We start from the raw sequence: 115,343 nt of genomic DNA on the forward strand, positions 1-115,343 counted from the left end.
ATCCCGAAGCGGGTAGCTGACCTGGAGAAACAGGCGGGACAGTTTGTGCTGCCGGAACGAAGGGAGCGAAGTTACCCCCGCGGCGTTAAGCCAAGACCACAGAAGTAGAGTGTGAAAAAAAAGTCAATAAAAACAATGCCAGTCAGGCTTGACTGACTGGCATTAAGCCCGCGGGCCGCCTCTTGTTATGAACCTCTAGCCGGTGCTGGCTCAGGCTTTCGCCAGCCGACGCTCGATGGCATCCATCAGCATGCCGGTGATATGGACGTCGAAAGCCGCTTCAATCTCGCGAATGCAGGTCGGGCTGGTGACGTTAATCTCGGTCAGCCGATCGCCGATGATGTCGAGACCAACGAAGATAAGGCCCTTCTCTTTCAGGGCAGGGCCTACCGCGCGGGCGATGGCCCAGTCGGCGTCGCTCAGGGGACGCGCTTCACCACGGCCACCGGCCGCCAGATTGCCACGGGTCTCCCCCTGCGCCGGAATACGGGCGAGGCAGTAGGGAACCGGCTCACCGTCCACCACCAGCACCCGCTTGTCGCCATCCTTGATGGCGGGCAGATAGGTTTGCGCCATGCAGTACTGGCTGCCGTGGGCGGTCAGGGTTTCGATAATCACGCCGACGTTGGCGTCATCTTCCTTCATGCGGAAGATGGAGGCGCCTCCCATGCCGTCCAGCGGCTTGAGGATGACGTCCTTATGCTTCGCGTGGAAGGCGCGCAGCTTGTCGGCGCGGCGGGTCACCAGCGTGGTCGGGGTGTGTTCGGCAAACCAGGCGGTGTAGAGCTTCTCGTTGGCATCGCGCAGGCTCTGCGGCTTGTTGACGATAAGGCAACCCTCATCCTCGGCCCGCTCCAGCATGTAGGTGGCGTAGATAAATTCGGTGTCGAACGGCGGATCCTTGCGCATCAGGATCACATCGAGGTTGGAGAGCGGCTGATCCACCACCTCACCCAGCGTGTACCAGTCGGCATAGTCATATTTGACGGTGAGCGGGCGCATGGTGCCAAAGGCGCGACCGGCTTCCATGTAGAGATCCTTCATCTCCAGATAGAACAGCTCATAGCCGCGCTTTTGCGCCTCTTCGAGCATGGCAAAGCTGGAATCTTTCTTGATGTTTATGGCCGAGATGGGATCCATCACGATGCCGAGTTTAATGGTCATCCGCTGTTCCTTTTTAATGGCTCGATAGGGTTGTAGGGTCGATTAGCGCAGCGTAATCGCCCGCTTGAGGCTGCGTCGATGCATGATGCGGCCGATAGTATCAAGCGAGATCGCCAAAGCGGCACTGCAGCGCAGTGATCGCCGTCAGGGCGGCGGTTTCGGTGCGCAGCACCCGCGGCCCCAGCAGCATCTCTTTGAAATCTTCCTGCACGGTACGGGCGATCTCGTCGCTCGACAATCCCCCTTCCGGGCCAATCAGCAGGCGCACGCCGTGCTCGGGAACGGGCAGGGTGTTGATGCTGTACTCGGCGCGCGGGTGCAGGTTGAGCTTGAGCTCTTTGGTCTCTTCCGCCAGCCAGGCGTCCAGCTCCATCGGCATGCGCACCTCTGGCACCACGTTGCGGCCGCACTGTTCGCAGGCGCTGATCACCACCTTCTGCCACTGCTCGCGCTTCTTCTCCAGTCGATCGGCCGGCAGCTTGACGCCGCAGCGCTCGGAGAAGAGCGGAGTGATGCAGGTGACGCCCAGCTCCACCGATTTCTGGATGGTGAAATCCATCTTGTCGCCACGGCTGATCACCTGCCCGAGGTGGATGGCGAAGGGGGACTCCACCGATTGGGCATCGCAGCGGTCGATGGTCACTTCAACCGACTTTTTGCCGACGCTGGCGATGGTGGCGGGATATTGATTGCCATCGCCGTTGAACAGCTCGAGCTGCTGGCCCGGCTGCATGCGCAGTACCCGGCCGATATGGTTGGCGCCGTCTTCCGACAGGGCGATGGTCTGGCCAACTTGCAGGGTGGCCGGTTCATAGATACGTGGAATGCGCATGGCTGATTGTCAGTCTCTTGCTTGGAAACCCTTCATATCCTGCTGCGAGGCGGCGAGCAAGGCTCACGCGGCAGTGGGGAAGGGCTTCATGATAGGAGGGGCGATCCCCTCCCTGGTCAAATGGGGTTATTGGCACTGCTTTTCAATAAAGGGATTGGTATTGCCCTGCAGCTTGCCGATGCGGCGGTTGCGCTCGCACTCCCAGCCTTCTGCCGGGTACTGGCGATCCCAGGCTTCAAACAGTTTACGCTGTTGCGCCGCCAGACGCAGCCCATACTGCTGGCTCATGTAGAGGTAGGCGCGGGCGATCTGGCCCCGTACCGGCCCCTTGGGCGGTTGCACCCGACGATCCTTGAAATCCACCAGCATCTGGCACTGACCGTACTGATCCGGCTTGCCGTTCCAGTCGGAGAAGCGGTAGTTGGCCCGATCGCCATTTACCTCGCCTATGGCGGGGAACAGGTTGTGCATGTCCCCCTCCATCTTGTTGAACTCGGGGCTCGCTTTTTCGCAGTTCTTGCGACCGCCATCCTGCCAGCACTGCAGCTGGTGGCCGAACTCCCAGGCCGGTACCACGTGCTCCCACTCGATGCGGGCGGCGCGCTTGGGCTGCTTGCGCGGCTCGTAGCCGCAGCTGGCGAGATCCGGGCTCATCTTCTTGCCCTGATAGTCGATGTCGCAGCCGCAGTAGAAGGTAGTGACTGCAGGCTGGCTGCGATAGAGCTTCACCAGATCCTGCTTGGCTTCACGAAAGGTCTGGGCGTGCAGGGGCGCGCTGAGCAGCGGTAAACCGGCCAGCAGGGTCAGGGCGAGGGAGGAGATGAAACGCATGGGATTCCTTGCAAACGGGGTGATTGACGAACGATGGCGGGCACCCTACCACAGGGGTGCGACACAAGCTGGCTTACTGCTCTGGCTCCGGCTGTTCCCGCTCCAGCGGCTGCTTGCAGCGGCGACAGTGATAGCGGGCCTCGCCACGCACCACCTTGTTGTGGCGGCGTATCGACAGCTGATGCTGCTGGCAGTGGCAGCGATAGGGCACGGTGCGCTGGGCCAATACCGCCAGATCGAAGCTGTGGGTGGTTCTGGGCTCAAGGCCGAACACCTCCCGCATCACCGACTGCCACTGCTTGCCGTGAGGCAACACCCGGTTTTTGCCACGCCCTTCACCGCTATGTTCACCCCAAAGGGCATGAACCAGCAGATGGGCCACCTCGTGGGGCACCACCTCATCCAGAAACGCCTGCTGGTTGGCCTGATAGAGGGCGGGATTGAAACGCAGCTCCCAGGTTTGCAGCCGCGCCGAACCCGCCGCCCGGCCCCGCATATTGCAGTAGATCCGCGGGCGTGGAAAGGTGCGGCCAAGGCGCGCCTCGGCCTGCACAAAACAGGCTTCTACGCGTTGTTGCAGCAGGGCGACAAGCTGGGCAGGAGTGGCAGACATCAACATCTCGTCAGGTAGCGGATAAGCAAAAGGGGAGCCAGGCTCCCCTTTTATCACAACAGCGAGCCTTACAGGCCAGCGGCAGAACGCAGCAGTTCGGCCTTGTCGGTCTGTTCCCACGGGAACTCGTCGCGACCGAAGTGACCGTAGGCAGCGGTAGCCTGGTAGATCGGGCGCTTCAGATCCAGCATCTGGATCAGGCCATACGGACGCAGCTCGAAGTGCTCGCGTACCAGTTTGACCAGCAGATCTTCGGCGACCTTGGCAGTACCGAAGGTCTCGACGCTGATGGAGGTCGGCTCGGCCACGCCGATGGCGTAGGAGATCTGGATTTCACAGCGATCGGCCAGGCCGGCGGCAACGATGTTTTTGGCAACGTAGCGGGCGGCGTAGGCAGCGGAGCGGTCAACCTTGGACGGATCCTTGCCGGAGAAGGCGCCACCACCGTGACGGGCCATACCGCCGTAGGTGTCGACGATGATCTTGCGACCGGTCAGACCGCAGTCACCCATCGGGCCGCCGATAACGAAACGGCCGGTCGGGTTGATGAAGTATTTGGTGTCCTTGTTGACCCACTCGGCCGGCAGCACCGGCTTGATGATCTCTTCGCGTACCGCTTCAACCAGATCTTTGTGGCTGATGGATTCGGCGTGCTGGGTAGACAGTACCACGGCATCGACACCGATGATCTTGCCTGCGTCGTCGTAGGCGAAGGTCAGCTGGCTCTTGGCATCCGGACGCAGCCACGGCAGGGTACCGTTCTTGCGCACTTCAGCCTGACGCTTCACCAGCAGGTGAGAGTAGGTGATGGGGGCGGGCATCAGCACGTCGGTTTCGTTGGTGGCGTAGCCGAACATCAGGCCCTGGTCGCCCGCGCCCTGCTCCAGCGGATCGCTGCGGTCAACACCCTGGTTGATATCCGGGGACTGCTTGCCGATGGCATTCAGCACGGCGCAAGAGTCAGCGTCGAAGCCCATGTCGGAGTGGGTGTAGCCGATTTCACGCACGGTATCACGCACGATCTCTTCGATATCAACCCAGGCAGAGGTGGTTACTTCGCCGGCCACCATGACCATACCGGTCTTGACCAGGGTCTCACAGGCGACACGGGCCTTGGTATCTTGCTTGAGGATGGCGTCCAGTACCGCATCGGAGATCTGGTCCGCAATCTTGTCGGGATGGCCTTCGGAGACCGACTCGGAAGTAAACAGCTTTGCCATGATGGGAGTCTCAGCTTGTCTGGGTTATCGCCACAGCAATAACCGGGTGAATGGGATGGTGTAGAGGTATCTACATCTGGACGTCTATTTTAATTAGCGCCCCCCGCGATTGCCAGCACTATTTTGTCGTGGCATCGCAAGCCAGCTACTAATGGCTCCTTGCTATCCCCAAGGGGGTGGAAATCAAACGTTTGCATCTGTCCTCTTTGGTCAAAAGCAGCCAAGAAAAGCGATTGTCCTCCCAAAGCCACTTTATTCGTCCAGATAACATTTGCACGCCGCGCGCCCTGCTGGGACAATAACGCGCCTTAATCTTGGCCATCAAATGAAGCAATCGCAGGAGATTCAGATGCCTTCTCGTAAAGAGCTTGCCAATGCCATTCGTGCATTGAGTATGGATGCCGTTCAAAAAGCCAACTCCGGTCACCCGGGCGCCCCCATGGGAATGGCGGATATCGCCGAAGTGCTGTGGCGTAGCCACCTCAAACATAACCCGAACAACCCCAAGTGGGCCGACCGCGACCGTTTCATTCTCTCCAACGGCCACGGCTCCATGCTGCTGTACTCCCTGCTGCATCTCTCCGGTTATGACCTCTCCATCGACGATCTGAAAAACTTCCGCCAACTGCACTCTCGCACCCCGGGTCACCCGGAGTACGGCTATGCACCGGGCGTTGAAACCACCACTGGCCCGCTGGGTCAGGGCATCACCAACGCCGTTGGTATGGCGATCGCCGAAAAAGCCATGGCTGAGCAGTTCAACCAGCCGGGCCACGACATCGTTGACCACTACACCTACGCCTTTATGGGCGACGGCTGCCTGATGGAAGGTATCTCCCACGAAGCGTGCTCCCTGGCAGGTACCCTGCAACTGGGCAAGCTGATCGCGTTCTGGGATGACAACGGTATCTCCATCGACGGTCACGTTGAAGGCTGGTTCACCGACGACACCGTCAAGCGTTTCGAAGCCTACGGCTGGCACGTTATCCCGGCTGTTGACGGTCACAGCCCGGAAGCCATCAATGCCGCCATCGAAGCCGCCAAGGCCGAGACCGGCAAGCCGACCCTGATCTGCTGCCGCACCATCATCGGTTACGGTTCACCGAACAAGTCCGGTTCTCACGACTGCCACGGCTCACCGCTGGGCAACGACGAGATCGCCGCGGCTCGCGCGTTCCTGAAGTGGGACCACGCACCGTTCGTTATCCCGGCCGACATCGCTGCCGAGTGGAACGGTCAGGAGAAGGGCGCCAAGCTGGAAGCTGACTGGGCTGCCAAGTTCGCCGCCTATGAAGCCGCTCACCCGACCCTGGCTGCCGAATTCAAGCGCCGTACCACTGGCGAACTGCCTGCCAACTGGGCTGCCGAATCCGCCAAGATCATCGAAACCCTGCAGGCCAACCCGGCCAAGATCGCAACCCGTAAAGCGTCCCAGAACTCTCTGGAAGCGTTCGGCAAGCTGCTGCCGGAGTTCATGGGTGGTTCTGCCGACCTGGCGCCGTCCAACCTGACCATGTGGTCCGGTTCCAAGTCCCTGACCAACGACGATGCCTCCGGCAACTACATCCACTACGGTGTACGCGAGTTCGGCATGTCCGCCATCATGAACGGTATCGCCCTGCACGGTGGTTTCATCCCCTACGGCGCCACCTTCATGATGTTCATGGAGTATGCCCGCAACGCCCTGCGCATGGCCGCCCTGATGAAGCAGCGCGTCATCTTCGTTTACACCCACGACTCCATCGGTCTGGGTGAAGATGGCCCGACTCACCAGCCGGTTGAGCAGATCGCGTCCCTGCGTCTGACCCCGAACATGAGCACCTGGCGTCCGTGTGACCAGGTTGAATCCGCGATCGCCTGGAAGCACGCCATCGAGCGTACCGACGGTCCGACTTCCCTGATCTTCTCCCGTCAGAACCTGGCCCAGATGGACCGTACTGCTCAGCAACTGGCCGACACCGCCAAGGGTGGCTACGTGCTGAAGGATTGCGCCGGTACCCCTGAGCTGATCCTGATCGCCACCGGTTCCGAAGTGGAGCTGGCCGTTGCCGCTTACGAGCAGCTGACTGCCAAGGGCCGTGCCGTGCGCGTGGTCTCTCTGCCTTGTACCGACGTGTTCGACGCCCAGTCTGCCGAGTACAAAGAGTCCGTCCTGCCGTCTTCCGTCACCAAGCGTGTGGCCATCGAAGCAGGCATCGCTGACTACTGGTACAAGTACGTCGGTTTCGGCGGCAAGATCATCGGTATGACCACCTTCGGTGAGTCTGCACCGGCCGAGCTGCTGTTCAAGGAATTCGGCTTTACCGTGGAAAACGTGGTTGCGACTGCTGAATCCCTGTAATCGCTGAATATTGGGTCGCTCTGACTCAATAGCCGGAACGATAAAACGCCCTCCATCGCAAGATGGGGGGCGTTTTTTATTCACATTAGAGATTTTTATTAGTGTTGATTTGTTATATCAAAAGCTTTTATTCTTGATTATGAAAATTCAGATATAGAAAAATAATTCACGACGATGCATAAAAGGATCAATATGGACCGCTTTCGGTTGATAACAAAGAAACTATTAAGTACTAATTATAAAAATAGTATTCTAATAGCATCACTCATTACCATAATTGTATCCCCAATATTTATTTATGTTAATATTTTTAATGGTGTGATATCACATGAACACTCTCGCTGGGCTGAGTTTGGTTCAGCAATTGGTGGGATCTATGCCCCAATAGTTGGGGGGCTCACGTTATTTGTTTTACTCCGTCAGGTTGGTTTGCAGGAACAGGTAAACGACCAGTATTATTTACAGCAGGCAAGAGAGGATATCGAGTTTTATGCGTCACAATTATCGACTATCCTCGATGACCCCTTGGTTGGTGACGTGTCATTGCGTGCGGTGCTTCATGAGAGGTTTATGTTATGTAACACTGAAACTTTATCTTCTGAAGAGATGAAAGAGATTGCTATCGATATTCATCGAGTAATACCTAAATCGATTGATATGTGGTCTGCAATTTATCATATTTTAATCGGTTTAACTGCTGTTGATTCTGCTCAATTCAAAATGACATTATCGTCATCTAAACAGAAGCTTATTGCATTGCTTAGTATAGAAATTTGTGTGGCTTTAGATAATCTTCATTTTTCTCGGTCACATGAAACTTGTAGCTTCAACTATGAGTTTAGCCCCTACTTGGATAAAGTTAATTAAAAGTCCGTAGGTTCGATTCATGTACAGCTCGTAGGTTCGATTAGCGAAGCGTAATCGGACGTTCGCGTTCTTTAAGACGATGCCATAAAAATAATGCCCCACATGTTACATAAAAAGAGACCGGCTATCAGCCGGTCTCATTTTATTATTTAACACAAACAAACTTTATGCCTGCGGCGGGGTACTTTCTGCGTTGGACATCACCGCATCCATTTGCACCAGGGCTCCGGCGGGCAGTTCACTGACTCCGAATACGGTGCGGGCGGGCAGATAGCTCGGGAAATATTTGGTGTAGACGGCGTTAACCGCATCCAGATCGGCGATATTGCCGAGCTGGATATTCACCTTGACGATATCGTCCATCACATGGCCGATGCTCTCCACAATCGCCTTGATATTGCTCAGGCACTGGGCGGTCTGCTCTTTGACGCAGCCAGTCAGGATCTTGCCGGTGGCGGGGTCAATCGGCAGTTGCGCAGACAGATGGTTGTAGTGGGAAAAGGCGACGGTCTGGCAATGGAGCGGGCTGCGTGGTGCCTTGTCGGTATTGCGGGCGCTGATCACCAGATTGTGTCTGTCTTCCACCAGTTGTGGCGGGGTGCCGTCACCGTGGGAGATGACCGCATCCATCTGCACCCGTGCCCCCATGGGCAGGGCGGCGGCACTGACCACCGAGCGGGCGGGCAGATAGGCCACGGCGCGGGCAATAGCAGAGTCGGGGAAGAAGGTGGTGTAGACCTCGTTGACGGCCTCCAGATCGGCCAGATCGGTCAGATAGACGGTGACCTTGACGATATCGTCAAACGGCACGTCGATGCTCTCCAGCACGTGCTTGATGTTGCGCAGGCACTGACCCGCCTGCTCCTTGATGCCACCGGCGACCAGCTGGCCCGAGGCGGCCTCGACCGGCAGCTGGGCGCCGATATTGTTGTAGTGGGAGAAGGCCACGGTGTGAGTGGAGAGCGGATTGTGCGGCGCCTTGTCACTGTTGCGGGCCAGTTTAATCAGCGGGCAGGGGGCTTGCGGGAAGGTGCCTTCGCCGTTGGAGATGATGGCATCGATCTGCACCAGCGCGCCCAGCGGCAGGGCGGCGACGGCGAGAGTGGTGCGGGTCGGCAGATAGCCCGGGAAGAATTCGCGATAGACGGCGTTGACCGCCTCCAGATCCGCCATCTCTTTCAGGAAGATGGTCGCTTTGACCATATCGTCCATCACATGGCCGATGCTCTCGATGATCGCCTTGAGGTTGCTCAGGCACTGTCTGGCCTGCGCAGTGACATCACCACTCACCATCTTGCCGCTGATCGGATCGACCGGCAGCTGGGCGGAGATATTGTTGTAATGGGAGAACGCCACCGTTTGGGTGCTGGGGCCCAGATCCTGGGGTGCATGGGTGGTATTTCTTGCCGACTTGATGATGGTGCCACTCATAGATATGCCTCTTTTTAATATTTGTTGTTAATTCAGGTACAGGTTGACCCCATCTTGTTGTGCGCCATGGCCACTGCGCCAGCGGCGGCATCCCCGGTTATTATTTGTGATCCACTCAATAGCTGAGAGGGATAAGAGAGGAAGAGACAGGGTAGATATTTCAGACAGGGCGATTCTATGAGTGGCTATCAGGGGTTGCAAACCACGGATTGCATTTCTATGAGATGGCTCAACGCTCGCAAATTTAATGTGATTGCTATTCAATTCACGCTGAATAGTCACCCGTTTGCCCGCCAATGGCCCTGCATCGAGCAGTAGCCCAGTCAGGGCGGGTGTTGGGGCGCAAGCCTTGGCAGAACAGGGCTGTGAATAAAGGGTTAACGCCATGCAGCAGCCTGCCAGCAAACGGCATTACGGTGCATAGATATGTACTTTATGTTTTTTCAATCCTCTATCTTCAATCGTAAAAATATGCTAGCTGCCATTCATATTGCAACGGCTAAAGATGTGGCTGGAATATAATGCAAATATTTGCATGAGCGGCAGATTGATAATTATCTGGCAGTCACAGTATAGCCGCAGATGTGAGGCGATTTTAGCTCGCGATATATAGCGAGATATTCCATAAGATTGCAGCAAAAAATATGGGCTTCATGGTGCGTGATGGTAAGCGCAGGAAAATGGCGGGGTTGTCATGGCTGTGTTGTCATGGCGAGATGGAGGGCAGGGTGAGCGAGCCAATCAGGCCGAGCTTTCACAAACCCGAGCGCAAAGCCGATTCGATGAAAGAATCGCCCCGATGAAAGCGCCGTCCGATAAAGCGATAGCACGCCATCAAACGCAACAGCCCCGAACTTGGTCAGATCGGGGCTGTTGTGGGGCCGTTGCGGGGCTGCTGTGGGTCTATGAGGGGGCGAACGAGCGCGCTTGGCAGGGGTTATCCCGCGGGATAAAGCGCCCCCAGCACGGCCGGACGGCTGGCGCCGGTGACGGCGGGCAGGTTGCCCGGCTTGCGGTGGACAAAGCACATCGCCAGCCAGGCAAAGGCAGCGCCTTCTACCCAGTCGGGGGCCAGCCCCAGCTCGGCAGTGCTGGCGATGCGCCATGCGGGTAGCAGGCTGGCCAGCTCCTTTAGCAGCGGGGCGTTATGGGCACCGCCGCCGCAGACAAACAGCTCGGCTTTCGGCTGGCTGGCACCGACAGATTCGGGCCGGGCGGGCAGTTGGCGGGCGATGCTGTGGCTGGTGAGCGCCTGCAGGGTGCGCTGCACATCCACTGGGGCGTATGTCGTGCCTGCCAGCTCGCCATCGAGCCAATCGAGGGTGAACATCTCCCGTCCGGTGCTCTTGGGGGCGGGGGCGGCGAAATAGGGGTGAGCCAGCAGCGTGTCCAGCAGGGCCGGGATTGGTTTACCGCTGGCGGCCCATTGGCCTCCGGCGTCATAGCTGCCGCCGTGGGGCTGATGACGGCGATACCAGCCATCGAGCAGGGTGTTGGCCGGGCCGGTATCAAAACCATACACCCCGCCCGGATTGCCCGGCAGCACCGAGATATTGGCGATGCCGCCGAGGTTCAGCACTACCCGCAGGGCGCCGGGTTTGGCAAACAGCGCCTGATGGAAGGCAGGCACCAGCGGCGCCCCCTGACCGCCGAGGGCCATATCCATGGTGCGAAAATCGGCGATCACATCGATGCCGGTCAGGGCGGCCAGCAGGGCTGCATTGCCGATCTGCAGGGTAAAGCCAAGCTGGGGGCGGTGGCGGATGGTCTGGCCGTGGCTGCCGATGGCGCGAATATCGGCGGGCGTGAGGCTCGCCTTGGCCAGCAGCGCCAGGGTCGCGGCGGCAAACTCCTGCGCAATCAGATTGTCGGCCACACCCATGCGGTCGATTTCGTTGTCGCTCGGGGTGCAGAGGGCATGCAGTGTACGGGCGGTCTCTTGCGGCCAGGGGTGACAAAGCGCCGCTTCGACCCGCAGTTCACCCCTGTCGATCATCACCAGCACGGCGTCGATACCGTCCATGCTGGTGCCTGACATCAATCCGATATAGCGTTCAGCCATTGGCTCTCCTCACTTGCTGGCCGGGATACTCCGGTTCCCGACACCCATCCGATATGGCGCTCAGCCATGCGTTCACTTCAATCGGGTTGCCAGGCGCGGGCTCAATAAAAGGGGCTGGCAGGGCTTTCACCCTGCCAGCCCTGATGGCTCAGTTGCCGCGACTATCCCGCCTGTTCTGGGCCAGTTGCAGCTCGGGCTTGTCGAGTTTGGCCAGTTGCGGCATCGCCAGCTTCCTGAAGTTGGCCAGCTCACGCCCGCTCAGGGTCTCGGCCTGCGGCAGGGTGAGGGTGCGCGGGTTCTTGTGAATGCCGCCCACCACGAATTCATAGTGCAGGTGCGGGCCGGTGACGCGGCCGGTGCCACCCAGGGTGCCGATGGTCTGACCCTGCTTCACCCGCTGCCCCTTGTTGACGGTGCGTTTGGAGAGGTGCAGATACTTGGTCACGTAGTTGCCGGCATGCTTGATAAAGACGTAGTTGCCGTTGAACTGGTTGTAACCGGCGGCCACCACGCTGCCGGAGCCCGCTGCCATGATGGGGGTGCCCACCGGCGCCACATAGTCGATGCCGTTGTGGGGGCGGATCTTGCCGGTCACCGGATGGAGGCGGCGTGGGTTGAAGTTGGAGCTGATGTATTTGAAGTTGACCGGCGCACGCAGGAAGCTCTTGCGCATCGCCTTGCCTTCCGGGGTGTAGTAGTTGCCATCTTCATTGAGCACGGCGCGGTAGGCTGTGCCCTGGTTGACGAACTCCGCCGCCAGAATATCGCCGGAGGCAACCCGCTCGTCGTCGCGGAACTTGTCTTCATAGACCACCCGGAAGCTGTCTCCCGGCTGCAAGTCCTGGGCAAAGTCGATATCCCAGCCGAAGATGGCGGCGAGATCCATGATCTGATCTTCCGTCATCCCCGCATCCACCGCAGCGCCCCAGAAGCTGGAGCGGATCTCGCCTTTGCTCACCTGTTCGCGGGTGTCGAGGGCGATCTTGACGTTGCGGGCGACAAATTCCTCATCCTTGCGAACTACCTTGAGCGCCTGCTCCAGACTGTGGGGGTAATAGAGGCTGTTTAGCTCGCCATGTTCGGTGAGCTTGAAGGTGAGCTCCTGACCCGGTTGCAACATCCGCAGGGGATCGCTGCCGTCGAGCTGGTCGATCAGGTGCAGATCGGTGGTGCTCAGGCCAATGCGCTGGAAGATCACCCCCATGTTGTCGCCACGGCGCACCTTCACCTGCTTGGTGATGTAGCGCGGCTTGGGCGGGGTGACGGGCTGAGCAGCCTCGGCCGTCAGCTCGTCGTTCAGTGCGTTGTCGTCAGCCGGTTCCCGCAGGGCAATCTCGTTGCCGTTTTCATCGACCCGTGTTGCTACCGCCTGTTCGCTTGGCCAGGCAGCCAGCATCATGATCATGATGCTCAAAATCAGCACCATCTTGCGGTGCCAGTGGGGGAGGGAGTTGAAGGCGTGCCAAATAACCATGGAAAGTTGATGAAGTCGGGCAGAATGGACGGATTTTACAGCCTTTCCAATTGGCCCGCCATTCCAGTAATATGTTTGGCCCTGTGGAATCGTGATTGGAGAGTCAAAAAATGTCCCAGCTCGAGGTGGCGCTAGCCGAGATCAAGCGCGGAGCGGAAGAAATTCTGGTTGAAGAAGAACTTGTCGCCAAGTTGAAGGAAGGGCGCCCGCTGCGCATCAAGTTGGGCATGGACCCGACGGCCCCCGACATTCACCTGGGTCATACCGTGATCCTCAACAAGCTGAAGACCTTCCAGGATCTGGGCCATGAGATCATCCTGCTGATCGGCGATTTCACTGCCATGGTGGGTGATCCCTCCGGCAAGAACAGCACCCGTCCGCCGCTCTCCGAAGAGGCCATCAAGCACAACGCTCTCACCTATGCAGAGCAGGCGTTCAAGATCCTCGATCCCAAGAAGACCCGCATCGAGTACAACTCCAGCTGGCTGGGCGAGCTGGGTGCGACCGGCATGATCAAGCTGGCGGCCAAGCAGACCGTGGCCCGCATGATGGAGCGCGACGACTTCAAAAAGCGCTACACCGGCGGCCAATCCATCGCGATTCACGAATTCCTCTATCCGCTGCTGCAAGGCTATGACTCGGTCGCGCTGAAGGCGGACGTCGAGCTCGGCGGTACCGATCAGAAGTTCAACCTGCTGATGGGCCGCGAGCTGCAAAAAGATGCCGGCATGGCCGCCCAGTGCGTGCTGATGATGCCGCTGCTGGTGGGTCTGGATGGCGTCAAGAAGATGTCCAAGTCCGCCGCCAACTACATCGGCGTACACGATGCCCCGGGCGAGATGTTCGGCAAGATCATGTCCATCACCGACGATCTGATGTGGAACTACTACGAGCTGCTCTCCTTCCGTCCGCTGGCTGAAATTGAAGGGTTCAAGGCGGGCATCGCTGCCGGCACCCTCAATCCGCGCGACGTGAAGATCTGGCTGGCCAAAGAGATCATCACCCGCTATCACGACGAAGCGGCGGCCGAAGCGGCCCACGAAGATTTCACCCAGCGCTTCTCCAAGAACGCCATTCCGGACGAGATGCCGGAAGTCGAGTTGGCACTGGAAGGTGAAGGGCTGGCCATTGCCAACCTGCTGAAAGAGGCCGATCTGGTGGCCACCACCTCCGAAGCGCTGCGAATGATCAAGCAGGGCGCGGTCAAGGTGGATGGCGAGAAGCTGGAAGATGGCAAGGCACTCATCGGTGCCGGTACCGCCGTCTATCAGGTTGGCAAGCGCAAGTTTGCCCGGGTGACCGTCAAGTAAGCCCTGATCGCTCAGTCCGCGCTGACGGGTCATCCAGTCTGATGCGTTGCATAAGAGAAGCCTCCCTTGCGGAGGCTTCTCTGTATGTACGATATGGGCGGGAAGCGCAGATAACAAAACCGGCATCAGGGGATGCCGGTTTTTTATTGTTTTGCGGGATTGGCGGTCTTAGCGGGCCAGCTGGACGGCGGCGCGGGCGCGGGCCGGTTGCGGGCGGAGCCTGGCTTTTGGTGCGCAGGCTTCTTTCAGGCGCAGCCACTCGCGCCACAGCAGCCAGCAGAGCGGCAGGGTGAGCAGCAGTACGGTGGCGGGCTGGGCCATCAGCACCCCGTCACGGCCCCACTGCTGTGGCAGCAGGAAGATCAGCGGCAGCAGCAGCACGGTTTTGGCGATGGAGATGAGCAGCGCCTGACGGGTGCGCGCCATGGATTGCAGCAGCACGATGCCAAACATGATGATCCCCTCCAGCGGAATGGCACCGAGGTTGAGGGTCAGGCTGCTGATGGCGGCGGCCAGCAGTTCGGGATCCTTGTCGCCGGTATAGAGCATGGCGACCTGTCCCGGCAGCAGCTGGATGGTGAGCCACACCAGCATGCCGTAGATAAAGGTGAACTTGAGCCCCATCTCCATCAGGTACTTGAGGTTGCGATGGCGCTTGGCCCCCGCCGCCTTGCTGATGAGCGGCTGAATGCCGAACGCCAGCCCCTGCAGGATGACGATAAAGACCGCCTCGGTGTAACCGGCCACGGTAAAGCCCGCCAGATCCTTCACATTGCCATACACCATCAGCTGGCTGTTGTGCAGCATCAGCAGCAGCCCGAGGTTGAACTGGGCAATCAGGCTTGGCAAACCGGTAAAGAGCAGGTTCGGCATGGCGGGGAGGTTGGGCACCAGATCCCGCCAGCTGAGGCGCAGCCGGGCCCAGGGGGTAAAGAAGTAGCCAAGGCCGATCAGGCTCACGGCGCCCTCTGCCATCAGGGTGGCTTGCGCGGTACCGATCAATCCCAGCCCCAGCCGACCAACCATGATGTAGTTGAGGATGATGTTGAGTACGGCGCCGCTGCTCACCAGCACCATGGCCAGTTTCGGGCGGCCATCGTTGCGCAGCAGATAGGGGACCGCCAGATTGCTGGCCAGCAGCAGGGTACCGCCGCCGATCCAGGTGAGGTAGTCACTCGCCTGTTTCCAGGTCTCGGTGCCCTGTTCAATCCCCAGCCCCAGCAGGATGTCGGTGTGGGTGTAATAGAGCAGAACCGGCGCAATGATCCCGAGTCCGGCCAGCAGCCAGAGGGCGTTGACCAGCGCCTGACGGGCCAGCGTGTCGTTTTTCGCCCCTTGCTGGAAGGAGATGGCGGTGGCCGCCCCCATGCTGATCATGGCGGCCAGACCAATCAGCACCATGATGACCGGATAGACCAGATTGATCCCGGCGAGGCCAGCGGCACCGACATAGTGGCCGACGAAGATGCCGTCGACGAGGTAGTAGGCCCCCGAGACCAGCATGGCAAGAATGGAGGGGAGGGCATAAACCCAGAAGCGACGGGTCATGGCCCGTTGCCGCAGTGTTAAATAGGCAGACATATCTGTTCTCTCGGGGAGCTCGAATATCGAACAGCTAGTCTAGATTAATACTTATTTGGTGATAATCAGGGTTTCACTTGATGAATTGCTGAGTATCGCTCATCAATCCTGGGTGTTGGTAGTGAGCCTTGAGCATGTCGATCAGGATGCGCAGGCCGCTGCCCAGCTGATGCCGACTGGGATAGAAGAGGTAAAAACCGGCAAAGGTGGGGCACCAGGGCTCCAGCACGGTGAGCAGTGTCCCCTCCGCGACCTTTTGACTCACCTCCTCTTCCAGACAGTAGGCCAGCCCCAGCCCCGCCTCGGCGGCCCCGAGATAGAGCGCCGGGGTGCTGGTGGTGAGCGGCCCGGTCACCTCAATTTCCAGCATGTTGCCGTCGGCGGCAAAGGCCCAGCGATAGTGGTGGTGCGGGGTGAGGCGATAGCCGATACAGGCGTGGCGGCTCAGCTCGCTCGGGTGTTCCGGCGTACCGTGCTCGGCCAGATAGGCGGGGGAGCCCACCACCAGATAGCGCTGGGGCGAGCCAAGGGGAATGCCGATCATCTCCTTGGGCAGCAAGTCCCCGTAAAAAAGCGCGGCATCGTAGCCATCTTCAATCAGCCGGGGCATCAGCTCCTGCTCCACCACCTCCACCTGCATTCTGGGATAACGGCGCAGATAGTCGATCAGCACAGGTGCCAGCAGGCTGTCGATGGCGCCACGGGGGGCGCAGAGCTTGAGTCGACCCACCGGCTCGTCGCTATTGCGGGCCAGCTCGCTGAGCGCCTCTTCCAGCGTATTGAGGGTGGGGAGCAGCTGCTTGAGCAGCCGCTGGCCCGCGTCGGTCGGCACCACGGCGCGGGTGCTGCGGTTGAGCAGCCGCACCCCCAGCCGCTCTTCCAGTCCTTTCAGGCTATGGCTGAGGGCAGAGGCGGAGACCCCGAGTTCGAGGGCGGCTTTGCTGAAACTGCGGTGGCGGGCGACGGCGGCAAACACCGCCAGTTCGGCGAGATCGGTACGGGTAATGGTCATCATCAATCAACAAAAAGGCGTGAATCCCAAGGGTACGCCATGGGCGTGCTGCACACAATCCGTGCGGAATGGATGGGTTGTTGCGCAAATGTAGCGGCTCGCAGGCCATTGATTCCAGTGAAACTAAGTTGAATTGTTAAAAAAAACTCACAATAAGGCGCTTCTAGTGTGATCTTGGTCGCCCGAAAGGCGACCCGAATCAAACTTTGGTTGATTAATTCAAAAAAACGCTGTGATTAATAGGGGCATTTAATTAAAGTCAGCCCATCAAGAGTGGTGCGCGTTAATCGGTTGTTAAGTGAGACGGGCGCCGACCCTCAGGGTCAAAATCTCGCACTGTTGTTTGTTGCGGTCTTGTTGTCACAAGGAGTGATGGCCAGGTTGCCGGGGTGCGAGAGGTTAATAACAAGGACGGACAGCAGGCGTTCCAGGGAGAGGGAACCGGGCCAAGGGCCCGAACAAACAAGAATCCCATTTTTCCTAGATGACAGGAACAACATATGTCTGACATGAATATTGCAGCTGATGGTCGTTTAGCCAGCAACACTTCCCGTGGCATCAACAAGGCCGATGTGGTCTGGATGCTGGGTCTGTACGGTACCGCGATCGGTGCCGGTGTGCTCTTCCTGCCAATCAACGCCGGTGTAGGTGGCCTGTGGCCGCTGGTTGCCATGTTGATCCTGGCCCTGCCGCTGACTTTCTTTGCTCACCGTGGTCTGGCCCGCTTCGTGCTGTCCGGCTCTACCCGTGATGGCGACATCACTGAAGTCGTAGAAGAGCACTTCGGCAAGACCGCAGGCAAATTCATCACCCTGCTCTACTTCTTTGCCATCTACCCGATCGTACTGATGTACTCAGTCGCCATCACCAACACCGTCGAGAGCGTGATTGTTCACCAGCTGGGCATGTCTGCACCTCCCCGTGCCGTCCTGTCACTGGCGCTGATCCTCGGTCTGATGGCAGTTGTTCGTCTGGGCGGCCAGGTTATCGTTAAAGCGATGAGCGTGCTGGTATTCCCGTTCGTGATCACCCTGATGGGCCTGGCGTTCTACCTGATCCCGCATTGGAATGGTGCCATCATCACTGAAGCTCCGGCCCTGTCCGACGCCTTCAACGGTGACTTCATCAAGACCCTGTGGTTGGCTATCCCGGTCATGGTGTTCTCCTTCAACCACTCCCCGATCATCTCCTCCTTCGCGGTGGATAACAAAGGTCGTTACGGTGAAGGTGCCGAGAAGAAGTGCAGCAACATCCTGCTGGGCGCCCACGTCATGATGGTAATGACCGTTATGTTCTTCGTATTCAGCTGCGTACTGAGCCTCTCTCCGGCTGACCTGGCTGCTGCCAAAGAACAGAACATCTCCATCCTGTCCTACCTGGCCAACCACTTCGACAACCCGGTTATCGCCACTGTGGCTCCGCTGATCGCCATGGTTGCCATCAGCAAATCCTTCCTGGGTCACTACCTGGGTGCGCAAGAAGGCATGAACGGCCTGATGGCCAAGGCACTGCGCGAGAAGGGCAAGAACGTTGACACCAAGCAACTGAACAAAATCACTGCCGTGTTCATGATCCTGACCACTTGGGCCATCGCCACCATCAACCCGAGCATCCTCGGCATGATCGAAGACCTGGGCGGCCCGATCATCGCAATGCTGCTGTTCCTGATGCCGATGTACGCCATCGCCAAGGTTCCTGCCATGCGCAAATACGCTGGCAACATCAGCAACGGCTTCGTGACCCTGATTGGCCTGATCGCCATGTCCGGTATCATCTACAAGCTGATTGCCTGATAACTCCGGTTAATCCTTGTGAAAAAGCCGCCTCGTTCGAGGCGGCTTTTTTATTGCCTGCTCAACAGCGTCAGACTTGCATAAACCCGGGCATATTCTCTGCACTCTGCTTAACAAAGTGGCGGGGGAGGCCTAACATGGCCCGACATCTGTTTATGAATCGGGACAAAGGAATATGTCTGCGTTGAAAAAGGATCTCGGGCTCTGGCAGGGGATGGGGCTGCTCGCCACCTCGCTGCTCGGCACCGGGATCTTCGTGGTGCCGGCGACCGCCGCCTCGCTGGCGGGCGGGGCGTCGCTGTGGGCCTGGTTGCTGCTGATTGCGCTGGTGCTGCCCATCGCCTTTACCTTCGCCCGCCTCGGCCGCCGTTATCCCCATGCGGGCGGCGCGCCGCACCTGATTGGCCTCGCCTTTGGCAACGGCGCCGAGCGCTTCTCCGCCTTCCTCTTTCTGGCGGTGTTACCCGTGGGCCTGCCTGCGGCCTTGATGATCGCCGCCGGTTTCTGGCATGCCCTGTTCGAGATGGGGGAGTGGGCCCTCTGGGCCATCCAGCTGCTCACCCTGCTCGGGGTATTTTTGCTGGGGCTGCGCGGGGCGCGCTCCTCCGGTAACCTGCAACTGCTGATTGCGCTGGCGATTCTGGGGCTCACCCTGCTTATCTGGTTCAAGGGGGAAGTGAGCTGGCGCGACGCAGCCCGGCCCTTGCCGAGCGCGGACGAGTGGCCTGCCATGGCCACCGCGCTGGCGGTGATGTTCTGGTGTTTCGTCGGGCTCGAGGCCTTCGCCCATATGGGGGAGGAGTTCAAGCGGCCGGAGCGGGATTACCCCATCGCCCTGCTCGGCGGGGTGCTGCTGGCGGGGCTTATCTACTGGGTACACTCGCTGGTGGTGCTCAAATATGGCCTCTATGGCGATGAGGCGAAGAATGCCACCGCCATCCCCTCCCTGCTGGCGCTGCTGTTTGGCCCCACTGCCAAGTGGCTGGTGGCGGTGCTCGGCTACCTCTCCTGCTTTGCCAGCATCAACATCTACATTCAGGGCTTTGCGCGGCTGATCTGGAGCATGGCGCGCGAAGGCAAACTGCCCGTCTCGCTGGCTGTGCTCACTGCGCGCGGTGCACCACTGCGGGCGCTCACTCTGGTGCTCGCCATCTGCCTGCTCTGCATCACCCTGATCATCTGGCTGCGACTGCCGCTCGATGAGCTGATCCGCTACGCCAACGGCAACTTCGTGCTGGTCTACCTGCTCTGCATGGCGGCGGGCTGGCGCCTGCTGAGTGGAGTGGGCAAGGGGCTGGCGGGGGTGAGTGTACTGCTCTGCGCTCTGGTGCTGGTGGCGCTCGCCTCCCAGGTGCTCTATGCCGTCGTGCTGAGCCTTGGCTACGGAGGCTTCTCGTTGTGGCGGCGTCATCTGCGCCGCAGTCGTCAGCAGGATGCGCTCCCGGTGGCGAAGTAACATCTCCCCTATTGCCGGAAAGATGAGAAAGCCCTGATGTTCAGGGCTTTTTTGATTCAGGCATATGGGATATTCATATGAACACCCGTTGGCACGCTATTTGCCGAAAAGTGCGGGGTCGGATCAACTCAGCGGCGATTTATAGCCAAAAAAAGTGGGATCCAGCTCCCGTTTTGCTTAAAGTGCTCCTTTCCGATCCCGGTGGTCGGAATGCCCGCAAGGATGCCCTTCAGACGTAAACAGGATGGCCTGGCCAGACTGACTCACAGCGATATTCACTGTTCCGGTTCCCTTTTCTGCCGCGTCCCTGCTGGCAGCGCCCTGTTCCGTTCAGTCAGTCCGGGTCTTGCGTCACTCTCATCGTGCATTGTCTCCATCTGCAGCGAGTGAATCATGAGCGAATCGGTTTTTGAGATCCACGACTGGACCCTGAGCGTTGACGACAACATGTTGTGTCGTCCCGACCGCGAGGTCTACCTCGAACCCAGACTGGTCAATCTGTTGCGGTTTCTGGCCCACAATGCTGGCACCGTGTTTGGCCGCGATACCCTGATCAACGAGGTGTGGGACGGCGCCGAGGTGACCGATCAGGTGGTGACCCAGTCCATCTTCGAACTGCGCAAGATCCTCAAAGATGGTCGCTCCGATGCGACCGACTATATCGTCACCGTGCCCAAGCGCGGCTACAAGCTGGTGGCACCGGTACGGCCGCTGCAGGTGGTTTCCGTGGTGATGGCGGACGAGCAGCCCGCGACCGCGGTCAATACCGCTCTCTCCGACAACCCGACCCTCTCAGATCTGAGCCCACCCGCGGCCGATCACGATGATGATGATGCACAGCCCAATGTTGCCCCTTTTCCCGCCGGGCCGCTGACCCGCGCCATTTCCACCCATGCCAAGGATGCCCGCAGCCGCTGGAAGATGGTGAGTTTCGATGTCTTCGTCGCCATCGTGCTGATCGCCATTGTCAGCATGCTCAGCTACCAGCACACCAGCCCCCAGGTACACACCATGCTGGATCCCAATCTGCTGGTGTTTCGCTTCCACTCCGGCATGGATGACAACAACGAGAACGTGCGCCTCGCCGATGGCATCACCCGCGCCCTGATGGGGGAGGTGGCGGTAGCCACGCCGCTGCGGGTGCAGTATGGCGCCACCAATCTGATGGGGGGCATCCTGCCCGGCAAGGAGCTGAGCGTGCGGGTCACCCGCCAGCCCCGGGGCACCTATCTCGATCTGGAGTACCGGAATATCAACACCAATCGGGTGCTGTTCAGCCACCAATACCAGCTCAGCCGTCACAATGTACACGGGGTGCTGCAGGCGAGCAGTCAGGATCTGCTGCGCGCCCTCGACCAGCCCGATGCCGAGCCGGGGATGGGCTGGCCGACCGACGATGCCTCGCTGATGGCGCTGATGGAGGCCCACTACTACACCAACAGCCGGGATCCGGTGGCCCTAAAGCGCGGTATCGATCTGCTGGAGCAGGCGCTGATTGCCCATCCGGATCAGCCGTTACTGCTGGCGGAGCGCTATCTGGCGGGCGAGGCGCTGGCCACCCTGGCGGGCAAATCCGAGAGCGAGCGGCTTCAGGGGATTGGCACCCATCTCGCCCGCGTGGTGGAAAACAGCGGCGCTCTGCCAGCCCGGGTGTGGGAGGCTTTGACCCTGCAGGCGATCCTCAACGGCCAGCAACAGCAGGCCAACTATCTGCTGGAGAAGGCGGCGAGTCGTGGCCGCTCGGGGCTCTACTACATACTGCAGGGCAAGCTGGCAGAGTTGGACGGTCGCCCCGAGGCGGCGGGTGATGCCTACAGTCAGGCCTTCCTGATGGAGGCGACCGAGCAGACCTATCTGCTCTGCCAGCAGCTCGGTTTCTACAGCAATATGGAGACCCTCACTCCCGCCCTGTTCAATGCGTTGGGTCAGAGCAAGGTGAAGCTCTTCTAACGCTACGGCTCTTGTTTTTCTTCGGTCGGCGCGGTTGCCGACCCTATTCACGGGCTGCCTTCGGGCGGCCTGCGTCGTTTCAATCTCTCTCCATCCTGCTTGTTTGTCCTTGGGGATAGCCGCTCTGGTGCAGCCCGATTTATCCCCCGTAGCTCCCTACTATCCCCATTTGCCTTTGTCTTGCACGCCCATTCGCATTCGCTGCACTCGAGTTTGCCCGGCTTTGCGCCGCGCGCGTGCCTCGTGCCGTCATCCCATTGTGGGTGGTGGGATAAGAGGTCAGTCGCCACTCATTGTTTACCAGTTGTCGTCACTGAGTTTTGCCTCTGAACCTGGAGTGCGATGAGATGAGCGGAGGGCCGAACAGGAGGTGAGCGGCCACTCAGGGTGATGATCAGCAGGGCTTCCAGATGGCCGCAAGGGCAGGGGGCGCAATGGGAGCCGCTTTATCCCGGGTTTATCTGGCCAAAAATATCAAGACGGCGAGATAAGGGGGTTATCAAGGGGCAAAAACGGGGCGGCCGGATATCAAGGTTTTATCAAGGTGACGGTGTGGCTTGATGTCAATTCACTGTTTTTAAATGCTTTTTAGCAAAACCGGTGAGGCGGCGAAAAAAGTTGGCTCATATTTTTATCCGTTAGCTGGTCTTTATGTTTTCCGGGGATGAGAGGCCTAGTCTGTGCCCATTCTTTGGCGGGGCGTTCCGCCAAATGTGTATGTGACGACCCGACCTTTTATAGAACCGGAGATCTTATGTCCCTAGATACGAGCAAGAAGATTGGCCTTATCGCCTGTACAGGTGTGGTGGCCGGCAACATGATGGGGAGTGGCATCGCGCTGCTGCCTTCGGCACTGGCCACCATCGGCTCCATCTCTGTCTTTAGCTGGGCAATCTGTCTGGTAGGCGCCATGGGCCTCGCCTTTGTCTTCGCCCGCCTTGCTACCAAGAACCCGCAAGAGGGTGGCCCCATTGCGTATGCTGGCGAGATCTCTCCGGTGTTCGGTTTCCAGACCGGTGTGCTTTATTACCACGCCAACTGGATCGGTAACCTGGCCATCGCCATTACCGGCGTCTCCTACCTCTCGGTGTTCTTCCCCATTCTCAACAGCCCGATCCCGGCCGCTGCAGCCACCATCGCTGCCGTCTGGATCTTCACCTTCGTCAACCTGCTGGGCGGTAGCTGGGTGAGCCGACTCTGTACCCTGGGCCTGGTGCTGATCCTGCTGCCGGTTGTCGGTACTGCGGTGATGGGTTGGGGTCATTTTGATGCCACCGTCTACAGCCAGAACTGGAACACCACCAGCGGCAGCGACCTGCATGCGGTCATCAGCGCCGTGCTGATCTGCCTCTGGTCTTTCGTCGGTGTTGAATCCGCCGCCGTCTCTTCCGGCATGGTGAAGAATCCGAAGCGCACCGTACCGCTCGCTACCATGCTGGGTACCGGTATCGCGGGTGTTATCTACATCCTCTCCACCCAGGTGATCAGCGGCATGTTCCCGGCCGGTGAAGTGGCGGCCTCCGGTGCCCCGTTTGCCATGGCCTCTTCCGCCATCTTCGGTAGCTGGTCTGCACCGTTCGTCTCTGCCTTCACCGCTCTGGCCTGCTTCACTTCGCTGGGCTCCTGGATGATGCTGGTGGGCGAGGCGGGCAAGCGTGCCGCCAACGACGGCAACTTCCCGAAAATCTACGGCGAAGTGGACAAGAACGGTGTGGCCAAGAAGGGTCTGATCCTCGGCTCCCTGAAGATGACTGCCCTGATGATTGGCCTGACCGCCTTCACCTCCCGGTCTGCTCACGCAGCCGATCTCTTCAACGTGCTGACGACCGATGCGGTGCTGCTGACCATGCTGCCCTACTTCTACTCCAGCATTAACCTGATCCGCTTCGAGGGCATGACCTCCCGCAGCATCGGCGCGATGATCTTCTCCGGTGTGGCCTGTGTCTTCTGTCTGGTGGCCCTGATGGGTGCCAAGGGGTCCAACCTCACCGCTACCTTCGTGGTGTCGCTCATCATCCTGATGTTCTACGCCAAAAAACAGGGTCTGCGTCAGCACGATGCCCTGCTGAGCGAACAACCCAGCAACTGATTCCCCCTTTTATCTTCCGAGCGCTCTTCACTCACCATCCCTGATGGAGAGCGCCCCTTTACGTGTGGAGCATTACGATGAATATCATTGCCATCCTCAACCACCTGGGCGTTTTCTTTAAAGAAGAACCCATTCGCCAGCTGCAAGCCTCCCTCGAGCGCAAGGGTTTCGAGGTTGTTTATCCGGTCGACGTGGCCGATCTGTTGAAACTGATCGAGAAGAACCCCCGCGTTTGCGGCGCCATCTTCGACTGGGACAAATATTCTCTGGGCCTGTGCAAGGAGATCCACGATCGCAACGAGAAGCTGCCGATCTTCGCCTTCGCCAACGACCAGTCCACCCTGGATATTCACCTGACCGACCTGCGTCTGAACGTCCACTTCTTCGAGTACCGTCTCGGCATGGCCGACGACATCGCCCTCAAGATGGGTCAGGCCACTCAGGAGTATCAGGACGCCATCCTGCCGCCGTTCACCAAGGCGCTGTTCAAGTACGTGGAAGAGGGGAAATACACCTTCTGTACCCCGGGTCACATGGGCGGTACCGCCTTCCAGATGAGCCCGGCCGGCAGCATCTTCTATGACTTCTATGGCCCGAACGCGTTCAAGGCCGACGTCTCCATCTCCATGCCGGAGCTGGGCTCCCTGCTGGACCACTCAGGTCCGCACAAGGAAGCTGAAGAGTATATCGCCCGTACCTTTAACGCCGATCGCTCTTATATTGTGACCAACGGTACCTCGACCGCCAATAAGATTGTCGGCATGTTCTCCGCACCTGCCGGCAGCACTGTGCTTGTTGACCGTAACTGCCACAAGTCGCTGACTCATCTGATGATGATGAACGACGTGACACCGATCTACTTCCGTCCGACCCGCAACGCCTACGGCATTCTGGGTGGTATCCCGCAGAGCGAATTCAGCCGCGAGACCATCGCTGCCAAGGTTGCCGCCACCCCGGGTGCCCAGGCGCCCCGTTACGCGGTGATCACCAACTCCACCTATGATGGCCTGCTCTACAACACCGGCTTCATCAAGGAGGCGCTGGATACCCCTTACATCCACTTCGACAGTGCCTGGGTGCCTTACACCAACTTCAGCCCGATCTACGAAGGCAAGTGCGGCATGAGTGGCGAAGCGATGCCGGGCAAGGTGTTCTACGAAACCCAGTCCACCCACAAGCTGCTGGCGGCCTTCTCCCAGGCGTCGATGATCCACATCAAGGGTGACGTGGAGGAAGAGACCTTCAACGAAGCCTTCATGATGCACACCTCCACCTCGCCGCAGTACGGCATCGTGGCCTCGACCGAGATCTCCGCTGCCATGATGCGTGGCAACACCGGCAAGCGTCTGATCAAGGACTCCATCGATCGCGCCGTCTCCTTCCGCAAAGAGATCAAGCGACTGCGTGATCAGAGCGAAGGCTGGTTCTTCGACGTGTGGCAGCCGGACAACATCGACACCGTCGAGTGCTGGAAGCTGGATCCGAAAGATGACTGGCACGGCTTCAACGGCATCGACGATGACCACATGTACCTCGACCCCATCAAGGTCACCCTGCTGACTCCGGGGATGGGTCGTGATGGCCAGCTGCTGGAGAAGGGCATCCCTGCGTCACTGGTCTCCAAGTTCCTGGACGAGCGCGGCATCGTGGTCGAGAAGACCGGCCCTTACAACATGCTGTTCCTCTTCTCCATCGGTATCGATCAGTCCAAGGCGATGCAGCTGCTGCGCGCCCTGACCGAGTTCAAGCGTGGCTATGACCTGAACCTGACCATCAAGAGCATACTGCCGAGCCTCTATCGTGAAGATCCGAGCTTCTATGAAGGGATGCGTATTCAGGAGCTGGCCCAGAGCATCCACGATCTGACCTGCAAATACCGTCTGCCGGAGCTGATGTTCAAGGCGTTCGACGTGCTGCCGGAGATGAAGATGACCCCGCACGCTGCATGGCAGCAGGAGCTGGCTGGCAATCTGGAAGAGGTGCCGTTGCGTGACATGGTTGACCGCATCAGCGCCAACATGATCCTGCCGTACCCGCCGGGAGTACCGTTGGTGCTGCCGGGCGAGATGGTGACCCAGGATTCTCTGCCGGTGCTCGAGTTCCTCGAGATGCTGTGCGAGATCGGGGCCCACTACCCGGGCTTCGAGACCGACATCCACGGCCTCTATCGTCAGGCCGATGGCAGCTACACCGTCAAGGTGCTGCGTTAATCAACATCGACAACCATCGAAAGTGACAATCATCGAAAGTCACAATAACGGGCCGCAAGGCCCGTTTTTCCCTCCGGAATTCCTGTTCTTATTGCGTGAGTCGCTAACCATGAAGCGAGTGCTCTCCATTCAATCCCACGTAGTCTTTGGCTGTGCCGGCAACAGCGCCGCCGTTTTTCCCATGCGTCGCCTCGGGATCGAGGTGTGGCCGATGAACACGGTGCAGTTCTCCAACCACACCCAATACCGCGAAGGCTGGCAGGGGATGGTGATGCCCGGCGGCCATATCCGTCAGCTGGTAAACGGCCTGGCGGAGATCGGCGTGCTGGCCGAGTGCGATGCGATCTTGAGCGGCTACCTCGGCTCGGCCGAACAGGGGGAGGAGATCTTGGCGGCGGTGGCCCGGCTCAAGGCGCTCAATCCGGCTGCCCTCTATTTTTGTGATCCCGTGATGGGTCACCCCGACAAGGGGTGCATAGTGGCACCCGGCGTCGCCGATTTTCTGAAAACTAGGGCACTGGCCTGCGCCGATATGCTGGCCCCCAATCTGCTGGAGCTGGAACAGCTCACCGGCCGCGATATCCGCAATGTGCCGGAGGCCATCGAGGCGTGCCAGCAGTTGCGGGCGCAAGGGGTCAAGCTGGTGATGGTGAAACATCTGGGCAAGGCCGGCTTTGCCATGGACCGCTTCGAGATGCTGCTGGTGTGTGAGGAGGGGACCTTTCACCTCTCCCGCCCGCTTTATCCTTTTGCCCGCTACCCCATCGGGGTGGGGGATCTGCTGAGCGCCACCATGCTGGCCAATCTGCTGGCCGGTTGCACCCCTATGGCGGCGTTCGAGCGCACCAATGCCAGCGTCGATGCGGTACTGTCCCAGACCTGGCTGGCGGGGGCTTACGAGCTGCAACTGGTTGCGGCCCAGCACGAGATGGCGCTGCCGCAGGTCTCCATCCGGGCGACTCGTCTCTGATCTGCGAGATAGCAATCGGTTTATGGCGGGGAAGGGGACTAATCTGGTGACCAGTATTGTCAGCGTGAAGAGGCCACCGACGCGAGCGGCTGATCTTCAGGGTGACAAGGCGGGAGTGACGGCCAGATAGCATTGACAGACAACCCGCCATACTCATGTTTCCACGGTTGGAGAGATATCATGCACAGCTTCAATAGACGACTGCTCTTGGTGACAACGATCCTGACGCTGACCGGTTTTGCCGGTTTCGCAACCGGCCAGACATTGCTCCCGCTTAATGGACAAAACGCCGAGCAAATTAAATCTGATGATATGGCCTGCCAAAATCAGGCGACCAGTACGACCACTCCGGCGACTGAGCAGCCTCAGGGCGGGCGGCTCGCTGGCGCGGTGAAAGGGGGGCTCGTCGGGGCTGCCGCCGCGGAGGTGCGCGGTAACCAGCATGAGGCCTACGACAGGCTAGATGACGATGTGCAGCAGGAGTATCGACAGGAGAATGCCCGGGATGCGGCCGCGGTGGGAGCCGTGATAGGCGGTCGTCACCAGAGAAAAGAGCGACGTGCCGAACAAGTGGCCGCGCCCGCGGCGACCACCTCACAGGCTTATATCAGTTGCATGCAGGGCAAGGGTTACAGCGTCACCCCATAAACGTCTGATGGCGTGATGCTGTCGGCAAGCTCAGGCCCCGCCGGGGCCTGAGTCACCGCTTATTGCGTCAGTTCTAATGCCTGGGGGCTCAGTCCTGCGGGCTTTTGAGCGCCTTGATCACATCCTCTTTCGGTTCCAGCTCCTTGACCTGATTGAAGATCTCCAGCTCCCCCTGCGGGCTGACGGTGTAGGCATCGGCATCCTGATAGCTGCCACTGCCAGCGCTCTCGATGATGACCACCAGCTCGGGCTGTTTGTCGCCATTCAAATCGACCAGCTTCAGCTCCCGGATAAAGCCGTTACGGGCCATCACCTTGCCATCCAGAAACTCATCCAGTGGGAACTCGGCGTTCTGGCCCGAATAGAGTCGCACGTCATAGCTGCCGATGGAGGCAGGTTCACCGGCCCCCTGCGCTACCCGGATCACCTGCCCGGAGGGGAGGGTCAGTTGTTTGCTAAATCCCTCTTCGGCTTGTGTTTGTGCTTGTGCCGCCAGCGGCAGGGTCAGCAGCCCTGCGATTATCAATGCTCTGTTCATCTTGGAACCTCTTGCTGTCTGTTGACCGCGGGCTCCCGTGGGAGCCCGCCGTGATGCTGTTACCAGATCTTCACCCGCTTCTGGGGCGGCAGATAGAGCTTGTCACTCGGCTGGATGTTGAATGCCTCGTAGAAGGCGGGAATGTTCGGCACCACGCCGTTGACCCGGTACTCGGGCGGTGAGTGGGGGTCGGAGCGCAGCAGCATCTGCATCAGCTCGGGGCGATACATCCCCTTCCACACCTGTGCCCAGCCGAGGAAGAAGCGCTGTTCGCCGGTAAAGCCATCCAGCACCGGCGCCTCCTTGCCATCGAGCGACAGCTCGTAGGCCTTGTGGGCGATGGTGAGGCCGCCCAGATCGCCGATGTTTTCCCCCAGGGTGAACTGGCCGTTGACGAACTGGCCGTTGATGGGCTCGAAACGGTTGTACTGGGCCACCAGCCGGCTGGTGCGGAAGCGGAACTCCTTGAGATCCTGCGGCGTCCACCAGTCGCGCATCATGCCGTCGCCGTCGGATTTGGCCCCCTGATCATCAAAACCGTGGCCCATCTCGTGGCCAATGACCCCGCCGATGGCGCCATAGTTGACCGCATCATCCGCCGTCATGTCGAAGAAGGGGGGCTGCAAAATGGCCGCCGGGAAGACGATCTCGTTGTTGCTCGGGTTGTAGTAGGCGTTCACCGTCTGCGGCGACATGTGCCACTCATCCCGGTCCACCGGCTTGCCGAGGCGCGCCAGACTGTCTGCGTATTCAAAGGCTTGCGAGCGTTGCAGGTTGCCGACCAGATCATCCGGTTTGATGGCGATGGCGCTGTAATCCTTCCACTTGTCGGGGTAGCCGATCTTGGGGCGGAACTTGGCCAGCTTCTCGAGTGCCTGGGCCTTGGTTTCCGGCGACATCCAGTCCAGCTCCTTGATGCTCTGGCCGTAGGCGGTGCGCAGGTTCTCCACCAGCTGCTCCATCCGCTCCTTGGCCGCTGGCGGGAAGTAGCGGGCCACATAGAGCTGGCCGACCGCTTCACCCAGATGATCGTTCAGCACCCCGAGCGCCCGCTCCCAGCTGGCGCGCTGCTTGGGCGTGCCGCTCAACGTGGTGCCGTAGAAGGCGAAGTTGGCGCGGTCGGTCTCGCTGTCGAGATAGGGGGCGTAGTCGGTCAGCAGTTGCCACTTGAGGTAGGCCTGCCAGTCGGCGATGGGGGTCTGGGCCATCACCTGATCCAGCGCGCTCAGATAGGTCGGCTGACCGATGATGAGCTCCGGCTGGGCAGCAATGCCCGCGGCGTTCAGATAAGCCTGCCAGTCGAGATGAGGGGCGAGCCGTGCCAGTTCGCTGGCGGGGCGCTTGTTGTAGTTCTTCTCCCGATCCCGCAGGGCCACGTTGTCCCACTGGATGGTGGCGAGCCGGGTTTCGAGGGCCAGAATCCGTTTGGCCTTGCCGCTCGGATCAGACTCCCCGAGGCTGCTCAGCATGGCGGCGATATGCTGCTGGTACTTCTGGCGCAGTGCCTGACTGTCGGGATCCTGCTTGAGGTAGTAGTCCCGATCCGGCAGCCCCAATCCCCCCTGATAGAGGTAGACCGCATAGCGGTCGGGAGACTTGGCATCGGCGTCGATCCAGATGCCGAACGGTGCGCCGCCGCCCATGCGGCCCGACTGGGCAAAGGCGCGGGCCAGCGCGGCCTGATCACCGATCCGGTCGATGTCGGCCAGCGCCGGTGCCAGCGGGGTGAGCCCCTTGGCATCTCGGCCTGCCTGATCCAGATAACTGGCGTAGAGATCGCGGATCTGCTGGGTCGGCGTGCCGGTGGCGGCCTCCTGCTTGGCCAGCCCCTCGACCAGCACCCGCACATCGGCGAGGGATTTGTCCCGCAGCATGTAGAAGGCGCCATCGGCGGGGCGATCGTCTGGGATCTTGGCGGTGGCGAGCCACTTGCCATTGACGTAGCGGAAGAAGTCATCGCCGGGTTTGACCCGGGTATCCATATTGGCCAGCGCCAGCCCGGAGTGTTTGGCGGATTCTTGCGGTGCCTGACTGCAGCCAGCCAGCAGGGCCAGTCCAATCAGGCCGGCCAGTAAGCTTTTCTTATTGTTCATCTTGTTTGATTCCAATTCGGGTTGTTTGCTTCCCTGCCCATCTTCCTTGCTCCAACCAGCTGTGCGACCGTCTTGCGGTCTGCCTGGTGGAGAGGGCGGGCGAGCCTCACTCTAGCAGCAGGGTTGCAGCTTGATAAGCCCGACTCTGCTAAGATCGGCCGGTCCGTTCTGGGGAAGCCTATGATTTCTCATCTTTATTCTCGCTTTTGTCTGACTATGCCAGCGCCGGAAGGTTCCACCGGTTTGCTGGTGGCCTTCAGTGGCGGTCTCGACTCCACCCTGCTGCTGGTGCTGGCGGCGCAGTATGCCCGCGAGCACGGCCTGCCACTTCGCGCCCTGCACGTGCACCACGGCCTCAGTCCCCATGCCGATGAGTGGGTCGCTCATTGTGAAGCCGTGTGTCAGCAATTGGCGGTGGAGCTGCTGGTCGAGCGGGTGACCCTGGCCCGCGGCAATGGCGAGAGTCTGGAGGCGCAGGCCCGCACCGCCCGTTACCAGCGGCTGACCGCCCGGATGCGGGAGGGGGAGTGGCTGCTCACCGCCCACCATCAGGACGATCAGCTGGAGACTCTGCTGCTGGCCCTCAAGCGCGGCGCCGGTCTGCGCGGGCTGGCGGGCATCTTGCCAAGCCAGCCCTTTGCCGGCGGCCTGTTGCTGCGTCCGCTGCTCGATATCAGTCGCGCCGAGCTGGCCGAGGCGGCGGTGAGCCTCCCCTTTGGCTGGGTGGAGGATGAGAGCAATCAGGATGTGAGCTATGACCGCAACTTTCTGCGCCAGACGCTTATCCCCCAGCTCAAGGCACGCTGGCCCGCCATGGCCCAGACTGCGGCGCGCAGCATGGCCCTGTGCGCCGAGCAGGAGGCGCTGTTGGACGAGCTGGCCGAGAGCGACTGGCAACTGGCGGGCGAAGGGGAGGCGCTCCATATCGGCCCGCTGCACGCCCTCTCACCGACCCGGCGCAACAACCTGCTGCGCTACTGGATCCGCCGTCAGGGCGGCGAGATGCCATCCCGCGAGCAGCTTGCCCGGCTATGGCAGGAGGTGGCGCGGGCGCGCGGCGATGCCAATCCCCAGCTCAACTGGGGGCGCCAGAGCTGCCGCCGTTTTCAGGAGCGGCTCTATCTGGTGAGCTCGGACTTGCAACCCTGCCATCAGCTGTTGCCGCTGACAGTGGGCGAGCCGCTGACCCTGCCGGACGGGCTGGGCGAGTTGGTGGTGCGCATGGCGGAGAGCGGCGAGGGGCTGCTGCGTGTCCCCCGGCCGGACGAACCGCTCTCGGTGCGCTTTCAGGTGGCGCCGGGGATCCCTCTCAAACCGGTGGGACGGGGCGGCAGTCGCCGGATGAAAAAGTTGCTGCAGGAGTATGGCGTGCCTTCGTGGCAGCGGGGGCGCATCCCCATCCTCTATTATGGCGAGCAGGTGGCGGCGGTGGTGGGGCTCTTTGTCTGCGACGGCTTTATGGCGCAGGGGGCAGGGCTGGTGTGTCACTGGCAGGAGAGCGGTACAGCCCCCATCCTGCCCGAGCTGGATCTCGCCTGATTTGATCGGTGTGAGCGGGGGCTAGCCCCAAAAAAAAGAAGCTCCGGTCACATGGCGCGCATGTGCCGGAGCAAAGAAGAGTTCGGGATTATTCGAGAAGGCCGGCCTTGCCGGCTTTTTTGCGGGCGTAGAGGTGGCTGTCGGCTGCTTCATAGAGGCTCTGCACATCGACCCCGGATTGCCAGCTGGCGGCGCCAAGGCTGCAGCCGACCGAGAAGGTGCTGAGCTCCTTGTTGGTCATCAACATATGCTGCAGTCGCAGCCAGACCGGGCGCCACGCCTCGGGTTCTGCCGGTTGCAGCAGCAGGGCAAATTCATCGCCCCCGAGCCGGAAGGCTTGATCGGTACTGCGGATACATCCCTTGAGCAGCTGGGCGAAGCGGCTCAGCACCAGATCCCCCACCGGATGGCCCCAGGTGTCATTGATCTGCTTGAAGCGATCGAGATCCAGCAGCACCAGCACCAGACCGTGGGGCTCGCGGCTGTGCTGCTCGATGGCGCGGCCGATGGCCTCGTCAAAGTAGGAGCGGTTGCCAAGGCCGGTCAGGTGATCGAGCCGGACCAGCTGATCCAGTTTTTCCAGCCGCAGATAGAGGGGCAGTAGCAGGCAGAGCAGCTGATGGTATTGCATCAGTACCCGTTGCTGGCTGCCGCTCAGCGGATGTTCCAGCTCGTATTGGAGCTGGCCGAGCAACTGGCCGTGCTGGCCGCGCAGCTCGAACGGATAGTTGTGCAGGTTGAGGGTGGCCAGCGGCGGGTGCTGGATCAGCACATGGGGCTGGCCACAATCGAGGTAGAGACCGTGGATCCTGACAATTCTTGCCGCACGATCGGCAAAAGTTGTCAGCAAACCGCCGAGATCGCTCTGCCCCAACAACTGCTCGAGCAACTGGTTGCGTTCAACGCTGGGCAACGGCGTGAGCCGCTCCATCTGGCGAACCCACTGCTCGATGCCATAGCTAAAGCCATTAAGTGACGACGTATTTTCCATGGTCTTCCACCTGTAACACCTGACTACTGTCTCCTCCCTGCAATTGGCATGCCCAATATATCTTTCCTGACCGCCAGATCGGCTGACTAAGCTTAAGTCGATAAAAGGAGAGGAAAATTTGTACACCGACCTGTTGATCCTGCTGTTCGCCGCCGTGCTGCTGGTGGCAATTTTCCGGCGCCTCGGCTTGCCGGTGATCCTCGCCTACCTGATTGCTGGCGTGTTGCTCGGCCCCCACGGGCTGGCGGTGATCACCGGCCAGTCGATCATGCAGACCATTGCCGAGCTGGGGATCGTCTTTCTGATGTTCTCGCTGGGGTTGGAGTTCTCCCTGCCGAAATTGCTGGCGATGCGCCGGTTGGTGCTGGGGGTAGGGATGTTGCAGGTGCTGCTCACCTCGCTGCTCTTCTTCGCCATCGGCTGGTGGTGGGGGCTGGGTCTGGCCCAGTCACTGGTGGTGGCGGGGACGCTGGCGCTCTCCTCCACGGCGGTGGTGATCAAGCAGCTCGGCGAGCAGAAGCAGCTCCATACCCGCCGGGCTCAGCTCGGGGTGAGCGTGCTGCTGTTTCAGGATCTGGCGGTGGTGCCCCTGCTGGTGATGATCCCGATCCTCGCCCAGCCTGAAGTACAGGGGAGTGCGCTGGCCGCCGAGATCGCCTGGGCCACCCTCAAGGGGTTGTTTGCCTTGCTCACCCTGCTGGCGGTCGGCAAATGGTTGCTACCGTTGCTGTTTCACGAGGTGGCGCGGGCCCGCTCCGATGAACTGTTCGTGCTGAGCGCCCTGTTGGTGGCGTTGCTGGCCGCGTTCATGACCCATTCGCTCGGGCTGTCGATGGCGCTGGGGGCGTTTCTGGCGGGGATGATGCTGGGGGAGTCCCACTACCGTCATCAGCTGGAGGTGGACATCAAACCCTTTCGCGACGTATTGATGGGGCTCTTTTTTATCACCATCGGCATGGCCATGGATTGGCAGCTGGTGGCGCGGGCATGGTGGCAGGTGCTGATCTGCGTGCTGCTGCTGGTGCTGTGCAAATCCCTGCTGGTGCTGCTGGCTGGGCGGCTGATGGGGGAGCGCAAGCGCGACAGCATGGCCGCTGGCATCATGTTGAGTCAGGTCGGGGAGTTTGGCTTTGTGCTGCTGGCGTTGGCGCTCCACCATGGTCTGCTGGATCAGCAGCTGGTCTCCCTGCTGATCGGCATCGGTATTATCTCCATCGCCATGACCCCCTGGCTGGTGACCCAGGCCCACTCGCTGGCCCGCAGTCTCACCGATCCGGCGCTGCTGACCCGCTCCGAGGTGGCCCAGTCAGGCCTTAGCAAGAACCAGCATGTCATCATCGCCGGGTTTGGTCGGGCGGGGCAGACCTGTGCCCGTTTTCTCAAGATCGAGGAAATCCCCTTTCTGGCCCTCGATCTGGACCCCGAGCGGGTGAGTGAGGCCAAGCAGGCAGGAGAGCAGGTGGCCTTCGGCGATGCCAGCCGCCGCGATATTCTGCTGGCCGCCGGGTTGCTGCGGGCGCGGCTGGTGATCATCACCTTCGATGATCGCAAGCGGGTGGAGGCGATGCTGGCGCTGATCCGCGCATTGGCGGGGGAGCTCAAGGTGCTGGTGCGTACCCGGGACGACAGTTTTCTGGAGCAGTACAAGCAGGCGGGGGCCTTTGAGGTGATCCCCGAATCCCAGGAGGGGGCTCTGATGCTGGTCTCCCATTTGCTGCTCAACTGCGATATTCCTCTCGGGCGAGTGATCCGCCGGATGGAGCACGAGCGCAGCAGTCAGTATCGCTTCCTGCACGGCTTCTACTGGGGGGATCAGAGCGCCAGCAATCTGGAGGCAGACCAGCTGCTCGAACGTCTCCATCCGCTGTTGCTGCACGATCAGGCGTGGGCAGTAGGCCGTGAAGTGCGCGAGTTGCCGCTCGATGAGGTGCGGATCAAGGAGGTGCAGCGCGGGGATCTGAGTCTGGAGCCCAGACCCGAGCTGGTGCTGGCGGCCGGCGATCGGCTGATCCTGTTTGGTACCGTGGTGGCGATGGAGCAGGCGGAGCAGCGTCTGCTGGAGGGGCACTGAATCCCCTCGCGCTCATTGACCACGCGCCCGTTTACTCCCGCTCTGTTGGTTGCCCCTCGATATCGAGAAAGGCGGCGACCCGCTCCCGCTCCTGGAGGGTATCCCGATAGCCCAGCTTGATCAGCTGCTGGCAATAACCCGGATAGAACATCAAAAAACTGGCCAGACTGCTGGTCTCATCCCCCTTCACGCCCAATACCCGCAACAGGCGGCGCAGTTGCAGTGGCAGCTTGCGCAGATAGGCCAGCGCCATGGTGTCGAGATCCTGACTCGGTTTCAGCACGCAGGTCTCTACCCGTTTCAGCTTGAGGCGGTTGCGTTCCCGTTCCGGGATCAGGTCCAGAGTCTGGTTGATGCGCCACAGTCGCTCCAGATCGGAGTTGAGGGTGTCGGTAAAGACGGTATCGAGCAGATGGCTGGCGATATTGGAGCTGGTGAGATGGCCGTGGTGATGGGTCGGTGCCGAGTGCTCGGGTGGATCCAGGGTGATCAGCAGGATCCGCTCCGCCCCCAGATGGATGGCGGGGCTGAGCGGGCTCAGCTGGTGGATGGAGCCGTCGCCGTAGAACTTCTCGCCGATCCGGGTGGCCGGAAAGACAAAGGGCAGCGCTGAGGAGGCGAGCAGATGCTCCGATGTAAGCACGGTGCGCACCCCGCGCCGTCTGGCCCGCTCCCACGGATGGTGCTCGGCCCGCCCCTGAAAGAAGGTGGTGGAGAGACCGTCATCGTAATCCGATGCCGTGATGGCCAGCGCCTCCAGACTGCCGTAGAGGATGTTGTCATCGATGCGGTGATAGTCGATGAGCTGATCCAGCAGGCGGTGCAGCGGCGCGTTGTCAAACAGGTGAAAGGCGTGGTTGGTATGGGGATTGATCAGCCCCGCCGAGCCTTCGTACATCAGCCGCCACAGCAGCCGACCGGGGTGAAAATCGAAGATGTGGTGAGTCTCGAAACGGCGCCAGACCCACTCCAGCTTGCGCACCCCCAGATGAAAGCAGGAGGCATAGCAGGCCAGCGCGGTGACATTAATGGCCCCCGCCGAGGTGCCGCACAGGATGGGAAAAGGAATGCCGAGATTGCGCGGGTAGAGCTCCGCAATCGCCTTGAGGGCGCCGACCTGATAGGCGGCGCGAGCACCGCCACCGGTGAGCAACAACGCTGTATTCGGTCTGGCCATATGCTGGCGCCTTATTGTTGGCCCGAGAGGGGCGTTCCCACTGACAAGTTAACTATAAGGCGCTGTATCAAATATAAAAACGGGCGCTTGCCCGTTTTTTTCATGACCCTCTGTCAAAGGGCGCGGTGAGGATTATCCGGCCGCACCAGCTGATCGAAGGCGGCGAATACCGGGGCACTGGCGAGGATGCGACCGTGGCCCAGACCCCGGGTGCTCACCAGCCGGGTATGACCATCCTGACTGGCCCGCAAGGAATCGCCGTGGGGGGCAAACCTGTCCTCCTCGTCATGCACGATTATCGCCGCGCCGCTGCGGCTGGCGAGTCGGCCCAGCGGATCGACCGTGCTCAAGGGGTGTTGGTACTCCTGCTCAATCTCCTTGACCACCGCATCGAACAGCCGGATGGAGTAGCCGGAGCGCGCCACCATGCCGTAGAGCTGGGGCACATAGTCGAGCACCGGCGAAATCAACAGCAGTGGCAGGGCATCGATACCAGGCTGACGGCTGGAGAGAGTGACGGCGCCCCCCATGCTGTGGGCGATGACCCCGTGCAGCGGGCCCACTTCGCTGGCCAACCTGGTCGCCAGCTCGTCGAAGGCACGTACGAAGCGGGGCAGGTGGCCGGTATTGCCTGCGCTCTGGCCGTGGGCCGGATGATCGTAGGCAATGGCGGTGAAACCCTGCGCGGCGATATGGCTCATCAGCGGATAGAACTGGCTGGCGCTGCCGGACCAGCCGTGCATCAGCAACCACAGTGGCCCCTGACCGAGCCGATAGCTCATCAGTACCCCTTCGCTGGTATGGACGGCCTGTTTCACCAGACCGGCAGGTTCGCTGCCATCCCGCTGGTTGCGCTGGGGGGTGAGCAGCAACTTGCTGGCGGTACGCTTGGCATGGCTGGGGGCGAGTCTGTGGTGCAACCGGGTGCCGATCCCCAGCAGCCATTTGCTCGGGCTGAAGCGGCGGGTGTTGAAGTAGATCTTGCTGCTCATGGTCATCCTGTGGTTTTTATGTGCGAACGGTCGTGCTTTTTTATCGGTTTTTAAAAAGTCGTGTTGAACGGATGCCAAAACATCAGCGCCAGCTGCTCAGCAGGGCGTCCACTTCGGGCCAGAAGTGGCGGGCCGGATCCTGACACAGTTCGAGGTCGTTGAACACCTGATCCGCCAGATAGAGGCCATAGAGACGGTAAACGGCGCGCCAGGGATCCATCTCCTGTCGCCACTCGCCTGCGGCCTGGCCCTGCACCACCTGACGGGCCAGATAGTCGAGCCAGAAGCGCACCAGTTGACGGGCTGCTTGCTGCACCTGGCTCTCTTGCTCATGGCCATCCTGCGCCGAGGTCCAGGCGTCGAGGAACATGCAGCGACCGGCGAAGCAGTGGTTCCATGCCTGCCAGGCGCGCAGCAGGGCGATCAGCTTGTCATGCTGGCTCTGGTGTTCCTGCTGGCGTACCGGCTGGATCACCCGCAGCCGGAACACCTCGGCGGCGTACTCCAGCACGGCGATCTGCAGATTGTCGCGGGATTGAAAGTGGGCAAACAGGCCGCTTTTCGACATCTCGCAGGCGCTGGCCAGCGAGCCGATGGTCAGGCTCTCCAGCCCCTGCTGGCTCGCCTGCTCGAAGGCGGTCTGCAAAATGTTTTCCCGGGTCAGGCGCCCTTTGCTCATCACTCTCTCCTCGTTGGCGCTGGCAGCATAAAGTACGATCGTGCTAATTGTCGAGCAACAAATAGCCAGCATGGCTGGCTACCTCATCGTATATGTGTCGCCGTGTGCGGGGCTCAGCTCTCCCTGATATCGAGTTGCTGCAGGGCGATCACCGCCTGAGTGCGGTTCTTGACCCCGAGCTTGCGAAAAATGGCGGTGATATGCGCCTTGATGGTGGCTTCGGAGACATTGAGTTCCCAGGCGATCTGCTTGTTGAGGCTGCCGTCGCGCAGCATGATCAGCACCTTGTATTGCTGGGGGGTGAGGCTGGCCAGCTTGCTGGCGAAATCGGGGCCATCTTCCGATTCGGGATGGAGCGAGATGCCTTCCGGCACCCAGTTATCTCCCCCGATCACCGTATTGAGGGCGTTGACCAGCTCCTTCATCGGCACCGATTTGGGAATGAAGCCGAGCGCGCCGAGCCGCAACACCTGCTGGATGATGGCCGCATCTTCCGAGGCGGAGACCACCACGATAGGCAGGTCGGGATACTGGCCGCGCAGGTGGGCCAGCCCCTCGAAGCCGTTGGCCCCCGGCATCTTGAGATCGAGCAGCAACAGGTCAACCTCGGGGTGCTCGCCGAGCACGCTGGTCAGGCTGTCGATGGAGTCCGCCTCCAGCAATTGAGCGTCGTTGATGGCCATGTGCACCGCTTGGTAAAGGGCGCCCCGAAACAGGGGGTGGTCATCTGCGATGACGATGGTAAATTGGCTGTCCATATTTCGGTTAATGGCTCACATTGTGGCTAACTGATTGTTTTGAAAAATCAAACTAGCATCGCTCACCAAGAGGGTCAAACCCGCCGGTGCGCAAATGTGAAGCGACCATCGGATGTGTTGCCATCAGGGCAGACCGGCTGGTCGCAGGCAACTCATGCAGGAGGCAAGAGATGGGATCCTTGGTATTGACGGTGGGCACCGGCTCCACCTGGGCGATGCGGGCGGCACTGGTGCTCGCCATGAGCGGGCTGACGTGGCAGGAGCAGGTGTTCGATCTGGAGGATGCCAGGTCGCTGGCGCGACTCAAGCGGTTGGCACCGGCCGGTCTGGTGCCCTGGCTCGAACACGATGGCGTGCGGGTTCACGACTCGCTGGCCATCGCCGAATATGTTCACGAGCGCTGTCCCGACCGTCAGCTCTATCCCGTTTCGCTGGCCGAGCGGGCACTGGCTCGCAGTCTCTGCGCCGAGTTGCACGCGGGATTTCGGCAGATCCGTTCTCTGCTCCCCTTCTTCCTTGGGGCGCCAACCCGTATCGGTCCTCCGGTGGAGGCGGTCGGCGAGCTGGCTCGCTTGCAGGATATCTGGTCGCAGGCGCGGGGCCCCTTCTACTTTGGCGAGGCGGGCATTATCGATGCCTTCTATGCCGTGATGGCCTATCGGCTGGCCAGCTACGGCATCCTGTTGCCCGGTCAGGCGGGAACCTATCAGCAGGCGCTGCTGGCCTGGCCCCTGTGGCAAGAGATGTTGGTCAAGGCGCGGTTGCAGTGGCCGGTGGCGGCGCGCCAGTCCCAATAAACTGGTGCGGGCGGAACAACGAGAGAGGGGAGCCCGTGGCTCCCCTCTCTATTGCAGGTAAATATGGCTCAAAGGGTTACTGCTGCCGACCGGCAAAGACCACCACCACCTTGTCATCCCCCTTCTCCCGCATGAAGGCGTAGGGCGCATCCGAGAGTTTCTGGTGGCTGCCTGCCGCAATGGCCGGATGGGCGGCGCGGAACTGGCCCAGTTGCTGCCAGTGCTTGACCAGCTCCGCCTTGTCTCCGCTGGCCAGCTCCTGCCAGTTCATGTCGGAGCGCAATGCCTGATCGAACACCCCGCCATCCTTGGCCAGCCCGCGGCCGGACTCATCGCCGTAGTAGAGCTGGATGCCGCCCGGCAGCAGCATAAAGCTGTTGGCGACCCGGCGCTGTAGCGGTACATCCTGATAGTCACCAAAGAACAGCTTGGTGTCGTGGGAGCTGATATAGCTCAGCACGTTGAACTCGGGATCCTGATTGATGCGGCTGGCGTAGCTGGCATAGGTGGGCTCAGCGCCCGCCATGCACTGGGCCTGGGGCAGGGCAAACTCGCGCTGATAGTCGAAGTTGATCAGCGAATCGAAACCGTTCTGATACCAGAAATCCTTGGCGACCCCGTGATCCCACACCTCGCCCACCATGTAGAAGGGCAGAGCGTCGAGGGCCTTGTCCGGGTTGGCGGCCTTCCACTCCTTGAGCGCAGTGGTGCCCGCCTGTTTGAGCTTGGCCCATACCTCGGGCTCCAGATGTTTGACGGTGTCGGCTCGAAAACCGTCGATGCCAAAGCGGCGCACCCAGTCGGTGTGCCAGGCGATCAGGTAGTCGCTCACGGTAGCGTCGGGCAACGCCTTGGCCTTGGTATCTTTTTTCGCCGCCAGCAGCGGCGGCAGCCCTACCTGTTTGGTCGATTCAGTGAGAAAGTCCGGCAGCCCTGCCACCGAGCCGGTGACATCGTCGGTGCCGGGCTGCGGGTAGCCGGGCAGACCGGCACGCACCCAGTCACCACTCCACCACTTGTTCCACGCTGGCGATTGATAGTCGATGAACTGGTTGTAGCCATGCCAGTTGAGGCCGCCGCTCGGGCGCCACTGGTTCCAGACGGTCGGCAGCTTGTCTGTGTTCCGGGTCAGCTCGGTGAGCCCCAAATCCTGCAGGTCGGCGAGGGTGGCGTAACCTGCGTGGTTCATCACCACGTCGAGGATGATGCGCATGCCGCGCTTGTGGGCCTCGTCCACCAGGGTCTTGAGGCTTTCCTCGTCGCCGTAGTTGGGGTCAATCTTGGTGAAGTCGAGCGCCCAATATCCGTGGTAGGCGTAGAAAGGGAAGTTGCCCTGCTCGCCACCGCCGATAAAGCCGTGCACCTGCTCCACCATGGGGGTGATCCAGATGGCGTTCATGCCGAGGCTCTTGATGTAGTCGAGCTTCTCGGTCAGCCCCTTGAAGTCGCCGCCGTGCCAGGTGGCCACCTCATCCTGTCCATCCTTCTGGCGGCCGAAGCTGTGGTCGTTGGCGGGGTCACCATTGTGGAAGCGATCGGTCAGCAGAAAATAGACGCTCGCCTGATCCCAGCTGAACGGCGCTGGTTTGGTCGCCTTGACCGGTTCGAGCAGCAGCAGGCCGCCGCTCTCTTTACTCGGGGTCAGGGTCAGCTTGCCCTGTTTGACCACCGCCTCCTGTTTCGAGTAGGCATCCCGCAGCCGAGTGCCGTCGGGCCAGACCCCTTGCAGGGATACCGTGACCGGGCCGCCATCCCAGCTGATGCAGGGCTCTTGTGGTGGCTGGCGTTTGAACTCGCTCTTCTTGGTCGCCCGCAGCACCTTGAGGCTCGGGGTATCCGGGTTGAAGGTGAACTGATACTCCCCTGCCAGCATCACCCGCAGGGTAAAGCTCTGCTCCTTGCTGCATTTGTCCATCGGCTGGGCGGTGCCGAAGGGAAGCGGCTTGCTCTCGCTCGGGCCAAAGCTGGTGCCGCAACTGTTTCCTGCGTCGCTGATGCGGATCTGGTGGCTCCCCTTGGCGAGGGTGTGGGTGAGCTCGATCGTCCCCTTGTCCAGCGCGATTGGAGTCGCTACCGGCTGGCCATCCACATAGAGGTGAACCTCAGGGGCGGCCATGGCCTGACCGATCAGCAGAGGGCTGGCCAGCAGGGCGAGCCAGAGAGGGGATAAGTTGGGAGTGCGACGCATAAGCCATTCCTTGAGCAGGGCAGTTCGGACAAGGGCCCATTCTAGGAGCAGCAAAGCGCGCCTTGGATCGGCAAAATGCCGATTTGTGACATCAGTTCAAATGGTTACGTTTTCAAGCCGAGGAAAGTGTGACGGGGAGGAGGTGGGCGCTCTGGCGATAAAAATAGCGGCCATAAAAAATGCCGGTCAGGTGACCGGCATTTGGCGTTTCAGGCATCGTCGTCACATCAGACGGTGAAGAACTTGAAGTTGACGAAGGCCACCGCGATGAAGGAGGCAACCATGCCGCTGATGCAGAGCACCGCAGGGCGGATGGCGGGCCAGCGATGGGTCAGCAGAATGATGGCCAGCAGGGTCGGGTAGAGCCCGAACATGTAGCGCGGCATGGCGTTGAGGCCGGTCATCAGCGGAATGGTACAGCAGATGAACATCAGGGTCGCCTCGGCCCAGCGCTTCTGGCTGAACAGGTAGCCGTTCAGACACCAGCCGAAGATCACCATGATGGAGAGGTAAGCCTTGCGGCCGCCCAGCTCGAAACCGCTCAGCCACCAATCCAGCGGGCTGTCCATATAGCGACCCCAGGCCACCTGAATGTGCTTGAAGGCCATCGCATCACCGGTCAGGTGATAGAGGTAGAGCATGTAGGCAAACAGGCCGAACGGGATCATCCAGAGGGTGAACACTACCTTGAAGGCCCGCTCGGTGAAGCGGAAAAATTCCCGCCAGCCGTAGGCTTGCAGCGCCAGGATCAGTACCGGGAACACCATCATCACGCCCAGATTGCGGGTGGCGGAGATACAGACCCCCAGCACGGCCACCATCAGCCACTGCTCCCGATAGGCGAACAGGAACATCCCCAGCATCAGTGCCATAAAGGTCGACTCGGTATAACCGGAGACGAAGTAGGCGGAGAAGGGGGAGAAGGCAAGCAGCCATACGCCGAAGCGGGCGGTATCGTCACCCAGCTTGAGCTGACGCAGCACCAGCAGCATCAGCGGCAGGCTGGCGAAGAAGGAGGCGTTGGCCACAATGATGAGGCCGATCAGGCTCTCGACATTGAACAGGTTGGAGATGGCACCGGAGACCATCGGGTAGAGCGGCATAAAGGCCCAGTTGGCCGCATTGCCCTTGCTCAACCAGCGCGGGTAGAGGTCGTAGCCGTTCTCGATGATGCGCTGGAACCAGACGCAGTCGAACTGACAATAGGCCTGCAGCGGGCCGATATCGGGGGAGCCATAGAGCTGGACACCGAAGTAGCCCATGCCATACAGCGCTATCCGACTCAGCATGAAGGCGGCGATGATCATCAGCCAGTCACGGCCGCTGATGCGCAGTGACGGGCGATAGGGGAGTGCAGCCCCGGTTAGCGGGGCAGTATTGATCATATCATTCATCAGGCAAAAACCCAGACGCGAGAGAGAACGTAAGTGAGGACGGTAACGGTCAGGGTGGCGATGACCACCGGCAGCAGACCGGAGAGCCCCGCAAACAGCAGGCCGCTCAGGATCAGGTTACGCACCGCCAGCGAGAAGAGGGCGACCAGCAGAAACTTGCTGGCGGCTCCCTGCTTCTGGAAGGTGATGTAGCGGTGACCAAAGAAGGAGAACCAGAACGCGATGGCAAAAGCCAGCGTGGTAACCAGGTGCTCCGAGATGGTGGGCCAAGTATGAAACAGTGCGATGGAGGTGCCAAGGTCGACGAGGGTTGCCCCCCCGCCGACAAAACCGAAACGTACCAGCCGCCAGAATTCCTCGCGGGAGATCATTGAGGCGCTTGCTCCTGCTGCTCTTGCGGGTGGTTGTCAGCGCTCTGCGGTTTGGCCGCATCCTGCTTGGCATACTGGCCATAGACCCCTTCAATGAGGTAGACCGGGCGCTGTTTCACTTCCACGAACATGCGGCCGATGTATTCGCCGATGATGCCGAGCGACAGCAGCTGGATACCACCGAGGAACAGCACTACGGACATCAGGGAGGCGTAACCGGGCACGTCGATGCCGAAGAAGACCACTTGGGTCACGATCTTGAGGATGTAGAGGAAGGCGACGAAGGAGACGCCAACACCCACATAGCTCCAGACCCGCAGCGGCCAGCTGGAGAAGCTGAGCAGACCGTCGAGGGCGAAGTTCCACAGTTTCCAGTAGTTGAACTTGGTTTCACCGGCGTGACGGGCCGGGCGCTCGTAGGGGACGCCAACGGCACGGAAACCGGCCCAGGCAAACAGACCCTTCATGAAGCGGTTGCGCTCCGGCAGCAGCTTGATCGCCTCGACCACGCGACGGTCGATCAGGCGGAAGTCACCGGCGTTCTCCGGCAGCTTGGTGCTGGTGGAGAGGGCGTTGAAGAAGCGGTAGAAGCCACCGGCCGTCACGCGTTTCATCGGGGTATCGGCGCTGCGATCGACGCGGATGCCGTAGACGGTGTCATAGTCACCGGTCTGCCACAGTTTGACGAACTCCAGGATCAGGGCGGGCGGGTCTTGCAGATCCACGTCCATCGGCACGATGGCATCCCCTTTGGCCTGATGCAGACCGGCGGTCAGGGCCGCCTCTTTACCGAAGTTACGCGCCAAGTTGACCAGGGTCACGCGCGGGTCACGGGCGATGGCCTGTTCGACCACTTCACGGGTGCGGTCACGGCTGCCATCGTTGACGAATACAATTTCAAGCTGGTCTTTCAGCGGGGCCAGTTCGTTGTCTATCGCGTTGATGAAGGCATCGATGCTCTCTTCCTCGTTGTAAACGGGAACGACCAGAGAGAGTCGAAAATCTGGATGCGACATAAGAACGTCCTTATTTGGGATAGTTGTTTTTATAAAATGGTATTCGGGGCAAGGATCACTGGGCTACGGTCAAACGTACCGACTGCACATTGATGGGGGTCGGTGCCGAGAGCGCCAGAAAATTGGGGCGCTTGGGATCTGCCGTGAGCGAGTCACCGGGCAGACTGAGACGGATTTCGTTGATACCCGCCTTGGCCAGTTTCACCGTGGTGGTGAAGTCGTGACCCAGCGCCACTTTCAACAGGGCACCGGCTTCCGGGCTGTTGATGCGGGCCTGTACGGTAAGCTGATCCGGATTGGCCGCCTGCTTGGGCAGCACAAAGTAGAGACCGCCCTGACCGCTGAGCAGGGTGCCTTCATCGCTCGGCTTCTTGGCCCAGCCTTCGCTGGAGAGGAAGCGGCTCGGCTTGGTCAGATTGAGCTCGTTACCCGGCTGATAGGTCATGCTGGAGTTGTGTTCCCAGAAGCGGGTCTTGCCTTCCAGATAATAGAGTTTGTAGGCCAGGCTCACGTTGGGGTGAGCAGCCAGATAGAGGGTGTAAAGATAAAAACCGCTTAACGCCAGAATGGCAGTCAAAAAACCGAACTTTTTGTACGTCATATCACTCTCTACGCCTGACAGAATTGGTAGGCCGATGTCGCGCATATGCTAATCCAATTGCAAAAAAAGCATAGTGGATCACAAAAAAATATTTGGTCACATATTAACCCTTTTTTCCCCCTGTTCCAAACGTTGCTGTTTGCTGGTCAAACAAGGCTGGCGGGGCGCAAGTCGCCAGTGGCAAGGGGCGCTCCGGCAGGTGGTTTGGCAGATGGAGATGCTTTGCTGCGTCATTTTCTAGCGGATGCGATAGTCAGCTGGCCTCTATCGCCATTTTGCAGGGGGCGATTTATGATGACTCACCTTTTCGTCAAGGATGACCTATGAAGTGGCTCTCCCTCTCTCTGCTGTTTGGATTATGGGCGCCAATGGCCTTTGCCAAGGCGCTTTGCCCCGAGCCCATTCAGGTCGGTTACGATAACTGGCCCCCCTACCATTACTATGAGCCTGACTCACCGCAACAGGTGCGCGGTTATGCCGTCGAGGTGCTGACGGCCGTGCTCACCGCCATGCACTGCAAGGTCAACTATGTGGAGCTGCCCTGGAAGCGGGTACTGCACGAGATGGAGTTCGGCGAGATAGACATGGCAATGGAGGCAAACATCAACGATGAGCGCGCCCGTTATGCCTGGTTTTCCGACTCCTACAACCCGGGACGCACCTTGCTGTGGGTCAGCAAGGGCAGCCACTATCCCGAGCAGGATCTGGCGAGCTGGCTGGCCAAGGGTTACTCCCTCGGCGTTACCAAAGAGTACTTTTATGGGGATGAGGTGATGTCGCTGCTCGGCCGATATGCCAAACAGGTGAGTGCGGTAAGCGACAAGCAGAATTACGAGAAGCTGGCCCGCAGGCGCATCGACGGTTTCCTCGGCGACATGCTGGCGACGCCCAGCGCCCTCAACAAGGAGGGGCTGAGTAGTCAGTTTGTAGCTCATCCCATGGTGGTGTATGAATCGCCGAGCTTTTTCATGTTTAGCAAGCGCAGTATTTCGCCGCAGTTCTTGCAACAATTCAACCAGAGGTTAGCCGCGTTCAAGGAGACGGATGCCTATGACATTATCTGGCAACGTTATGGCCCCGGGCGCTAGCAAAGTATTGGCCGTTCACGCATCATGAGCGGCCTGAGCATCGGGTCTGCCGGTCAGGCCTGACAGAGTGAACAAACCGTTTTGAGGTATTCATGGGGATGAAGTATTGGCTGGCTCTTGCCAATCTGGTGTGGCTGGGATGTTTGCCCGCCGGCGCGGTACATGCGACCGAAGCACAAGTAGTGGTGGCGGCCAGTGAAACCGGGCATGACTGGTATCAGGGCCGTCAGGCCGAACAGGCCCGTGTCGAGCTGGAGCAGCAGTTGCAAGAGGCTGTGCTGGCTCAGCTGCACCCCGATTTTTTCACCTTGTGGAAGCGCCTGCAGGCCGCCCCTGCCGCCAAGCGTGGCGCCATCTATGATGACATTTTTGCCAAGCTGAGCCGTTTCCAGCATGCCTGGCGGGGGATGGATCTGGTCTCTCGCGAGCAGATGAAGACCCTCAAGCTCGATTTGAATCGCCCTGTGGTGACCAAGCCCGGCAGTGATGACCTGCTCACCCAGGTGAAATCCCTGCGTCCCCAGGTGGCGGAATACGAGGCGGTGCGGGCCAAAGTGCACAAGCTGCTGGCGATGCCGATGGCCAGCAAGTGGCCGACCCTCGATATGCCGACTCTGCGGGCAGGAGAGAGCTCAGCCGAGCTCGGCCAAATCCGCGCCATGCTCAACGAGCTGGGCGACAGCGCCCCGAGCCATGGTGATCTGATTTACGATGGCGATACCGAGCAGGCCATCAAACAGTTCCAGCGTCGTCATGGTCTCACCGCAGACGGCATTATCGGTCGTCAGACCCGCTCCTGGCTCAATACCGGCCCGCAAGTGCGCGCCAGCTTGCTGCTGCGCAACCTGTGGCGTCGCGATCTGGTGGATCAACTCGCCGCTGGCCGCTACGTGCTGGTCAATATTCCCGACTACCGCTTGAGCGTGGTGGAGTCCGGCAACGAGGTGTTTACCAGCCGGGTCATCGTCGGCAAGGAGCAGCGCGCCACTCCCATTCTGGCCAGCGAAATTCGCTCCATCGTGCTCAACCCCTCCTGGCATGTGCCGCGCTCCATCCTGAGCAAGGACATCCTGCCCAAGCTGGGTCGCGATCCCGCCTATCTGAGTCGCGAGCAGTTCGAGGTGATCGACAGCGAGGGCAATCCGGTCCAGTTCACCGAAGAGGGGTGGCATCAGGCGCTGGCCGCCGGTTTCCCCTATCGCCTGCGGCAAAAGCCGGGTGATCACAATGCCCTGGGTCGCTACAAGTTCTACCTGCCCAACAATGATGCCATCTATCTGCACTCCACCCCGCGCAAGGCGCTGTTCGAGCAGGGGGCGCGCGCCTTCAGTTCGGGCTGCATCCGGGTGGAACATGCGGACGATCTGGCCGAGCTGTTGCTGGCCGATTCCCGCTATCAGCCGGATAAGGTGGCCAATATCCTCAAGGAGAGCCAGACCAAATGGTTGCCGCTCACCACGCCGATCCCGGTCTTTACCGTCTACTGGAGCAGCTGGATCGACGAAAATGGTCGCCAGCAACTGCGTAACGACATCTACGGATTTGATCGGGTCAGCTTCCAGAGCCGCCTGCTGTGATCCCAGCCACAGAGTGAAAAGCCCGGCCTGTGCCGGGCTTTTCTATGGGCGATTGAGGTTTGACAGGGCCCCCCGCCGGAGGGTAGTTTCAAGCGCCTGTATGACATTCACTCAGTGAGCTTATTCACCTATTTTCGCTTGAATCTGCGATGGACGAACCCCTTATGCTGGAACAAGAGATAAGTCGACGTCGCCTGTTGCTGGGAGCCGGTTGCCTGCTGGGCAGCTCGCTGATCTCCTTCCCTGCACTGGCAAGCCGCAGTACCACCGGGCGTGAACTCAGTTTCTTCAATCTCAATACCGGCGAGCGGGTGCGCGCCAGCTATTGGGAGAACGGCCACTATCTGAGCGACGGATTGGCCGAGCTCAACCACATCTTCCGCGATTACCGGCGCAATGAAGTGTTCAACATCGACAAGAAGCTGTTTGATCAGCTGTTCCTGTTGCAGCACAAGCTGGGTCGGCGCAGCGAAATTCAGCTGATATCCGGTTATCGCGCACCGGCGACCAATCGCCAAAAGCGCCACAAGAGCCGCGGCGTGGCCAAGCACAGCTACCACACTCTGGGGCAGGCGGTGGATGTGCGGATCCCCGGCGTACAGCTGGCCCATCTGCGCAAGGCGGCCCTCAATCTCAAGGTGGGTGGCGTCGGCTACTATCCCCGTGACAACTTCGTTCACCTCGATACTGGCCCGGTTCGCAGCTGGTAAAGGGGTTGGCAAGCTGCCAAGCTCTTCCCACCAGTGAGGAGATAGCGATGAAAAAGATTGTGATTGGCGGCCTGATCGCCCTGTTGTTGACCGGTTGCAGCAAGCTCAACCGTGAAAATTACGACCAGTTGAAGATGGGGATGAGTTACGCCGAGGCCAGCACCATTCTGGGCAAGGCGGAGCGTTGTGATGATGCCTTGGGCACTACCAGCTGCCTCTGGGGCGGGGAAGGGAAGAACATCAAGATCCGCTTTATCGCCGACAAGGCGACCTTTTTCAGCTCGGAAGGGATTAACTGAGTCGCAGACCGTCCATGAAAAAAGCGCCGCTCGGGCGCTTTTTTGTTGCTCGCAATCCAACCCGTCTCGCCAGAAGCTGGCGTACTCAGTGGGTCGCGTACTGGTAGTTGAAGGTGGGCAATCCCCACTTGAAGCGTACCGCCAGCAGCCGCAGGACAAAGCCGATGCCGATGGCGCCGAAAGCCGCCCAGTCGTTAGGCAGGCCCTGATCCAGTGCCAGACAGTAGAGCGCGGCAGTGATCAGCGAAATGGCGGCATAGAGCTCGCGGCGAAACACCAGCGGAATGCGCTGGCAGAGCAGATCCCGCAGGACGCCGCCGAAGGCCCCCGTCACCACTGCCATGATGCAGGCAATACCGGCACCGTGGCCCATATCCAGCGCACGGGCCGCGCCGAAGATGGAGAAGACCACCAGCCCCAGCGCATCGAGCGCCATGAACAGCTTGCCGAGATAGCGCATCAGGGGGGCGGAAACCACCCCCGCCATCGCAGCGGCGGCAACCAGCAGCACATATTCCGGATGCTCAATCCAGAGCAGCGGATAGTGGCCCAGCAACACATCGCGAATGGTACCGCCACCGATGGCCGTCGCCGAGGCGATGATCACCACCCCAAACAGATCCATCCGTCGCCGACCCGCGGCCAGCGCGCCGGTCATCCCTTCGGCCACCAGGCCCACCAAGAAGAGTGCATGTAACATGAGATATCCCAGGGAACGAGAAAGGCCCGCATCCTACCAACTCGTGTCATATGGGACAAGCGTTCGAATACATGCATTAATTTAATTCATGCTAAATGCGAAAAAGGCACCGTTTCGGGTGCCTTTTTCTAATCAATGATCAAGGATTAGCGGCCTAACTGCTGCTGCCGGTAGTGATCGACCCACATGGCGGTGGCGCCACAGATGGCGACCGGCATCACAAAGAGGTTTACCACCGGAATGGCGGAGAAAAGGGTGACCAAGGCGCCGAAGCTCAGGCACTTGCCACGACGCTGCTTCAAGGCATCGCGCATGGTGATGAAGCTTATCTTGTGGTTGTCGAACGGATAGTCGATGTACTGGATCGCCATCATCCAGGCGCTGAACAGGAACCAGAGCACCGGCGCCAGGGTCTGGCCCACCACCGGGATCAGGAACAGGATCAGGCAGCCGATGGCCTTGGGCAGGTAATACTTCAGCTTGGTCCATTCGCGGCCGAAGGTGCGCGGCACATCCTTGACGATATCCAGCATGCCGCTGTCATTGGCGGGTTGGCCGGTGAGGATCTGCTCTACTTTCTCCGCCAGCAGGCCGTTGAAGGGGGCGGCTACCCAGTTGGCGACCGAGCTGAAGATAAAGGAGAACACCACCAGGATGGTGATGAGGGCGATGGGCCACAGCAGGTAATCCAGCCAGTCGAGCCAGGCGGGGATCTGCTGATGGAGCCAGGCGAACAGGCCGTCGAGCTGCAGCAGCAGGGCGTAGAAGGCCCCGGCGAACAGCACGAAGTTGACCAGCAGGGGGATCAGCACAAAGGTGCGGATGCCCGGTTGGCGAATAAGGGAAAACCCGCGCAGGAAGTAGTCTGCACCGCTGATTGAATCTTTGACCATATGGGGTGATTGGCTCATGTGAGCTCCATCTATGCATGGGAGAACTGCCAGCATATTACAAACAAGCCTTTGATTTGGTAAAGTCGCCGACTATTCCTTATTTCGTGCCGTGGCGACTGAACATCGGGCATTGGATGGGGATGATGCCTGCATATTACAAACAAAGCCGGGTCTGGATTTGGTAAAGTCACCTGCCCGCCTCCTCTTTATTTAGCCACTGATACAGGTCGCCATGCGTCTGAAACTGATCAAACTCGCCGGCTTCAAGTCGTTCGTCGAGCCGACCCGCATCGAACTGTCGGCAGACATGACCGCCGTGGTGGGCCCCAATGGCTGTGGCAAATCCAACGTCATCGACGCGGTGCGCTGGGTGCTGGGGGAGAGCTCCGCCCGCCATCTGCGCGGCGAGAACATGACCGATGTCATCTTCAATGGCTCCATCAACCGCAGTGCGCACGGGCGCGCCTCGGTCGAGCTGGTGTTCGACAATCCCCACAACCGGGTGCCCGGTGAGTTCGGCCGCTTTACCGAGATCTCGGTGCGCCGCGAAGTGCTGCGCGACGGCTCCAACCACTATCAGATCAATGGCCAGAAGTGCCGCCGCAAGGATGTCACCGACCTCTTCCTCGGCACCGGCCTGGGCCCCCGCAGCTACGCCATCATCGAGCAGGGCACCGTCAGCCGACTGGTGGAGTCGCGCCCGGCCGATCTCAAGCTCTTTATGGAAGAGGCTGCCGGGGTCTCCCGTTACAAGGAGCGGCGCCGCGAGACCGAGCAGCGCATTCGCCATACCCAGGAGAATCTGGAGCGCCTCGGCGATATTCGCGGCGAGCTGGGCTCGCGCCTCGATCACCTCAAAGCCCAGGCCGAGACCGCCGAGCGCTACAAACAGCTCAAGAGTCGTTCGCGCGCTGCTCGCGCCGAGCTGATTGGCTCCGAATTGTGGGCGCTGGAGACGCGCCTCGGCGAGGCCAAAAGCGAGCTGGCGCAGGCCGAGCAGGCGCTGGCGGCGCTCGATGCCAAGCGTACCGCCGATGAGGGGCGCCACGTCACCCTGTCGGTCGCCAGACAAGAGGCGCAAGCCGAGCAGGCGAGCCGCCAGCAACAGATTTTTCTCGGCGGGCAGGCCATCGCCCGTCTCGAACAGCAACAGCTGCACCAGAGTGAACTGGGGCGCGACTGGCAGGCCCGTGCTCAGGCGCTCGGTGAGCGGATCGCCACCCGCAAGGCGCAGCTTGCCAGCCAGCAGGATCAGCTGACTGAAGGGGTATTGCGCGCCGAGCAGGAGAGCGCCCGGCTGGAGCAGTGTGAGCAGTTGCTCACCGATCAGCAGGAGGCCCGCCAGCAGGCCAGCGAAGGGCTGGAGCAGGCCCGTCTGCGCCAGCAACAGTGGCAGCAACAATTGGCCGGGTTGCAGGGGCAGCTCAACCAGACCCGCACCCGCTTGGGTGGTTTGCAGGAGCTGCAAGCCAAGACCCGGCTGGCCCGTCTCAAGCTGGAAGATGAACGCGCAGGCCCCCTTGGCGCAGAGGCTGACGATCTGCAACCGGCCCTCGATGCCCTGAGTGGTGAGCTGGAGCTGACGCGGGCTGCCACCGGCGAGCTGACCGAACAGCTGGCGCAAGCGGTCGAGGCCCATGAACAACTCAAGCAGCAACATGGCCAGCAGCTGAGCCTGCAACGGGAGCTGGAGGCGCGGCTGGCGACCCTGGATCAGATCCTCGGCGAGCAGATGGAGGGGGCGACCCTGGCCGATCGGCTGCAGGTTGCCCCCGAATGGGCACCGGCGCTCGACAAGGTGCTGGGCCGCTGGCTCACCGCAACCCCGGCGGACGAGTGCAATCTGGCGCAAGAGGGGCTCTGGATTGGCCCGGCGCAACCGGCGGTTGCCGGTACGCTGGCGGCGCAACTGGGCGGCGAGCACATTCCCGCCTTCCTCAATGCCATCTGGCTGGTGGAGAGCCGGGAGGCAGCATTGGCCCGCCAGCCAAGCCTTGCGGCCGGTGAGTCGGTACTGACACCTGCTGGCGACTGGCTGGGGCCCAACTGGGCCGATCTGGGGCAGGGCGCGGCGCTCGGCACCATGGCGCTGCTCGGTGAGCGTGAGCGGTTGCATACCGAGCAGGAGAAGGTTACCACGGGGCTGGCACAGCTGACCGAGCAACTTGTCGCAGCCGATGCCCGGCGCGCCCAGCTTGCCAGCGCGCAGGAGTTGTCGCAGCGAACCTTGCGCGAGCAAGAGCAGAAATGGCAACAGCTGCGCGAAGCCTGGAGCCTGCAACAGGGTCAGCGCCAGGAGCGGTTGCAGCGGCTCGGTCAGCTCGGCGAAGAGCTGATCCGGCTCGATCAGGAGCAGGCCGAAGAGGCAGAGCGGCTGGCCAGCGCCCGTGAACAACTGGAACTCGATGAGGCGCGCCTTGCCGAGTTGCAGGAGCAGGGGGAGCCGCTGACACAAGCGCTGCAGGTCGCTCAGGATCAGCTGACCCGCTGCGAGCGGGCGGTCGAGGAGGCGCGTGTGCGCCGCGAGCAGCAGCAAGCAGCCTGCCAGCGTTTGCAACTGGAGCTGGGCAATCTGCGCCAACTCATTACTCTGGGTGAAGAGGAGCTGGCGAGGCTCGGACTGGAGCTGGCCGGGCTGAAAGGGCCGGATAGCGAGGCGGTGCCGGATCTGGCACCCCTGCTGGCCGAGCAGCGCAATCTGGAGGCGCAGCAACTCGCCTGCCATCAACGACTAACCGAGCTGGAGCGCCAATTGAGCGAGCTGGATCAGGCCAGAAGTGCCGATCACAAGCAGCTGGTCGTATTGCAGGAGAAGCTGGCAACCCTGCGCCTTGAGCGCGAACGCAACCTCACCCGTCGACAAGGGTTGCACGAGCAGTTCGAAGAGCTGGGGGTGAGGCTGGTTGATCTCGATCAGGCGGTGCTGATCGCCGCAGATCGCGGCAAGCTGCGCCAGGAGATCCAGACCCTGGAGGCGCAAGTAGAGGCGCTTGGCGCCATCAACTTGGCGGCGCTGGAGGAGTATGAAGAGGCGAAAACCCGGTCAACCTATCTCGAAAATCAGTGTCAGGATCTCGAGCAAGCACTGGAAACCTTGAGCCAAGCCATTAAAAGAATTGATAAAGAGACACAAATACGGTTCCGGGACACTTTCGATAAGGTCAACGAAGATTTAAAATCCCTGTTTCCAAAAGTGTTCGGTGGGGGCAGTGCCTGGCTTGAGTTGACCTCCGATGATCTTTTGGAGGCCGGAGTGAGCATCATGGCGAGACCTCCGGGTAAGAAGAATGCTACCATTGCCCTGCTTTCCGGGGGGGAGAAGGCGTTAACCGCGCTTGCGCTGGTTTTTGCCATCTTCAGACTCAACCCAGCACCTTTTTGTCTGCTGGATGAGGTGGATGCACCGCTCGATGAAGTGAACGTCGGTCGTTTCTGTTCTCTTGTCAAAGAGATGTCGAGCACAGTACAGTTCGTTTACATCAGTCATAATAAGGTCTCCATGGAGATGGCTGAGCAGCTGGTTGGCGTCACGATGCAAGAGCCCGGGGTTTCTCGCATTGTGTCGGTCGATATCGGTGAAGCCGTCGCTTTGGCTGAGCAAAACTAGAAAGAGAAGCAGCTAATGCAGGAATTGCGTTACATCTTGGTTGCCCTGGGCGGTATTGCTATTGCGGCATTGCTCATTCACGGGTTGTGGAGCAACAGAAAAAATCGTCAGGCACCGATCAAAGAGAAACCGATTGGACGGATGGACTCCAAGTCGCGGGATCGTGATAACGACGCCTTCGACAGCGATGGCATCGGCCAGGTGCGCGTGGTCAGTGGTGGCCGTCGTGCCGAGCCCAAGCTGCGTAGCGAAGAGAGCCGCCAGCCGGAACTCGCTCGTCGCCCCGCCGTACCCGCCTTTGATGATGAAGATGACGAGGACGATCTGCCGCCGCCCGTAGTGCGCAAGCCTGCTGCCCGTCCGGTTCCGCCGCCTCCTGTCTATGAAGAAGAGGAAGCGTTCGACGAACCGCAGCCCGAGGAGATCGACGAGGCACCTGCCGCACCGGTGCGCAAGCCTGCACAGGTCAATCGTCGTACCCCGGTCTACCGTTCCCGTGCCCAGCGCGAGCCCATGATGCAGTCGCTGGACGACGAGCCGCTGGTCGAGCCCGCCTACGCGACCGCCCCGACCTTCGGTGCCCGTGCCGAGACAGTCCGTACCGCTGACACCGTTCGTGCCGAGCCGGTGCGCGCTCCCGAGCCGGAATATCAGCCGCAGCCCCGTCATGTGGCCCCCGAGCCTGTTTATGAAGAGCCGGTCTATGTGGCACCTGCTCCGGTGGTTGAAGAGCCGCGCATGGCGCCCCAACCGGTCGAGAAGATCTGGCAGGATGTCTATGTCATCAACCTGATGGGCCGTCCGGGTCACGACTTGCAAGGTGCAACCCTGCTCTCGTCCCTGATGGCGCTGGGCTTCAAGTTTGGCGAGATGGATATTTTCCACCGTCACGAAGATCCCAACGGCAAAGGTGAAGTGCTCTTCTCCATGATCAACATGGTCAAGCCGGGCACCTTCAACCCGTACCGGATGGAACAGTTCACCACACCGGGTGTCTCCCTGTTCATGCAACTGCCGCTGCGCAGCAATGCCGCGTTTGCCTTCGAGGACATGCTGCAGGCTGCCGATCAGCTGGCCAGCGATCTCGATGCCATGCTGACAGATATGGATCGCAGCCCGCTGAGCGACGAGACCATTGCCCGTTACCGTCACGAGCTGGCTGCCTACGAGGCCAGTCGCGACTAAATACGCCATGCGGGTCGAGTGAATAAAAAGTGCGGTACCCTGGTACCGCATTTTTGTTTCTACCCCGGCCGGATGTTCAATCACACTTCGAGACTTTTTCATGAGCGACACCCTCTCCCGCCACCGTCAATTGTGTGAACTGCTTACCGAATATGGTCATCAGTACTATGTGCTGGATAACCCCACAGTGCCGGATGCCGAATACGATCGCCTGATGCGCGAACTGATTGCGCTGGAAGCCGAGCATCCCGAGCTGAAAACTCCGGCGTCCCCCAGCGTGCGGGTCGGCGGCCAGCCGCTGACGGCGTTCAGTCAGGTGCGCCACGAGATCCCAATGCTCAGTCTGGATAACGTCTTTAGCAGCGAAGAGCTGCAGGCGTTCGAACAGCGGATGAGCGATCGCCTCAAGCGTGAGGTTCGTTTCACCTTCTGCTGCGAGCCCAAGCTCGATGGTCTGGCGGTGAGCCTGCTCTATGTGGATGGTCAGCTGGTGCAGGCGGCCACCCGGGGTGATGGCGCCACCGGTGAGGAGATCACCGAGAACGTGCGCACCATCAAGGCCATTCCGCTCGCCCTGCGTGGCACCGGCTGGCCTGCCCGGCTTGAGGTGCGTGGCGAAGTCTTTATGCCCAAAGCCGGTTTCGAGGCGATGAACGCCAGGGCATTGGCCGCGGGCGAGAAGGTATTCGTCAACCCGCGCAACGCCGCCGCAGGCAGCCTGCGTCAGCTCGATTCACGCATCACCGCCAGCCGTCCTCTGAGCTTTTATGCCTATGGCGTGGGGGTGGGGGGCGAGCAGTTGGGTGATTCCCACTTTGGTCGCCTTCATCAGCTCAAGGAGTGGGGGCTGCCGCTCAGTCCCGAGGTGAAGCTCAAAGAGGGGGCTGCCGGTTGTCAGGCGTTCCACGACGACGTTCTGGCTCGTCGTGGCGAGCTCCCTTACGAGATCGACGGCGTGGTCTACAAGGTGGATGCCATCGCCCTGCAGGAAGAGCTGGGCTTTGTGGCCCGCGCGCCGCGCTGGGCGACCGCTCACAAGTTCCCGGCTCAGGAGGAGATGACGGAGCTTGAAAATGTCGAGTTTCAGGTCGGCCGCACCGGCGCCGTGACTCCGGTAGCCAAGCTTAAACCGGTGTTTGTCGGCGGCGTCACCGTCTCCAACGCCACCTTGCACAATGCTGACGAGATTGAGCGCCTCGGTGTGATGATCGGCGATACCGTGATCGTGCGTCGGGCCGGTGACGTGATCCCGCAGATCGTCGCCGTGGTGGAGGCGCAGCGCCCAAGCGATGCCCGTGCGATCCTCTTTCCGACCGAGTGTCCGGTCTGTGGCTCTGCGGTCGAGCGGCTGGAAGGGGAGGCGGTTGCCCGCTGCTCCGGTGGCCTGTTCTGCGAGGCGCAGCGCAAGGAGGCGATCAAGCACTTCGCCGCCCGTCGCGCCATGGATGTGGATGGCCTTGGCGACAAGATTGTCGAGCAACTGGTGGACAAGGGACTGGTGAAGACCCCCGCCGATCTGTTCAGCCTCAACGCCATCCAGCTGGCCGGTCTTGAGCGGATGGGGCAAAAATCGGCCCTCAATCTGGTGGCCGCCATCGATGCGGCCCGCAGCACTACCCTGCCGCGCTTCCTGTTTGCCTTGGGGATCCGCGAAGTCGGGGAGGCGACCGCCTTGAACCTCGCCAACCACTTCCTCACCCTGGATGCCCTGCGCGCCGCCTCGGTGGAGCAACTGCTGACGGTGGCCGATGTGGGCGAGGTGGTGGCCAAGCATGTCTACTACTTCCTGCGTCAGCCGCACAACGTGGAGGTGCTTGAGGCCCTGCTGGCCGCCGGTATCCACTGGCCGGCCATCGAGAAGAAAGAGGCTGCACAGCAGCCTTTTGCCGGCAAGACCTTCGTGCTGACCGGTACGCTGACTACTTTGTCGCGCAACGATGCCAAGGCGGCGCTGCAGGCGCTGGGTGCCAAGGTGGCGGGGTCGGTATCTGCCAAGACCGATGTGCTGGTTGCGGGGGAAGCGGCGGGTTCCAAGCTGACCAAGGCGCAGGAGCTCGGCATCACCATCTGGACCGAAGATGAGCTGCAACAGGCGTTGCAGGGCTGAATAGCCCTCGTGAGGCCTGCTAAGCGCAGCACCCGATAAAAGAGAACCCGGCATGGCCGGGTTCTCTTTTTGTTGTAGGGCAGTCACTCACTCGCGCCAGAGGATCTTGTGACGCCATTTGTCGGGCACGGTGAGCTGCCAGCGGGCCAGCTCGCTCTTGCTGAAGACATACTCGCCGCGCAGGGCCGCGCGCGGGGAGAGGGTGCGGGGCAGGGTGCCCGCCAGTATGGTGTTGATCAGGGAAGCGGCTTGCATCCCCTGATCGTGGCCATCCAGCACCAGCCCGCCGATGGCCATACCCTTGCCGACGGTAAACTCCCAAAAGCAGAAAACGGGTACCGGACTGTTGGCACTGGTCCACTCCAGCACCGTCTGTTCGCTCACATGCTTGCCCTGCTCGTCGATGAGCGTGTGGTAGAGGCCGAGGAAGATCGCCTGATAGCCACTCTTCCTGGCGTTGAGCACCGCCTCCTGCCAGAGGCCGTAGTCGCCGATGAGCTGGCTGTTGACCCGGGTTTGGCCGACCCGCAGTTCGGTCTGGGTCTTGAATTCATCCTCGATGGCGGTGAGTGCCACGTTGCTGGAATCAAACAGCACCAGCGCTTTGTCGAGCCTCCCCATCAGCTGGCTCATTTCGTTGATATTGCGTTTGAGCAGCGGCCGCTCCAGCACGCCGGTGATCTTGGGGTGGCCGACAAAGCCCTTGAGGCGCGGGTTCTCGTTCATGCCAAGAAACACCACCGGGGTGCCCAGCGAAGCGATCTCGTTGGCCAGATAGTTGATGGCATTGTCATCGCCCAGCACCACCAGATCCGGTTTGCTCTTGAGATAGAAGGCGATGGCCTGCTGGGCAATGTCGTCAAACTCCTCCCGCGGGTGACGCTTGGTATCCATATAGAAGTGGGAGATCTTGTGTTCCCCCTGCAAACCATTGATCAGCCCTTCGTTGTAGCTTTGGTCCCACAGGTATTCGGGATGGTAGCTGCTGATCACCAGAATGTGGGCGGCCCGTAGCGGCAGGGCGAGGGTGGCAAGCAGTAGCAACAGCAGGGAGGTGCGCATGGGTTATCCCTTGTCGAGCGGAAGAGTGTACTTACTCAGTATGGGTGGTTTTGGTTGACGCTGTCATCTCGAAACCGGTGTGGTGGGGGGCGATTTTTTTTCGGCTGGGCGGATCGGACGCCAGCCCGCACCACGCTTGAGATTGGATTTGATTGGGGCTTTTTATGGTTGGTCGTGAACTGTCCCGCTCGCTGAAAAACCTGTTCTGGATCAAGAAATGAGGCTGCGCTTTGGTGCCTAATAGACACCACATATAGGGATGCATTCGTTTTTAATCCCTATATGTTGTGTTATTAAGCTGTGTATAAGCTGTTCCCTTCCTATCTTCAGCCCAGGCTTGTCAAGCCTCGGCTGAATTTATTTGCGTCCAGGACGAGATGCCGGGAGGGGGGCCCAACAAGGGTGAGCCAGAGGCAAATGCCTGGCCTTTTAACGGGGAAAATCCATGAAACCGGTTGTGATCAAACGTGACGGATGTCGCGCACCATTCAATGCCCAGCTGATTGCAGAGGCGGTCAGCCGAGCGGCGGAAGCGGTCAATCAGGCCAATCCGGCGCTGGCACTGCGTATTTCAAGCGCGGTCAGCCAGGAGCTGGAAGGGCGTGGTGAAGTTGATATCCACGAGATCCAGAACCGGGTTGAAAACCACCTGATGGCTTCCGACGACAAGGCCATCGCCCGTGCCTATATCGAATATCGCCACGATCGGGATCAGGCCCGCGAGGCGCGCGGCCGTCTGGCGCAGGAGATCCGCGGTCTGGTCGAGCAGACCAACGCCGCCCTGCTCAACGAGAACGCCAACAAAGACTCCAAGGTGATCCCGACCCAGCGCGACCTGCTGGCCGGTATTGTCGCCAAGCACTATGCCACCAGCCACATGCTGCCCCGTGATGTGGTTCAGGCTCACGAGAGCGGTGATCTGCACTTCCACGATCTCGACTACTCCCCCTTCTTCCCGATGTTCAACTGCATGTTGATCGATCTGAAAGGGATGCTGACCCACGGCTTCAAGATGGGCAATGCGGAGATCGATACCCCGAAATCGATCAGCACTGCCACGGCCGTGACCGCCCAGATCATCGCCCAGGTGGCGAGCCACATCTATGGCGGCACCACCATCAACCGCATTGATGAGGTGCTGGCCCCCTATGTGACCATCAGCTGGCAGAAGCACCGTGAAGTGGCCGAAGAGTGGGGCATTGCCGATGTGGAAGCCTACGCCATGGCTCGCACCGAGAAAGAGTGTTACGACGCCTTCCAGTCGCTGGAGTACGAAGTCAACACCCTGCACACAGCGAACGGTCAGACGCCGTTTGTTACCTTCGGCTTTGGCTTGGGGGACAGCTGGGAGTCGCGGATGATCCAGCGCGCCATCCTCAGCAATCGCATCGCTGGCCTTGGCAAGAACAAGAAGACCGCCGTGTTCCCGAAACTGGTGTTCGCCATCAAGGATGGCCTCAACCACAAGCAGGGCGATCCCAACTACGACATCAAGCAACTGGCGCTGGAGTGTGCCTCCAAGCGGATGTATCCGGACATCCTCAACTACGACCAGGTGGTGAAGGTGACCGGCTCCTTCAAGACCCCCATGGGTTGCCGCTCCTTCCTCGGTGCCTACGAGGAGAATGGCGAGCTGATCCACGAAGGTCGCAACAACCTGGGTGTGGTGAGCCTCAACCTGCCGCGCATCGCGCTGAAATCCCGTGATGAAGCGGACTTCTGGGATCGTCTGGATGCCTCCCTGCGGGTCGCCAAGAAGGCGCTGATGTACCGCATCAGCCGTCTGGACGGGGTGAAAGCGCGGGTTGCGCCGATCCTCTATATGGAAGGGGCCTGCGGCGTGCGGCTGAAGGCGGACGACAACGTCAGCGAGATCTTCAAGAACGGACGCGCCTCCATTTCGCTCGGCTATATCGGGGTTCACGAGACTATCAACGCCCTGTTTGGGGACAAGGTACACCTGTTTGACAGCGCCGAGCTGCAGCAGAAGGCCATCGCCATCATCGCCCGCCTCAAGGCGGCCATCGACGAGTGGAAGGATGAGACTGGCTACGGCTTCAGCCTCTACTCCACCCCGAGCGAGAACCTCTGCACCCGTTTCTGCCGCATCGATGCCAAGGAGTTTGGCGTGGTATCCGGCGTGACCGACAAGGGCTACTACACCAACAGCTTCCACCTCGACGTGGAGAAGCAGGTCAATCCGTACGACAAGCTGGACTTCGAGGCGCCCTATCCGCCCATCGCCAGCGGCGGCTTCATCTGCTACGGCGAGTACCCCAATATCCAGCACAACCTGGAAGCGCTGGAAAACGTCTGGGATTACAGCTATGACAAGGTGCCCTACTACGGTACCAACACGCCCATCGACGAGTGCTACGACTGCGGCTTTACCGGCGAGTTCGAGTGCACCTCCAAGGGCTTCACCTGCCCGCGCTGCGGCAACCACGACCCCGCCAAGGTGTCGGTGACCCGCCGTGTCTGCGGCTACCTCGGCAGCCCGGATGCGCGCCCCTTCAATGCGGGCAAGCAGGAAGAAGTGAAGCGCCGCGTCAAACATATGTAAGCGCACAAGCGATGAAGAGCTGGCCCCTGACTCAAGGGGCCATTTTCATTGGAGGGCGGCAGTCATGCCGTATTCCCGTGAACGAGGCAGGAAACAAGCGATGCACTACCACCAATACTATCCGGTCGATGTGATCAACGGCCCCGGCACCCGCGCCACCCTGTTTGTCTCCGGTTGTGAGCACCAGTGCCCGGGTTGCTACAACCAGAGCACCTGGCGGCTCGATGGCGGCAAGCCATTCGATCAGGCGATGAGCGATCGCATCATTAGCGACCTCAACGACAGCCGCATCAAACGGCGAGGTCTGTCGCTCTCCGGCGGCGATCCGCTCCACCCGGCCAACGTGCCCCACGTGCTGGCACTGGTGAAACGGGTACGGGCCGAGTGCCCCGGCAAGGATATCTGGTGCTGGACCGGTTACCTGCTCGGCGAGCTCTCCGTTGCCCAGCGCGAGCTGGTTGCCCTGCTGGATGTGCTGGTGGATGGCAAGTTTGAAAAAGAGCTGGCAGACCCGGGCCTGCAGTGGCGTGGCAGCAGCAATCAGCAGATCCACGACCTCAATGCCTCGCATGATGCGGGTGAGCGAATTCCCTGTCTGGTTTGCAGTTGAAGCCTGGGATGTTTATGGTTAGCCCATTCCAATCCTGACGACATTCATGAAGAGGAGAGCCAAGATGAACAATCTGCTCAAGATCCTGCTGGCCATTCTCCTGCCCCCGGTGTGTAATGCCAGTCAGTTAAGCCTGACTGGCATTGTTTTTATTGACTTTTTTCAAACTCTACTTCTGTGGCCTTGGCTTAACGCCGCGGGGGTAACTTCGCTCCCTTCGTTCCGGCAATACAAACTGCCCCGCCTGTTTCTCCAGCTCCGCCACCCGCGTCGGGATAGTCCCCGGGGACATGTACGGCATGCAGCTCAGTTCATGGATGAGGTACACCGATGCCATGTGAAAACTCCGCTGACTCGCCGTGTACCCCTTCAGGCTCGCCGCCATCTTCACCATCTGGCTGCGTAGCAGGTTGTACACCAGCAGCACGCCCCACAATTCTTGCCGTATTCCCGCCGCCTTCTTGCTGCGTCGGGTCAGTCGGTGTTGTTGCAGACAGTGCTTCATCTCCCGATAACCCAGTTCGATTTCCCAGCGATGGCTGTAGAGCTCGATGATGCCAGCCCCCGGAAAGCGCATTGGGTCAACCATCGAGGTCAGCACTTGGCGCTCCTTGCCGTTGATGTTGTGGGCCAGCAAACGGGCCTCCACCGTGTCCGGCAGCAGCCAGTGACGCTCGCCCCCCGCGGTTTGCCAGGCGTGGAGCAGGCCACGCGAATAGAACCCCTTGTCGAACAGGGTCAGCGAGTGGTCTGACGTGTGCGCGATAAGCTGCTCGGCCAGCACCATCTCGTTGACGGCGCAGCTATCCATGACCGCTTGAACAAGCGGGTGACTGGTGATCTCTATCTGACAGAGCATGCGCACCTGCGGATATGCGGTCTCGCCATGCTGGGTGCCGGGTTTGGCAAAGGCAGCGGCATTGTCCGGAGTATCGGGCGTGCGCCACATCACGCCATCGACAGCGAGCAGTTGCAGCCCGGCTCAACCGGGGTGATTGGCCTGTTGGTGCCAGAGCGGCGATCTCGTGAAACAGCTGCTCGATGCTCTTGTCCCCGAGCATTTGGTGGGCTTGCAGGAAGGCGCTGGGGGCAACAAAGGGGCGGTCATCGGCAACAGGATATCGAGCTGATTGACCAGCTGGATCATGGGAACGTTGCGGAAGATGGCCATGCCGATGATGGCCCAGACCAGACGCTCCATGGGCATGCGGCGACGGCGCAGGGTCACGACATCCTCTTCGGCGAGCAGAGTTGTGATGAGCTCGGGGGAAATGAGGTCGGAGAGTGACTCAAACTGAGCGGGATTGCTGGCGTGGAGGAAGTCGAGAGCCTGTACGATACGCATAAAAAATCCGAAACCAATCAACAGGTTTCGGATTTTTACACATCAGGAGGATCGTCAATGGATCCTTAACTGATCGATATTAGGGCACGAGGCCGGTTTGGTCAATCAGTCAGATGTGATTACTGGAGTACCAGCACCATCAGCAGGCCGACGGTAATGGCAGATACCAGGAAGGCAAAGCCATAGAACACATAGTGGTGCAGCTTGGTGGTGTGGATCCCCAGATCGTGCAGACCGTGGTAGATACGGTGCATGCCGTGCCAGATTGGCAGGGCGATGATCACCAGCAGGATGCAGGCACCCCACCAGGAGCTGGCGAACGCGTGCACGCGGTCATAGCTCATGGCTTCCACGTCCATGATACCCATGGGTACCAGCAGACCGGTGATGAGGACAATGACCGGCAGCAGCATGGCAACGACCATGCCACCCGCACCAAACAGACCCCAGTAAATTGGTTCGTCAGAACGTCTCATTGATTTCTCCTCAGGCCACGATGATCAGGACAAGCAGGGACACCACCGCCAGCGCCACATACTGGGCGAGAACGATCGGCTTCTCCGGTACCAGGTCTTCACCACGGAAGATACGCATGGCTTTCGGCGCCAGGGCGAACCAGGTTTTGGCATGGAACAGGCACGCCGCCAGTGCGATGACATGGAACAGGATGGCGATCGGGCTTTGCAGGGATTCCAGCCAGCCGTTGAACGCTTCCTGACCCTGAACCAGACGCATCAGACCCCACATCAGCACAACGGCGTAGATGGAGACGAAGATACTGGTGCCTTCACGGATCATGTAACCGGTGTAGAAGGCATTCTTCAGCCACCAGTCTTTCTTCATTTCGCGGACGTAAGGCTTACGTTTGCTATTGGTGTTGTTCATGGTCTCATTCCTGATCTCAATCTGGCTTGAACATGGCGATCATGTAGTCCTTGGCGCTCTCGACCTTGCCAAGCTGGATGGCTGCGGCCGGATCCACGCCTTTCGGGCACACTTCGGAGCAATAGCCCACGAAGGTACAACCCCAGACACCTTCGTCCTGGCTGATGATCTTCATCCGCTCTTTGGACGCGCTGTCGCGGTTGTCGGCGTTGTAGCGATAGGCCAGAGCCAGTGCCGCCGGACCGGTGAACTTCTTGTTGATGCCATACTGCGGGCAGGCTGCGTAGCAGAGACCACAGTTGATGCACATGGAGAACTGGTGATACTTCGCCATGTCAGCCGGAGTCTGGGTGTACTCGCCATCGCACAGGCTGCGCGGTTCGCTCGGGATGATGTAGGGCTTGATGCTCTCCAGCTTCTCGATGAAATCGGACATATCGACGACCAGGTCACGCTCAATCGGGAAGTTGTTGAGCGGTTCAATGGTCATCTTGCCTGGCAGATAGTCACGCAGGAAGGTTTTGCAACCCAGCTTGGGTACGCCATTGACCATCATGCCGCAGGAGCCGCAGATCGCCATCCGGCAGGACCAGCGGAAGCTCAGGGTAGAGTCCAGGTGATCCTTGATGTACTGCAGCGCATCCAGCAGGGACATCTCTTTGAGGTAAGGCACCTGGAAGGTTTGCATCCAAGGCTCGTTGTCCTGCTCCGGACGGTAGCGCAGGATTTCAATTTCGATCATCTCAGCCATTCTTCTTAGCCTCGTCTTGTTTCTCACCCTCGGAACCGTACACACGTTTTGCCGGTTGGGATTTAGTGATCTTCACATCGGAGTAATCGATGGTCGGGGCCCCTTCCGGTGCATAGAAGGAGAGAGTGTGCTTGAGGAAGTTCACGTCATCACGCTCCTCATAACCGTCCAGACGCTGGTGGGAACCACGAGACTCTTTACGGTTGATGGCGGAGTGAGCCATGGCTTCGGCCACGTCCAGCATGTAGCCCAGTTCGATGGCGTACAGCAGATCGGTGTTGAAGACAGAGGACTTGTCGTTGATCTTGATCTTCTTGTAACGGGCTTTCAGCTCGTTGATCTTGTCGATGGTGCCCTGCATCAGCTCTTCGGTACGATAGATACCAACGCCAGCTTCCATGGACATGCCCAGTTCGTTGCGGATGTCGGCCGGGTTTTCGGTCCCGTCGATATCCATCAGCGAGAGGTGCTGCTTGATCAACTGCTCGGCCTTGGCGACCAGCGCTTCGGTGTTGCCGTGCTGCTGGGTTGCAGCGAATTCGGCTGCCTGTTCACCAGCCACCTTGCCGAATACCACGATCTCGGACAGGGAGTTGGAACCCAGACGGTTGGCACCGTGCAGGCCGACGGAGGCACACTCGCCAGCGGCGTAGAGGCCTGGCATGCGGGTTGCGCACTTGCCGTCAGTTTCGATACCACCCATGGTGTAGTGGGCAGTCGGACGTACCGGGATCGGCTCCTTGACCGGATCCACACCCACGTAGGCCTTGGCCAGTTCGCAGATGAAAGGCAGACGCTCTTTCAGGTACTTCTCGCCGAGGTGGCGCAGGTCGAGGTGAACCACGTCGCCCATCGGGCCCTGGATCACGCGGCCTTTCTGCTGTTCTTGCCAGAATGCCTGGGAGAGACGGTCACGGGGACCCAGCTCCATGTGTTTGTTCTTCGGCTGGCCAACCGGGGTTTCCGGGCCCAGGCCGTAGTCTTGCAGGTAGCGGTAGCCATCCTTGTTCAGCAGGATGCCACCCTCACCACGACAACCTTCGGTCATCAGGATGCCGGTGCCCGGCAGACCGGTCGGGTGATACTGGACGAACTCCATATCACGCAGCGGTACGCCGTGACGGTAGGCCAGCGCCATGCCGTCACCGGTGACGATGCCACCGTTGGTGTTGTAGCGGTAAACACGACCGGCACCGCCAGTCGCCAGCACCACGGATTTGGCCTGGATAAAGCGGGTGATACCGTTCTGGATATCAAAGGTCAGTACGCCCTGAACGCGACCATCTTCCACGATCAGATCCAGACAGAAGTGCTCATCGTAGCGCTTGATGGTCGGATACTTGATGGAGGTCTGGAACAGGGTGTGCAGAATGTGGAAACCGGATTTATCTGCGGCGAACCAGGTGCGCGGGATCTTCATCCCGCCGAAACGGCGGACGTTGGCCTTGCCATCCGGCTTGCGGCTCCAGGGGCAACCCCAGTGCTCCAGCTGGATCATTTCGTTGGTGGCGTTGTTGACGAAGTATTCGACTACGTCCTGCTCACACAACCAGTCACCACCGGAGACGGTGTCATTGAAGTGGTTTTCGAGGGAGTCGTCATCACGCACGACGCCTGCGGCGCCACCTTCGGCGGCCACTGTATGGCTGCGCATCGGATAGACCTTGGAAATCAGGGCGATTTCCAGCTCCGGGTGGGCTTCTGCAATGGCGATTGCGGCACGCAGGCCACCACCACCGGCACCGATGATGGCAACATCGGTCTTGATAATATCCACATCTGCCTCCTTAGGGATAGATTTGCTGGGCACGATTTTGCTCTATGAAAAAAATTCAGGCTTGATGCAAGTCAAACTGCTAGGTTTTATTCCATTTTTATTGGTTATTTTTCTATAAAACACCCAAATCCCTGGATGAAAATGTCGTTATTATCGCCATTTTTTGGTGTTACTGAGCAGTTGAACACCTTGCTACGCATACTTTAACTTCTGGATTGTACGTAGTTTTCTTTCAATAAAATGCGAATCACCTCTCTTTTTAGGTACTCACGAAAAAAATTTTAAGTTTTTTATTGTAATTTTTTAATGAGAATTATTGGCATTTATTCATTTAGATAAAAATAAATAATCCGAATTGCGGCGACCGCTACGGAGGTGATTGGATAAATCCAGATGAATCACAAGGATTTCAGGGCCGGAGATTTGGCGGGTAATATGAGATTAATCACTGAAAATTAAGCGCTATTTAGAAAAATAAAAGGGGCCTGTACGGCCCCTTTTACTCATGCTCAAATGCGGAACATGCCGACCTGATTGCTCAGTTCACCCGAAATATTTTTAAGTTGTTCAGAGAGATGGCGCGAACTGTCTGCATCCACTGCCAGTTCGTCCGAGACATCTTTGACCGCCTGAATGTTGCGGCTTACCTCGTCGGTGACGGCCCGCTGCTCTTCGGCTGCGCTGGAGATCTGGGTCGCCATGTCGGAGATCTGGTTGATCGAGGTGGTGATCTGCTCCAGCGCATGGGTGGCGTTGTTGGCGTCATCCACGCTGTTCTGGGCCAACTGCTGGCCTTCGTGCATGGTGCTGACCGCACCCTGGGTATTGCGCTGCAGGGTTTCGATCATGCTGCGGATCTCGACAGTCGAGCTGTGGGTGCGCTGTGACAAGACGCGCACCTCGTCGGCCACCACCGCGAAACCACGGCCCTGTTCACCGGCACGCGCCGCTTCGATGGCGGCGTTGAGCGCCAGCAGGTTGGTCTGCTCGGCGATGCCCTGAATGGTGGAGAGGATGGTGTTGATCTCCTGGGCGTTCTTCTCCAGTTCCTGAATGATGTTGGAGGCCTGCTCCACCTGGGTGGCGAGATCGGTAATGGAGCGCTGGTTGCGGGCGATCACCTGTTTGCCATGCTCGCAACTGCTGGAGGAGCTGCGGGCCGCTTCGGCGGTCTGCTCGGCGTTGCTGGCCACCTCGATCGCGGTGGCGGACATCTCGTGCACCGCAGTGGCGATCTGGGAGATCTCGTTTTGCTGGCGTGCCAGCCCCTGATTGGCCTTCTCCGCCATGCTGTGGGAGGACTTGGCCTGCTGGTTGAGTTGGCCGGAGGAGTTGGAGATATCCTGCACCATCACATGGATGCGGTCGATGAAGGTGTTGACGTGCTTGGCAACCGCGCCCACTTCATCTTCTCGCTCGATCTTGATGCGGCGGGTCAAATCGCCGTTGCCACGGGAGAGATCGGCAATCGCCTCGCCCAGGGTTTTCAGGGGGGCCAGCGAGCCGTTGATGGCAACATAGGAGAAGCCAGCCACGATCAGTATGGTGATGAGCCCCTGAATGAGGGAGGAGGTGACCATGCTGCGTACCGACTGGTAGGCGGTTTCGTCATCCACCATCATGCCGTAATACCAGTTGGTATTAGGGATCGCGTTGAAGTCAAAGACCTCTTTCTTGCCGCTGATCATTAGCTCGTTGATCATGCCGTCATGGGCGATCTGGTTGATATAGGATGCGGTCAACTCAGGGGCCAGCGCAGTTGCGGGTTTCAGGCTCATGGATGCATCGGGGTGCGCGATGATGGTGCCGTTGCTGTCGACCAGCATGGCGTAAGTGCCCTCGGTGGTAACCGCCAGAATGTCCGAGATAAGGGCGCTGATAGAGACGTCTCCGGCGATGACCCCTTGGGTGTTGCCACGCTGGAACGGCTCGGCGATGGTGACGATCAGTTGGCCGGTGGAGATATCGGCATAGGGCGCGGTGATGACCAGCTTGCCTGCTGCCATCGCATCCTTGTACCAGGGACGTTGACGGGGATCATAACCGGCAGGCAGGTTGGTGGGTTTACTCTGGATCATCTTGCCGTCTGCGGTGCCGGCATAGACCAGGTCGAAGCCACCTGCATTCATGGATTGGGCCAGATGACTGATGGGCTCATCTTCTTTGGTAAAAGCCTCCTTGGTGGTACTGACCATGCTTACCCTGGAGTCGACCCAGCGAGAGATCCCCTTGACGTTGGCCATCGAGCTTTCGTCAATGGTATTCCAGATCAAACGCTGTGTTTCACTGCGCAGTTGTGAGGTGTTGTACCAGACCTGCAGGCCGGTGATCACCAGAATGATGATACCTATAGCCAGGACCAGCTTGTTTTTAATGGATAAGTTCATAATTACATCCTTGTGAGCGTCAGTCTGAGTGTTGGAAACTAATTATTGTTATGAGCCTGTACTTATCGGCCGAAATTGAACTCTTTGTATCCCGGTCAGCTATTTAAAGTTAGTGCCTAAATCAGTGGTTATCCATATGTGTATCGCACCCTTATGGCGCCAGAAAACGATCTGGCCGATTGGTAAAGATTCCATCGACCCCCATGCTGGCGAGTGTTTCATAATCCTCTGGGTAATCAACGGTATAAACCAGCACCCTTAACCCGCGTCGATGGGCATCTTCAACCAGCATCGGGTCAACGAAATCCACATCGCAGTTGAGTGACCAGGCCCCCAGATCGTCGGCAAACTGCGCCAGGTTGAGCGGTAGATTGGCGGTCAGGGCACCGAGCCGGATATCGGGCCGCAAGGCGGCAAAGCGGGCCAGCTCCGGGTGATGGAAGGAAGAAACCACCCACTGCTCGGGGGTAAAGCCAAGCTCGGCTTCTGCCCGTCGGGTCAGGGTTGCCACCGCGTCGGCGGTATGGGCGCCCTTGAGCTCGATATGCAGCTCGCAGCGTCCGGCGATGATCTCCATCACCTGCCACAGGGTCGGGATCTGCTCTCCCTCACCGGCATCGAGCTGCTCGAGATAGGAGCGCGATTGCTCGGTTAACACTCCCTTGCCGTTGGTGCAGCGCTCCAGCCGCCGGTCGTGAAAGACCCACAACTCGCCATCGGCCGCCTGTACGTCGATCTCGATGGCTGGCGCACCCAGCTCCAGCGCTTTGGCCATCGCCTTGAGGGTGTTTTCCGGTGCCAGACCGCTGGCGCCACGGTGGGCAATAATCTGCATATTCTGCTCCTTTTACCTCGCGGGTCAGCCGCGGCTCAGGTGAATGTCGATCTGTTGATGGGGCAGGGTAAGTCCCTGCTGCTGCATCTTCTCCAGCACTAGCGAGTGAACCTCGTGGGTGATGGGCATCCGGTGATCCATGTTGTTGACGTAGAGGCGGATCTCGTAGATCAGCGCCGAGTCGGTAAATTCAATCAGGAACACCTCGGGCGTCGGCGTCTCCAGCACCAGGGTCGATGCCTGGATGGACTCTTCCAGAATGCGCTGTACCAGTTTCGGATCCCGGGTCAGGCCGATGCGGATCCGCAGTTTGACCCGGGTGATGGCGTCGGAGAGCGACCAGTTGATGAACTGCTCGGTGATGAAGGCCTTGTTGGGCACGATGATCTCCTTGCGGTCCCAATCCACGATAGTCGTCGCCCGGGTTTTTATCTTGGTGACCGTGCCGGTGAGATCGCGGATGGTGACGGTATCACCGAGCCGGATCGGCTTTTCAAACAGGATGATGAGGCCGGAGACAAAGTTGGCGAAGATCTCCTGCAGACCGAAACCCAGCCCCACCGAGAGGGCGGCGACCAGCCACTGGGTCTTCGACCAGTCGATGCCAAGCATGGAGAAGCCGGTGAGGGCGCCGATCAGGATCACCAGATACTTGCTGGTGGTAGTGAGGGCAAAACCGGTACCCGGGGAGAGGCTCAGATGCTGCAGCAGGGTCAGCTCCATTAGCCCCGGCAGATTGCGGGCTGTCACCACGGTCAGGATAAAGACGAAGGCGGTCAGCATCAGATCCTGCAAGGTGATCGCAGAGAGCTGCTCGATGCCACCAATCTTGCTGCTCACCTGCCACACCTCGATATTGCTGAGGAAGCTGAAGGCGGAGTTGAGATCCGACCATTGCACCACCACCAGCATGGTGAAGCCCAGCATCAGCAGGGTGCGCACCAGCCCCAGCGACTGGGCGCTGATGGTATCGAGATCCAGCTCGGTCTCTTCCACCACATCGGGGATCTCCGAACTCAGCTCCTCCTGATTGTCGTCACGACCACGCTGGGCCAGGATCTCGGCCCGCTTACTCTTGGCGCGCTCGAAGGCGAGGCGGCGGCGCTGGATCAGCATCCAGCGTCTGGCCAGATAGTAGACCAGCAGGCAACCCAGCCCCATCAGCAGGCTCAGCTCCAGCTGGCGCAGCAGGATGCGCGAGGTGTAGAAGTAGCCAAACAGGGCACCGATCACCGCCAGCAGTGGTGCCAGCATCAGGCTGTTCCAGATGAAGTGGTGCAGCAGGTGGGGCTTGGTCATGTCGCTCTGGCCCCAGGTGAGCGGTAGTCGCTCTCGGTTGAGGCGGGCAAAAAAGAGCAGCAGCCAGAGGGCGCCGATCATGAAGGCCATCCGGCCGAGGGAGTCGTAGAAGGCGTGCTCCTGATAGCTGTTGGCCATCCCCTGCACAAAGAAACTCGGGATCAGCACCAGCAGCAGGGTGCGAAACTGGTTCCAAACCTGCTGCACCCGTTCTCTCGGCCAGCGGAAGTGGTGGATCAGGATCCCTTTCTCCAGGGTCAGATGGCGGGCCATCACCAGCGCCAGCAACAGAAACCAGATCTCGCCAAGGCCACGCGCCACCGCCACCGCAAACGGGTATTGCCAGGCCCCTTCGAGCAGGCCGCGCACCATCAGCACCATGGCGGGCAAGGGGAGCGAGGCGAGCAGGGAGCGCAGCAGCAAGCGGCTGGTGAGGCTGAATTTGTCCTGGGTCACCTTGCCGATCCGCGGCGCAATATGGTCGCAATACTGGTTCAGGTGACGGGCCAGTTTGAACCAGCTCCAGGCCAGCACCAGCAGACCAATGCCAGCCAGAGTGAGGCTCAGCGGGTTGTTCTCGGCGATGGCATAGGGCAGTTGCAGCCAGTTGTCCGGGTTGAAGGCCAGCGTCAGCGCGGCAGGAATGCCGAGCATCACCTGTGGGGTAAAAGGGCGCACATCCGGCATCCAGAACAGGTGGCTGGCGCTTATTTCACGGATCTCGTCGATCTTGCTGTTCTGGCGGCTGTAGAGCAGCTTGAGACGGGTCTGCTCCTGGATCAGGGTATCGGAGGCGTCATTGAGCCGGGTCAGCAGCTGGCGCCGGGCCTTGAGCAGGTTGTCGAGCACCGACAATTGCGGGCGATCCAGCGTCACCTCCTCTTCTGCCAGCAGCTTGTCGCGCAACTGGCGAGTATCCTTGAGGCCATCCTGCTCGCTCTCGTACTGGTACTTGGCCATGCGGGCGTTGACGATGGCGGACTCCAGCTTGTCGAGAGGGAACAGGGGGGGCAGATCGGAAAGTTTGCTGCGTAGGTTTTCGCCATAGGCGTTGCTGATCTGCAGCCACTCCAGCTGTTCGCGCACCGAGTTGACCAGCTCATTCAGTTCAAACAGATTCTTGTCGACACTGCGCTGCTCGTCCTGCACCCGCTCAATCTGATCCTCCAGCGTGCCGAGCTGGATCGAGAGCGCCTGATTCTGCTGTTGCTGTTCCAGCAGCAGCGGCATGTCGGTGGTGAGCTGTTTGCGCAGCCGCTCGCTCTCCTCCAGCGCCTGCTCGGTCTTCTCCCGCCGCAGCTGGTTCTGCTGGGTCAGCAGGCTGGCTTGCCACTCATCCTCATCGGCGATGGCCAGATTGAGCTCCTGCAGTTTCAGTTTGCCGAGATCGTTGCGCTGCTGGGCCGAGAGCTGCTCCAGCTCCAGCATCTGGATCCGGTCGGACAGACTCTGCTCCTTCATTCTGGTCAGCAGCAGCTGGGCCTCCTGCTGGCGATCCGATTCGCTGCTGAAGCTCAGCCGCTCCAGCTGGCTGCGGGTCAGTTGCAGCTGTTTGCGCAGATCATCCACCCGCAGGTGATACTCTTGCCCGGTGCTTTCCAGCTGGTTGAGGTTGTCCATCACCCCCTGCCGCTCCTTGCGCAGGTTGAGCTGGCGGTTGCTGCTCAGGCCAATGGCCTGACGCAGCGCCTCCTCCTTGAGGCTCGTCAGCTGCGGGCGATCGGCGGGCTGATAGTTGTGCAGGCTCTCCTTGAGGCGCGCTGACTCCTTGGGGTAATCGATGAGGATCTGCTGATAGGCCTTGCTCTGCTCCCGGTAGCGCTCGGCCTCTCTGGCAAATTGCAGCGCCTGCTGGTAGCTCTCCCGCAGCTTCTGGTTTTCCGGGGTGTCGCTCTTGGGCACGCTCTGTAGCAACGCTTCGATTTGGTCAATGGCATCATCGGCGCGCACGGCTGGCGGCAACAAGATAAGGGAGAGCAGCAAGAGGGTGAGCAGGCGTTGCAACATGAGGCTCGTTTCCGTTCAGAAGAGGTGGCCCTAGCCTAAAACAGGGCAGGGAGGCGGGTAAAGCAGTCCATATTAATGAGTCATAACACAAATAACAGGAAGTCATGCTGCCGTTTCGCTATGATCCGGCCGCTCTCTCTCCACCGGGTTGAATATGTCAGCTGTTGATCTGGGCACAGCCCCGCTATCTCGCCTTTTCTGGCGTTACGTAACCCCGACCGTGGCCGCCATGCTGATCACCGGCATCTATGTCACCATCGATGGCATCTTCGTTGGCCATGTGCTGGGTCAGGATGGCATGGCTGGTCTGATGTTGGCCTACCCCATCTGCGCCGTGCTCTATGCTGTGGGGGCGCTGATCGGCATGGGGGCTTCATCGCTGGTCTCCTTCTATCTGGGGCAGGGCAATCCGGCCAAAGCCCGCCATATTGTCGGCAATGCGCTGGTGATGGTGTTGCTGGCCTCGGCGTTACTCAGTTTTCTCGGGATCCGCTATGGCGAGCCGATGCTGGCCTGGATGGGGGCGGAGGGGGAGATCTTCACTGCCGGGCTCGCCTACCTGCAGGCTTACGCCTGGCTCGGCGTCTTTGCTGTGCTGTCGATGGCGTTCAGCTCGCTGCTGCGCAACGATGGCCGCCCCGGCTTTGTCACCATCATCATGGTGGTCGGGGGGCTGCTCAATGTGCTGCTCGACTATCTGCTGATGGTGGTGTTCCCGTTCGGGCTGGCCGGGGTGGCGACGGCCACCATGCTCTCCCAGGCGGTGACGGGCCTCGCCTGCCTGTGGCACTTCTTCACGCCGCGCAGTCAGCTGCGGATCAGCTGGGATACCCTGCGCCCCGATCTGCGGCTGATGGGGGAGACGGTGCGCCTCGGGGTATCGAGTTTTCTGATGTACCTCTATCTGTCGGTGGTGCTGGCGCTGCACAACAAGGCGTTGCTGGCGGTGGGTACGTCGCTGCATGTGGCCGCCTACGGGGTGATCAGCTACACCGAAGCCTTCTTCTATCTGGTGTTCGAGGGGATCGCCATGGGTATCCAGCCCATCGCCAGCTTCAACGCGGGTGCCGGTCACTGGCAGCGGGTGCTGCGGGTGCGCAACCTGGCGCTCGGGGTGACGCTGGGGATCGCCCTGTGCGCCATGATCCCGCTCTATCTGTGGCCGGAGGCGGCGGTCTATCTGTTTGCCGGTGACAACGCCACCCTGCTGCCGGTGGCGAGTCTCGGGATCTGGCTCTACTTCTGGGGGCTGCCGATGGAAGGTTTGCTGCTGGTAGGGGCCACCTACTTCCAGGCCATCAATCGGGCCCGCATCGCCTCCCTGCTTACCGGCGGCAAGCTGGTGCTGATCGGCGGTTTCTTGTGGGGATTCTCGACCTTGTGGGGCGTGCCCGGGGTCTGGCTGGCATTGCCAACCTGCAGCTCCTTGTTGGTGCTGGTGATGTGGCGGGCGATGCGTCGGGAGTCCGGTGCCCACGCGCAGGCATGACAGGCAATCAGGTTCGACGTGCAGATAGCAGACAGGCAGCCATGGGCTACCTGTTTTGTTAACGGGCTTTTTATTCGAGAATTTTTTGTTAACGGGCTTTGCCGATTCAGGGCTTGAAGGCACCGATAAAGATGGCGGGATCGACCCGGGTGTCGTTGAGGCTGACGTTCCAGTGCATATGGGGGCCGGTGGCGCGACCGGTCGAACCGACTCGCCCGACGATGCCGCCGCGCGGTAGGCTTTGACCCAGCTTCACATCGATCTTCGACATGTGGCAGAACATGCTGATGAGCCCCTGACCGTGGTCGACAAAGACGGTGTTACCGTTGAAGAAGTAGTCGCCGATCAGGATCACCTTGCCAGCGGCGGGGGACTTGATCGGGGTGCCGGCGCCCACGGCGAAGTCGAGGCCGGAGTGGGGGTTGCGTTCCTCGTCATTGAAGAAGCGACGCAGGCCAAACGGGCTGGAGAGGGGGCCGTTGACCGGCTTGTCGAACATCAGGTTGCTCGGCTGGTGGGGGCTGAAGGTCTGGTAAGCCCGGGTCTGCTCCGCCAGCTCGCGGTTGATGCGGGTCATATCCTCGGCGAGCGGATTGACCTGACGGCTGTTCTTGAGCTTGATGTGCTGCTCGCGGTAGTGCTTGGGGGTGACGGTGAAGCCGAGAGTACGGCCATCACCTGTGGTCAGTTGCTGGGTACCGGGCGTGCTTTTCAGTGAGAGGCCGACGATAGCGATCCACTGGTTGTCTTCACGTACCACCAGCACAGGCTTGTCGTGATAGCGAGCCGTGGGCGCGGTTGATTGCGCGCCAAGAGGGATCACCGCAACGCCACCCGGCACCGGATGGTTGAGCAGGCGACTGATAAAACCTTCGGCCAGGGCTGACTGGCTGGCCAGTAACAACAACAGACAACAAACAACTCTCATGACGATACCACGCGATGTTAAAACGCCCGGGATGGCGGGATGACAACCCCCTGTCCGGCATTCGTCGATCACTAAAGGGTGACCACGGCACGCTGGCCACGATAGTGGCTGCTGGGGGAGGGGGCAGATTGTGCCTCGTTATGGTCTGGGCAGCCAGAGGTGGGGCGTGGCTGATGCCCTTTTTGTGCATCGCTGCGTCAGGTTTTATGTCGTGACGGGACTGCATCGCCATTGAGTCGCCCCCGCCCTGGCTCTAAAATCGGCTTCCGGCACTGATGCCACCGACACTCCGAGGAGACGATATGAACGGATTACCCCCTTTGCGCACCACACCTGCCCGGCACACGACAGGTCGTGGCTGGGTCTGGGTTCGCAGCGGGTTCGATATCTTCAACAAGGGGATGGGGATCAGCGTGGCCATGGTGCTGGTCTGGTTTATGGTGGGCATGCTGCTTGAGCAACTGCCGGCGGGTGGCCTCATCTCCCAGCTGCTCTACATGGTGTGGGGCGCGGGTTGGGTGGCGGTCGCCGCTCGGGGCTATCGGGGCGAGCCGCTGCAGTTCACCGATCTTTTTGCCGGTTTTCGCCACAAGTTGACCCCGCTGATGCTCGGTGGTCTGCTGGTATTGCTGCTGTTCAGCCTGGTTGGCCTCGTCTGTCTCGGTCTGCTCTCCATGTGGGGGCTGCTCCCGCTGCTGACTCAGGATCCCGAGAGCATGGTGGTCTCTGCGAGTCAGTTGCAGCAACTGCTGCTGGTATTGCTGGTGGGGATGCTGCTCATTGTTCCCGTGCTGATGGGGGTCACCTTTGCCCCGGCGCTCATCTATTTCCACGATATCGGCATCATCCAGGCGGTACGGCTGAGCTTCGCTGGTTGCTGGCGCAATATGTGGCCCTTCTTCTGGTGGGGGCTGCTCTCAGCTATTTTGCTGCTGTTTGGCGCGGCGCTGCTGCTGGTGGGTCTGCTGGTGGTGATCCCGGCGCTCAACTACTCCATCTATGTGGCTTATCGGGATATTTTCCTCGACGAGAGTGCGCAGCAGGAAGCGCCGCACTCAGAACCATTCGGATTTGAAGCCTGATCAACGGATGAAGATGAAGAAGGGGCCCGCAGCGGCCCCTTCTTCATTTTCGGCTGTGAGGAGGACTCACCTCCTGCCAGACGGGATCGGCCGCCATGCGGGCCAGCAGAAAGTCGAGGAAGCTGCGCAGCAGCGGTGACATCTGTTTGCGGGTGGCATAGACCCCGTAGATCCCGAGTCGCTTCGGTTGCCAGTTGGTCAGCAGGGGCACCAGCTCTCCCTGCTCCAGATAGGGCTGGGCCGAGTAGAGCGGTTGCAGGCTGATCCCGGCGCCGCCCAGCGTCGCCTCCAGCAGCAGGTTGGAGATGTTGGCGCTCAGGTTGCCGCTGACCGGCACTGACTCGGGACCGTCCGGTCCATTGAACTCCCACAGGCTTTTGCCGAAGTAGGTGTAGGTGAGGCAGTTGTGCAGCGCCAGATCCTGCACCTTGTGCGGCATCGGATGACGGGCCAGATAGGCCGGGCTGGCACAGACCACCGAGTGGCAAGTGCCGAGACGGCGCGCCACCAGATTGGGGTCGAGGTCGTTGGTGATGCGCACCGCCAGATCGATCCGTTCCTCCACCAGATTGACGGTTCTGTCGAGCAGCAGGATATCGATGGCCGTTCCCGGGTATTGCGCCAGATAGTCGTTGGCCGCCCCGACCAGCAGCGCTTCAGACAGGGAGTAGCTGCTGGTGATCCGCAGTTGCCCCTTGGGGGCGTCATCGCTCTTCACGGCAATCTGTTCCATCTCCTCGCCGAGCGCCAGCATGGTACGGGCCCGGTTCAGTGCCTCTTCTCCCGGCCCGGTCAGGCTCAGACGGCGGGTGGTGCGGTGCAGCAGGCGGGCGCCCATCCAGCTCTCCAGTTCGGCCAGATAGCGCGACACCATGGCGCGCGACATATCCAGTTTCTCCCCGGCGCCGCTCAGACTCCCCTGCTCGACAACGCTGACGAAGACCCGCAATGCGGTCAGTCGATCCATCTATGACTCTCAATATGTTCGATATATGCAACAGTGATGCGCTTTTTACGCTGTATTTGCAACTTAGTCGATCCAATACACTCTGTCCATCAAATGAACCCCCGAATACTTAATGAGGAATAGATGATGAACAACACCCTGATCCGTAACCTGACTCTGGCGACCACCCTGCTGAGTGGCGCCGCACTGGCCGCCCCCCTGAGCGTGACCGTCTACAACCCTGGCGAGAAGGCGATCTTCCCGGTCTCCTCCTCACTGGTGACCGGTGACAAGGAGGCCATCCTGATCGATGCCCAGTTCGACGTGCAAAATGGTCAGGCGCTGGTGGACATGATCAAGAAGAGCGGCAAGAAGCTGACCACTGTCTATATCAGTGCCGGTGATCCCGACTTCTACTTCGGTCTGGAGCCGGTCATGGCTGCGTTCCCGGATGTCAAAGTGCTGGCCGACCAGCATGTGGTTGACCATATCAACCAGACCAAGGATGCCAAGCTGAGCTACTGGAGTCCGATCCTGGGCAAGGGCGCACCGAAGAGCCTGACCGTGCCGCAAGTGATGACTGCCAGCCACCTGACGCTGGATGGCGAGAAGATTGAAATCAAAGAGATGAACACCCCGAATGCCTACCTCTGGGCCCCTTCCATCAAGACGGCTTTTGGTGGTGTGCCGGTTTATCACGGGGTGCATGTCTGGATGGCGGATAGCCAGACCAAAGCGGCCCGCAGCAACTGGGTCAAGGCGCTGGACAACCTGCTGGCCCTGAAACCCGAGCGCGTGGTGCCGGGTCACTTCCTGGGGACTGCTCCCAAAGGCACTGCCGCTGTGACCTTTACCCGTGACTATGTACAGCGTTTCGAGCAGGCGCTGGCCAAGGCGAAAAACTCTGGCGAGCTGATTGAGGCTCTGAAGAAAGCCTATCCGGCACTGCCGGTTGACGATGGTCTGGCCATCGGCGCCAAGGTTAATACCGGCGAGATGAAGTGGTAAGCCACTGAGCCTGCTCTCCCTGTGTTTTTTTACCGGGCCCCAGGGCCCGGTTTTTTATCCAAGATTGACGTGAGAATGACGATGAGCGAACAACACACCACCCTCCATTATGTCTATGACCCGCTCTGTGGCTGGTGCTACGGTGCCGCCCCCCTGTTGCAGGCGGCAGCCACCATTGACGGGCTCAAGATCGAGCTGCATGCAGGCGGCCTCTGGCTGGGCAGCCGCCGTCAGCCGATGGGCAAAGCATTGCGTGATTACGTGCGCCCCCATGATCAGCGGATTGAAGCGCTGACCGGCCAGCATTTTGGCGAGCGTTACTTCAATGAACTGCTGCTGCGGGAAGGGAGCCTACTGGACTCCGAGCAGCCGATCCGTGCGGTCTTGGCCGTCACGGCACTGGGTGGCGATGGTCTTACGATGCTGCACCGGATCCAGCAATCCCACTATCGGGACGGGATCTGGATTGGTGAACCGGCGTTTCTCGCCACGCTGGCGGCAGAGCAGGGGATTGCTGCCGATGCATTCCAGCAAGCCTATCTGCAGGCCCCTTTGTTGCCACATCTGGCAGCCAGCCAGGGCTGGATGCAGCGGCTGGGCGGTCAGGGTTATCCCACTCTTGGGCTGGTGCACAATGGTCGGGTCACGCCTGTTCGCGTGGCCGATTTTCTGGGTGATCCGGACGGTCTGCGCGCGCATCTGCTGACGCTGCTGGATAACGCGGGTTGACTCATTTGGGGAAACTTCAGGAAACGAGTCTGGCGCCGATAGCCTGACCATCAGGGGAACGGTATGAAATCCTTCCGTTTTCCGGGTGCAGGCTATGCTCTATATGACCATTCCCGGGGGATTTGCGGGAGTGCAGACTCATTTCAAGGAAGCCCTCATATGTTCAAAAACATGTCTATCGGCCAGAAACTGAGTGCCGGATTTGCCATTCTGGCCTTGCTGGTGCTTGGCTTGGCCTGGTTCTCCATCAGCCAGTTAGCAAAGCTCCATAGTGATACCGAGACCATTACTGGCAATTTGTTGCCTTCTACTCGTCTGGCGAGTCAGATGCATGTCGCCGTGCTGGATGCGCGCCGTTCAGAGCTGGCCCAGGTAATTGGTGGCCTTAACAAGGATGATCAGGAGGTGAGTGAACGAGCTCTAACCTTCAACAAGGCCAAGCAGGAGTTTGAGCAGGCAGCCCAGAAATATGGTGCATTGGAATTTAGTACTGCCGAAGAGAAGCAGGTTTATGAGCAGGTGGTTGCGGCGGGGGCCAAGTATTTTGCAGTGCATGACCAGTTGTTAAGTGCCTTTGCTACTGGTGATCTGGATCGCGTCAAAAGTTTGCGCAAGAACGAGACCCGCGCTGCGTTGGAAGAGGTGGGGGCCAAGTCTTATCGCCTGCGGGAAATCAATAATGAGATTGCCGATGAGATGGTGAAAGACATTACAGCCATGTATAGCAATTCCAGAACCATGAGCATTATCGTCAGTCTGGTGACGCTGGGCTTTGTGGTGGTGATCGCCTGGCTGTTGACCGGCCAGATCCGCAACCCGGTGCTGGCGTTGCTGGAACAGACTCGCCGAGTCTCCTCCGGCGATCTCACCTCCCGCATCGATATGCAGCAGTTCAATAACGATGAGCTGGGGACCCTCGCCAAAGGGTTTGGCGAGATGCAGACCAATCTGCGTACCCTGGTGAGTGAAGTCTCGGGCTCAGTGGTGCAATTGAGTTCTGCCACTGAAGAGATGAGCTCGGTGGCGCGCCAGTCAGCCACCAACATGAGTGCCCAGCAACATGAGCTGAATCAGCTGGCGACGGCGATGAACGAGATGCAGGCCACGGTTCAGGAGGTCTCTCGCAATACCAGTGATGCCGCCAGTGCCGCCACTTCGGCCAGCGAGACAGCAGAGCTGGGTGCCAAGACGGTGAATGACTCCATTCAGCGGATTGAACGGGTTGCCGGTGCCATCGAGAGCACCGCAGCGGTGATCCGCCAGCTGGGTGATGACAGCCGCAATATCGGTATGGTGCTGGAGGTGATCCGCGGTATTGCCGAGCAGACCAACCTGCTGGCGCTCAACGCCGCCATCGAAGCGGCCCGTGCCGGTGAACAGGGTCGGGGCTTTGCGGTGGTGGCCGATGAGGTGCGTACGCTGGCCAAGCGCACTCAGGACTCCACCTCCCAGATCAACACCATCATTGCCGAGTTGCAGCAGCGTGCCGAGCAGGCGGGCAGTACCATGCAACAGAGTCAGGAGCTGATGAACACCACGGTGTCTACCGCGCGGGAAGCTGGCGAGTCCATCTCCCAGATCAGTGGCTCGGTCAGCAGCATCTCCCACATGAACATCCAGATTGCGACAGCCACCGAAGAGCAGGGGGCTGTGAGCGAGGAGCTCAACCGCAACGTGGTCAATATCAGCCATGCTTCCGAAGAGGTGGCTGCCGGTGCCACTCAGATGGCTCAGGCGTGCAACGAGCTGAACCATCTGGCTACCCAGCTGCAGGATATGGTGCGCCGTTTCAGGGTGTAATCCATTGTCGAGTCAAACAAGCCCGATTGCCGCGAGGTGATCGGGCTTTCTATTTTTGCGCTGCAGCCAGAGAGGCTCACTGTGAGCGGATGACTTGTCCCGCCGGACGATATTGTGCATGCTGATGGCCCATTTTCCAGGCAGGACTCTTGCTGTATGAATCTTCGCGATCTCGAATATCTGGTGGCGCTGGATGAGGAAAAACATTTTCGCAAAGCCGCCGAACGCTGCTTTGTCAGTCAACCCACCCTGAGCGGTCAGCTGCGCAAGCTGGAGGATGAACTCGGGGTCATTCTGATCGAACGTACCTCGCGCAAGGTACTGTTTACCCCTGCTGGCGATGCCATGGCCCATCAGGCGCGTCGGGTGCTCAAGGAGGTACGCGAGCTCAAGAGCATCGGTCAGCACTTCTCCGAGCCGATGTCCGGGGAGATCCATATCGGTTTTATTCCGACCGTGGGCCCCTACCTGTTGCCCCGCATTATCCAGACCCTGCGTGAGCGTTTTCCCCAGCTGGAGTTCTACCTCTACGAGGAGCAGACCCAAAGCCTGCTCAAGCGGCTGGAAGAGGGGGAGCTGGATTGCGTCATTCTGGCCGAGATGCCGGGGATGGAGGGATTTGGCTCAATCCAGCTCTATCATGAGCCGATGTGGCTGGCGGTGCCTTGCCATCACCCCGAAGCACAGGCCAGGCAGGTGCCGCTTGGCAATCTCAAGGGCAAGAAGTTGCTGATGCTGGCCGATGGTCACTGCTTGCGGGATCAGGCGATGGGATTCTGTTTTGCCGGCGGGATCGGCGAGGATCAGCGGTTCAAGGGCACCAGTCTGGAGACCCTGCGCAACATGGTGGCCGCCGGTAGCGGCATGACCCTGGTGCCAAAGCTGGCCGTACCTGCCGATCATGATGAGGGGGGGGTCAGCTATCGACCGGTGGTCGACCCGGTGCCGGGACGCACCATCTCGCTGCTCTATCGCCACTACTCGGTGCGTCGCCCCTGTTTCAACGAGCTGGCCGCCTCGATAGCCACGCTGATGACCAAGCAGTTGGCCCAATAAAAAAACCGGCAGCCCTGGCTGCCGGTTTTGCTTCTGCCGCGAGAGCGGCTTAGAAGATATCGTCGGTAGAGACAGGCCCTTCCACTGCGGGGTTGTCACCGCCGTAGACCTGATTACCATCCGAGCTCGGTGCTGCGTAGCGGGTCGGCTCGGTACCTTCCTTGAAGTATTCGTCGGTGCCGCCACCGGTCGCCAGCAGACCGGTTTCGCTGTCAATCTTCACCGTCATGATCCCTTCGGGAACCGGCATCTTGTTCTCGGGCAGTTTTTTCAGGGCGACTTTCATAAAGTCGATCCAGATAGGCTGCGCGGCACCACCGCCAAACTCGGCACGGCCAAGGCCACGCTGGTGGTTGTCAAAACCGATCCAGGAGGTGGCGACGATATCCGGGGTGTAGCCGGAGAACCAGGCATCCCGCGATTCGTTGGTGGTACCGGTTTTACCGGAGATGTCGTGACGTTTCAGGTCGCGGGCTGCACGCCAGCCAGTACCACGCCAGCCGTTGCCACCCCAGATTGCAGTGCTCAGGGTGTCGGTGATCAGGAACGCGCTCTGGGCACTGATGGTATGCGGGGCTATGGTCGGCGCGAGAGGGGTCTGCGTGCCATCTTGCGCTGCTCCATCAACAGTTGGCTCCGGCAGTGTGCTCTGCTCGGGCGCGGCCTGCTGTTCGCAGCTGGTGCAAGCGATGGCAGGATTGGCCTGATAGAGGGTGTTCTCCAGGCTGTCGGTCACTTTATCGATGAAGTAAGGGGTTACCAGGAAGCCACCGTTGGCCAGCACCGAGTAACCACGAACCACCTCGAGGGGGGTGAATTCGGCAGCACCGAGCGCCAGCGACTCATGGGGAGAGATAAAGTCGCGCGGGAAGCCAAAGCGGGTCAGACCGTCGATATAGGTATCCAGACCGATGGCGCGCATCAGTCGAACCGACATCACGTTCTTGGACTTGGCCAGACCCAGACGCAGCGGGGTGGGGCCATCATAGACAGCCGGGGAGTTCTTGGGCTGCCACATGGGCCCTTTTGACGGATCCCACTGGTTGATAGGTGCATCGTTGATGAGCGATGCCAGGGTATAGCCATGCTCCAGCGCGGTGGCATAGAGGAAAGGCTTGATGTTGGAACCGATCTGGCGACGCGCCTGATCGACCCGGTTGAATTTGGAGAGCTCGAAGCTGAAACCACCTACCAGTGCTTCCAGCGCGCCATTTTTCGGGTTCATGGCAACCAGTGCGGCGTTCACATCCGGGATCTGGGCCAGCAGCAGCTCTTCGCCCTCTTCCCGTACCCAGATCTGGGCACCGACTTTCAGCACATCACGCGCCGATTTCGGGGCGTAGCTCTGACGGTCGTCGGTAATAAATGAGCGAGCCCATTTGATGCCGTTCCAGCCCAGTTCCGCTTCCTTGCCATTTTTCAGCACCAGCGTTGCGCTGCGGTCACCAAGTTTGGTCACGACCGCCGCCATCAGCGGATCATAAGTGGGCTGCTTGCCAAGGTGCGCGACGATCTGTTCGTAATCCCAGCTGGTTTCACCCGCTTTCCACAACTGCGCCGTCGGGCCGCGATAGCCGTGGCGCATGTCATAGGCAAAGACGCCATCCAGCAGCGCCTGTCTGGCCGCCCGCTGACGTTCGGCAGAGACGGTGGTGTAGACATGCAGGCCCATGGTGTAGGCATCTTCACCAAACTGCTCGACCATCTTCTGGCGAACCATTTCACCCAGATAGGGGGCGTGCAGGGTCACTTCGGCACCGTGGTAACGGGCCTTGATCGGCATCCTGGAGGCTTCGTCAAACTGGGCCTGGGTGATCTTGCCGGTTTCCAGCATCCGGCCCAGCACGACGTTGCGGCGCGCAAAGGCCCGCTCGGGGGAGCGGATGGGGTTGAGCATGGACGGGGCTTTTGGCAGACCGGCAATGATGGCGATCTCGTCCAGTCCCAGATCCTTGACCTCTTTACCAAAGTAAACCTGCGCCGCAGCACCGACCCCGAAGGAGCGATAACCGAGGGGGATCTTGTTGAGATAGAGCTCGAGGATCTCGTCTTTTGAGAGATTCTGCTCGATCCGCCAGGCCAGGAAGACCTCCTTGACCTTGCGGATGATGGTCTTCTCATTGCTCAGGAAGAAGTTACGGGCAACCTGCTGGGTGATGGTACTGGCCCCCTGACGGGCATGGCCGGAGACAGCCCACACCGATGCGGCGCGAATGATGCCAATCGGGTCAATACCCGGGTGCTCATAGAAACGGGCATCTTCGGTCGCCAGCACGGCATCGATCATGGGTTGCGGAATTTCGTCCAGACGCAACGGAATGCGACGAATTTCGCCATATTGGGCGATCAATTCCCCATCCCGGCTGTAAACCCGCATCGGGGTTGCCAGCTTGACGTCACGCAATGCGGTGACATCGGGCAGTTGGGGTTTGATATAGAAGTAGATACCGATGAGGCTGGCAACACCCAGCACAGCACCCAGCATCATGACAATAAACAGGCGAACGAGCCATTTCAGCATGGAAGAACTACCAATCGTCTTAAAATTAGCCAACGGGCGCAGAGTATAGCCCTTTTGCCATCGGGAATTCGAGGTTTTCCTGTGGCGAGCCACCTGCCTCAAAGGATGCGAGAGGTTAGCACTACGGGGAGCAATAACCAAGGAGGGTCACTTGTCATGAAGAAAGCGAGATGGGTCACTTTTCGGTATAAACTTTATGACATTGATAGTTAGAGCATTTAGGATGAGTCAAGCACTCCTCTGATTGGGTGTCCTACACTCAGTTCAGGAATAACACCAAATAACGCATGGATGTGTATATGTTTGGGCTATTTAATAAGGGTTCCCTCCTCCCTCTGGTGGGTATTGATTTCGGCAGCCAGACCATCAAGGCCGTTACCCTCAGTGGCCGTCCCGGCAAGCTGCATCTGGAGTCTGTTGCCGATATCCCTACCCCGAAAGGGACGCTGGTCGATTATCAACTGCAGGATATCGAGCGCGTCAGCCAATCTCTCAAGACCCTCAAGCGCCTTATTCCAAGTCATAGTGACTATGCCGCTACCGCAGTGACCGGTTCCAACGTGATCACCAAGGTGATCCAGATTGATGCTCGCCTCAGCGACAAGGAGCTGGAGAATCAGGTTCAGCTGGAGGCCGAGCAGATCATTCCCTTCCCCCTCGATGAAGTGAGCCTCGATTTTGAGGTGCTGGGCACCGGCAATAGCGAAGATCGTCAGGATGTTCTGCTGAGCGCCGCCCGTACCGAGAGTGTCAACGGTCGGGTCAGCGCCCTTGCCGAAGCAGGTATTGCCGTCAAGGTGGTGGATGTGGGCGCCCATGCGCTGGGGCGTGCTGTAGTGGCCTGTCTGCCCGAGCTGCAAGAGAGTGAACGACCGATCGGGGTGATCGACATCGGTGCCAGCGCCATGACCTTTGCCGCGCTGGTCAAGGGGGAGGTGGTCTACTCCCGTTTGCAGAACTTTGGCGGTGATCAGTACAGTCAGGCGCTTTCCTCTTTTTACGGCATGACGCTGGATGAGGCGGAACAGGCCAAAACCAAAGGTACCTTGCCTGTTGACCACGAGCTGGATGTGCTGATGCCTCACATCAACTCGCTGCTGCAGCAGGTGCGGCGCAATATTCAGCTCTTTTGCAGTTCGTCCGGTTATCGCGACATCGCAAAACTGGTGCTGACAGGAGGAGGCAGTTTGCTGCCGGGTTTGTTGGTACAGGTAAAAGAAGAGGTCAATTGCGAAGTGCTGCACCCGGATCTGTTTGTCTTGTTTGGCAAACCGAAAGGGGAGGCCGAGCTGGTACATGGCGCTAAATATATGACGGCATTCGGGTTGGCTCTGAGGAGTTTCACACCATGTCAAATATAAACCTTCTGCCCTGGCGTGAAGCTCGAGCCCTGCGCCAAAAGAAACAGTTCGGGGCCTTGCTGGGGATTTTTGTGCTGGTCACGGTCGCACTGGGATTTTTTGCCAACTGGCTGGTCGATCGCCAAATCGTCGCCCAGCAGCAACGCAATCAGCGACTGGTTCAGGAGATGACCATTCTGGATGCCCAACTGGGGGAGATCCGTCTGCTCAAGGAGCGTCGCAAGGAGCTGATCGATCGGATGCAGCTTATCGAACAATTACAGATGCGCCGCAATGTGCCCGTTCGCCTCTTCAACCAGCTGCCTTCACTGGTGCCCAACGGGGTGTACCTCAATACCCTCGCGATGCAGAACAATATTATTGATGTAAACGGCAAGACCGAAGCCTATGGCCGGGTGGCCAGCATGATGCGGCGGATTGATGGTTCCGGTTGGTTGGGCCAGTCAAAGATAAGCACTATTTTTGCAGCTGATGTTGCGCCCGTGTCATTGAGCCAGTTTTCCATGATGTTCCTGATTGCCAACAATGCTGCTGCTGCCGGGAATGCGGCCAAGGAGCAAAAATGAACCTTCAGCAACTCAACGAGCTGGATATCAATGACATAGCCAGCTGGCCAAAATGGGCAAAAGGGATCTTCATCCTTTTCTGCTGTGTGTTGACCGGTGGTGCCATCTATTACTACGTGATTGCCAATTCCCTGACCAATTTGACCCAGGAAGCGGGGAAGGAGACCGAGCTGAAAGCCCAGTTTGAAAGTAAGGCGATGCTGGCTGCCAACCTGGGGGCATACAAGGCGCAAATGGTCCAGCTTGAGCAATTGGTTGATACCCAGCTCAAGCAGTTGCCCAATACCCATGAGGTCGCCGGTCTGCTGGACGATATCAGTTTTATTGCTACTGACAATGGCCTGAAATTGAACCGGATAAACTGGGAACCCGAACTCAAGCACGAGTTTTCGACCGAGCTTCCGATGCGTATCGAAGTCGTGGGCACTTACCATGAAATTGGCAAGTTCACGGCTGATATGGCTGCCTTGCCCCGCATTGTCATCCTCGACTCCTTCACCCTGGGTCAGAGCAAGGATGCAGGAGATCTGATTTCGATGTCGATGCTGGCCAAGACCTACAAGTACAACGGTAAAACAGTGGAGTCGAAACAATGAGACGCATCTACTGGTTGTTACCTGCCCTCTTGCTGGCGGCGTGTGGTGGCCAGGAGGACATGGATAGCTATGTCGCCGAGACCAAGGCAAGGCCTCCCGTACCTATCGAGCCCTTGCCTGAGCTGAAACCTTTTGCCCCCATGCATTACCAGCAGCGGGAGTTGCGTAGCCCCTTTATGATTCCCCAGCCCGAGGCGGCGGTCGGAAGTACCAGCAGTGCCAAGGTTCAGCCGGATTGTGCTCAGACCTTGATGGAACGGGAGAAAGAGGTGCTGGAAAATTATTCGCTGGCCAGTCTGTCGATGCATGGCTCTTTGGGAAAGGCGGGGCAGTTATGGGCCCTGATCAGTACCCCGGATGGCAAATCGATGCGGGTTGGTCTCAACCAGTATATGGGGCTTGATCAGGGGCGGGTCATCAAGATCACCGACACTGCAGTGGACTTGCTGGAAACCATTCCGGACGGGAAGGGGTGCTGGGTAACAAGAGAAACCCAGTTGGCGATGGCCAATGTGCAAGAAAAACAATAATCAGGGACGAACAGCAATGAGAACAACAATCGAGCGTGTAACCAAAGTGGCTTTGCTGTTTTGCGCCAGCGCCGTCAGTCAGGCGTGGGCAGTGGCAACCCTGCAGGAGATCAAGGTTAATCCTCTGCTTGCTGATCAACTGCTGGTGGAACTCAGTTTCAGTGAGCCGGTCACCGGCTTTACTGATCGTCTCTCTTATCAACCCAATCAACTGCTGTTGCATGTTCCCGGTGCGGTGGGGGCGCTCAAGGTCAACCCGCTGCCTATCCAGCGCCAGGGAGTGGATAATATCAAGGTGGAAGGCAAGGGCGCCGGTCTGGATATCAAGATCGCGCTCGATCAGCTGGCTCCCTATCAGGTACAGCAACAGGGTAACAAATTGCTGGTGTCATTGGGTGAGGGGGCGTCCTCCGGGCTCATCAATGGTGAGAGCGCCCTGATTGCACCCGCTACCTCGGCTACTCCGGTGTCAGCACCCTCTGCGATGGTAGCCGCAACCTCCTCCTCGGCTCTGCTCAATCCTCAGGTCGTTGCCCGGTCGATGCCTGTTACGCCCGTGACAGCGCCTGTAGCAGCACAGCCCGCCAGCAAGCCGGTGCTCAACAACTATCAGAGCAGTGGGGGCGGCGCCTATTTCAATTCGGTTACCGGTGTGGATTTTCGTCGTGGCAAGGATGGTCAGGGGGAATTTCTGGTCACGCTGGATAACAGCTCGGCCGCCGTCGATGTGAGCAGTCGCGGCCAGACTGTTCTGGCCAAGTTCCATGGTACTCGGGTGCCGGATGGCTTGCTTAATCTGATCAATGTGCAGGATTTTGCAACGCCGGTCTCTCAGGTTGAAGTATCCCGGCAGGGGAGCGATACCCTGTTTGAGCTGTCGATCAATGGCCAGTTTGATTATCGTTACGATCAGGCTGACAAGCTCTTCATTATCGAGGTGAAAAAGCGGACGACTGCCACTGCATCCAAGCAGTATCAGGGTAAACCCATCTCATTGAACTTCCAGGACATTCCTGTTCGTACCGTGCTGCAGCTCATCGCTGACTTCAACAATCTCAACCTGGTGACCACAGATTCGGTGGCGGGCAATATTACGTTGCGTCTGGATGGGGTGCCATGGGAGCAGGCGCTCGACATCATTCTGAAGGTACGGGGGCTGGACAAACGACTGGACAACAACATTCTGCTGGTGGCACCGGCAGAGGAAATTGCAGCCCGCGAGAAACAGCAACTGGAGAGCCGCAATCAGGTTGCTGATTTGGCACAGCTCTATACCGAATATCTGCAGATCAACTATGCCAAGGCGTCGGAAGTGGCGGCCCTGCTCTCTTCAGAAAGTACCAAGTTGCTGTCACCCCGTGGTGCGGTGAGCGTGGATGAGCGTACCAACGTGTTGGTGGTCAAGGATACCGCCGATGTCATCAGCAGCATCAAGCGGATGCTCGATATCCTCGATATTCCGGTCAAGCAGGTGGTGATCGAGGCGCGGATGGTGACCATTGATGACGGTTTTGATGAAGCGCTCGGGGTGCGTTGGGGGGTAACCAAGAACGATGGTCATGGCAACAGCACGTCCGGCTCCATCGAGGGGAATGATGGCTCTGGTAACGGAACAGGTACAAATACCAAGCCTTCCGTAGATGACCGGATGAACGTTAACCTGCCGGTGACCAATGCGGCCGGTACTTTGGCCTTCCAGGTGGCCCGTCTGGCCGATGGCACCCTGCTGGATCTCGAGTTGTCGGCGCTTGAAAAAGAGAGCAAGGCCGAGATTATCGCCAGTCCGCGGGTGACCACGGCGAACCAGAAACCGGCGTTGATAGAGCAGGGTACCGAGATCCCCTATGTGGAGTCCTCTTCCAGCGGGGCCACCTCGGTCACCTTCAAGAAGGCTGTATTGAGCTTGAAGGTGACCCCGCAGATCACCCCTGACAACCGGGTTATTCTCGATCTGACCGTGACTCAGGATACCAAGGGTGAAACGGTACCGACCGGTACCGGTGATGCGGTCTCCATCAACGCCCAGTCCATCACCACTCAGGTGCTGGTGAACAACGGCGAGACCCTGGTGCTCGGCGGTATCTATCAGCAGACCATCAAGAGCGATGTGACCAAGGTGCCGCTGCTTGGTGATATTCCCGGATTGGGGGCCTTGTTCCGCAAGACCACCAGCGAGAACAAAAAGCGGGAATTGCTGATTTTTGTGACGCCCAAGATTGTCACCGACGCCTTCTGAATGCTTTACATGTAAGGGTAAAACACATATAACCTTACGCCCCAATGAGGCTGGGGCGTAAGGGCTGCGGTTGCCAGTCCCGATATCTATTGAGATAATCCCCCTCCTGATCCATCGCAAGATAAGGTTCATAGGTACCCCGATCCAGTATTCATCGGGGTCGTACAGTTTGTAATTACTAACGAAAAGACATGGCTGAGAAACGCAATATTTTCCTGATAGGTCCCATGGGTGCGGGCAAGAGCACCATAGGTAGACATCTGGCAGAACAACTGCATATGGAGTTTTTCGACTCAGATCATGAGATTGAGCGCCGCAGTGGTGCTGATATCGGCTGGGTGTTCGATGTTGAAGGCGAAGAAGGTTTCCGGATTCGCGAAGAGAAGGTTATCGGCGAATTGTCAGAGCAGCAGGGTATCGTGCTGGCGACGGGTGGCGGTGCCATCAAGAGTCGCGAAACCCGCAACAAGTTGTCTGCTCGTGGCATCGTGGTCTACCTCGAAACCACTATTGAAAAGCAGCTGGCGCGCACACAGCGAGACAAACGCCGCCCTCTGCTACAGACCGAAGAACCGGCACGCGAAGTGCTGGAACGTCTGGCACAAGAGCGCAATGCCCTGTACGAAGAGGTTGCCGACTTTGTTGTGCATACCGATGACCAGAGCGCAAAAATCGTTGCCAATCAAATTGTAAAGCTGATCGGTATGTAATCTAGAGGACGTCCATGGAACGGTTGAAGGTCGAACTGGGTGAACGCAGCTATCCCATCGAGATAGCTGCCGGGTTGTTGCAGCGCCCCGAGGCGCTGGTATCGACCATCAAGGGCAAGCGGGTGATGATAGTGACCAACACGGTCGTTGCTCCGCTCTATCTTGAACGGGTAACGGCCCTGCTGTCGGGTTTTCAGGTTGAACACCTGATCCTGCCTGATGGCGAGGCATACAAGAACCTGGCGACCTTTGAGCAGATCATGTCTGCTCTGCTTGAAACCAACCATGGGCGCGATACGACACTGATCGCTCTGGGGGGCGGCGTGATCGGGGATCTGGTGGGCTTTGCGGCAGCAAGCTATCAACGTGGCATTCCTTTTATCCAGATCCCGACCACCCTGCTCTCCCAGGTTGACTCCTCTGTCGGCGGGAAAACCGCTGTCAACCACCCCCTCGGCAAGAACATGATTGGGGCTTTTTATCAGCCCAAACAGGTTGTTATCGATACCGAATGTCTGAGTACCTTGCCTGCCCGCGAATTTGCCGCAGGGATGGCCGAGGTGATCAAGTACGGCATCATTTGGGATGCTGATTTCTTCAGCTGGCTGGAGCAGAACATGGTGCGTCTGCAACAGCTGGAACCCACCGCGTTGGCCTACGCCATCAAACGCTGCTGCGAGATCAAAGCCGATGTGGTCGGTCAGGATGAGACCGAGCACGGCGTCCGTGCGCTGCTCAATCTGGGCCACACCTTTGGTCATGCCATCGAGGCCGAGCAGGGTTATGGTAACTGGCTGCACGGTGAGGCGGTATCAGCTGGCACCATGCTGGCTGCCTGTACTGCGCAGGCCCGTGGCGAGATGAGCGAAGCGGACGTTGAACGCGTGCGCGCCCTACTGCTGGCCGCCAATTTGCCCATTCATGCTCCTGCCGAGATGGATTTTTCCGCCTTTATTCGCCATATGCGCCGTGACAAGAAGGTGCTGGAAGGCAAGCTGCGCCTAGTGTTGCCGGTTGGCATCGGCCATGCGCAGGTGGTAGGGGATGTGTCCGATGCTGAGTTGCTGGCGGTGATCGAGTCTGGTCGTGACAAATAAACTGCTAAAACTACCTTCCCAGCGGCAGCTGGTTGACCGGCTGCTGCATCTGATTGAATTTAATCATCCTTTCGTTTTTCTCTCCGGTAAACCCGGTTGTGGTCGCGGTACCCTGTGCGAATCCCTGCTCGGCGTGTTGCCGGAAAAAGTGCGGGTGGTGAGCCTGATCGGCACGCCTGCCATGAAGATGGTGGATGTGCGACAGCTGTTGCTGCCACAGGTGGTGGCGCGGCCGCTGTTCAATCCACAGGATGCGCTGGCAGAGAGCTTCTTTCGCATGCTGGAGGGGAGCAAGCCTGCCACCCTGCTGCTGATGATCGAGCGGGCCGACCAGTTACCGGCCGAGCTGCTGGGAGAATTGTGGGCGATTATCCGTCATAACGATACCCTGGCGGCGCCCCATCAGCTGGCCATTATCGTCTCGGGCAGTGACGTCTGGTGTCGTACCCAACGACTGCAGCTCAAAGGGCGCGCCATGCCAGCCCTTGAGCTGGAAGTGCCGCCACTGAGCCCGCCCGAGCAGCGCATCTTCTTGTATGAGAAAGCCAAAGAGCTCAAGATCCCGGCGACCCTCTTGCCCAAGCCGCAAGTGGAGGAGATCCTGAAAACGGCGAACGGACATCCGTCCACCATCATGCAGTTACTGGAGGATATCATGACCGACAGAAGGCCCAAGAAGCGTCAGGCGGAGTTGCCTGTCAAGAAGATTGCCACCGCTATCGCGCTGGTCGCTGGCGGCCTGCTGGCGATGAGCTACCTGCTGCCTGCGCTGTTTGACAATGAAAGCAAACCTGCGCTGCAGGATCCTGTGCAGAACACTGCATTGCCGATCCCGGTAGCGGGAGGCGATCCCCTCACCGCAGGCGGTTCGAATACCGATGCCGCTGCACAAGGCGCACAAGACAGCAATGCCGCCAGCAATCCCAACGGGGTGGTGAAGGATTGGCAGCCGGAAGCAAAAGTGCTGCCCAAATCGGTGGAGAGCGAAACCGTGACCACCGAATCGACTAATTACGAAGGGCGTCGGGTGGTGATCTCTGACGAGGTGGTGCAAAAGCTGATGACCGAACCCAAGGTAAGCGGCGCACTGCCTACTGACGTGGTGGACGAGCTGACCGGTAAGACCCCGAACGGCGCAACCACCAGTGGCGCCATCGCAACCACAGCGCCAGCCAGCACCAGCAAGGCACAGAGCCCGGTGACAACCGCAACGCCTGCGGCTACCACCAACACCGCCAGCAGCGAGCCGGTTGCCGCGCCTGCACCCAAGGTAGCCCTGACACCGGTCGCCACCTTGAACAAGAAGCCGCGCAACCATTACAGCGTTCAGCTGATGGGGGCGAGCAACACCAAGGCGGTGGATCAGTTTGTCGCCGAGCATGGTCTGGCGGGCAAGGTATGGGTCTATCAGACCAAGTTCCGTGGCAGCCCCTGGTACGTGGTGCTGCAAGGGGATTATGCCGGTCTGACCCAGGCCAAGAGTGCCATTCGCAAGCTCTCGCCCGCCTTGCTGAAAGGTCAGCCCTGGCCCAAGTCGTTTGCACAGGTACAAAAAGAGCTGAAGCAATAGCCTTGATACCGGATAAGGGGGTAGAATCGTCCCCCTTTTTGGGTCTTGCCTTCTTACACACCGGATTTCCATGAAAAAAACACGCGCTTTTTTAAAATGGGCCGGGGGAAAATACTCCCTGGTTGAAGAGATTGCCGAGCGCCTGCCGGCCGGGCGTGTGTTGCTGGAGCCCTTCGTCGGGGCCGGGTCTGTGTTTCTCAACACCGACTACGACGCGTATGTGCTCAACGATATCAACCCGGATCTGATCTGCCTGTACAACCACCTCAAGCTGACGCCTGACCGATTCATCGCCGAGGCGCGCAAGATGTTTGTGGCTGAACACAACCACAAAGCCGCCTATTACCGGCTGCGCACCCAGTTCAATCAGACCGAGACCACCTTCGAGCGGGCACTGCTGTTCCTGTTTCTCAACCGCCACGGTTTCAACGGTCTGTGCCGTTATAACAAGAAGGGCGGTTTCAACGTGCCGTTCGGTTCCTACAAGAAGCCCTATTTCCCGGAAAAAGAGCTGTGGGCCTTTGCCGAAAAGGCGCAGAAGGCGACCTTTATCTGCGAGAGTTACGCCGATGCCATCAAGCGGGCCGAAGAGGATTGGGTGATCTACTGTGATCCTCCCTATGCGCCACTCTCCACGACCGCCAGCTTTACCAGCTATGCCTCCGGCGGTTTTACTCTGGATGATCAGGCGATCCTGGCGCGACTGGCCCGTCATACTGCCGCTCACAAAGGGGTGCCGGTGTTGATCAGCAACCACGATATCGAGCTGACTCGCGAGCTCTATCGCGGCGCCCGTCTCGACGAGATTTTGGTCAAGCGCACCATCAGCCGCAACGGTGGCACCCGCAACAAGGTGGCCGAGTTACTGGCGCTCTATCCCCCCGGCATCGAGCCGGAGCAGGGCTACTACCCCAGCGACAGCGAACTGCTGCCACTGGCGTAACAGACAATGCGGCGCCCACGGGCGCCGTTTTTTATGGGCGAGTCAGCGCCCGTGCCGATGTCCCATAACCCGGGTGGCTGGGGGAGGGGAGGCGATTGCCCCATTTACCCCGCATTCGAGTCGTTTTCGCCCGCCTTTTACGTTAAAATTGCGCCGCTTTTTCTCCCTGGCTGCCAATGGATGATGCTGATGAAAGACTTTCTGATTGCCCCCTCGATCCTCTCTGCCGATTTTGCCCGTCTGGGTGACGATGTCGCCAAGGTGCTGGCTGCCGGTGCCGATGTGGTTCACTTCGACGTGATGGACAACCACTATGTCCCCAACCTGACCATCGGCCCCATGGTCTGTCAGGCGCTGCGTGACTACGGTATCGAGGCGCCCATCGACGTGCACCTGATGGTCAAGCCGGTGGATCGCATCATTCCCGATTTTGCCAAGGCCGGTGCGTCCCTCATCACCTTCCATCCGGAAGCGTCCGACCACGTTGACCGCTCTTTGGGCCTGATCAAGGAGATGGGCTGCCAGGCGGGTCTGGTGCTCAATCCGGCTACCTCGCTCTCCTGCCTCGAGTATGTGATGGACAAGCTGGACGTGATCCTGCTGATGTCGGTCAACCCGGGCTTCGGTGGCCAGAGCTTCATCCCCGGCACCCTCGACAAGCTGCGTCAGGTACGTCGTCTGATCAATGAGAGCGGCCGCGATATCCGCCTCGAGATCGATGGTGGGGTGAAGGTCGACAACATCCGCGAGATCGCCGACGCGGGCGCCGACATGTTTGTCGCCGGCTCTGCCATTTTCAGCCAGCCTGACTACAAGGCGGTGATCGACAAGATGCGTGCGGAGCTGGCTCATGTCACACGCTGAGCGCGCATTTGATTTGGTGCTGTTCGATCTGGACGGCACCCTGATCGACAGCGCCGCCCAGCTGGCGCTGGCGGTCAATCTGACGCTGACCGATCTGGGTCTGGCGCAGGCCGATGAAGCCGTGATCCGTACCTGGGTCGGCAACGGGGCCGACAAGCTGATCCAGCGGGCGCTCGCCTATCGCGAGGCCGACCCCGAGCTGTTTGCCAAGGCCCGCCCGATCTTTTTCCAGCACTACAACGCCTGCCTGCTGCAAGGGCTGGCGATGTATGACGGGGTGGCGCAGAGTCTGCGTCGCCTGCAAACTCTGGGCTACAAACAGGCGATCGTCACCAACAAGCCGAGCGACTTCGTGGCACCGATCCTCGATGCCCTTGGCATCAGTGATTGCTTCGCGCTCTGGCTCGGTGGCAACTGCGTGCCGGTCAAGAAGCCGAGCCCGGAGCCGCTGCTGCACGCCTGCCAGGAGTTGGGGGTGAGCCCGGCTCGCACCCTGATGGTAGGCGACTCCGAAAATGACGTGCTGGCGGCCAAGGCGGCTGGCATGAAGGTGGTGGGACTCACCTACGGTTACAACTATGGCCGCCCCATCGCCGACTCCCGGCCTGACTGGGTGTTCGAACATTTTTCCCAGCTCGATGCGCTGCTGAGCTAATCGCGTCGCGGGACTGGCTGAATAACAAGGATTAACACTCTCATGACCAAACCAATCGTATTGAGCGGGGCGCAACCCTCCGGCCAACTGACCATCGGCAACTACATGGGGGCCCTGCGTCAGTGGGTCAACATGCAGGATGAGTTCGACTGCCTCTACTGCATCGTCGACCTGCACGCCATCACCACCCGTCAGGATCCGGTTGCCCTGCGCAAGGCCTGCCTCGATGCGGCCGCCCTCTATCTGGCGGTCGGTATCGATCCCAAGAAGAGCACCGTCTTCATCCAGTCTCACGTGCCGCAGCACGCCGAGCTGGGCTGGATCCTCAACTGCTACACCCAGATGGGTGAGCTGTCGCGCATGACCCAGTTCAAGGACAAGTCCGCCCGTTTCGAGAACAACGTCAACGTCGGCCTGTTCGGTTATCCGGTGCTGATGGCCGCTGACATCCTGCTCTATCAGGCCAATCAGGTGCCGGTGGGCAACGACCAGAAGCAGCATCTGGAGCTGACTCGCGACATCTGCACCCGTTTCAACAACCTCTATGGTGAGGTGTTCACCCTGCCGGAGCCCTTCATTCCGACCGAAGGGGCGCGGGTGATGAGCCTGCAGGATCCGACCAAGAAGATGTCCAAGTCGGATGACAACGAGGCCAACTTCATCGGCCTGTTGGAAGATCCCAAGCAGATCGTCAAGAAGATCAAGCGTGCGGTGACCGACTCCGACGAGCCGGCAGTGGTGCGGTTCGATCCGGAGAACAAACCGGGTGTCTCCAACCTGCTGACCCTGATGTCCGGCGTCACCGGCCGCTCCATCCCCGAGCTGGAGCAGCACTTCGAAGGCAAGATGTACGGGCACCTCAAGACCGAGACCGCCGAAGCCGTGGTTGCGCTGCTGGAACCGATCCAGGCGCGTTTCCACGAGTTGCGTCAGGATGAGGCCCATCTGATCGCGATTCTGGCCGAAGGGGCACAAAAGGCGCGTGAAAGAGCTGAAAAAACCCTGACCAGCGTATATGATGTAGTCGGCTTCGTTCCTCGAGCCTGACATACTGGGAAGGTGTAGTAGAAGAGAGCTGGGTATTTGCCTGGCTTTCTTTATTTTCTGACCGGCTATTTGTTTAATTTATTTATTTCACCGTGGGTAATATCCCCAAGAGAAAGCATGTCTGTTCAACCAACTATTTCTGCTGAAGAGCTGAGTGACAAAGGTCACTGGCTACGTAAATTTCGCAAGGCGAAAAACCTCAATACCCTGCAGTTGATGGTCTCCAATGCCATCGACAAGCACCATAAAACCCCTGCCGTTGCTGCAGCTATCTATCTGGCCGAGTGTCAGCGCGAACGGGAAATGGAACAGGGTCGTTATCTCGATCGTTAATTCTCCGCTGTTGGTTATCTCATGCTGTTGTTGATCGATAACTACGACTCTTTTACCTGGAACCTGGTGCAATATTTCGGCGCCCTGGGACAAGAAGTTGTGGTCAGGCGTAATGATGAATTGACGCTGGATACCATAGCGCAGCTATCTCCTCGTTATTTGGTTATATCCCCGGGACCTTGCACGCCCAATGAGGCGGGGATCTCCCTCGACGCCATTCGCCACTTCGCTGGCAAGTTGCCCATTCTCGGTGTCTGTCTCGGCCATCAGTCGCTGGCGCAAGCCTTCGGTGCCCGCGTTGTGCGTGCCCGTCAGGTGATGCACGGCAAAACCTCGCTGATCCGCCATCGGGATGAGGGGGTGTTCAAGGGGCTCAACAATCCGCTGCGGGTGACCCGTTACCACTCGCTGGTGGTGGAGCGCGACACGCTGCCCGAATGCTTCGAGATCACCGCCTGGAGCGAGCATGCCGATGGTGCGTTTGACGAGATCATGGGGCTGCGCCACAAGACACTTCCTGTCGAAGGGGTTCAGTTCCATCCGGAGAGTATTTTGAGCGAGCAGGGCCATCAGTTGCTGGCCAATTTTCTGGCGCGTACATAAAAAGTTGTGATCGCCTTCTCAAGTTCGAGAGAAGGCAAAAAAAATTTCCCTGACACTTTATTCACCCCCTCTCCTGCCCAAATTATCTCTTGCCAAGCCCCCCTGAGTCGTTATGCAATGCGGTTGCCTAAAATCTCAAGGTCAATCGAACATTGTTCCTCATAGGCCGTCTTGTTACAGACTTTTTACTTTATTTCTGTGATAATCCCGTCACGTTTACACGGATTTAACTTTTGGGCGGTGGATTATTCTGTCGCCGAATCGAAGGAGAGCTATATGTCAGAGTTGTTGGCAGTGACACGTGAAGTGTTTGATGAAGTGATGGTTCCCAACTATGCGCCCGCCAAGATCATCCCGGTGCGTGGTGAAGGGTCACGTGTCTGGGATCAGGAAGGACGCGAGTACATCGACTTCGCCGGTGGCATCGCCGTTAACGGCCTGGGCCACTGTCATCCCAAGCTGGTCGAGGCGCTGAAAACCCAGGGCGAAAAGCTGTGGCACCTCTCCAACGTGATGACCAACGAGCCGGCTCTGCGTCTGGCCAAGAAACTGGTCGCCGCCACCTTCGCCGACAAGGTCTACTTCTGCAACTCCGGTGCCGAAGCGAACGAAGCCGCCCTCAAGCTGGCTCGCCGCTACGCCATCGAGAAGTTTGGCGAGCAGAAGACCCAGATCATTGCCTTCAATCAGGGCTTCCATGGTCGCACCTTCTTTACCGTCAGCGTCGGTGGCCAGGCTGCCTACTCCGATGGCTTCGGCCCCAAGCCCGGTGATATCACCCATGTGCCCTACAACGATCTGGCGGCGCTGGCTGCGGTTATCTCCGACAACACTTGCGCCGTGGTGATGGAGCCGCTGCAGGGCGAGGGCGGCATCATTCGTCCTACCGACGAGTTTGCCAAAGGGGTGCGCGAGCTGTGCGACAAACACAATGCCCTGCTGGTGTATGACGAAGTGCAGTCAGGGGTTGGCCGGACCGGTGATCTCTACGCCTATATGGGGCTTGGCGTCACGCCGGACATCCTCACCAGCGCCAAGGCACTGGGGGGCGGTTTCCCCATCGGCGCCATGCTGACCACCGATGAGATCGCGGCTTACCTGAAAGTGGGCACTCACGGCTCTACCTACGGCGGCAACCCGCTGGCCTGTGCGGTCGCCGAAGCGGTGATAGACGTGATCAATACCCCGGAAGTGCTGAGCGGCATCAAGCAGCGCGAACAGCTGTTCCGCGACGGACTCGAGGCGATCAACGCCAAATACCACTGCTTCAGCGAAGTGCGTGGCAAGGGGCTGCTGCTGGGCGCCGTGCTGAACGACGACTACAAGGGACGCTCGCGCGACTTCCTGCTGGCCTCTATCGATCAGGGGTTGATGGCACTGGTGGCCGGTACCAATGTGGTCCGTTTTGCGCCTTCACTGGTGATCCCGGAAGCGGACATCAAGGAAGGGTTGGCACGCTTCGAGAAGGCGGTTGCCCAGGTGGTTAACGCCTGATTCCAAATTGAGGTGGGGAGCTCTCCCGGCAGGAGCCGGGACCCCACCTGTCGTCAATGAAAGGGAGTTGTCATTTATGTTGGTTATCCGTCCCATCGAGCAAAAAGATTTTGCCGGGCTCAAGACCTGCGCCATCGAGTCCGGCACCGGCATGACCTCGTTGCCCGTCAACGATGAGCTGCTGCAGCGCAAGATTGACGCCTCTACCCAGACTTTTTCCGACAAGCCCGCTGGCAAAGGGGACTGCCTCTACTTCTTCGTGGCCGAGGATCTGGAGACTGGCGAGATGGTCGGTACCTGCGCCATCGATGCGGCCGTGGGCTTGTCCCAGCCGTTTTACAACTACCACATCGGCAAGGTGGTGCACTCTTCACCCAAGCTCGGTATCTACAACGTTGTTGAAACCCTGACTCTCTCCAACGACTACACCGGCAACTCCGAGCTCTGCACCCTGTTCTTGCGCGAATGTGCCCGCGAGGGGCTCAATGGCCGCCTGCTCTCCAAGCATCGCTTTCTGTTTATGGCCGAGCACCCCGAGCTGTTTGACGAGACCGTCTTCGCCGAGATGCGCGGCGTCTCCGATGCCGATGGTCACAGCCCCTTCTACGAGTGGCTGCAAACCCACTTCTTCTCGATGGATTTTCCCACCGTCGACTATCTGACCGGCATCGGCAAGAAGCGCTTTATCGCCGAGCTGATGCCCAAGTACCCCATCTACGTCAATTTGCTGAGCAAAGAGGCGCGGGCCGTTATCGGCCAGACCCACGAGAAGACCCGCCCCGCCATCAAGATGCTGCAAGACGAGGGCTTTGTGAACCGTGGCTACGTCGATATCTTCGATGCGGGCCCCACCGTCGAGTGTGACGTGAAGAATATCCGCAGCGTGCGCCGCAGCAAGAAGCTGCGGGTGCTGGTGGGCGAGCCCATCGGTGGCAAGACCCACCTGCTCTGCAACAGCCGTTTCGAACATTACCGTGCCTGCTACGGCAATATCCGGGTCGATCTCGACAAGCATGAAGCCATCATCCCGCCCAAGATGGCGGCGGCACTCAAGGTGCAGGATGGCGACATGGTGCGGGTGGTTGACCTCGACTGAGGCAAACAGGACCAGCAAACCGATTATCAGACAGGCAGCCGAGGCTGCCTGCCAGCGACAGGGAGTGAATGGATGAGCCAGTCAGTGCAATTTATCGACGGTCAGTGGCTTGCCGGTGAAGGCAAGCCGTTCGAGTCAAAGGACCCGGCCAAGAACGAGGTGATCTGGCAGGGGGCTGCCGCCAGCGCGGCGCAAGTGGATGCCGCCGTCAAGGCCGCCCGCGCCGCCTTCTACCACTGGGCGGACATGAGCCTTGAGGATCGCCTGGCCATAGTGCGCCGTTATGCCGACCTGCTCGGCGAGCAGAAAGAGGCGCTGGCCCTGACCATCGCCCGCGAAACCGGCAAACCGCTGTGGGAGACCCGCACCGAAGTGGCGGCCATGCAGGGCAAGATTGCCATCTCCATCCGGGCCCACGACGAGCGCACCGGCACGGTTGAAAATGCCATGCCGGGCGCCAAGGCATTTGTCCGTCACAAGCCCCACGGCGTGGTGGCGGTGTTCGGCCCCTACAACTTCCCGGGCCATCTGCCCAACGGCCATATCGTTCCGGCGCTGATCGCGGGTAACGCTGTGGTGTTCAAACCCTCCGAGCTGACCCCCATGGTGGCCGAAGCCATGGTCAAGGTGTGGCAGGAGGCAGGGCTGCCCAAGGGCGTGCTCAATCTGGTGCAAGGGGAGGTCGAGACCGGCAAGGCGCTGGCTGGCAATCCCGATATCGACGGCCTCTTCTTTACCGGCTCCTCCCGCACCGGCCACTTCCTCCATCAGCAGTTTGCCGGTCAGCCGGGCAAAATTCTGGCTCTCGAGATGGGCGGCAACAACCCGCTGATCGTGAAAGACGTGAGCGACATCGACGGCGCCGTCCATGCCATCGTCCAGTCCGCCTTCATCACCTCCGGTCAGCGCTGCACCTGCTCCCGCCGTCTGTTTGTCGAGCGCGGTGAGCGTGGCGATGCGCTGGTCAAGCGACTGGTCGAGGTGGCCAGCCAGATCCGGGTCGGCCTCTATGACGCCACCGAGCAGCCGTTCATGGGCTCGATGATAAGCGAGAAGGCAGCACTGGGCATGGTCGAGGCGCAAGCCAACCTGCAGCACCTCGGTGGCGAGAGCCTGCTTACCCTCAAGCACCTGGAAGCGGGCACGGGCTTTGTCTCCCCGGGTATTATCGACGTGACCTCAGTGAGCGCGCTGCCGGACGAAGAGTACTTCGGCCCGCTGTTGCAGCTCATTCGTTACGACGATTTCGATGCCGCCATCGATCAGGGTAACGCCACCCGTTACGGTCTCTCGGCCGGTCTGCTGGGTGATAACGAGGCGGATTGGCAGCACTTCTTCAAGCGGATCCGCGCCGGCATCGTCAACTGGAACAAGCCCATCACCGGTGCCTCCAGTGCCGCGCCCTTTGGTGGCGTGGGTGCCTCCGGCAACCACAGAGCGAGCGCCTACTACGCCGCTGACTACTGTGCGTATCCGGTTGCCTCCGTCGAAGACAGCAAAGCCGCCATGCCGGAACAGTTGTCTCCCGGCTTGACGTTTTAAGAGAAAATGGGGATGCCAATGCAGCAGAGATGGCTTAACGCCGCCGACTACTGTGTCATATCCCCGGTTGCCTCCGTCGAAGACAGCAAGGCTGCCATGCCGGATCAGCTGTCGCCCGGCCTGCGCTTCTAATAACGACACGGGGCATCCAGCGGTGCCCCGATCTGTACCCGCAATCAAAGGAAAGAGAGATGCAAAAGGATATCGACACCCTGTTCAGCCATCTGTGGGACAACTACATCAAGGTGACCCCGAGCGCCCTCAAGGTGCACACCCTGCTGGGTGGCGGCGAGCCCATCGTCAACGATCACGTGGCGTTTCGTACCTACAACCTGCCCAAGCTGGGGCTGGAGAAGCTGGCCGCCCACTTTCTGGCGCTCGGTTACGAGCACAAGGGCGAGTACGTCTTCAAGGCCAAGAAGCTCTACGCCAAGCACTTCGAACATCAGGATCCGGACGCTCCCAAGGTGTTTATCAGCGAGCTGAAGGTCGAAGAGCTCTCCCCGGCTGCCCAGGCCATCATCCACAAGCTGGCGGATCAGGTGCCCGATCATCTGACCGATACCCCGGCATTTCTCTACACCGGTGCCCCCTGGCAGGTCTCCTATGCCGATTATCAGACTCTGCTGGCGGAGAGCGAGTATGCGGCCTGGATGGCGGCATGGGGCTATCGTGCCAACCACTTCACGGTCAATATCAACAAGCTGAAGGATTTCGACACCATCCATCAGGTCAATGCGGCGCTGAAGGCGGCGGGGTTCGTCCTCAACAGCGTGGGTGGCGAGGTGAAGGGAGACCCGCAGGTGATGCTGGAGCAATCCTCCACCATGGCAGACAAAGCCGAGGTGCCGTTCAGTGATGGGGTGCGTACCATCCCGAGCTGCTTCTACGAGTTTGCCCTGCGCTACCCGCAGCCAGATGGCGTGCTCTATCCGGGCTTTGTCGAGGCCTCGGCCGACAAGATCTTCGAATCGACGAATGCCATGTAACGGGAACCACCCTGTTTCAGTCGCAACGCCTCCTCGCCGGAGGCGTTTTGTTTGGCGCCGAGTGAGGGTGGCGGGTGTTGCCTGACACCTCAGTGAAAGGGATTTGTACGGCGCCTAACTGATAAAGATTTGTTGATAAAAATGTGAACGAGATCACCTGACGCGCCACAGATTGACGCAGGCGGTGGAGCAAAAAGGAGTAGAATGACGCTTTATTTTTGCGGGGTCAATCGATGCCTAACTATCACTTTTTCAAGCAGGGTCAGGCGCTTACCTATCTAGATGCCAATGCGCCCAGCTATAGCGATGAGCGTCGTCAACTGGTCGAACAGGGATTTGCCGCCATCGCCGCCCCCACCTTTGCAGATACCCCGGCCCAAGCCCTTGAGCTGCTGCGCACTCATCAGGCACTACAGGACGAGGCACAGGCCAACGCCCTTTGCCTGACGGTGGCCGCTATTCCGGCGGCGATCGCCGCGCTGACCGGGCACTGAACATTGCCAGCGCCATGCCTGCGTAGGTAAAAAATGGTGCCATGGTCATGGCACCCTCTTATCGGTTTGCCTGTTTGCCCTGAGCGGTTTACCGCTGGTGCAGGTCACCTTCAATGACCAGCACGGTATCCATTCCTGCCGCCTTGCCTGCCTCAAGCCCGATGCGGGTATCTTCAAACACCAGACAGTTCGCCGGATTGGCGCCGAGCAGTTCTGCCACCCGCAAAAAGGTGTCGGGGTGCGGTTTGTGGTTGGTGACATCATCGGCACTCACCACCACCGAGATATAGGCATCGAGCCCGGTGCTCTTCAGGATGGAGTCCGCCTGACTGCGCGGTGAGCCGGTGCCAATCCCCATCTTCACCTTGCCGTGATAGTGCCTGACCAGCTCCCACATCTTGGGAAAGACGCTGACCTTGTCGATATGTTCCATATAGAGGGCAATCTTGCGGCGGGTAAAGGCCTCGACATCCACCGTCAGCCCCTGCTGCTCGGCCAGCATGGCGATGATCTTGCGGGTGGGAATGCCACCGTATTGATAGAGCTGCTCCCGCTCGAAGGGGATGCCGAACTCGGCACAGGTGAGTTCCCAAGCATCCAGATGAAGGGGCATGGAATCCACCAGGGTGCCATCCATATCGAAAATCAGGGCATCGTAGTGATCAAACCGGTACTGCTCGTTCATGGGGACTCCTCGGACTGAATTCGGACTAAATAGTGCAGGCTAACAGAACCGGTCGGCACTTTGTGGGATCAGCCTCATGGTTGGGCTGATTGTGGCCGCCGTTTTTTCTATCTCTTGCTGATTTGTGAGACAATAATCCGTTCATTGCCGGATACTTTGGCATATCAGATCAGCGAGTCCGCTTATGACCTCGAAAATATCCCCCAAAACTATTTTCTCTAGCGTGGCGCTGGTGATCGCGCTCGGTTCACTGGAAAAGAGCATAGTCACCACCCCGCTGCCTATGATTGGCGCCGAGTTGCACGCCGGTGCCGCCCTCACCTGGGTGGTGACCGCCTATCTGCTGGCGGCCACCGCCGTGCTGCCCCTCTACGGCAAGCTGAGCGATCTCTTTGGCCGGGTGCGGATGCTCAATATCGGTATCGGCCTGTTTCTGGCGGGCTCGGTGGCCTGTGCTCTCTCTCAGGATCTGCCGACCCTGCTGGCAGCACGGGTGCTGCAAGGGCTGGGGGGCGGAGGTCTGATTGCCCTCGCGTTTACCGTGATTGCCGATACTATTCCGCCGCGGGAGGTGGGCAAGTATCAGGGCTACATTTCGGCGGTCTATGCGGTCTCCAGCATCGCTGGCCCCTTGCTCGGCGGTTATTTCACCGAGCAGCTCAGCTGGCGCTGGATCTTCTGGATCAATCTGCCGCTCGGGGCGCTGGCGGTCTTTCTCATCAACCGCAACCTCAAGCAGCTCAACGTACGTCGCCACAGTCGCTTCGACTGGAAGGGGGCGGGTCTGCTGATTACCGTCACCACGCTCACCCTGTTGCTGCTCTCGCCGGAGGCGGCGCTGCCTGCCGTCTGGCTTTCGGCGGCGCTGGGCGTTGCACTGCTGCTGCTCGTTCTGATTGAGCGGCGTGCCCACGACCCCATATTGCCTGCCCATCTGGCCCGGCTGCCCGGCTATCTGGTGAGCGTGCTGCTGGTGATGCTATCCCAGTTGCTGATGTTTGCCGTGCTGGTCTATCTGCCGTTGCAGATGCAGTGGCAGAAGGGGTTGAGCGCCAGCGAGAGCGGGATGAGCATGGTGATCTTCATGATCTGCATTACCGCCGGCGCCTTTGTCGGCGGCAAGCTGATTGGCCGTACCGGTCACTACAAGAGCTTTGTTGCGGTGGGGTTTGCGCTGGCGGCGGTGGCGCTGTGGCAGATCCACTTCGATGCCTGGGTCAAGCTGGCGCTCGGGTTTGCCGGTATTGGTCTGGGTCTGGTGCTGCCCGCCCTCTCGGTGGTGGTGCAAAATGCCCTGCCACGGGAAGATCGCGGCATCGGCATGTCGCTGTTCAACTTTGGGCGGGAGCTCGGCGGTGCCGTTGGCGTGGCCATCTGCTCCATGCTGTTTCATTTCCGCCTGCCAGCCGGCAGCGATGGCGATCTGAGCCGACTTGCCCCCGATCTGCTGGCCCCGGGCTTCAGCGCGACCTATATCGGCATGGCATTGATCGCCACGCTGGCGCTGCTCATCACCCTGCTGGCGTTGAAGCGTCATGAGCTGGCCTCCATCAGCGCCTGATTTGACCTGCGCCGACATTGGCTCGCCATAGCTAGCATCAGGGCTCCCCACGGGGAGCCCTGATTGTTATTTGGCGAATAGCGTGGCTGTTGCCATCAAGCCATGCGCGAGTTACTCCTGCGCCGGACTCTCCTTGCCCGCCAGCTGGCTCAGCCAGGCGAAGCGGCGATTCGCCTCCTGTTCGGCCTCTTCATAGAGTTTGCAGGCTACCTCCGGCAGCTGGCGTTCCAGCCGCTGGAAGCGGGGCTCATGGCGCAAGGTCTCGGCCAGCGAGGCATTGGGGGCTCGCGAGTCGAGCGCCAGCGGCAGTTTGCCCTCGTCAGCGCGGCGCGGGTCGAAGCGGTAGAGGGGCCAGAAGCCGGTGGCGGTCAGCTGTTTCATCTGCTCATGGCTCTCGGCCATGTCGTAGCCATGCTCCTCGCAGGGGCTGTAGGCGATGATGAGCGAGGGCCCCGGATAGGCTTCCGCCTCCTGAATCGCTTTTACCGTCTGGTTCATCTGGGCGCCGAGGGAGATCTGCGCCACATAGACGTGGCCATACATCATCACGCTGGCCCCGAGATCCTTACGTGCCTTGCGTTTGCCCTGCTCGCCAAACTTGGTAATGGCACCAAGCGGGGTTGCCTTCGACTGCTGGCCGCCGGTGTTGGAGTAGCACTGGGTGTCGAGCACCAGCACATTGATGTTCTCCCCCAGACTCAGCACATGGTCGAGCCCGCCAAAGCCGATATCGTAGGCCCAGCCATCGCCGCCGATGAGCCAGACCGATTTTTCCACCAGATAGTCTGCATCGCGAGCCAGTTCTTGGGCTGCCGGGGTCTGGCTCTCCTGCAGCAGCGTTCGCAACTGCTGGATATGGGCCCGCTGTTCGGAAACTGGCTGGTTGGCATCGCCGAGCGCCTCGCGCAGCGCTGCCGGTATGGTGTCGCCCAAGCTCGCCAGCAGACGGCGCACCCGCTCCCTGTGCTGATCGACGGTAAGACGGAAGCCAAGTCCGAACTCGGCGTTGTCTTCGAACAGAGAGTTGGCCCATGCCGGCCCGCGCCCGTCGGCGTTGGTGGTGTAGGGGGTGGTAGGTAGGTTGCCGCCATAAATGGACGAGCAGCCGGTGGCGTTGGCAATCAGCAGCCGGTCGCCATAGAGCTGGGTCAGCAGCTTGATGTAGGGGGTCTCGCCACAGCCGGAGCAGGCGCCCGAGTATTCAAACAGCGGCGAGATGAGCTGGGAGGTGCGGATGTCGATGCGCTCCAGCTGCTCGGCGCTGCGCTCTGGCAGGTCGAGGAAGAAATCGTAGTTGGCCTTCTGCTCGTCGAGGTGATCGAGGCGTGAAGCCATATTGATCGCCTTGCGATCCGGGTTGCTGCGATCCTTGGCCGGGCACACCTCGACGCAGAGATTGCAGCCGGTGCAATCCTCCGGCGCCACCTGCAGCACATACTGCTGGCCGCGCATGTCACGGGATTTCACATCCAGCGCATCCAGGGTAGCGGGAGCAGCGGCCAGTGCATCGGGTTCTACCACCTTGGCGCGAATGGCCGAGTGGGGACAGGCGGCGACGCAGTAGTTGCATTGGGTACAGAGCTCCGCCTCCCAGATGGGGATCTCCTTGGCGATGTTGCGCTTCTCCCAGCGGGTGGTACCGACCGGCCAGGTGCCATCCGGCGGGAAGGCGGAAACCGGCAGGCTGTCACCCAGTCCCGCCAGCATGGCGGCGGTGACGGTCTGGACAAAGTCGGGGGCCTTGGCCGAAACCACCGGCGGACGGGGGCGGCTGGCGGGATCCAGCTCACCCAGCGGCACCCGGGTCAGGGCGGCGCAGGTTGCCTCCAGTGCCATCCAGTTGCGCTCGACCAGTGTCTGCCCCTTGCTGCCATAGCTGGTGGCGATGGCCTGCTTCAGCAGGCTGGTCGCCTCTGCGGGGGGAATGATGGCGCTGAGCTGGAAGAAGGCCATCTGCATCACGGTATTGATGCGGTTGCCGAGCTGGCAGTCGCGGGCAATTTTGGCGGCGTTGATGATGTAGAAGCGCGCCTCTTTCTCGCGCAGGGCGTGCTGTACCTCGCTGGGTAGCCGTTGCCAGATCTCCGCTTCGCTGTAGGGGGTGTTGAGCAGGAAGATGCCGCCCGCTTTCAAGCGCTCCGCCATCCGGTACTTGTCGACAAACTGCCACTGATGGCAGCCGATAAAGTCGGCCTCTTCCACCAGATAGGCCGATTGCTGCGGCCGCTCGCCCACCCGCAGGTGAGAGACGGTGAGGCCGCCCGCCTTCTTGGAGTCGTAGACGAAATAGCCCTGCGGATAGAGGTCGGTGTGGTTGCCGAGGATCTTGATGCTGTTCTTGGCCGCCGAGACGGTGCCATCGCTGCCAAGGCCGTAGAAGAGCGCCTCCAGCTTGTGTTGATGGCTGTGAATGAGGCTGTGCGAATCCAGCGCTGCCAGCGGCAGCGAGAGACCTGTGATGTCATCGAAGATGCCGACGGTAAAGCGCGGGCGCGGGTTCTCCTGTGCCAGTTCGGCAAACACCGCCAGCGCGCAGGCGGGGCCGAACTCTTTGGAGGAGAGGCCGTAGCGGCCGCCGATAACCCGCGGCAGGCTTGCCCGCTCGCCCCGGCTGACCGCTTCGGCCAGCGCTGTCATCACGTCGAGATAGAGGGGCTCGGCCTGTGCGCCCGGCTCCTTGGTGCGATCCAGTACGGCGATGGAGCGGGCACTCTCGGGAATCGCGGCCAACAGGTGTCCGGCCGAGAAGGGACGGAACAGCCGCACCTTCACCAGCCCCACCTTCTCCCCTTGGGCAAGCAGGCGTTCGATGACTTCTTCACAGGTGCCGATGGCCGAGCCCATCAGCACCACAATCCGCTCCGCCTGCGGGTGGCCGACATATTCAAACGGTCGGTAGTGGCGGCCGGTCTGCTCGCCAAAAGCCTGCATCGCCTCGCTCACATGGCCATAGGCGGCGTCATACCAGGGGTTGCTCGCCTCCCGGCACTGGAAGTAGGTGTCCGGGTTGGCGGCGGTGCCGCGAATGACCGGTTTGTCGGGGGTGAGCGCCCGGTCACGATGGGCGCGGATGGCATCTGCGGGCAGCAGGGCGCGCAGGGTGTCGTCAGCGAGCGGCGCTATCTTGGCGATCTCGTGAGAGGTACGAAAGCCGTCGAAGAAGTGGATAAAGGGGAGGCGGCTGTTGAGGCTCGCTATCTGGGAGATCAGGGCGAAATCCTGCGCCTCCTGCACATTGCTGGCACAGAGCATGGCGCAGCCGGTCTGGCGCACCGCCATCACGTCCGAGTGATCGCCAAAGATCGATAGCGCATGGGTCGCCACGGTGCGCGCCGCCACATGCAGTACAAAGGGGATGAGCTGACCCGCCAGCTTGTAGAGGTTGGGGATCATCAGCAGCAACCCCTGCGACGAGGTAAACGAGGTCGCCAGCGCGCCGGTCTGCAGGGCGCCGTGGACGGCGGCGATGGCGCCCCCTTCCGACTGCATCTCGACAACCCGGGGGATATCCCCCCAGAGGTTCTTGCCTCGCTCGCTCGACCAGGCCGACGACTGCTCAGCCATGGCCGAGCTGGGGGTGATGGGGTAGATGGCGATGACTTCGCTGGTGCGGTACGCCACCGAGGCGACTGCGTTATTCCCGTCTGTGGTGATCATCTGTTTTCCACTTTGCTATGCCAGTTTGAAGGCCGATAGTTGCATCGGCAATGGATAGGTCGCAGGCATAGTAAGAGGGGCAATGAGAGCGTATCAAACGGGATAAATAATCAATTAATAAGTCAGTAATAGTGGTTAATTTAATCCCGTTGCGTGGGAGCGTGATTTTCTGCTGGTAGCCAACGTGGGGCGATTGACGGGCTATTGCTATGGCCCGTCAACACTGGGTTAACCCTGCTCCACTTGCAGCCAGATGGCGCACTGATAAGGGGCGAAGAGCTGCAGCGGTTCGCCTGGGTAATTGGCCAGCAGCAACCGCATCTCGTCTGCCACCTTGTCGAAGTGGGGCATCTGCAAGGGGTTCGCCGTGAGATTGGCGAGCAGCAGCAGGGTGTGCCGCTCTCCGCTTGCCGGATCCTGCCAGTGGCGGCGATAGCTGATGCGCTCGGGATCATCCCCATCCAGCAGTTCGAAATTGCCGTGACGAACGACAGGGTGAGCCTTGCGCAGGGCGATAAGCTGGCGATAGCAGTGAAACGGGGAGTCGGGGCGGGCCAGCTGCTCGTCAGCATTTATCTCGACATGGTTGGCATTGAGGGCAATCCAGGGCGTGGTGGCGCTGAAACCGGCGTGGGGGCCGGCCTCCCACTGCATCGGGGTGCGGGCGTTATCGCGGCCGATGGCATCGAGCCGCCGACTCAGCTCGGCAGGATCCAGCCCTGACTGGCTGGCGCGGTAGTTGATCGCCTCCACGTCGCGCAGCTCGTCCGGCTGCCAGTGGCGGTTGGTCATGGCCAGCTCCTCCCCCTGATAGATAAAAGGGGTGCCCTGCATCATGTGCAGCACCATGGCCCACAGCTTGGCACTGGTTTCACGCCACTCGGGTCTGTCATCGCCAAAGCGGGAGACGGCGCGGGGCAGGTCGTGGTTGCCGAGAAACAGGCTGTTCCAGCCACGCCCGTGTAGCCCTTGCTGGTGGCGGGCCATGGCCCGTTTGAAGGCGAGAGGATCGAAGCGGGAGGTCCACTTGTCGTGACCCAGCCCCAGATGTTCGAAGTTGAACACCATGCTGAACTCGCTGCCATCCGTGCTGGAGTAGCGCTGCATATGGGCGAGATCGGCCCCCCAGGTCTCCCCCACCGTGATGATCCCCTTGCCGCCGAAGCTCGCAGCATTGAGCTCGCGGATATAGTCGTGCAGGCGGGGGCCATTGCTCATGGCAAGTCGGTCCCACTCCTTGCTCACCATATCGATCACATCGAAGCGAAACCCCTTGATCCCTTTGCCCAGCCAGAAGTTGATCACCGCCGCCATCTCGGCCCGCACCGCCGGGTTGTCCCAGTCCAGATCGGCCTGACTCGCATCGAAGTTGTGCAGGTAGTAGCGATCAAGCGCTGGCACATATTCCCAGCCGCTACCGCCAAAAATCGAGGTGATAGGGTGAGCGTCAACGAAGGCCTGGTCGCGAAACACGTAATAGTCCTGATAGTGAGGATCCCCCGCCAGCGCCTGCACAAACCACTCATGCTCGGTGGAGGTATGGTTGGCGACGATATCCATCATAAGGCCGATACCACGGGCGGCGGCCTCGCTGATCAGCTGTTCCATCTCGGCCAGAGTGCCAAAGGCGGGGTCGATGGCGCGGTAGTCCGCCACGTCGTAGCCGTTGTCCCGCTTGGGGGAGCGATAGATGGGGGTGAGCCACAGCATATCGACACCCAGCTGTGCCAGATAGTCGAGGCGCTGGCGGATGCCGTTGATATCGCCCATGCCGTCGCCATCGCTGTCCTGAAAACTCATGGGGTAGATCTGGTAGATGACGCAGCTATCGAGGTTGATGGCGGGCGTGTGGCGGGGTTGCGGGTTCATCAGCGTGGCCGGTTGGGGGAAGAGATTTTCTATCTTACGCAGATGAACGGGCACTCAACAGGGCAGGGGAAGCCTTGAAAAGGGTTCCATTATTGGCTGATTACCGAAAATGAGGGGAGGGTCACAAAGGCGCCATCCCGAGTCACGGACGTGGTCGGGATGGCGGTTTACTCATCTACACTGTGGCATGAGCCGTTATCGGGTGGCCCCTGCCTGCTCGGCGTTTGGCTCTTGCTGGCGCTCTGACTTCTCTTGTTGGCGTTCCGCCTGCGCCTCCAGCTCCTTGCCGAGGAAGTAGTTCAGGAAGGTGCGGATCACCGCGATGATGGCAAGGCGGATCAGCTCCTCCTTGCTCGGCGCGACTGTGGTGGCCAGGATGTCGGCGGCGAGCTGGAACTCCAGCGCCAAGATGAGCCAACTGCCGAAACAGAGGCGAATGCGCGGAAAGCCGGGCTGGTGATCCCGCACCCGCGCCGCCAGCCAGAGGGTCTTGCCAAGCCCTATCACCACACAGGCGATGGAGATGATCTCCAGCAGCAGCTGGAACAGCTCGACCCCGTGCATCATGCCCTCTCGCAGGCTCGCTATCTCAAACACTCGGGTCACCTCCCTGATTCAAAAGAGCACACTATTAACATATTGCTCGGCAAAGGCCAAATCATAGGTGCCTGATAAGCATCGCGATCTGCTCAATAAGCTGGCGCGCCGCTGGGCTCACACCTGCCAGTTGGAAGAAGCCGTGTATAACACCCAGTTGCCGCTGACAGGTAGCCGTGACACCGGCTTGCAGCAGTTTGCGATAGAGGGCTTCCCCCTCGTCGCGTAGCGGATCATATTCCGCCGTCACAATATGGGTCGGCGGTAATCCTGACAGGGCGGGATGGTGGAGCGGGCTGGCTTCGGGGTGAGTGGTGGGCTGCTCACCCAGATAGGCGTGAAAACCGCTTAGCAGCATGTCGCGGGTGATGAGGTAGTCCTCACCGAGCTGCTGATAGCTGTCACTTTCGCCCCGTGCATCGAGCATTGGATAGATGAGCAGCTGGGCCGCTGGCAAGGGGGAGCCTTGCTCCTTGAGTCGCAAGGTGGTGATGAGGGCGAGGTGGCCGCCGGCACTGTCGCCAGCAAGGACAATCCGTGCTGGATCGCCATGCCATTTCTCCACATCTGCCATGATGGCCTGCGTGGCTGCCTGTGCGTCATCGTGGGCGGCAGGATAGGTGTGTTCAGGCGCAAGGCGAGTATGTACCGCAAACACCAGTGCCTCGGCGCGATTGCACAGCATCCGCATCTGGCGGTCGTGGGTGTCGAACTCACCGCTGACAAAACAGCCGCCATGAAAGTAGATCAGGGCCGGACGGCTTGCACTTGAGGTGGACGCTGGTTGATAGAGGCGAACGGAATAGTGGCCACGTTGCCACTCTTCGACAGCGCCAACCTCTTCCCGTTCACCACCCAATACGGCAGAGGCAAGATAGCCTTCACGCCGCTCCTGCCAGCTCAGGCTGCTCGCCTTGGGGCGGCCTGCTGCAATGAAATCCGCCACCATGGCCGCAATGGCCGGTTCAAGTTGTGTTTCCATAACGCACCAATGACTGTATATAAAAACAGTTATTTTGCGCTTTTAGCCAGAGAGCGCAACCGGCGTTAGCTGAGGCAGCTCACAAAATCAGGCTTCAATCAGCTGGAATTCAATCACATAGAGCGGCGGCAGATCGGGGTAGATATCGCGGATCACATCTTTCAGCTCGGGGAGGGTCATGTTCTCCTGACGGGCATGCTCGTCATTCAGTTCATCGAAGGCGACTGCGTTGATGGAGAGCACCTCGATGGTGCCAAAGGGCTGGTGCTCCGGGTTGGTAAACAGCGCCAGCCGCTGGCCGGGCTGCCAGTTGGCCTCGCTCTCGTCGCGGATGGTGATGGTCTTGCGGCCCGCCTGAATATCGGCGACGAAGCGGCTGAAGAAGGTGAATTCGGGATAGGAATGGGCTGACATGGTGACTCCTGACAGGGTGAATCGAAATTGGGTGAATGGAAATCAAAGGTCGAGATAGGCGCGCAGCCTGGCCAGATCGGCGATGGCGGGGCCCTCGGCCCCTTCGCAGACAATCCCCTGCTCGATCAGCTCCTTGAGGGCGCGGCGGTAGACCCGCTCGGTGGTGCCAAAGCGTGCCGCCTCGTGGGCCCGCTTGCGTGACCCCAGCATCGGGGTGCGCTGGCGCTCGCGCCACAGCTCATAGGCGATGTTGTAGGCGATGGGGTGGAGCAGGCGGCTGGTGGTGATCTCCAGGGTATCGAGATAGTCGCTGGCAAGCGCGGCGGCAAAGAACAGGGTCAGCTCGGGTTCGGCCAGCAGTCGCTGGGCCAGCTTGTGGGCACAGATGACCCGGGCATCGAGCTCGGTCTCGGCCACCACGTTCCACTGCACCGGGGTGGCGCTGAAGAACTCCATCTCGCCGAAAATCTGGCTATGGCAGGCTATTTCGCCGAGCTGGAAGCTGCGGCCCGAGTGCACCGTGCTGTTGAGGGAGACCCGGCCACGTTCGACCAGATAGAGCTGCTCGCTCTGCTCCCCCTGGCGCATGATCAATTCGCCCGGCAGGTAGCGGCGCAGAAACAGGGTGCAAGCCTCGAGCGCCGCGGCAAAGCGGGGTTCAAGCTGCTGGAGTTCGGCGTGAAAGCGGCCGAGGGGGTAGGGCTGTTGCTGCATGACTTGCCTGTCGCACCGGATGACGAGGGCCATGAGGCTAGCAAGAGTGCGGGCCGGATACCAGCCCGCACGGTAGCGGATGTGCCGCAGTTAACGGTTTGTGGTTTATTGCGCCAGCGCGTGGAGGGCGGCCGCGATGGCTTGCTGCTCACCGGTCATCATCGCCTGTTCGGCGCTGGCGTAATCCGCCACCCCTTGCTGCACATCCTGCTCGAACAGCACCACGTTGCAGAGCACGGCGGCGACCCGCACCTTGCGCAGGCGCCCCACGGTCAGCAGGGTGGCGGTCTCCATATCGGCACCGAGCACGCCACGGGCATGCCAGTAGCGGCACACCTCCTGCTCGTCATCCCGATAGAAGCTGTCGTGGGAACGCACCAGCCCATGCCAGTAAGGCTGACTGCCGGTCGCCACATGGTTGAGCAGCGCCGCTTGCAGCCAGATATCGGCGCAGGCGGGATACTCGGCAGGCAGATAGGCCTGTGAGGCCCCCTCATTGCGTACCGCCCCTTCCACCACGATAAGGTCGCCGAGCCCGATGTCGTGTTGCAGTGCACCAGCGGAGCCGACCCGGATCAGCGAGCGGGCGCCTGCTTGCACCAGCTCCTCCAGCGCGATGATGGCGGACGCGCCACCGATGCCGGTGCTGCAGACCGTGATGGGCAGCCCCTGATAGCGGCCGTTGATGAGGCGAAACTCCCGGTTTTGCCCCAGCACCTCACACTCTTCAAGCTGGCTGGCGATGCGATCGACCCGGGCCGGGTCGCCGCACAGCACCACCCGCTCGGCAATCTGGTCGGGGCGGCACTGGAGATGGGGTAATAACGTCATGGCTTACAGACCTTGTGGTTGGCGCTTGGCGGCAATCACCCAGAGGCGGGTGCCGTTGGCGGCGATAAACAGCAGGATCAGGTACTCCAGCGACATGGCATAGACGCCCTGCGCAGCATAGACACCGATGCTGATGATGTTGATGACGACCCAGAGGATCCAGTTTTCCACGTATTTGCGGGTCATCAGGATCTGGGCGACCACCGAGAGCACCGTCATGCTGGCATCCCAGAACGGGAAGGCATCGGGGGAGGGCTCGGGGGTGGCCAGGTTGGCACCAAACAGGTTGAGCAGGGAGACCGAGGTGCGCGCCAGGGTGGCGAAGACCGGGTCGATATAGCGGGTCAGCAGGGCGATGGCCAGCACGCTCACGGCGGCGGTCACCATCAGTTTGGATTTGCTGAGCCAGCGGATCTGCAGGGTATCCCCCTGATCGTTGGCCGGGCGGGTCCAGGCGTACCAGCCGTAGACGTTGGCGCAGAAGAAGAACAGCTGCAGCATCAACAGTCCGTAGAGCTGGATCTGGAAGAAGATGATGGCAAACAGGCTGACGTTGATCAGGCCAAACAGGTAGTTGATGGTCTTCTCCTGACTGGCGAACCAGATGCAGGCCAGCCCGAACAGGGTGCCGATGGCTTCAATCCATGACATGGCATAGCCGCCACCCAGCGGGATGGTCACCAGGGTGTTATTGATGCTGAACAGCTCGAATATGCTCATTTTCTGATCCTTAGGCATGAGGGTAAGTATGCGAGGGCGCCATTCTAAGGGGTGAGGGGGAGGAGGGGCAGGACTTTTGTCCGCCCCGGGCTTGGCCCATATCAAAGAAATCGCCGCTGGTGCCCGGTTATTCCAGCACTGATGGGTTATGGTGTCCCCGCTGGCCGGACTTTATTGATATGTAACAAGATGATAGCGCCATGGCTGTGGTCTGATAGAGTCCACTCTCCGGGAGGAGAATTACGTGATAAAAGGAGGTTGCATTGAATTCCGAGCTTGTCT

95 protein-coding genes (1 of these 95 running past the window's edge) are annotated in these 115,343 nt (G+C 59.8%); 49 read left to right on the forward strand and 46 right to left on the reverse strand.

Annotated elements, in window-relative coordinates; all coding sequences use genetic code 11:
• Positions 1–210 precede the first annotated feature (210 nt).
• From gshB to metK, 5 genes are all read right to left on the reverse strand, one after another.
• Complete coding sequence (gene gshB / locus BSP75_RS18180) at positions 211–1,164, reverse strand: glutathione synthase (protein WP_075114133.1); 954 nt, start codon at positions 1,162–1,164, stop codon at positions 211–213.
• A gap of 100 nt (positions 1,165–1,264) precedes the next feature.
• Positions 1,265–1,996 (reverse strand): 16S rRNA (uracil(1498)-N(3))-methyltransferase, encoded by a 732-nt coding sequence (rsmE, locus tag BSP75_RS18185; RefSeq protein ID WP_075114134.1) that lies wholly within the window; start codon positions 1,994–1,996, stop codon positions 1,265–1,267.
• A gap of 126 nt (positions 1,997–2,122) precedes the next feature.
• Positions 2,123–2,827 carry an endonuclease gene (locus BSP75_RS18190; RefSeq protein ID WP_075114135.1) on the reverse strand — a complete coding sequence of 235 codons (705 nt, stop codon included), beginning with the start codon at positions 2,825–2,827 and terminating at the stop codon, positions 2,123–2,125.
• A gap of 73 nt (positions 2,828–2,900) precedes the next feature.
• On the reverse strand, positions 2,901–3,440 hold the full coding sequence (locus BSP75_RS18195; protein ID WP_075114136.1) for a SprT family zinc-dependent metalloprotease: 540 nt from the start codon (positions 3,438–3,440) through the stop codon (positions 2,901–2,903).
• Between the two features lie 68 nt (positions 3,441–3,508).
• The gene (gene metK / locus BSP75_RS18200) at positions 3,509–4,660 is read right to left on the reverse strand and encodes a methionine adenosyltransferase (RefSeq protein WP_042058491.1); all 1,152 of its coding nucleotides are present in this window, start codon (positions 4,658–4,660) and stop codon (positions 3,509–3,511) included.
• Between the two features lie 349 nt (positions 4,661–5,009).
• On the opposite strand from metK, the gene tkt reads away from it, so the two are divergent.
• Together tkt and BSP75_RS18210 are read left to right on the forward strand one after the other, a co-directional pair.
• Positions 5,010–7,001 carry a transketolase gene (tkt, locus tag BSP75_RS18205; RefSeq protein WP_075114137.1) on the forward strand — a complete coding sequence of 664 codons (1,992 nt, stop codon included), beginning with the start codon at positions 5,010–5,012 and terminating at the stop codon, positions 6,999–7,001.
• 192 nt (positions 7,002–7,193) lie between these two features.
• Positions 7,194–7,868, forward strand: coding sequence for a hypothetical protein (locus BSP75_RS18210; protein WP_075114138.1), 675 nt, complete (start codon positions 7,194–7,196; stop codon positions 7,866–7,868).
• A 165-nt stretch (positions 7,869–8,033) separates the two neighbouring features.
• On the opposite strand, the gene BSP75_RS18215 is transcribed toward BSP75_RS18210, so the two are convergent.
• The 3 genes from BSP75_RS18215 to BSP75_RS18225 all read right to left on the reverse strand — a co-directional run bounded on the left by BSP75_RS18215 (position 8,034) and on the right by BSP75_RS18225 (position 12,835).
• On the reverse strand, positions 8,034–9,299 hold the full coding sequence (locus tag BSP75_RS18215) for a RidA family protein (protein WP_075114139.1): 1,266 nt from the start codon (positions 9,297–9,299) through the stop codon (positions 8,034–8,036).
• A 937-nt stretch (positions 9,300–10,236) separates the two neighbouring features.
• Complete coding sequence (locus BSP75_RS18220) at positions 10,237–11,361, reverse strand: anhydro-N-acetylmuramic acid kinase (protein WP_075114140.1); 1,125 nt, start codon at positions 11,359–11,361, stop codon at positions 10,237–10,239.
• 148 nt (positions 11,362–11,509) lie between these two features.
• Positions 11,510–12,835, reverse strand: a complete 1,326-nt coding sequence (locus tag BSP75_RS18225) for a peptidoglycan DD-metalloendopeptidase family protein (protein WP_075114141.1) — start codon at positions 12,833–12,835, stop codon at positions 11,510–11,512.
• Between the two features lie 110 nt (positions 12,836–12,945).
• Between BSP75_RS18225 and tyrS the strand changes: the two genes are divergently transcribed.
• Positions 12,946–14,145, forward strand: a complete 1,200-nt coding sequence (gene tyrS / locus BSP75_RS18230) for a tyrosine--tRNA ligase (protein WP_075114142.1) — start codon at positions 12,946–12,948, stop codon at positions 14,143–14,145.
• A gap of 168 nt (positions 14,146–14,313) precedes the next feature.
• Here the strand turns inward: tyrS and BSP75_RS18235 are convergent, their stop codons facing one another.
• Together BSP75_RS18235 and BSP75_RS18240 are read right to left on the reverse strand one after the other, a co-directional pair.
• Complete coding sequence (locus tag BSP75_RS18235; RefSeq protein ID WP_075114143.1) at positions 14,314–15,726, reverse strand: MATE family efflux transporter; 1,413 nt, start codon at positions 15,724–15,726, stop codon at positions 14,314–14,316.
• Positions 15,727–15,799: 73 nt separating this feature from the next.
• On the reverse strand, positions 15,800–16,738 hold the full coding sequence (locus tag BSP75_RS18240; RefSeq protein ID WP_075114144.1) for a LysR family transcriptional regulator: 939 nt from the start codon (positions 16,736–16,738) through the stop codon (positions 15,800–15,802).
• Between the two features lie 500 nt (positions 16,739–17,238).
• Between BSP75_RS18240 and BSP75_RS18245 the strand changes: the two genes are divergently transcribed.
• From BSP75_RS18245 to BSP75_RS18275, 7 genes are all read left to right on the forward strand, one after another.
• Entirely contained in the window at positions 17,239–18,531 is a 1,293-nt protein-coding gene (locus tag BSP75_RS18245) for an HAAAP family serine/threonine permease (RefSeq protein ID WP_075114145.1), read from the forward strand.
• 175 nt (positions 18,532–18,706) lie between these two features.
• Positions 18,707–19,987, forward strand: a complete 1,281-nt coding sequence (gene yjeH, locus BSP75_RS18250) for an L-methionine/branched-chain amino acid transporter (RefSeq protein ID WP_075114146.1) — start codon at positions 18,707–18,709, stop codon at positions 19,985–19,987.
• A gap of 393 nt (positions 19,988–20,380) precedes the next feature.
• Positions 20,381–21,937, forward strand: a complete 1,557-nt coding sequence (gene cadC / locus BSP75_RS18255; protein WP_075114147.1) for a lysine decarboxylation/transport transcriptional activator CadC — start codon at positions 20,381–20,383, stop codon at positions 21,935–21,937.
• A 754-nt stretch (positions 21,938–22,691) separates the two neighbouring features.
• Positions 22,692–24,026 carry a cadaverine/lysine antiporter gene (cadB, locus tag BSP75_RS18260; RefSeq protein WP_042657978.1) on the forward strand — a complete coding sequence of 445 codons (1,335 nt, stop codon included), beginning with the start codon at positions 22,692–22,694 and terminating at the stop codon, positions 24,024–24,026.
• Between the two features lie 77 nt (positions 24,027–24,103).
• Positions 24,104–26,236: a lysine decarboxylase CadA gene (locus tag BSP75_RS18265; RefSeq protein ID WP_075114148.1), complete on the forward strand. Its 2,133-nt coding sequence runs from the start codon at positions 24,104–24,106 to the stop codon at positions 26,234–26,236.
• 109 nt (positions 26,237–26,345) lie between these two features.
• On the forward strand, positions 26,346–27,206 hold the full coding sequence (gene pdxY, locus BSP75_RS18270) for a pyridoxal kinase PdxY (protein WP_075114149.1): 861 nt from the start codon (positions 26,346–26,348) through the stop codon (positions 27,204–27,206).
• A gap of 180 nt (positions 27,207–27,386) precedes the next feature.
• Entirely contained in the window at positions 27,387–27,854 is a 468-nt protein-coding gene (locus BSP75_RS18275; protein WP_075114150.1) for a hypothetical protein, read from the forward strand.
• 88 nt (positions 27,855–27,942) lie between these two features.
• Here the strand turns inward: BSP75_RS18275 and BSP75_RS18280 are convergent, their stop codons facing one another.
• Together BSP75_RS18280 and BSP75_RS18285 are read right to left on the reverse strand one after the other, a co-directional pair.
• Positions 27,943–28,392 (reverse strand): PliI family lysozyme inhibitor of I-type lysozyme, encoded by a 450-nt coding sequence (locus tag BSP75_RS18280; RefSeq protein ID WP_075114151.1) that lies wholly within the window; start codon positions 28,390–28,392, stop codon positions 27,943–27,945.
• Positions 28,393–28,451: 59 nt separating this feature from the next.
• Complete coding sequence (locus tag BSP75_RS18285; RefSeq protein ID WP_075114202.1) at positions 28,452–30,485, reverse strand: M13-type metalloendopeptidase; 2,034 nt, start codon at positions 30,483–30,485, stop codon at positions 28,452–28,454.
• Between the two features lie 180 nt (positions 30,486–30,665).
• Here BSP75_RS18285 and tilS point away from each other — a divergent pair, with 180 nt between their 5' ends.
• On the forward strand, positions 30,666–32,024 hold the full coding sequence (gene tilS, locus BSP75_RS18290; protein WP_075114152.1) for a tRNA lysidine(34) synthetase TilS: 1,359 nt from the start codon (positions 30,666–30,668) through the stop codon (positions 32,022–32,024).
• An 88-nt stretch (positions 32,025–32,112) separates the two neighbouring features.
• Here the strand turns inward: tilS and BSP75_RS18295 are convergent, their stop codons facing one another.
• Positions 32,113–33,015: a diguanylate cyclase gene (locus tag BSP75_RS18295; RefSeq protein WP_075114153.1), complete on the reverse strand. Its 903-nt coding sequence runs from the start codon at positions 33,013–33,015 to the stop codon at positions 32,113–32,115.
• Between the two features lie 118 nt (positions 33,016–33,133).
• Between BSP75_RS18295 and BSP75_RS18300 the strand changes: the two genes are divergently transcribed.
• On the forward strand, positions 33,134–35,086 hold the full coding sequence (locus BSP75_RS18300) for a monovalent cation:proton antiporter family protein (protein WP_075114154.1): 1,953 nt from the start codon (positions 33,134–33,136) through the stop codon (positions 35,084–35,086).
• Between the two features lie 31 nt (positions 35,087–35,117).
• On the opposite strand, the gene BSP75_RS18305 is transcribed toward BSP75_RS18300, so the two are convergent.
• From BSP75_RS18305 to BSP75_RS18320, 4 genes are all read right to left on the reverse strand, one after another.
• A complete protein-coding gene (locus BSP75_RS18305; protein WP_075114155.1) occupies positions 35,118–36,263 on the reverse strand; it encodes a patatin-like phospholipase family protein in 1,146 nt (381 codons plus the stop codon).
• A gap of 113 nt (positions 36,264–36,376) precedes the next feature.
• A complete protein-coding gene (locus BSP75_RS18310) occupies positions 36,377–37,255 on the reverse strand; it encodes an alpha/beta fold hydrolase (protein ID WP_075114156.1) in 879 nt (292 codons plus the stop codon).
• Positions 37,256–37,337: 82 nt separating this feature from the next.
• Positions 37,338–37,934 carry a TetR/AcrR family transcriptional regulator gene (locus tag BSP75_RS18315; protein WP_058052753.1) on the reverse strand — a complete coding sequence of 199 codons (597 nt, stop codon included), beginning with the start codon at positions 37,932–37,934 and terminating at the stop codon, positions 37,338–37,340.
• Positions 37,935–38,047: 113 nt separating this feature from the next.
• On the reverse strand, positions 38,048–38,692 hold the full coding sequence (locus BSP75_RS18320) for a response regulator transcription factor (protein ID WP_075114157.1): 645 nt from the start codon (positions 38,690–38,692) through the stop codon (positions 38,048–38,050).
• Positions 38,693–38,862: 170 nt separating this feature from the next.
• On the opposite strand from BSP75_RS18320, the gene BSP75_RS18325 reads away from it, so the two are divergent.
• Entirely contained in the window at positions 38,863–39,489 is a 627-nt protein-coding gene (locus BSP75_RS18325; RefSeq protein WP_075114158.1) for a glutathione S-transferase N-terminal domain-containing protein, read from the forward strand.
• Positions 39,490–39,565: 76 nt separating this feature from the next.
• Here the strand turns inward: BSP75_RS18325 and BSP75_RS18330 are convergent, their stop codons facing one another.
• From BSP75_RS18330 to BSP75_RS18350, 5 genes are all read right to left on the reverse strand, one after another.
• Positions 39,566–41,677, reverse strand: coding sequence for an alpha-amylase (locus BSP75_RS18330; protein WP_075114159.1), 2,112 nt, complete (start codon positions 41,675–41,677; stop codon positions 39,566–39,568).
• Positions 41,678–41,904: 227 nt separating this feature from the next.
• Complete coding sequence (locus BSP75_RS18335) at positions 41,905–43,071, reverse strand: hypothetical protein (protein WP_075114160.1); 1,167 nt, start codon at positions 43,069–43,071, stop codon at positions 41,905–41,907.
• Complete coding sequence (locus BSP75_RS18340) at positions 43,071–43,442, reverse strand: GtrA family protein (protein WP_005338463.1); 372 nt, start codon at positions 43,440–43,442, stop codon at positions 43,071–43,073. Before BSP75_RS18340 ends, BSP75_RS18335 begins: the two co-directional genes overlap by 1 nt.
• The gene (locus BSP75_RS18345; protein ID WP_075114161.1) at positions 43,439–44,458 is read right to left on the reverse strand and encodes a glycosyltransferase family 2 protein; all 1,020 of its coding nucleotides are present in this window, start codon (positions 44,456–44,458) and stop codon (positions 43,439–43,441) included. Before BSP75_RS18345 ends, BSP75_RS18340 begins: the two co-directional genes overlap by 4 nt.
• A 55-nt stretch (positions 44,459–44,513) precedes the next feature.
• On the reverse strand, positions 44,514–45,059 hold the full coding sequence (locus BSP75_RS18350; protein WP_041202288.1) for a hypothetical protein: 546 nt from the start codon (positions 45,057–45,059) through the stop codon (positions 44,514–44,516).
• Positions 45,060–45,382: 323 nt separating this feature from the next.
• On the opposite strand from BSP75_RS18350, the gene BSP75_RS18355 reads away from it, so the two are divergent.
• The 4 genes from BSP75_RS18355 to BSP75_RS18370 all read left to right on the forward strand — a co-directional run bounded on the left by BSP75_RS18355 (position 45,383) and on the right by BSP75_RS18370 (position 48,733).
• The gene (locus BSP75_RS18355) at positions 45,383–46,147 is read left to right on the forward strand and encodes a transporter substrate-binding domain-containing protein (RefSeq protein ID WP_075114162.1); all 765 of its coding nucleotides are present in this window, start codon (positions 45,383–45,385) and stop codon (positions 46,145–46,147) included.
• Positions 46,148–46,239: 92 nt separating this feature from the next.
• The gene (locus tag BSP75_RS18360; RefSeq protein WP_075114163.1) at positions 46,240–47,724 is read left to right on the forward strand and encodes a L,D-transpeptidase family protein; all 1,485 of its coding nucleotides are present in this window, start codon (positions 46,240–46,242) and stop codon (positions 47,722–47,724) included.
• A 164-nt stretch (positions 47,725–47,888) separates the two neighbouring features.
• On the forward strand, positions 47,889–48,434 hold the full coding sequence (locus BSP75_RS18365; RefSeq protein ID WP_033136140.1) for a DUF882 domain-containing protein: 546 nt from the start codon (positions 47,889–47,891) through the stop codon (positions 48,432–48,434).
• 47 nt (positions 48,435–48,481) lie between these two features.
• A complete protein-coding gene (locus BSP75_RS18370; RefSeq protein ID WP_005338457.1) occupies positions 48,482–48,733 on the forward strand; it encodes a hypothetical protein in 252 nt (83 codons plus the stop codon).
• A gap of 85 nt (positions 48,734–48,818) precedes the next feature.
• On the opposite strand, the gene BSP75_RS18375 is transcribed toward BSP75_RS18370, so the two are convergent.
• Positions 48,819–49,433 carry a trimeric intracellular cation channel family protein gene (locus BSP75_RS18375; RefSeq protein WP_042058557.1) on the reverse strand — a complete coding sequence of 205 codons (615 nt, stop codon included), beginning with the start codon at positions 49,431–49,433 and terminating at the stop codon, positions 48,819–48,821.
• Between the two features lie 146 nt (positions 49,434–49,579).
• On the reverse strand, positions 49,580–50,344 hold the full coding sequence (cysZ, locus tag BSP75_RS18380) for a sulfate transporter CysZ (protein ID WP_042657995.1): 765 nt from the start codon (positions 50,342–50,344) through the stop codon (positions 49,580–49,582).
• A 214-nt stretch (positions 50,345–50,558) separates the two neighbouring features.
• Between cysZ and BSP75_RS18385 the strand changes: the two genes are divergently transcribed.
• From BSP75_RS18385 to ligA, 3 genes are all read left to right on the forward strand, one after another.
• Positions 50,559–53,933, forward strand: a complete 3,375-nt coding sequence (locus BSP75_RS18385) for an AAA family ATPase (RefSeq protein ID WP_075114164.1) — start codon at positions 50,559–50,561, stop codon at positions 53,931–53,933.
• Positions 53,934–53,948: 15 nt separating this feature from the next.
• Entirely contained in the window at positions 53,949–55,118 is a 1,170-nt protein-coding gene (gene zipA / locus BSP75_RS18390) for a cell division protein ZipA (RefSeq protein ID WP_075114165.1), read from the forward strand.
• A 100-nt stretch (positions 55,119–55,218) separates the two neighbouring features.
• Positions 55,219–57,225, forward strand: a complete 2,007-nt coding sequence (ligA, locus tag BSP75_RS18395) for an NAD-dependent DNA ligase LigA (protein WP_075114166.1) — start codon at positions 55,219–55,221, stop codon at positions 57,223–57,225.
• Positions 57,226–57,312: 87 nt separating this feature from the next.
• Here ligA and BSP75_RS18400 read toward each other — a convergent pair whose 3' ends face one another.
• A complete protein-coding gene (locus BSP75_RS18400) occupies positions 57,313–58,287 on the reverse strand; it encodes an ABC transporter substrate binding protein (protein WP_075114167.1) in 975 nt (324 codons plus the stop codon).
• 445 nt (positions 58,288–58,732) lie between these two features.
• Here BSP75_RS18400 and nrdD point away from each other — a divergent pair, with 445 nt between their 5' ends.
• Entirely contained in the window at positions 58,733–60,850 is a 2,118-nt protein-coding gene (nrdD, locus tag BSP75_RS18405) for an anaerobic ribonucleoside-triphosphate reductase (protein WP_058052762.1), read from the forward strand.
• 100 nt (positions 60,851–60,950) lie between these two features.
• Positions 60,951–61,460: an anaerobic ribonucleoside-triphosphate reductase-activating protein gene (nrdG, locus tag BSP75_RS18410; protein WP_075114168.1), complete on the forward strand. Its 510-nt coding sequence runs from the start codon at positions 60,951–60,953 to the stop codon at positions 61,458–61,460.
• A gap of 169 nt (positions 61,461–61,629) precedes the next feature.
• Here the strand turns inward: nrdG and BSP75_RS18415 are convergent, their stop codons facing one another.
• From BSP75_RS18415 to mscM, 9 genes are all read right to left on the reverse strand, one after another.
• Positions 61,630–62,436 carry an IS4 family transposase gene (locus tag BSP75_RS18415; protein ID WP_362859402.1) on the reverse strand — a complete coding sequence of 269 codons (807 nt, stop codon included), beginning with the start codon at positions 62,434–62,436 and terminating at the stop codon, positions 61,630–61,632.
• A gap of 6 nt (positions 62,437–62,442) precedes the next feature.
• Positions 62,443–62,805, reverse strand: coding sequence for a transposase domain-containing protein (locus BSP75_RS22095; RefSeq protein ID WP_290439303.1), 363 nt, complete (start codon positions 62,803–62,805; stop codon positions 62,443–62,445).
• Positions 62,806–62,924: 119 nt separating this feature from the next.
• Entirely contained in the window at positions 62,925–63,281 is a 357-nt protein-coding gene (gene frdD / locus BSP75_RS18420; protein WP_042063914.1) for a fumarate reductase subunit FrdD, read from the reverse strand.
• 10 nt (positions 63,282–63,291) lie between these two features.
• Entirely contained in the window at positions 63,292–63,690 is a 399-nt protein-coding gene (locus BSP75_RS18425) for a fumarate reductase (RefSeq protein ID WP_042063913.1), read from the reverse strand.
• Between the two features lie 16 nt (positions 63,691–63,706).
• Positions 63,707–64,441 carry a succinate dehydrogenase/fumarate reductase iron-sulfur subunit gene (locus BSP75_RS18430; RefSeq protein WP_042063912.1) on the reverse strand — a complete coding sequence of 245 codons (735 nt, stop codon included), beginning with the start codon at positions 64,439–64,441 and terminating at the stop codon, positions 63,707–63,709.
• The gene (gene frdA / locus BSP75_RS18435) at positions 64,434–66,218 is read right to left on the reverse strand and encodes a fumarate reductase (quinol) flavoprotein subunit (protein WP_042063911.1); all 1,785 of its coding nucleotides are present in this window, start codon (positions 66,216–66,218) and stop codon (positions 64,434–64,436) included. The genes BSP75_RS18430 and frdA overlap by 8 nt, the downstream gene beginning before the upstream one ends.
• A gap of 509 nt (positions 66,219–66,727) precedes the next feature.
• On the reverse strand, positions 66,728–68,605 hold the full coding sequence (locus tag BSP75_RS18440) for a methyl-accepting chemotaxis protein (RefSeq protein WP_075114169.1): 1,878 nt from the start codon (positions 68,603–68,605) through the stop codon (positions 66,728–66,730).
• A 151-nt stretch (positions 68,606–68,756) separates the two neighbouring features.
• Positions 68,757–69,440, reverse strand: coding sequence for a glycerophosphodiester phosphodiesterase (locus BSP75_RS18445; RefSeq protein ID WP_075114170.1), 684 nt, complete (start codon positions 69,438–69,440; stop codon positions 68,757–68,759).
• Between the two features lie 24 nt (positions 69,441–69,464).
• Positions 69,465–72,746 (reverse strand): miniconductance mechanosensitive channel MscM, encoded by a 3,282-nt coding sequence (mscM, locus tag BSP75_RS18450; protein WP_075114171.1) that lies wholly within the window; start codon positions 72,744–72,746, stop codon positions 69,465–69,467.
• A 154-nt stretch (positions 72,747–72,900) separates the two neighbouring features.
• Here mscM and BSP75_RS18455 point away from each other — a divergent pair, with 154 nt between their 5' ends.
• Positions 72,901–74,235, forward strand: coding sequence for an MATE family efflux transporter (locus BSP75_RS18455; protein ID WP_075114172.1), 1,335 nt, complete (start codon positions 72,901–72,903; stop codon positions 74,233–74,235).
• Positions 74,236–74,341: 106 nt separating this feature from the next.
• Here BSP75_RS18455 and BSP75_RS18460 read toward each other — a convergent pair whose 3' ends face one another.
• Positions 74,342–75,163 carry a peptidoglycan DD-metalloendopeptidase family protein gene (locus BSP75_RS18460; RefSeq protein WP_075114173.1) on the reverse strand — a complete coding sequence of 274 codons (822 nt, stop codon included), beginning with the start codon at positions 75,161–75,163 and terminating at the stop codon, positions 74,342–74,344.
• Positions 75,164–75,465: 302 nt separating this feature from the next.
• On the opposite strand from BSP75_RS18460, the gene BSP75_RS18465 reads away from it, so the two are divergent.
• A complete protein-coding gene (locus BSP75_RS18465) occupies positions 75,466–76,245 on the forward strand; it encodes a BPSS1780 family membrane protein (RefSeq protein ID WP_075114174.1) in 780 nt (259 codons plus the stop codon).
• Between the two features lie 43 nt (positions 76,246–76,288).
• Here BSP75_RS18465 and BSP75_RS18470 read toward each other — a convergent pair whose 3' ends face one another.
• Positions 76,289–77,212 carry a LysR family transcriptional regulator gene (locus BSP75_RS18470; protein WP_075114175.1) on the reverse strand — a complete coding sequence of 308 codons (924 nt, stop codon included), beginning with the start codon at positions 77,210–77,212 and terminating at the stop codon, positions 76,289–76,291.
• A gap of 126 nt (positions 77,213–77,338) precedes the next feature.
• Here BSP75_RS18470 and BSP75_RS18475 point away from each other — a divergent pair, with 126 nt between their 5' ends.
• The 4 genes from BSP75_RS18475 (at position 77,339) to oxyR (ending at position 81,784) form a co-directional block, all read left to right on the forward strand.
• Positions 77,339–78,199, forward strand: a complete 861-nt coding sequence (locus BSP75_RS18475) for a Vmh family MBL fold metallo-hydrolase (protein WP_075114203.1) — start codon at positions 77,339–77,341, stop codon at positions 78,197–78,199.
• Between the two features lie 75 nt (positions 78,200–78,274).
• Positions 78,275–78,928 (forward strand): DsbA family protein, encoded by a 654-nt coding sequence (locus BSP75_RS18480; RefSeq protein ID WP_075114176.1) that lies wholly within the window; start codon positions 78,275–78,277, stop codon positions 78,926–78,928.
• A gap of 159 nt (positions 78,929–79,087) precedes the next feature.
• Positions 79,088–80,728, forward strand: coding sequence for a methyl-accepting chemotaxis protein (locus BSP75_RS18485; RefSeq protein WP_075114177.1), 1,641 nt, complete (start codon positions 79,088–79,090; stop codon positions 80,726–80,728).
• 156 nt (positions 80,729–80,884) lie between these two features.
• A complete protein-coding gene (oxyR, locus tag BSP75_RS18490) occupies positions 80,885–81,784 on the forward strand; it encodes a DNA-binding transcriptional regulator OxyR (RefSeq protein WP_043822299.1) in 900 nt (299 codons plus the stop codon).
• A 49-nt stretch (positions 81,785–81,833) separates the two neighbouring features.
• Here oxyR and BSP75_RS18495 read toward each other — a convergent pair whose 3' ends face one another.
• Positions 81,834–84,305, reverse strand: coding sequence for a PBP1A family penicillin-binding protein (locus BSP75_RS18495; RefSeq protein ID WP_075114178.1), 2,472 nt, complete (start codon positions 84,303–84,305; stop codon positions 81,834–81,836).
• Positions 84,306–84,604: 299 nt separating this feature from the next.
• Here BSP75_RS18495 and tapM point away from each other — a divergent pair, with 299 nt between their 5' ends.
• From tapM to BSP75_RS18590, 19 genes are all read left to right on the forward strand, one after another.
• Positions 84,605–85,666 (forward strand): PilM family type IVa pilus assembly protein TapM, encoded by a 1,062-nt coding sequence (gene tapM, locus BSP75_RS18500; RefSeq protein ID WP_058054266.1) that lies wholly within the window; start codon positions 84,605–84,607, stop codon positions 85,664–85,666.
• Positions 85,654–86,232, forward strand: a complete 579-nt coding sequence (gene tapN, locus BSP75_RS18505; protein ID WP_075114179.1) for a PilN family type IV pilus biogenesis protein TapN — start codon at positions 85,654–85,656, stop codon at positions 86,230–86,232. The genes tapM and tapN overlap by 13 nt, the downstream gene beginning before the upstream one ends.
• Entirely contained in the window at positions 86,229–86,828 is a 600-nt protein-coding gene (tapO, locus tag BSP75_RS18510) for a PilO family type IV pilus biogenesis protein TapO (protein WP_075114180.1), read from the forward strand. Before tapN ends, tapO begins: the two co-directional genes overlap by 4 nt.
• On the forward strand, positions 86,825–87,358 hold the full coding sequence (locus tag BSP75_RS18515) for a pilus assembly protein PilP (protein ID WP_075114181.1): 534 nt from the start codon (positions 86,825–86,827) through the stop codon (positions 87,356–87,358). The genes tapO and BSP75_RS18515 overlap by 4 nt, the downstream gene beginning before the upstream one ends.
• A gap of 16 nt (positions 87,359–87,374) precedes the next feature.
• Positions 87,375–89,594, forward strand: a complete 2,220-nt coding sequence (locus tag BSP75_RS18520; RefSeq protein WP_075114182.1) for a type IV pilus secretin PilQ family protein — start codon at positions 87,375–87,377, stop codon at positions 89,592–89,594.
• A 191-nt stretch (positions 89,595–89,785) separates the two neighbouring features.
• Positions 89,786–90,304: a shikimate kinase AroK gene (gene aroK / locus BSP75_RS18525; RefSeq protein WP_005335014.1), complete on the forward strand. Its 519-nt coding sequence runs from the start codon at positions 89,786–89,788 to the stop codon at positions 90,302–90,304.
• 14 nt (positions 90,305–90,318) lie between these two features.
• Positions 90,319–91,401 (forward strand): 3-dehydroquinate synthase, encoded by a 1,083-nt coding sequence (gene aroB, locus BSP75_RS18530; protein WP_075114183.1) that lies wholly within the window; start codon positions 90,319–90,321, stop codon positions 91,399–91,401.
• The gene (locus BSP75_RS18535; protein WP_075114184.1) at positions 91,391–92,971 is read left to right on the forward strand and encodes an SPOR domain-containing protein; all 1,581 of its coding nucleotides are present in this window, start codon (positions 91,391–91,393) and stop codon (positions 92,969–92,971) included. Before aroB ends, BSP75_RS18535 begins: the two co-directional genes overlap by 11 nt.
• A 70-nt stretch (positions 92,972–93,041) precedes the next feature.
• Positions 93,042–93,914 (forward strand): Dam family site-specific DNA-(adenine-N6)-methyltransferase, encoded by an 873-nt coding sequence (locus BSP75_RS18540; protein WP_042658620.1) that lies wholly within the window; start codon positions 93,042–93,044, stop codon positions 93,912–93,914.
• Positions 93,915–94,103: 189 nt separating this feature from the next.
• Positions 94,104–94,778: a ribulose-phosphate 3-epimerase gene (gene rpe, locus BSP75_RS18545; protein ID WP_042063883.1), complete on the forward strand. Its 675-nt coding sequence runs from the start codon at positions 94,104–94,106 to the stop codon at positions 94,776–94,778.
• Complete coding sequence (locus tag BSP75_RS18550) at positions 94,765–95,433, forward strand: phosphoglycolate phosphatase (RefSeq protein ID WP_042658622.1); 669 nt, start codon at positions 94,765–94,767, stop codon at positions 95,431–95,433. The genes rpe and BSP75_RS18550 overlap by 14 nt, the downstream gene beginning before the upstream one ends.
• Positions 95,434–95,475: 42 nt before the next feature.
• Positions 95,476–96,480, forward strand: coding sequence for a tryptophan--tRNA ligase (trpS, locus tag BSP75_RS18555; RefSeq protein ID WP_042063880.1), 1,005 nt, complete (start codon positions 95,476–95,478; stop codon positions 96,478–96,480).
• A 117-nt stretch (positions 96,481–96,597) separates the two neighbouring features.
• Positions 96,598–96,813, forward strand: coding sequence for a hypothetical protein (locus BSP75_RS18560; protein WP_033137571.1), 216 nt, complete (start codon positions 96,598–96,600; stop codon positions 96,811–96,813).
• Between the two features lie 21 nt (positions 96,814–96,834).
• A complete protein-coding gene (locus BSP75_RS18565) occupies positions 96,835–97,416 on the forward strand; it encodes an aminodeoxychorismate synthase component II (RefSeq protein WP_042063878.1) in 582 nt (193 codons plus the stop codon).
• Positions 97,417–97,692: 276 nt separating this feature from the next.
• On the forward strand, positions 97,693–98,910 hold the full coding sequence (locus tag BSP75_RS18570) for an aspartate aminotransferase family protein (protein ID WP_058054274.1): 1,218 nt from the start codon (positions 97,693–97,695) through the stop codon (positions 98,908–98,910).
• 76 nt (positions 98,911–98,986) lie between these two features.
• Complete coding sequence (astA, locus tag BSP75_RS18575; protein WP_042658626.1) at positions 98,987–100,006, forward strand: arginine N-succinyltransferase; 1,020 nt, start codon at positions 98,987–98,989, stop codon at positions 100,004–100,006.
• A 72-nt stretch (positions 100,007–100,078) separates the two neighbouring features.
• A complete protein-coding gene (gene astD / locus BSP75_RS18580) occupies positions 100,079–101,548 on the forward strand; it encodes a succinylglutamate-semialdehyde dehydrogenase (RefSeq protein ID WP_075114185.1) in 1,470 nt (489 codons plus the stop codon).
• A 191-nt stretch (positions 101,549–101,739) separates the two neighbouring features.
• Positions 101,740–102,537, forward strand: a complete 798-nt coding sequence (locus BSP75_RS18585; protein WP_075114186.1) for a DUF1338 domain-containing protein — start codon at positions 101,740–101,742, stop codon at positions 102,535–102,537.
• Between the two features lie 233 nt (positions 102,538–102,770).
• On the forward strand, positions 102,771–103,031 hold the full coding sequence (locus BSP75_RS18590; protein ID WP_042063871.1) for a hypothetical protein: 261 nt from the start codon (positions 102,771–102,773) through the stop codon (positions 103,029–103,031).
• A gap of 88 nt (positions 103,032–103,119) precedes the next feature.
• Here the strand turns inward: BSP75_RS18590 and BSP75_RS18595 are convergent, their stop codons facing one another.
• A complete protein-coding gene (locus BSP75_RS18595) occupies positions 103,120–103,716 on the reverse strand; it encodes a beta-phosphoglucomutase family hydrolase (RefSeq protein ID WP_075114187.1) in 597 nt (198 codons plus the stop codon).
• A 184-nt stretch (positions 103,717–103,900) separates the two neighbouring features.
• Here BSP75_RS18595 and BSP75_RS18600 point away from each other — a divergent pair, with 184 nt between their 5' ends.
• Entirely contained in the window at positions 103,901–105,277 is a 1,377-nt protein-coding gene (locus BSP75_RS18600) for an MDR family MFS transporter (RefSeq protein ID WP_171971606.1), read from the forward strand.
• 111 nt (positions 105,278–105,388) lie between these two features.
• On the opposite strand, the gene nifJ is transcribed toward BSP75_RS18600, so the two are convergent.
• The 8 genes from nifJ to pnuC form a co-directional block, all read right to left on the reverse strand.
• Entirely contained in the window at positions 105,389–108,934 is a 3,546-nt protein-coding gene (gene nifJ, locus BSP75_RS18605) for a pyruvate:ferredoxin (flavodoxin) oxidoreductase (protein WP_075114188.1), read from the reverse strand.
• Between the two features lie 228 nt (positions 108,935–109,162).
• A complete protein-coding gene (locus tag BSP75_RS18610) occupies positions 109,163–110,803 on the reverse strand; it encodes an alpha-glucosidase (protein WP_075114189.1) in 1,641 nt (546 codons plus the stop codon).
• 195 nt (positions 110,804–110,998) lie between these two features.
• Entirely contained in the window at positions 110,999–111,400 is a 402-nt protein-coding gene (locus BSP75_RS18615) for a DUF1622 domain-containing protein (protein ID WP_075114190.1), read from the reverse strand.
• 61 nt (positions 111,401–111,461) lie between these two features.
• Positions 111,462–112,382 (reverse strand): alpha/beta hydrolase, encoded by a 921-nt coding sequence (locus BSP75_RS18620; protein WP_075114191.1) that lies wholly within the window; start codon positions 112,380–112,382, stop codon positions 111,462–111,464.
• Between the two features lie 87 nt (positions 112,383–112,469).
• Positions 112,470–112,796, reverse strand: a complete 327-nt coding sequence (gene yqfB / locus BSP75_RS18625) for a N(4)-acetylcytidine aminohydrolase (protein WP_075114192.1) — start codon at positions 112,794–112,796, stop codon at positions 112,470–112,472.
• Positions 112,797–112,838: 42 nt separating this feature from the next.
• Positions 112,839–113,510 (reverse strand): Crp/Fnr family transcriptional regulator, encoded by a 672-nt coding sequence (locus BSP75_RS18630; RefSeq protein WP_058054281.1) that lies wholly within the window; start codon positions 113,508–113,510, stop codon positions 112,839–112,841.
• Between the two features lie 105 nt (positions 113,511–113,615).
• Complete coding sequence (locus tag BSP75_RS18635; protein WP_075114193.1) at positions 113,616–114,341, reverse strand: nucleoside phosphorylase; 726 nt, start codon at positions 114,339–114,341, stop codon at positions 113,616–113,618.
• A 3-nt stretch (positions 114,342–114,344) separates the two neighbouring features.
• Positions 114,345–115,061 (reverse strand): nicotinamide riboside transporter PnuC, encoded by a 717-nt coding sequence (pnuC, locus tag BSP75_RS18640; protein WP_042656944.1) that lies wholly within the window; start codon positions 115,059–115,061, stop codon positions 114,345–114,347.
• 263 nt (positions 115,062–115,324) lie between these two features.
• Here pnuC and BSP75_RS18645 point away from each other — a divergent pair, with 263 nt between their 5' ends.
• A protein-coding gene (locus BSP75_RS18645) for an SLC13 family permease (protein ID WP_075114194.1) crosses the window boundary here: on the forward strand, positions 115,325–115,343 show its 5' end (the start). Its footprint extends 1,814 nt past the window's final position; only the first 19 of its 1,833 coding nucleotides appear in the window; its start codon is at positions 115,325–115,327; the stop codon falls past the right edge of the window.

It is taken from the genome of Aeromonas sp. YN13HZO-058 (assembly GCF_001921245.1).
Lineage (GTDB): Bacteria > Pseudomonadota > Gammaproteobacteria > Enterobacterales > Aeromonadaceae > Aeromonas > Aeromonas allosaccharophila.

Excerpts from the sequence above, each read along its gene's own strand:
- gshB (WP_075114133.1), bottom strand. The coding sequence starts at position 1,164 with ATGACCATTAAACTCGGCATCGTGATGGATCCCATCTCGGCCATAAAC.
- rsmE (WP_075114134.1), bottom strand. The coding sequence starts at position 1,996 with ATGCGCATTCCACGTATCTATGAACCGGCCACCCTGCAAGTTGGCCAG.
- BSP75_RS18190 (WP_075114135.1), bottom strand. The coding sequence starts at position 2,827 with ATGCGTTTCATCTCCTCCCTCGCCCTGACCCTGCTGGCCGGTTTACCG.
- BSP75_RS18195 (WP_075114136.1), bottom strand. The coding sequence starts at position 3,440 with ATGTCTGCCACTCCTGCCCAGCTTGTCGCCCTGCTGCAACAACGCGTA.
- metK (WP_042058491.1), bottom strand. The coding sequence starts at position 4,660 with ATGGCAAAGCTGTTTACTTCCGAGTCGGTCTCCGAAGGCCATCCCGAC.
- tkt (WP_075114137.1), top strand. The coding sequence starts at position 5,010 with ATGCCTTCTCGTAAAGAGCTTGCCAATGCCATTCGTGCATTGAGTATG.
- BSP75_RS18210 (WP_075114138.1), top strand. The coding sequence starts at position 7,194 with ATGGACCGCTTTCGGTTGATAACAAAGAAACTATTAAGTACTAATTAT.
- BSP75_RS18215 (WP_075114139.1), bottom strand. The coding sequence starts at position 9,299 with ATGAGTGGCACCATCATCAAGTCGGCAAGAAATACCACCCATGCACCC.
- BSP75_RS18220 (WP_075114140.1), bottom strand. The coding sequence starts at position 11,361 with ATGGCTGAACGCTATATCGGATTGATGTCAGGCACCAGCATGGACGGT.
- BSP75_RS18225 (WP_075114141.1), bottom strand. The coding sequence starts at position 12,835 with ATGGTTATTTGGCACGCCTTCAACTCCCTCCCCCACTGGCACCGCAAG.
- tyrS (WP_075114142.1), top strand. The coding sequence starts at position 12,946 with ATGTCCCAGCTCGAGGTGGCGCTAGCCGAGATCAAGCGCGGAGCGGAA.
- BSP75_RS18235 (WP_075114143.1), bottom strand. The coding sequence starts at position 15,726 with ATGTCTGCCTATTTAACACTGCGGCAACGGGCCATGACCCGTCGCTTC.
- BSP75_RS18240 (WP_075114144.1), bottom strand. The coding sequence starts at position 16,738 with ATGACCATTACCCGTACCGATCTCGCCGAACTGGCGGTGTTTGCCGCC.
- BSP75_RS18245 (WP_075114145.1), top strand. The coding sequence starts at position 17,239 with ATGTCTGACATGAATATTGCAGCTGATGGTCGTTTAGCCAGCAACACT.
- yjeH (WP_075114146.1), top strand. The coding sequence starts at position 18,707 with ATGTCTGCGTTGAAAAAGGATCTCGGGCTCTGGCAGGGGATGGGGCTG.
- cadC (WP_075114147.1), top strand. The coding sequence starts at position 20,381 with ATGAGCGAATCGGTTTTTGAGATCCACGACTGGACCCTGAGCGTTGAC.
- cadB (WP_042657978.1), top strand. The coding sequence starts at position 22,692 with ATGTCCCTAGATACGAGCAAGAAGATTGGCCTTATCGCCTGTACAGGT.
- BSP75_RS18265 (WP_075114148.1), top strand. The coding sequence starts at position 24,104 with ATGAATATCATTGCCATCCTCAACCACCTGGGCGTTTTCTTTAAAGAA.
- pdxY (WP_075114149.1), top strand. The coding sequence starts at position 26,346 with ATGAAGCGAGTGCTCTCCATTCAATCCCACGTAGTCTTTGGCTGTGCC.
- BSP75_RS18275 (WP_075114150.1), top strand. The coding sequence starts at position 27,387 with ATGCACAGCTTCAATAGACGACTGCTCTTGGTGACAACGATCCTGACG.
- BSP75_RS18280 (WP_075114151.1), bottom strand. The coding sequence starts at position 28,392 with ATGAACAGAGCATTGATAATCGCAGGGCTGCTGACCCTGCCGCTGGCG.
- BSP75_RS18285 (WP_075114202.1), bottom strand. The coding sequence starts at position 30,485 with ATGAACAATAAGAAAAGCTTACTGGCCGGCCTGATTGGACTGGCCCTG.
- tilS (WP_075114152.1), top strand. The coding sequence starts at position 30,666 with ATGATTTCTCATCTTTATTCTCGCTTTTGTCTGACTATGCCAGCGCCG.
- BSP75_RS18295 (WP_075114153.1), bottom strand. The coding sequence starts at position 33,015 with ATGGAAAATACGTCGTCACTTAATGGCTTTAGCTATGGCATCGAGCAG.
- BSP75_RS18305 (WP_075114155.1), bottom strand. The coding sequence starts at position 36,263 with ATGGCCAGACCGAATACAGCGTTGTTGCTCACCGGTGGCGGTGCTCGC.
- BSP75_RS18310 (WP_075114156.1), bottom strand. The coding sequence starts at position 37,255 with ATGAGCAGCAAGATCTACTTCAACACCCGCCGCTTCAGCCCGAGCAAA.
- BSP75_RS18315 (WP_058052753.1), bottom strand. The coding sequence starts at position 37,934 with ATGAGCAAAGGGCGCCTGACCCGGGAAAACATTTTGCAGACCGCCTTC.
- BSP75_RS18320 (WP_075114157.1), bottom strand. The coding sequence starts at position 38,692 with ATGGACAGCCAATTTACCATCGTCATCGCAGATGACCACCCCCTGTTT.
- BSP75_RS18325 (WP_075114158.1), top strand. The coding sequence starts at position 38,863 with ATGGGATCCTTGGTATTGACGGTGGGCACCGGCTCCACCTGGGCGATG.
- BSP75_RS18330 (WP_075114159.1), bottom strand. The coding sequence starts at position 41,677 with ATGCGTCGCACTCCCAACTTATCCCCTCTCTGGCTCGCCCTGCTGGCC.
- BSP75_RS18335 (WP_075114160.1), bottom strand. The coding sequence starts at position 43,071 with ATGAATGATATGATCAATACTGCCCCGCTAACCGGGGCTGCACTCCCC.
- BSP75_RS18340 (WP_005338463.1), bottom strand. The coding sequence starts at position 43,442 with ATGATCTCCCGCGAGGAATTCTGGCGGCTGGTACGTTTCGGTTTTGTC.
- BSP75_RS18345 (WP_075114161.1), bottom strand. The coding sequence starts at position 44,458 with ATGTCGCATCCAGATTTTCGACTCTCTCTGGTCGTTCCCGTTTACAAC.
- BSP75_RS18350 (WP_041202288.1), bottom strand. The coding sequence starts at position 45,059 with ATGACGTACAAAAAGTTCGGTTTTTTGACTGCCATTCTGGCGTTAAGC.
- BSP75_RS18355 (WP_075114162.1), top strand. The coding sequence starts at position 45,383 with ATGAAGTGGCTCTCCCTCTCTCTGCTGTTTGGATTATGGGCGCCAATG.
- BSP75_RS18360 (WP_075114163.1), top strand. The coding sequence starts at position 46,240 with ATGGGGATGAAGTATTGGCTGGCTCTTGCCAATCTGGTGTGGCTGGGA.
- BSP75_RS18365 (WP_033136140.1), top strand. The coding sequence starts at position 47,889 with ATGCTGGAACAAGAGATAAGTCGACGTCGCCTGTTGCTGGGAGCCGGT.
- BSP75_RS18370 (WP_005338457.1), top strand. The coding sequence starts at position 48,482 with ATGAAAAAGATTGTGATTGGCGGCCTGATCGCCCTGTTGTTGACCGGT.
- BSP75_RS18375 (WP_042058557.1), bottom strand. The coding sequence starts at position 49,433 with ATGTTACATGCACTCTTCTTGGTGGGCCTGGTGGCCGAAGGGATGACC.
- cysZ (WP_042657995.1), bottom strand. The coding sequence starts at position 50,344 with ATGAGCCAATCACCCCATATGGTCAAAGATTCAATCAGCGGTGCAGAC.
- BSP75_RS18385 (WP_075114164.1), top strand. The coding sequence starts at position 50,559 with ATGCGTCTGAAACTGATCAAACTCGCCGGCTTCAAGTCGTTCGTCGAG.
- zipA (WP_075114165.1), top strand. The coding sequence starts at position 53,949 with ATGCAGGAATTGCGTTACATCTTGGTTGCCCTGGGCGGTATTGCTATT.
- ligA (WP_075114166.1), top strand. The coding sequence starts at position 55,219 with ATGAGCGACACCCTCTCCCGCCACCGTCAATTGTGTGAACTGCTTACC.
- BSP75_RS18400 (WP_075114167.1), bottom strand. The coding sequence starts at position 58,287 with ATGCGCACCTCCCTGCTGTTGCTACTGCTTGCCACCCTCGCCCTGCCG.
- nrdD (WP_058052762.1), top strand. The coding sequence starts at position 58,733 with ATGAAACCGGTTGTGATCAAACGTGACGGATGTCGCGCACCATTCAAT.
- nrdG (WP_075114168.1), top strand. The coding sequence starts at position 60,951 with ATGCACTACCACCAATACTATCCGGTCGATGTGATCAACGGCCCCGGC.
- BSP75_RS22095 (WP_290439303.1), bottom strand. The coding sequence starts at position 62,805 with ATGCGTATCGTACAGGCTCTCGACTTCCTCCACGCCAGCAATCCCGCT.
- frdD (WP_042063914.1), bottom strand. The coding sequence starts at position 63,281 with ATGAGACGTTCTGACGAACCAATTTACTGGGGTCTGTTTGGTGCGGGT.
- BSP75_RS18425 (WP_042063913.1), bottom strand. The coding sequence starts at position 63,690 with ATGAACAACACCAATAGCAAACGTAAGCCTTACGTCCGCGAAATGAAG.
- BSP75_RS18430 (WP_042063912.1), bottom strand. The coding sequence starts at position 64,441 with ATGGCTGAGATGATCGAAATTGAAATCCTGCGCTACCGTCCGGAGCAG.
- BSP75_RS18440 (WP_075114169.1), bottom strand. The coding sequence starts at position 68,605 with ATGAACTTATCCATTAAAAACAAGCTGGTCCTGGCTATAGGTATCATC.
- BSP75_RS18445 (WP_075114170.1), bottom strand. The coding sequence starts at position 69,440 with ATGCAGATTATTGCCCACCGTGGCGCCAGCGGTCTGGCACCGGAAAAC.
- mscM (WP_075114171.1), bottom strand. The coding sequence starts at position 72,746 with ATGTTGCAACGCCTGCTCACCCTCTTGCTGCTCTCCCTTATCTTGTTG.
- BSP75_RS18455 (WP_075114172.1), top strand. The coding sequence starts at position 72,901 with ATGTCAGCTGTTGATCTGGGCACAGCCCCGCTATCTCGCCTTTTCTGG.
- BSP75_RS18460 (WP_075114173.1), bottom strand. The coding sequence starts at position 75,163 with ATGAGAGTTGTTTGTTGTCTGTTGTTGTTACTGGCCAGCCAGTCAGCC.
- BSP75_RS18465 (WP_075114174.1), top strand. The coding sequence starts at position 75,466 with ATGAACGGATTACCCCCTTTGCGCACCACACCTGCCCGGCACACGACA.
- BSP75_RS18470 (WP_075114175.1), bottom strand. The coding sequence starts at position 77,212 with ATGGATCGACTGACCGCATTGCGGGTCTTCGTCAGCGTTGTCGAGCAG.
- BSP75_RS18475 (WP_075114203.1), top strand. The coding sequence starts at position 77,339 with ATGAACAACACCCTGATCCGTAACCTGACTCTGGCGACCACCCTGCTG.
- BSP75_RS18480 (WP_075114176.1), top strand. The coding sequence starts at position 78,275 with ATGACGATGAGCGAACAACACACCACCCTCCATTATGTCTATGACCCG.
- BSP75_RS18485 (WP_075114177.1), top strand. The coding sequence starts at position 79,088 with ATGTTCAAAAACATGTCTATCGGCCAGAAACTGAGTGCCGGATTTGCC.
- oxyR (WP_043822299.1), top strand. The coding sequence starts at position 80,885 with ATGAATCTTCGCGATCTCGAATATCTGGTGGCGCTGGATGAGGAAAAA.
- BSP75_RS18495 (WP_075114178.1), bottom strand. The coding sequence starts at position 84,305 with ATGCTGAAATGGCTCGTTCGCCTGTTTATTGTCATGATGCTGGGTGCT.
- tapM (WP_058054266.1), top strand. The coding sequence starts at position 84,605 with ATGTTTGGGCTATTTAATAAGGGTTCCCTCCTCCCTCTGGTGGGTATT.
- tapN (WP_075114179.1), top strand. The coding sequence starts at position 85,654 with ATGTCAAATATAAACCTTCTGCCCTGGCGTGAAGCTCGAGCCCTGCGC.
- tapO (WP_075114180.1), top strand. The coding sequence starts at position 86,229 with ATGAACCTTCAGCAACTCAACGAGCTGGATATCAATGACATAGCCAGC.
- BSP75_RS18515 (WP_075114181.1), top strand. The coding sequence starts at position 86,825 with ATGAGACGCATCTACTGGTTGTTACCTGCCCTCTTGCTGGCGGCGTGT.
- BSP75_RS18520 (WP_075114182.1), top strand. The coding sequence starts at position 87,375 with ATGAGAACAACAATCGAGCGTGTAACCAAAGTGGCTTTGCTGTTTTGC.
- aroK (WP_005335014.1), top strand. The coding sequence starts at position 89,786 with ATGGCTGAGAAACGCAATATTTTCCTGATAGGTCCCATGGGTGCGGGC.
- aroB (WP_075114183.1), top strand. The coding sequence starts at position 90,319 with ATGGAACGGTTGAAGGTCGAACTGGGTGAACGCAGCTATCCCATCGAG.
- BSP75_RS18540 (WP_042658620.1), top strand. The coding sequence starts at position 93,042 with ATGAAAAAAACACGCGCTTTTTTAAAATGGGCCGGGGGAAAATACTCC.
- rpe (WP_042063883.1), top strand. The coding sequence starts at position 94,104 with ATGAAAGACTTTCTGATTGCCCCCTCGATCCTCTCTGCCGATTTTGCC.
- BSP75_RS18550 (WP_042658622.1), top strand. The coding sequence starts at position 94,765 with ATGTCACACGCTGAGCGCGCATTTGATTTGGTGCTGTTCGATCTGGAC.
- trpS (WP_042063880.1), top strand. The coding sequence starts at position 95,476 with ATGACCAAACCAATCGTATTGAGCGGGGCGCAACCCTCCGGCCAACTG.
- BSP75_RS18560 (WP_033137571.1), top strand. The coding sequence starts at position 96,598 with ATGTCTGTTCAACCAACTATTTCTGCTGAAGAGCTGAGTGACAAAGGT.
- BSP75_RS18565 (WP_042063878.1), top strand. The coding sequence starts at position 96,835 with ATGCTGTTGTTGATCGATAACTACGACTCTTTTACCTGGAACCTGGTG.
- BSP75_RS18570 (WP_058054274.1), top strand. The coding sequence starts at position 97,693 with ATGTCAGAGTTGTTGGCAGTGACACGTGAAGTGTTTGATGAAGTGATG.
- astA (WP_042658626.1), top strand. The coding sequence starts at position 98,987 with ATGTTGGTTATCCGTCCCATCGAGCAAAAAGATTTTGCCGGGCTCAAG.
- astD (WP_075114185.1), top strand. The coding sequence starts at position 100,079 with ATGAGCCAGTCAGTGCAATTTATCGACGGTCAGTGGCTTGCCGGTGAA.
- BSP75_RS18585 (WP_075114186.1), top strand. The coding sequence starts at position 101,740 with ATGCAAAAGGATATCGACACCCTGTTCAGCCATCTGTGGGACAACTAC.
- BSP75_RS18590 (WP_042063871.1), top strand. The coding sequence starts at position 102,771 with ATGCCTAACTATCACTTTTTCAAGCAGGGTCAGGCGCTTACCTATCTA.
- BSP75_RS18595 (WP_075114187.1), bottom strand. The coding sequence starts at position 103,716 with ATGAACGAGCAGTACCGGTTTGATCACTACGATGCCCTGATTTTCGAT.
- BSP75_RS18600 (WP_171971606.1), top strand. The coding sequence starts at position 103,901 with ATGACCTCGAAAATATCCCCCAAAACTATTTTCTCTAGCGTGGCGCTG.
- nifJ (WP_075114188.1), bottom strand. The coding sequence starts at position 108,934 with ATGATCACCACAGACGGGAATAACGCAGTCGCCTCGGTGGCGTACCGC.
- BSP75_RS18610 (WP_075114189.1), bottom strand. The coding sequence starts at position 110,803 with ATGAACCCGCAACCCCGCCACACGCCCGCCATCAACCTCGATAGCTGC.
- BSP75_RS18620 (WP_075114191.1), bottom strand. The coding sequence starts at position 112,382 with ATGGAAACACAACTTGAACCGGCCATTGCGGCCATGGTGGCGGATTTC.
- yqfB (WP_075114192.1), bottom strand. The coding sequence starts at position 112,796 with ATGTCAGCCCATTCCTATCCCGAATTCACCTTCTTCAGCCGCTTCGTC.
- BSP75_RS18630 (WP_058054281.1), bottom strand. The coding sequence starts at position 113,510 with ATGCAGCAACAGCCCTACCCCCTCGGCCGCTTTCACGCCGAACTCCAG.
- BSP75_RS18635 (WP_075114193.1), bottom strand. The coding sequence starts at position 114,341 with ATGACGTTATTACCCCATCTCCAGTGCCGCCCCGACCAGATTGCCGAG.
- pnuC (WP_042656944.1), bottom strand. The coding sequence starts at position 115,061 with ATGAGCATATTCGAGCTGTTCAGCATCAATAACACCCTGGTGACCATC.